Source organism: Pseudomonas sp. Tun-23181 (genome assembly GCF_057415455.1).
Genome location: NZ_CM171630.1, coordinates 3088570 through 3202075, shown reverse-complemented (window position 1 = coordinate 3202075; position 113506 = coordinate 3088570). Strand labels below are relative to the sequence as shown.

At 64.6% G+C, this 113506-nt stretch carries 97 protein-coding genes and 1 pseudogene; 56 read left to right on the top strand and 42 right to left on the bottom strand.

Features of this window, described 5'->3' with window-relative positions; all coding sequences use genetic code 11:
* Window positions 1–127 precede the first annotated feature (127 nt).
* Window positions 128–1234 carry a choline metabolism transcriptional regulator GbdR gene (gene gbdR, locus ACDI39_RS15245; protein WP_225786544.1) on the top strand — a complete coding sequence of 369 codons (1107 nt, stop codon included), beginning with the start codon at window positions 128–130 and terminating at the stop codon, window positions 1232–1234.
* 194 nt (window positions 1235–1428) lie between these two features.
* Here gbdR and ACDI39_RS15240 read toward each other — a convergent pair whose 3' ends face one another.
* The 5 genes from ACDI39_RS15240 to ACDI39_RS15220 all read right to left on the bottom strand — a co-directional run bounded on the left by ACDI39_RS15240 (window position 1429) and on the right by ACDI39_RS15220 (window position 5431).
* Window positions 1429–1686 carry a hypothetical protein gene (locus ACDI39_RS15240; RefSeq protein ID WP_225786543.1) on the bottom strand — a complete coding sequence of 86 codons (258 nt, stop codon included), beginning with the start codon at window positions 1684–1686 and terminating at the stop codon, window positions 1429–1431.
* Window positions 1687–2017: 331 nt separating this feature from the next.
* On the bottom strand, window positions 2018–2488 hold the full coding sequence (locus tag ACDI39_RS15235) for a thioesterase family protein (protein WP_225786542.1): 471 nt from the start codon (window positions 2486–2488) through the stop codon (window positions 2018–2020).
* 10 nt (window positions 2489–2498) lie between these two features.
* A complete protein-coding gene (locus tag ACDI39_RS15230; RefSeq protein ID WP_253081698.1) occupies window positions 2499–3464 on the bottom strand; it encodes an L-carnitine dehydrogenase in 966 nt (321 codons plus the stop codon).
* A gap of 17 nt (window positions 3465–3481) precedes the next feature.
* Entirely contained in the window at window positions 3482–4366 is an 885-nt protein-coding gene (cdhC, locus tag ACDI39_RS15225) for a 3-dehydrocarnitine:acetyl-CoA trimethylamine transferase CdhC (protein WP_225786540.1), read from the bottom strand.
* 120 nt (window positions 4367–4486) lie between these two features.
* On the bottom strand, window positions 4487–5431 hold the full coding sequence (locus tag ACDI39_RS15220) for a choline ABC transporter substrate-binding protein (protein ID WP_225786539.1): 945 nt from the start codon (window positions 5429–5431) through the stop codon (window positions 4487–4489).
* Window positions 5432–5577: 146 nt separating this feature from the next.
* Between ACDI39_RS15220 and ACDI39_RS15215 the strand changes: the two genes are divergently transcribed.
* On the top strand, window positions 5578–6543 hold the full coding sequence (locus tag ACDI39_RS15215) for a GlxA family transcriptional regulator (RefSeq protein ID WP_253081699.1): 966 nt from the start codon (window positions 5578–5580) through the stop codon (window positions 6541–6543).
* Window positions 6544–6564: 21 nt separating this feature from the next.
* Here ACDI39_RS15215 and ACDI39_RS15210 read toward each other — a convergent pair whose 3' ends face one another.
* On the bottom strand, window positions 6565–6966 hold the full coding sequence (locus tag ACDI39_RS15210) for a lysozyme inhibitor LprI family protein (protein ID WP_253081700.1): 402 nt from the start codon (window positions 6964–6966) through the stop codon (window positions 6565–6567).
* A 287-nt stretch (window positions 6967–7253) separates the two neighbouring features.
* Here ACDI39_RS15210 and ACDI39_RS15205 point away from each other — a divergent pair, with 287 nt between their 5' ends.
* From ACDI39_RS15205 to etfB, 6 genes are all read left to right on the top strand, one after another.
* Complete coding sequence (locus tag ACDI39_RS15205; protein ID WP_087501964.1) at window positions 7254–8231, top strand: dipeptidase; 978 nt, start codon at window positions 7254–7256, stop codon at window positions 8229–8231.
* Window positions 8232–8308: 77 nt separating this feature from the next.
* Window positions 8309–8839, top strand: a complete 531-nt coding sequence (locus ACDI39_RS15200) for a DUF5943 domain-containing protein (RefSeq protein WP_225786536.1) — start codon at window positions 8309–8311, stop codon at window positions 8837–8839.
* Window positions 8840–8854: 15 nt separating this feature from the next.
* Window positions 8855–10915 (top strand): dimethylglycine demethylation protein DgcA, encoded by a 2061-nt coding sequence (gene dgcA / locus ACDI39_RS15195; protein WP_225786535.1) that lies wholly within the window; start codon window positions 8855–8857, stop codon window positions 10913–10915.
* Between the two features lie 199 nt (window positions 10916–11114).
* Complete coding sequence (dgcB, locus tag ACDI39_RS15190) at window positions 11115–13064, top strand: dimethylglycine demethylation protein DgcB (RefSeq protein ID WP_225786534.1); 1950 nt, start codon at window positions 11115–11117, stop codon at window positions 13062–13064.
* Window positions 13064–14296: an electron transfer flavoprotein subunit alpha gene (gene etfA, locus ACDI39_RS15185; RefSeq protein ID WP_225786533.1), complete on the top strand. Its 1233-nt coding sequence runs from the start codon at window positions 13064–13066 to the stop codon at window positions 14294–14296. The genes dgcB and etfA overlap by 1 nt, the downstream gene beginning before the upstream one ends.
* A 10-nt stretch (window positions 14297–14306) precedes the next feature.
* Complete coding sequence (etfB, locus tag ACDI39_RS15180) at window positions 14307–15077, top strand: electron transfer flavoprotein subunit beta (RefSeq protein ID WP_225786532.1); 771 nt, start codon at window positions 14307–14309, stop codon at window positions 15075–15077.
* A 703-nt stretch (window positions 15078–15780) separates the two neighbouring features.
* Here the strand turns inward: etfB and gbcA are convergent.
* On the bottom strand, window positions 15781–17073 hold the full coding sequence (gene gbcA / locus ACDI39_RS15175; RefSeq protein ID WP_225786531.1) for a glycine-betaine demethylase subunit GbcA: 1293 nt from the start codon (window positions 17071–17073) through the stop codon (window positions 15781–15783).
* A 292-nt stretch (window positions 17074–17365) separates the two neighbouring features.
* Between gbcA and gbcB the strand changes: the two genes are divergently transcribed.
* The 6 genes and pseudogenes from gbcB (at window position 17366) to ACDI39_RS15145 (ending at window position 21891) form a co-directional block, all read left to right on the top strand.
* Entirely contained in the window at window positions 17366–18469 is a 1104-nt protein-coding gene (gene gbcB / locus ACDI39_RS15170) for a glycine-betaine demethylase subunit GbcB (protein WP_225786530.1), read from the top strand.
* Between the two features lie 415 nt (window positions 18470–18884).
* Complete coding sequence (locus ACDI39_RS15165) at window positions 18885–19115, top strand: hypothetical protein (protein WP_225786529.1); 231 nt, start codon at window positions 18885–18887, stop codon at window positions 19113–19115.
* On the top strand, window positions 19112–19414 hold the full coding sequence (locus ACDI39_RS15160) for a cell division protein ZapA (protein WP_225786528.1): 303 nt from the start codon (window positions 19112–19114) through the stop codon (window positions 19412–19414). Before ACDI39_RS15165 ends, ACDI39_RS15160 begins: the two co-directional genes overlap by 4 nt.
* Window positions 19415–19648: 234 nt before the next feature.
* Window positions 19649–20674 (top strand): annotated as a pseudogene (locus ACDI39_RS15155) (cache domain-containing protein); the annotation flags it as partial.
* A gap of 174 nt (window positions 20675–20848) precedes the next feature.
* Complete coding sequence (locus tag ACDI39_RS15150) at window positions 20849–21586, top strand: methyl-accepting chemotaxis protein (protein ID WP_410901278.1); 738 nt, start codon at window positions 20849–20851, stop codon at window positions 21584–21586.
* A 116-nt stretch (window positions 21587–21702) separates the two neighbouring features.
* A complete protein-coding gene (locus ACDI39_RS15145) occupies window positions 21703–21891 on the top strand; it encodes a hypothetical protein (RefSeq protein WP_225786526.1) in 189 nt (62 codons plus the stop codon).
* A gap of 238 nt (window positions 21892–22129) precedes the next feature.
* On the opposite strand, the gene ACDI39_RS15140 is transcribed toward ACDI39_RS15145, so the two are convergent.
* Complete coding sequence (locus tag ACDI39_RS15140) at window positions 22130–23170, bottom strand: threonine aldolase family protein (RefSeq protein ID WP_225786525.1); 1041 nt, start codon at window positions 23168–23170, stop codon at window positions 22130–22132.
* Window positions 23171–23439: 269 nt separating this feature from the next.
* Between ACDI39_RS15140 and ACDI39_RS15135 the strand changes: the two genes are divergently transcribed.
* The 7 genes from ACDI39_RS15135 (at window position 23440) to ACDI39_RS15105 (ending at window position 32811) form a co-directional block, all read left to right on the top strand.
* Window positions 23440–24693 (top strand): serine hydroxymethyltransferase, encoded by a 1254-nt coding sequence (locus ACDI39_RS15135; RefSeq protein ID WP_225786524.1) that lies wholly within the window; start codon window positions 23440–23442, stop codon window positions 24691–24693.
* A 15-nt stretch (window positions 24694–24708) separates the two neighbouring features.
* Complete coding sequence (locus ACDI39_RS15130) at window positions 24709–25959, top strand: sarcosine oxidase subunit beta family protein (protein WP_225786523.1); 1251 nt, start codon at window positions 24709–24711, stop codon at window positions 25957–25959.
* 15 nt (window positions 25960–25974) lie between these two features.
* Window positions 25975–26310, top strand: a complete 336-nt coding sequence (locus tag ACDI39_RS15125) for a sarcosine oxidase subunit delta (RefSeq protein WP_225786522.1) — start codon at window positions 25975–25977, stop codon at window positions 26308–26310.
* A complete protein-coding gene (locus ACDI39_RS15120; protein WP_225786521.1) occupies window positions 26307–29324 on the top strand; it encodes a sarcosine oxidase subunit alpha in 3018 nt (1005 codons plus the stop codon). The genes ACDI39_RS15125 and ACDI39_RS15120 overlap by 4 nt, the downstream gene beginning before the upstream one ends.
* A 177-nt stretch (window positions 29325–29501) precedes the next feature.
* A complete protein-coding gene (locus ACDI39_RS15115) occupies window positions 29502–30134 on the top strand; it encodes a sarcosine oxidase subunit gamma (RefSeq protein WP_225786520.1) in 633 nt (210 codons plus the stop codon).
* Window positions 30135–30145: 11 nt separating this feature from the next.
* A complete protein-coding gene (purU, locus tag ACDI39_RS15110; protein WP_225786519.1) occupies window positions 30146–31003 on the top strand; it encodes a formyltetrahydrofolate deformylase in 858 nt (285 codons plus the stop codon).
* Between the two features lie 503 nt (window positions 31004–31506).
* The gene (locus tag ACDI39_RS15105; protein WP_010793081.1) at window positions 31507–32811 is read left to right on the top strand and encodes an IS1380-like element ISPa33 family transposase; all 1305 of its coding nucleotides are present in this window, start codon (window positions 31507–31509) and stop codon (window positions 32809–32811) included.
* Between the two features lie 123 nt (window positions 32812–32934).
* Here ACDI39_RS15105 and ACDI39_RS15100 read toward each other — a convergent pair whose 3' ends face one another.
* Window positions 32935–33318, bottom strand: coding sequence for an RHS repeat-associated core domain-containing protein (locus tag ACDI39_RS15100; protein ID WP_486538994.1), 384 nt, complete (start codon window positions 33316–33318; stop codon window positions 32935–32937).
* 758 nt (window positions 33319–34076) lie between these two features.
* Here ACDI39_RS15100 and fdhA point away from each other — a divergent pair.
* A complete protein-coding gene (gene fdhA, locus ACDI39_RS15095; RefSeq protein ID WP_225786518.1) occupies window positions 34077–35276 on the top strand; it encodes a formaldehyde dehydrogenase, glutathione-independent in 1200 nt (399 codons plus the stop codon).
* A 163-nt stretch (window positions 35277–35439) separates the two neighbouring features.
* On the opposite strand, the gene ACDI39_RS15090 is transcribed toward fdhA, so the two are convergent.
* A complete protein-coding gene (locus tag ACDI39_RS15090) occupies window positions 35440–36345 on the bottom strand; it encodes an RHS repeat-associated core domain-containing protein (protein ID WP_253090707.1) in 906 nt (301 codons plus the stop codon).
* Between the two features lie 449 nt (window positions 36346–36794).
* Here ACDI39_RS15090 and ACDI39_RS15085 point away from each other — a divergent pair, with 449 nt between their 5' ends.
* On the top strand, window positions 36795–37076 hold the full coding sequence (locus tag ACDI39_RS15085) for a hypothetical protein (protein WP_225786516.1): 282 nt from the start codon (window positions 36795–36797) through the stop codon (window positions 37074–37076).
* A gap of 77 nt (window positions 37077–37153) precedes the next feature.
* The gene (locus ACDI39_RS15080) at window positions 37154–37723 is read left to right on the top strand and encodes a DUF2780 domain-containing protein (RefSeq protein ID WP_225786515.1); all 570 of its coding nucleotides are present in this window, start codon (window positions 37154–37156) and stop codon (window positions 37721–37723) included.
* A gap of 43 nt (window positions 37724–37766) precedes the next feature.
* Here ACDI39_RS15080 and ACDI39_RS15075 read toward each other — a convergent pair whose 3' ends face one another.
* Together ACDI39_RS15075 and ACDI39_RS15070 are read right to left on the bottom strand one after the other, a co-directional pair.
* The gene (locus tag ACDI39_RS15075) at window positions 37767–39131 is read right to left on the bottom strand and encodes an APC family permease (RefSeq protein ID WP_253081694.1); all 1365 of its coding nucleotides are present in this window, start codon (window positions 39129–39131) and stop codon (window positions 37767–37769) included.
* Window positions 39132–39312: 181 nt separating this feature from the next.
* Entirely contained in the window at window positions 39313–40200 is an 888-nt protein-coding gene (locus tag ACDI39_RS15070) for a 1-acylglycerol-3-phosphate O-acyltransferase, YihG family (protein ID WP_225786513.1), read from the bottom strand.
* Window positions 40201–40602: 402 nt separating this feature from the next.
* Between ACDI39_RS15070 and rloA2 the strand changes: the two genes are divergently transcribed.
* Entirely contained in the window at window positions 40603–41106 is a 504-nt protein-coding gene (gene rloA2, locus ACDI39_RS15065) for a retropepsin-like aspartic peptidase RloA2 (protein WP_225786512.1), read from the top strand.
* Between the two features lie 65 nt (window positions 41107–41171).
* Here the strand turns inward: rloA2 and ACDI39_RS15060 are convergent, their stop codons facing one another.
* The 5 genes from ACDI39_RS15060 to aceE all read right to left on the bottom strand — a co-directional run bounded on the left by ACDI39_RS15060 (window position 41172) and on the right by aceE (window position 49905).
* A complete protein-coding gene (locus ACDI39_RS15060; protein ID WP_225786511.1) occupies window positions 41172–41795 on the bottom strand; it encodes a glutathione S-transferase in 624 nt (207 codons plus the stop codon).
* A gap of 10 nt (window positions 41796–41805) precedes the next feature.
* Window positions 41806–42471 (bottom strand): peptide-methionine (S)-S-oxide reductase MsrA, encoded by a 666-nt coding sequence (gene msrA / locus ACDI39_RS15055; RefSeq protein WP_225786510.1) that lies wholly within the window; start codon window positions 42469–42471, stop codon window positions 41806–41808.
* Window positions 42472–42575: 104 nt separating this feature from the next.
* Window positions 42576–45269, bottom strand: coding sequence for a putative bifunctional diguanylate cyclase/phosphodiesterase (locus ACDI39_RS15050; protein ID WP_253090709.1), 2694 nt, complete (start codon window positions 45267–45269; stop codon window positions 42576–42578).
* Window positions 45270–45608: 339 nt separating this feature from the next.
* On the bottom strand, window positions 45609–47246 hold the full coding sequence (gene aceF, locus ACDI39_RS15045) for a dihydrolipoyllysine-residue acetyltransferase (protein ID WP_225786508.1): 1638 nt from the start codon (window positions 47244–47246) through the stop codon (window positions 45609–45611).
* Between the two features lie 13 nt (window positions 47247–47259).
* The gene (gene aceE / locus ACDI39_RS15040) at window positions 47260–49905 is read right to left on the bottom strand and encodes a pyruvate dehydrogenase (acetyl-transferring), homodimeric type (RefSeq protein WP_253080216.1); all 2646 of its coding nucleotides are present in this window, start codon (window positions 49903–49905) and stop codon (window positions 47260–47262) included.
* Window positions 49906–50289: 384 nt separating this feature from the next.
* On the opposite strand from aceE, the gene glnE reads away from it, so the two are divergent.
* From glnE to ACDI39_RS15000, 8 genes are all read left to right on the top strand, one after another.
* Entirely contained in the window at window positions 50290–53223 is a 2934-nt protein-coding gene (gene glnE, locus ACDI39_RS15035) for a bifunctional [glutamate--ammonia ligase]-adenylyl-L-tyrosine phosphorylase/[glutamate--ammonia-ligase] adenylyltransferase (protein ID WP_225786506.1), read from the top strand.
* A 140-nt stretch (window positions 53224–53363) separates the two neighbouring features.
* Window positions 53364–54413, top strand: coding sequence for a lipopolysaccharide heptosyltransferase II (gene waaF, locus ACDI39_RS15030; RefSeq protein WP_253080215.1), 1050 nt, complete (start codon window positions 53364–53366; stop codon window positions 54411–54413).
* Window positions 54414–55472: a lipopolysaccharide heptosyltransferase I gene (gene waaC, locus ACDI39_RS15025; RefSeq protein ID WP_225786504.1), complete on the top strand. Its 1059-nt coding sequence runs from the start codon at window positions 54414–54416 to the stop codon at window positions 55470–55472.
* Complete coding sequence (locus tag ACDI39_RS15020; RefSeq protein WP_225786503.1) at window positions 55472–56596, top strand: glycosyltransferase family 4 protein; 1125 nt, start codon at window positions 55472–55474, stop codon at window positions 56594–56596. Before waaC ends, ACDI39_RS15020 begins: the two co-directional genes overlap by 1 nt.
* Window positions 56593–57399 (top strand): lipopolysaccharide core heptose(I) kinase RfaP, encoded by an 807-nt coding sequence (rfaP, locus tag ACDI39_RS15015; protein ID WP_225786502.1) that lies wholly within the window; start codon window positions 56593–56595, stop codon window positions 57397–57399. Before ACDI39_RS15020 ends, rfaP begins: the two co-directional genes overlap by 4 nt.
* Complete coding sequence (locus ACDI39_RS15010; protein ID WP_225786501.1) at window positions 57399–58133, top strand: lipopolysaccharide kinase InaA family protein; 735 nt, start codon at window positions 57399–57401, stop codon at window positions 58131–58133. The genes rfaP and ACDI39_RS15010 overlap by 1 nt, the downstream gene beginning before the upstream one ends.
* The gene (locus ACDI39_RS15005) at window positions 58130–58882 is read left to right on the top strand and encodes a lipopolysaccharide kinase InaA family protein (RefSeq protein ID WP_225786500.1); all 753 of its coding nucleotides are present in this window, start codon (window positions 58130–58132) and stop codon (window positions 58880–58882) included. Before ACDI39_RS15010 ends, ACDI39_RS15005 begins: the two co-directional genes overlap by 4 nt.
* Window positions 58882–60324, top strand: a complete 1443-nt coding sequence (locus tag ACDI39_RS15000; RefSeq protein WP_486536896.1) for a lipopolysaccharide kinase InaA family protein — start codon at window positions 58882–58884, stop codon at window positions 60322–60324. The genes ACDI39_RS15005 and ACDI39_RS15000 overlap by 1 nt, the downstream gene beginning before the upstream one ends.
* Window positions 60325–60393: 69 nt before the next feature.
* Here ACDI39_RS15000 and ACDI39_RS14995 read toward each other — a convergent pair whose 3' ends face one another.
* The 7 genes from ACDI39_RS14995 to ACDI39_RS14965 all read right to left on the bottom strand — a co-directional run bounded on the left by ACDI39_RS14995 (window position 60394) and on the right by ACDI39_RS14965 (window position 68530).
* On the bottom strand, window positions 60394–60573 hold the full coding sequence (locus ACDI39_RS14995; protein WP_225786498.1) for a DUF4175 domain-containing protein: 180 nt from the start codon (window positions 60571–60573) through the stop codon (window positions 60394–60396).
* Window positions 60570–61682, bottom strand: coding sequence for a PepSY-associated TM helix domain-containing protein (locus ACDI39_RS14990; RefSeq protein ID WP_225786497.1), 1113 nt, complete (start codon window positions 61680–61682; stop codon window positions 60570–60572). The genes ACDI39_RS14995 and ACDI39_RS14990 overlap by 4 nt, the downstream gene beginning before the upstream one ends.
* Before the next feature lie 46 nt (window positions 61683–61728).
* The gene (locus ACDI39_RS14985) at window positions 61729–64140 is read right to left on the bottom strand and encodes a TonB-dependent siderophore receptor (RefSeq protein ID WP_225786496.1); all 2412 of its coding nucleotides are present in this window, start codon (window positions 64138–64140) and stop codon (window positions 61729–61731) included.
* Between the two features lie 174 nt (window positions 64141–64314).
* Window positions 64315–65271, bottom strand: a complete 957-nt coding sequence (locus tag ACDI39_RS14980) for a FecR domain-containing protein (RefSeq protein ID WP_225786495.1) — start codon at window positions 65269–65271, stop codon at window positions 64315–64317.
* Window positions 65268–65786, bottom strand: coding sequence for an RNA polymerase sigma factor (locus ACDI39_RS14975; protein WP_225786494.1), 519 nt, complete (start codon window positions 65784–65786; stop codon window positions 65268–65270). Before ACDI39_RS14975 ends, ACDI39_RS14980 begins: the two co-directional genes overlap by 4 nt.
* Before the next feature lie 99 nt (window positions 65787–65885).
* Window positions 65886–66596 (bottom strand): 3'-5' exonuclease, encoded by a 711-nt coding sequence (locus ACDI39_RS14970; protein WP_225786493.1) that lies wholly within the window; start codon window positions 66594–66596, stop codon window positions 65886–65888.
* Window positions 66593–68530 carry a DUF294 nucleotidyltransferase-like domain-containing protein gene (locus tag ACDI39_RS14965; RefSeq protein WP_225786492.1) on the bottom strand — a complete coding sequence of 646 codons (1938 nt, stop codon included), beginning with the start codon at window positions 68528–68530 and terminating at the stop codon, window positions 66593–66595. Before ACDI39_RS14965 ends, ACDI39_RS14970 begins: the two co-directional genes overlap by 4 nt.
* Before the next feature lie 223 nt (window positions 68531–68753).
* On the opposite strand from ACDI39_RS14965, the gene ACDI39_RS14960 reads away from it, so the two are divergent.
* On the top strand, window positions 68754–69197 hold the full coding sequence (locus tag ACDI39_RS14960) for a response regulator (protein ID WP_410045249.1): 444 nt from the start codon (window positions 68754–68756) through the stop codon (window positions 69195–69197).
* A gap of 48 nt (window positions 69198–69245) precedes the next feature.
* On the opposite strand, the gene ACDI39_RS14955 is transcribed toward ACDI39_RS14960, so the two are convergent.
* Window positions 69246–71423: a malate synthase G gene (locus ACDI39_RS14955; RefSeq protein ID WP_225786490.1), complete on the bottom strand. Its 2178-nt coding sequence runs from the start codon at window positions 71421–71423 to the stop codon at window positions 69246–69248.
* A gap of 465 nt (window positions 71424–71888) precedes the next feature.
* Between ACDI39_RS14955 and ACDI39_RS14950 the strand changes: the two genes are divergently transcribed.
* Window positions 71889–72407, top strand: coding sequence for a glycine cleavage system transcriptional repressor (locus tag ACDI39_RS14950; RefSeq protein ID WP_225786489.1), 519 nt, complete (start codon window positions 71889–71891; stop codon window positions 72405–72407).
* A 265-nt stretch (window positions 72408–72672) separates the two neighbouring features.
* Here ACDI39_RS14950 and rarD read toward each other — a convergent pair whose 3' ends face one another.
* From rarD to ACDI39_RS14930, 4 genes are all read right to left on the bottom strand, one after another.
* A complete protein-coding gene (rarD, locus tag ACDI39_RS14945) occupies window positions 72673–73560 on the bottom strand; it encodes an EamA family transporter RarD (RefSeq protein ID WP_225786488.1) in 888 nt (295 codons plus the stop codon).
* A 63-nt stretch (window positions 73561–73623) separates the two neighbouring features.
* Window positions 73624–74598, bottom strand: a complete 975-nt coding sequence (locus ACDI39_RS14940; RefSeq protein ID WP_225786487.1) for a serine/threonine protein kinase — start codon at window positions 74596–74598, stop codon at window positions 73624–73626.
* A gap of 146 nt (window positions 74599–74744) precedes the next feature.
* Window positions 74745–75509: a TOBE domain-containing protein gene (locus ACDI39_RS14935; RefSeq protein ID WP_225786486.1), complete on the bottom strand. Its 765-nt coding sequence runs from the start codon at window positions 75507–75509 to the stop codon at window positions 74745–74747.
* A gap of 85 nt (window positions 75510–75594) precedes the next feature.
* The gene (locus ACDI39_RS14930) at window positions 75595–76332 is read right to left on the bottom strand and encodes a ComFC family protein (protein ID WP_225786485.1); all 738 of its coding nucleotides are present in this window, start codon (window positions 76330–76332) and stop codon (window positions 75595–75597) included.
* Between the two features lie 77 nt (window positions 76333–76409).
* Between ACDI39_RS14930 and bioB the strand changes: the two genes are divergently transcribed.
* The 9 genes from bioB to ACDI39_RS14885 all read left to right on the top strand — a co-directional run bounded on the left by bioB (window position 76410) and on the right by ACDI39_RS14885 (window position 86868).
* Complete coding sequence (bioB, locus tag ACDI39_RS14925) at window positions 76410–77468, top strand: biotin synthase BioB (RefSeq protein WP_225786484.1); 1059 nt, start codon at window positions 76410–76412, stop codon at window positions 77466–77468.
* A 2-nt stretch (window positions 77469–77470) separates the two neighbouring features.
* Window positions 77471–78643 carry an 8-amino-7-oxononanoate synthase gene (gene bioF / locus ACDI39_RS14920; protein ID WP_486536895.1) on the top strand — a complete coding sequence of 391 codons (1173 nt, stop codon included), beginning with the start codon at window positions 77471–77473 and terminating at the stop codon, window positions 78641–78643.
* Window positions 78636–79367 carry an alpha/beta fold hydrolase gene (locus ACDI39_RS14915; protein ID WP_486536894.1) on the top strand — a complete coding sequence of 244 codons (732 nt, stop codon included), beginning with the start codon at window positions 78636–78638 and terminating at the stop codon, window positions 79365–79367. The genes bioF and ACDI39_RS14915 overlap by 8 nt, the downstream gene beginning before the upstream one ends.
* Window positions 79360–80184 carry a malonyl-ACP O-methyltransferase BioC gene (gene bioC / locus ACDI39_RS14910; RefSeq protein WP_486536893.1) on the top strand — a complete coding sequence of 275 codons (825 nt, stop codon included), beginning with the start codon at window positions 79360–79362 and terminating at the stop codon, window positions 80182–80184. The genes ACDI39_RS14915 and bioC overlap by 8 nt, the downstream gene beginning before the upstream one ends.
* Before the next feature lies 1 nt (window position 80185).
* Window positions 80186–80866, top strand: coding sequence for a dethiobiotin synthase (gene bioD, locus ACDI39_RS14905; protein WP_486536892.1), 681 nt, complete (start codon window positions 80186–80188; stop codon window positions 80864–80866).
* A gap of 170 nt (window positions 80867–81036) precedes the next feature.
* A complete protein-coding gene (locus ACDI39_RS14900; protein ID WP_225786479.1) occupies window positions 81037–81333 on the top strand; it encodes a pyrroloquinoline quinone biosynthesis protein PqqE in 297 nt (98 codons plus the stop codon).
* A 341-nt stretch (window positions 81334–81674) separates the two neighbouring features.
* Complete coding sequence (locus ACDI39_RS14895; protein ID WP_486536891.1) at window positions 81675–83480, top strand: phenylacyl-CoA dehydrogenase; 1806 nt, start codon at window positions 81675–81677, stop codon at window positions 83478–83480.
* A 202-nt stretch (window positions 83481–83682) separates the two neighbouring features.
* Window positions 83683–84966: a GGDEF domain-containing protein gene (locus ACDI39_RS14890; protein ID WP_368815836.1), complete on the top strand. Its 1284-nt coding sequence runs from the start codon at window positions 83683–83685 to the stop codon at window positions 84964–84966.
* Between the two features lie 123 nt (window positions 84967–85089).
* A complete protein-coding gene (locus ACDI39_RS14885; protein ID WP_225786476.1) occupies window positions 85090–86868 on the top strand; it encodes an acyl-CoA dehydrogenase C-terminal domain-containing protein in 1779 nt (592 codons plus the stop codon).
* Between the two features lie 366 nt (window positions 86869–87234).
* Here ACDI39_RS14885 and ACDI39_RS14880 read toward each other — a convergent pair whose 3' ends face one another.
* Window positions 87235–88158 carry a LysR family transcriptional regulator gene (locus ACDI39_RS14880; RefSeq protein ID WP_225786475.1) on the bottom strand — a complete coding sequence of 308 codons (924 nt, stop codon included), beginning with the start codon at window positions 88156–88158 and terminating at the stop codon, window positions 87235–87237.
* A gap of 211 nt (window positions 88159–88369) precedes the next feature.
* Here ACDI39_RS14880 and ACDI39_RS14875 point away from each other — a divergent pair, with 211 nt between their 5' ends.
* Window positions 88370–89647 carry an aspartate aminotransferase family protein gene (locus ACDI39_RS14875; protein WP_225786474.1) on the top strand — a complete coding sequence of 426 codons (1278 nt, stop codon included), beginning with the start codon at window positions 88370–88372 and terminating at the stop codon, window positions 89645–89647.
* Window positions 89648–89814: 167 nt separating this feature from the next.
* Window positions 89815–89973 carry a YqaE/Pmp3 family membrane protein gene (locus ACDI39_RS14870; RefSeq protein ID WP_009681539.1) on the top strand — a complete coding sequence of 53 codons (159 nt, stop codon included), beginning with the start codon at window positions 89815–89817 and terminating at the stop codon, window positions 89971–89973.
* A gap of 97 nt (window positions 89974–90070) precedes the next feature.
* Here the strand turns inward: ACDI39_RS14870 and ACDI39_RS14865 are convergent, their stop codons facing one another.
* From ACDI39_RS14865 to ACDI39_RS14810, 12 genes are all read right to left on the bottom strand, one after another.
* Entirely contained in the window at window positions 90071–91906 is a 1836-nt protein-coding gene (locus ACDI39_RS14865) for a S9 family peptidase (RefSeq protein WP_486536890.1), read from the bottom strand.
* Complete coding sequence (gene pqqE, locus ACDI39_RS14860; RefSeq protein WP_486536889.1) at window positions 91872–93032, bottom strand: pyrroloquinoline quinone biosynthesis protein PqqE; 1161 nt, start codon at window positions 93030–93032, stop codon at window positions 91872–91874. The genes ACDI39_RS14865 and pqqE overlap by 35 nt, the downstream gene beginning before the upstream one ends.
* Window positions 93004–93279, bottom strand: coding sequence for a pyrroloquinoline quinone biosynthesis peptide chaperone PqqD (gene pqqD, locus ACDI39_RS14855; protein WP_225786472.1), 276 nt, complete (start codon window positions 93277–93279; stop codon window positions 93004–93006). The genes pqqE and pqqD overlap by 29 nt, the downstream gene beginning before the upstream one ends.
* Window positions 93276–94031 (bottom strand): pyrroloquinoline-quinone synthase PqqC, encoded by a 756-nt coding sequence (gene pqqC, locus ACDI39_RS14850; protein ID WP_253102115.1) that lies wholly within the window; start codon window positions 94029–94031, stop codon window positions 93276–93278. The genes pqqD and pqqC overlap by 4 nt, the downstream gene beginning before the upstream one ends.
* Window positions 94032–94039: 8 nt before the next feature.
* Window positions 94040–94951 (bottom strand): pyrroloquinoline quinone biosynthesis protein PqqB, encoded by a 912-nt coding sequence (pqqB, locus tag ACDI39_RS14845; RefSeq protein ID WP_225786470.1) that lies wholly within the window; start codon window positions 94949–94951, stop codon window positions 94040–94042.
* A 78-nt stretch (window positions 94952–95029) separates the two neighbouring features.
* On the bottom strand, window positions 95030–95101 hold the full coding sequence (pqqA, locus tag ACDI39_RS14840) for a pyrroloquinoline quinone precursor peptide PqqA (RefSeq protein WP_003243383.1): 72 nt from the start codon (window positions 95099–95101) through the stop codon (window positions 95030–95032).
* Between the two features lie 170 nt (window positions 95102–95271).
* Window positions 95272–97593 (bottom strand): pyrroloquinoline quinone biosynthesis protein PqqF, encoded by a 2322-nt coding sequence (gene pqqF, locus ACDI39_RS14835; RefSeq protein WP_486536888.1) that lies wholly within the window; start codon window positions 97591–97593, stop codon window positions 95272–95274.
* 88 nt (window positions 97594–97681) lie between these two features.
* Complete coding sequence (locus tag ACDI39_RS14830; RefSeq protein WP_225786468.1) at window positions 97682–98479, bottom strand: carbon-nitrogen hydrolase family protein; 798 nt, start codon at window positions 98477–98479, stop codon at window positions 97682–97684.
* 14 nt (window positions 98480–98493) lie between these two features.
* Window positions 98494–100176, bottom strand: a complete 1683-nt coding sequence (locus ACDI39_RS14825; protein WP_225786467.1) for a flavin monoamine oxidase family protein — start codon at window positions 100174–100176, stop codon at window positions 98494–98496.
* Window positions 100177–100339: 163 nt separating this feature from the next.
* Window positions 100340–100654, bottom strand: a complete 315-nt coding sequence (locus ACDI39_RS14820; RefSeq protein ID WP_225786466.1) for a helix-turn-helix domain-containing protein — start codon at window positions 100652–100654, stop codon at window positions 100340–100342.
* Window positions 100632–100994 (bottom strand): toxin, encoded by a 363-nt coding sequence (locus ACDI39_RS14815; RefSeq protein WP_225786465.1) that lies wholly within the window; start codon window positions 100992–100994, stop codon window positions 100632–100634. The genes ACDI39_RS14820 and ACDI39_RS14815 overlap by 23 nt, the downstream gene beginning before the upstream one ends.
* 486 nt (window positions 100995–101480) lie before the next feature.
* Window positions 101481–101942 carry an Lrp/AsnC family transcriptional regulator gene (locus tag ACDI39_RS14810; RefSeq protein ID WP_225786464.1) on the bottom strand — a complete coding sequence of 154 codons (462 nt, stop codon included), beginning with the start codon at window positions 101940–101942 and terminating at the stop codon, window positions 101481–101483.
* 205 nt (window positions 101943–102147) lie between these two features.
* On the opposite strand from ACDI39_RS14810, the gene ACDI39_RS14805 reads away from it, so the two are divergent.
* From ACDI39_RS14805 to ACDI39_RS14760, 10 genes are all read left to right on the top strand, one after another.
* On the top strand, window positions 102148–102801 hold the full coding sequence (locus ACDI39_RS14805) for a glycosyltransferase family 25 protein (protein WP_225786463.1): 654 nt from the start codon (window positions 102148–102150) through the stop codon (window positions 102799–102801).
* A 446-nt stretch (window positions 102802–103247) separates the two neighbouring features.
* Window positions 103248–104147, top strand: coding sequence for an amidohydrolase family protein (locus ACDI39_RS14800; RefSeq protein WP_225786462.1), 900 nt, complete (start codon window positions 103248–103250; stop codon window positions 104145–104147).
* Window positions 104148–104172: 25 nt separating this feature from the next.
* Complete coding sequence (locus tag ACDI39_RS14795; protein ID WP_486536887.1) at window positions 104173–105138, top strand: alpha/beta fold hydrolase; 966 nt, start codon at window positions 104173–104175, stop codon at window positions 105136–105138.
* Window positions 105139–105392: 254 nt separating this feature from the next.
* Window positions 105393–106382: a GlxA family transcriptional regulator gene (locus tag ACDI39_RS14790; protein WP_225786460.1), complete on the top strand. Its 990-nt coding sequence runs from the start codon at window positions 105393–105395 to the stop codon at window positions 106380–106382.
* Window positions 106383–106751: 369 nt separating this feature from the next.
* A complete protein-coding gene (locus tag ACDI39_RS14785; protein WP_225786459.1) occupies window positions 106752–107435 on the top strand; it encodes an ABC transporter permease in 684 nt (227 codons plus the stop codon).
* On the top strand, window positions 107432–108427 hold the full coding sequence (locus ACDI39_RS14780; protein ID WP_253102124.1) for an ABC transporter ATP-binding protein: 996 nt from the start codon (window positions 107432–107434) through the stop codon (window positions 108425–108427). Before ACDI39_RS14785 ends, ACDI39_RS14780 begins: the two co-directional genes overlap by 4 nt.
* On the top strand, window positions 108427–109089 hold the full coding sequence (locus ACDI39_RS14775) for an ABC transporter permease (protein WP_225786457.1): 663 nt from the start codon (window positions 108427–108429) through the stop codon (window positions 109087–109089). Before ACDI39_RS14780 ends, ACDI39_RS14775 begins: the two co-directional genes overlap by 1 nt.
* Window positions 109090–109122: 33 nt before the next feature.
* On the top strand, window positions 109123–110031 hold the full coding sequence (locus ACDI39_RS14770) for a glycine betaine ABC transporter substrate-binding protein (RefSeq protein ID WP_225786456.1): 909 nt from the start codon (window positions 109123–109125) through the stop codon (window positions 110029–110031).
* A gap of 64 nt (window positions 110032–110095) precedes the next feature.
* A complete protein-coding gene (locus ACDI39_RS14765) occupies window positions 110096–111643 on the top strand; it encodes an amidase (RefSeq protein WP_486536886.1) in 1548 nt (515 codons plus the stop codon).
* A 252-nt stretch (window positions 111644–111895) separates the two neighbouring features.
* On the top strand, window positions 111896–113149 hold the full coding sequence (locus tag ACDI39_RS14760; protein WP_486536885.1) for an OprD family porin: 1254 nt from the start codon (window positions 111896–111898) through the stop codon (window positions 113147–113149).
* Window positions 113150–113506 lie beyond the last annotated feature (357 nt).

The following is a 113506-nucleotide window of genomic DNA, read 5'->3' as shown; positions in this document are numbered from 1 at the left end:
TAGCCGTTCAATTTCAGGCACGGCGTTTGCGTCGAGATTGGCAAAGCCCCTGCATCCGAATCGGGGCCATTACAAGAAACAGTGCCCGCCTGAGGCACACCCTGCATTTGTGTGAGGAGAAATCGCGATGACGTCGTACACCTCCGGGAATCCAACCCAGAACCGCACAGCCCCCCAGTCCATCGGCTTTCTCCTGCTGGACAACTTCACCCTCATTTCCCTGGCGTCCGCGGTCGAGCCCCTGCGTATGGCCAACCAGTTGTCCGGCCGCGAGCTGTACCGCTGGCACACCCTGACGGTCGATGGCGGCCAGGTCTGGGCCAGCGATGGCCTGCAGATCACCCCCGATGCGGCCATGCACAGCGCGCCGCCGATGGATACCGTGATCGTCTGCGGTGGCGTCGGCATCCAGCGCTCGGTGACCCGTGAGCACGTCACCTGGCTGCAGGCCCAGGCCCGCCAGTCGCGCCGCCTGGGTGCGGTGTGCACCGGCAGCTGGGCGCTGGCCTGTGCAGGCCTGCTCGACGGTTTCGACTGCAGCGTGCACTGGGAATGCCTGGCGGCCATGCAGGAGGCCTTCCCGCGGGTCAACATGAGCACCCGTCTGTTCACCCTCGACCGCAACCGCTTCACCAGTTCCGGCGGTACCGCGCCGCTGGACATGATGCTGCACCTGATCAGCCGCGACCATGGCCGCGAACTGTCGGCGGCGATCTCCGAGATGTTCGTCTACGAGCGCATCCGCAACGAACAGGATCATCAGCGCGTACCGCTCAAGCACATGCTCGGCACCAACCAGCCGAAGCTGCAGGAGATCGTTGCGCTGATGGAGGCCAACCTGGAGGAGCCGATCGACCTGGACGAGCTGGCCGTGTACGTCTCGGTGTCGCGGCGCCAGCTCGAGCGCCTGTTTCAGAAGTACCTGCACTGCTCGCCGTCGCGCTACTACCTGAAGCTGCGGCTGATCCGTGCGCGTCAGTTGCTCAAGCAGACGCCCATGTCGATCATCGAGGTGGCGTCGGTGTGTGGGTTCGTGTCCACGCCGCACTTCTCCAAGTGCTACCGCGAATACTTCGGCATTCCGCCGCGTGACGAGCGTGTCGGCTCCAATACCGCGCAACAGGTGGCGATGATGCCGATCCCGCAGGCCATGGCCCTGTCGCCCCATGGTGGGCCGCTGGGGGCACTGAGCCAGGCGCGCAACGAGTCGACGTTTGCCAGTGTGAGGCTCTGAGCTGTTGGGGCCGCCAATCAGGCTAATGCTGTTCACTTAAGCCATTGGGGCCGCCTTGCGGCCCTTCGCGGGCAAGCCCGCTCCCACAAGTACGCTGCAAATGCACGACCCTGTGGGAGCGGGCTTCCCCGCGAAGGGCTGCAAGGCAGCCCCAATCGATGTCACATCGGACTTAAGTGAACAGCATTAGCCAATCAGGCGCGTTTGTTGAACTGCGCCAACGCCGGCAACAGCTGCTTGTCGATGGCCTGGCGCACGGCCGGGAGGATGGTGGCGCTGCCGGTGTACATCTGCTCGACCATGCCGCGCAGGGCCCGGGCATTGGGTTCGGTCAGGCCGCGCACGGCGACCTCGCAGGCCTGTTCGGCACTGGCCCCGGCCGGCATCTCGAAGCCCAGGGCGCGCAGTTGGCCCAGCAGGTCGTCCTGATCGATCAAATCCGCATGCATCATGGCTGTTGTCCCTTTTATCGCTAAGAGAGTGCTGCTGTGATTCACGACCGATTCTGTGTCCACGGCGACATGCCCGCAAGGGCAGTGTGTCGCAATGGCTGCTTTGGCTAAGAACAGGTCGTTCCCGGCTAAATCGACGGCCCGCAGAGGCCGCACACTGGCGTCATTCACGGCAACGGAGGGTTTGGTCACCCTCGCTCATGCAAAGTGGATGTTGCTCGCTCTTGGCCCCGGATGCTCACGGCTTTCCGGGGTTATTTTTTTCTGCGGTACATACCTTCGGGGCCGCTGTGCGCGCCTTTCGCGACACAGCGGCCCCAACTGGCATCGGTCAACCAGGCAAGCGCATCACGCGCCCGACGAACTCGGCAGGCGGCAGGTCTCGTTGTGCCTCCCGCAACCCTTGCAGCAACGCCACGCTGCGCTCGCCAAACGGCGCCGACTTCGGCCCCGCCAGGTCCACATGCAGCAGCATCTGCTCGCTGGCCGCCAACGCCTCGTCGAACCCTGCCCGGTGCAGGCTGTGGTACACATGCAGGCGCTTCTTGTCGAAGCCGACGATCTGCGTCTGCACCCACACCTCGGTGCCGAGCTTCACCTCATGCAGGTAGTTGATGTGCGCCTCCAGGGTGAACAGCGAATGGCCGCTCTGCCCACGGCTGTCGGCATCCAGGCCGATGCGCTCCATCAGCGCATCGGTGGCGTAGCTGAAGATCAGCAGGTAATAGGCATCGCGCAGATGGCCGTTGTAGTCGACCCAGCCCTCCTGGACTGGAGTGCGGTAGGTGGTCAGTGCTGGCATCAGGTGCTCCTCAATCGCCGAAGGCCATGCCGTGCTGGGCCTTGCTGTGCTTCACCGCCTCCAGTACCGCCAGCAGGGTGTCGTCACGGTAGCGCTCCAGCGCGGCGATGCTGTGCTCGCCCAACTGCTCGGCGGTGCCCTCGACCACATCGTCGATCAGCTTGTCGGTCAGTTCCGGGGCCGGCAGGTAGGTCCAGGGCAGCTTGAGCGCCGGGCCGAACTGCGACATGAAGTGACGCATGCCGGCATCGCCACCGGCGAGGGTGTAGGTCAGGAAGGTGCCCATGAACGACCAGCGCAGGCCGGCGCCGAAGCGGATCGCGTCGTCGATCTCGCCCGTGCTGGCTACACCATCGTTGACCAGGTGCAGGGCCTCGCGCCACAGCGCTTCGAGCAGGCGGTCGGCGATGAAGCCGGGAACCTCCTTGCGCACGTGCAGCGGGCGCATGCCCAGCGCGGTGTAGATGGTCTTCGCGGCTTCGATGGCCTCGGGGGCGGTGCGCTGGCCGCCGACGATCTCCACCAGCGGCAGCAGGTACACCGGGTTGAACGGGTGGCCTACCACGCAGCGCTCGGGGTGGGTGGACGACTCGTAGAACTCGCTCGGCAGCAGCCCCGAGGTGCTGGAACCGATGATCGCGTTGGGTTTGGCCGCGGCACTGATCCTGGCATGCAGGTCGAGCTTGAGGTCCAGGCGCTCCGGGGCGCTTTCCTGGATGAAGTCGGCGTCGCGCACGCACGCCTCGATGGTGCTGACGAACGTCAGCCGGTCCTGCGCCGCGCCGGGCGCCAGGCCTTGTTTCTCAAGGGCTGGCCAGGCATTGGCGATGCGCTTGCGCAGGGCCTGCTCGGCGCCGGGGGCCGGGTCCCAGGCGACCACGTCCAGGCCGTGGGCCAGGGCGCGGGCGACCCAGCCGCTGCCGATGACGCCGCTACCCAGGGCGGCGAAGGTCTTGATCTCGGTGATGTAAGGCATGTCGAACGGCTCCTGAATTAGCGGCGCTTGAGGTTCATCTTTTCCCGGCCTTCTGCCGGGCTGAGGACACGGCCGCCCATGCGGGTGATGATTTCCGCCGCGCGTTCGACCAACTGGCCGTTGCTGGCCAGCACGCCACGATCCAGGTACAGGTTGTCTTCCAGCCCCACCCGTACGTTGCCGCCGAGCAGCACGGCCTGGGCCGCCATGGGCATCTGCATGCGGCCGATGCCGAAGCCGGCCCAGGTCACACCGGCGGGCAGGTTGTCGACCATGGCCTTCATGGTGGTGGTGTCCGCCGGCGCGCCCCACGGGATGCCCAGGCACAGCTGGAACAGCGGGTCGTCCAGCAGGCCTTCCTTCATCATCTGCTTGGCGAACCACAGGTGGCCGGTGTCGAAGATTTCCAGCTCGGCCTTCACGCCCAGCTCGGTGATGCGCTTGGCGCCGGCACGCAGTTGGCTCGGGGTGGAGACGTAGATGGCGTTGCCGTCGCCGAAGTTGAGGGTGCCGCAGTCGAGGGTGCAGATCTCTGGCAGCAGCGCCTCCACGTGGGCCAGGCGCTCCAGTGGGCCGATCAGGTCGGTGCCCGGGCCGAAGGCCATGGGTGTTTCGCCAGGGCCGATCTCCAGATCGCCGCCCATGCCGGCGGTGAGGTTGACGATCACGTCCACGTCGGCCTCGCGGATGCGCTCCATCACTTCGCGGTACAGCGCCACGTCGCGGCTGAAACGGCCGGTCTCGGGGTCGCGGACGTGGCAATGGACCACGGTGGCGCCGGCCTTGGCGGCTTCCACGGCGGATTCGGCGATCTGCTTGGGCGTGACAGGGACGAGGTGGCTCTTGGCGACCGTGTCGCCGGCGCCGGTGAGGGCACAGGTGATGATGACGTCGTGGTTCATGGTGTGTTCCTTGTGGTGTCGGTGGTGGCCCAATCGCCGGCAAGCCGGCTCCCACAGGGCGTGGTGAGCCCTGGTGCGTGAAGCGCCTGGGGGAGCTGGCTTGCCGGCGATGAGGCCGGGTCAGTTGGCGGTGAGCTTGAGGTTCTCAGCCGCGGGCTTGCCATCGAAGGTGGTCACGCCTTGCAGCCAGCGCGCTTTGTCCTCGGGGTGGTCCTTGAGCCACTGGCGGGCCGACTCCAGCGGGTCCTTGTGGTCGAGCAGCGGCTGCATCATGCGGCTCTCGTCCTCGGCGCTGAAGCTCAGGTTGGCCAGCAGGCGGTGGGCGTTGGGGCAACGTTCGGCATAGTCCGGCGCGGTGACGGTCCACACCGTGGCACGGCCTTCGTCGGGGCCCAGGGCATCCTGGCTGCCATCGAGGTAGGTCATGTCGATGTTGACGTTCATCGGGTGCGGCGCCCAACCGAAGAACACCACCGCCTGCTTGCGCCGTACGGCCCGGTCGACCGCGGCGAGCATGCCGGCCTCGCTGGACTCGACCAGCTGGAACTTGCCCAGGCCGAACTGGTTCTTGGCGATCATGGCCTTGATCTGGGTGTTGGCCCCGGAGCCAGGCTCGATGCCGTAGATCTTGCGGCCCAGTTCCTTCTCGAACTTGTGGATGTCGGCGAAGCTCTTCAGGCCCTTGTCGGCGAGGTACTTCGGCACCGCCAGGGTGGCCCGGGCGTCGTCCAGGCTGGGTTTGTCGAGGACCTTGACCTGCCCGGCCTGGATGAACGGGGTGATGGTCTGGGTCATGATCGGGTTCCAGTAGCCCAGGAACATGTCCAGGCGCTTGTCGCGGATCCCGGCGAAGATGATCTGCTGCGAGGCGCTGGTCTGCTTGGTCTGGTAACCCAGGCCATCGAGCAGGACCTGGGCCATGGCGCTGGTGGCGATGACATCGGTCCAGTTGACCACGCCCAGGCGTACGTTCTTGCAAACGGCGGGCTCGGCGGCGAACAGGGGCGTGGCAAGGGTGCTGCTCAGGGCGAGGGACAACAGGCTGCGGCGGATCAAGCTGTGCATGGTGGCTCTCCAACGGCAGTGCATATTGTTATGGGATCGGCCTCTGTGGGCCGTGTGAACACGCTACGCTGCTGGCAGGGTGGAAAATCGCACCCTGACGACCAACAATTGCACACAAGCGACCACTTCTGCCGTGGAACATATCGATGCCGCAAACCATCCACTTCCTGCTGTTGCCGGGCTTCTCGGCCATGGGCTTCATTTCGGCGCTGGAGCCCTTGCGCGTGGCCAACCGTTTTCGCGGGCCGCTGTACCGCTGGCGAGTGCTGAGCCTGGAGGGTGACGCGGTGCAGGCGAGCAATGGCATGTCGGTGAACGTCGACGGCGCCCTGGGCGAGGGCGAGCGGGGCAGTATGCTGCTGGTGGTGGCCGGCTTCGAGCCGTTGGCCTGCTACGGCCCTGTGCTGCAACAGGCGCTGCGCCGTCTCGACCATGAGGGGGTGATCCTTGGCGGTATCGATACCGGCGCGGTGGTGCTGGCCGAGGCCGGCCTGCTCGACGGGTATCGGGCGACCCTGCACTGGGAGGCGCTGGAGGCTTTCAAGGAGCGCTACCCGCGCCTGCAGGCGACCCAGGAGCTGTTCGAGATCGACCGCCGGCGCATCACCTGCGCCGGCGGCACCGCCTCCATCGACCTGATGCTCGACCTGATCGCCCAGGGCCATGGCAGCGAACTGGCGGTGCAAGTGTCGGAGCAGTTCGTGCTCGGGCGCATCCGCCCGCGCCAGGACCACCAGCGCATGCAAATCGCCTCGCGCTACGGCATCAGCAACAAGAAGCTGGTGCGGGTGATCGGCGAGATGGAGCGCAACACCGAGCAGCCGCTCAATACCCAGGTGCTGGCCGAGGCCGTGCAGGTCACCCGGCGGCAACTGGAGCGGCTGTTCCGCCTGCATCTGGACGACACGCCCAGCGGCTTCTATCTGCGCCTGCGGTTGGACAAGGCGCGGCAGTTGCTGCGCCAGACCGACATGAGCGTGCTGGAGGTGGGGGTGGCCTGTGGGTTCGAGTCGGCGTCGTATTTCACCCGTTGCTACCGGGCACGCTTCGAGCGCTGTCCCAGGGAGGATCGGCGGCAAGCCGGCGATGGGGCGCGAAGCGGCCCCAAATGACAGTTGGGCGCGCCGTCGAGATCATGGCTGGCCAATGGACTGCAGGTACTCCGATCGCTCATCGCTACGCTGGGCGATACAGGTGTTCCAGGCCGCCTCGAACGCCTGGCTGCCAGGCTTCCCTGCAAAGGTCTCGACTTTGCAGTCGGCATCGCGCAGCTGCACCCAGAGTTTTTCGGCAGCGTCCATTCGCTCGATCAGCGCCGTGGCCTGGCCGACTTCGTCCGCATACTGGTCGCGGATGCGCTGGACCAGTTCGTCATAGGCCGCCTTCAGCTCCCGCTCGGCGGTGTGCTTGTTGAAGGCGGCGCAGGCATAGCCCTGCTGATCGGTCTCGACGTTGTCGCAGGGCGTGCTTTCCTCCTCGCCGGCCTGGGCACCCAGGGCCACGCTCAGCAACACCAGCCATGCCATTGATTTCATCCGTTTTCTCCTTAAACAGGCTGACGAATCGCAGGCGATTCTCGCTCAGCCTGCGACGCTGCGGTAGCTCCCGACGCAAATGTTCATGAATGGCCAAAAACGACGGTTGTCGAGAGTCGCTCTCATCGCCACACGCCGTGCCAGAGCGCGCCCTGTCGCCCATTGACGCTTTCGGCAAACCCCCTGTCGTTTTTGCACCGGGGCGCCTCGGGCGGCAGGCATATGCTGGCCCCAAAGCGCCGGCACAAGGTTCGGCGTGGCCCAAGTCAATAAAAGGGGACAGCCTGATGAGCCCAGCCGAACTTCACGCCGACAGCATCGTCATCGATGGCCTGATCATCGCCAAATGGAACCGCGAGCTGTTCGAGGACATGCGCAAGGGTGGCCTGACCGCGGCCAACTGCACGGTATCGGTCTGGGAGGGCTTCAAGGCCACCGTCGACAACATCGCCGCCAGCCAGAAGCTGATCCGCGAGAACAGCGACCTGGTCATGCCGGTGCGCACCACCGCCGACATCCGCAAGGCCAAGGAGCTGGGCAAGACCGGCATCCTCTTCGGCTTCCAGAACGCCCACGCCTTCGAAGACCAGATCGGCTACGTCGACGTGTTCAAGCAGCTGGGCGTGGGCATCGTGCAGATGTGCTACAACACCCAGAACCTGGTGGGCACCGGCTGCTACGAGCGCGACGGCGGCCTGTCGGGCTTCGGTCGCGAGATCGTCGCCGAGATGAACCGCGTCGGCATCATGTGCGACCTGTCCCACGTCGGCTCCAAGACCAGCGAGGAAGTCATCCTCGAGTCGAAGAAGCCGGTCTGCTATTCCCATTGCCTGCCCTCGGGCCTGAAGGAGCACCCGCGCAACAAGTCGGACGAAGAGCTGAAGTTCATCGCCGACCACGGCGGCTTCGTCGGCGTGACCATGTTCGCGCCGTTCCTGGCCAAGGGCATCGACTCGACCATCGACGACTACGCCGAGGCCATCGAGTACACCATGAACATCGTCGGTGAGGACGCCATCGGCATCGGCACCGACTTCACCCAGGGCCACGGCCAGGACTTCTTCGAGTACCTGACCCACGACAAGGGTTACGCCCGTCGCCTGACCAATTTCGGGAAGATCATCAACCCGCTGGGGATCCGCACTGTCGGCGAGTTCCCCAACCTCACCGAGACCCTGCTCAAGCGCGGCCACTCCGAACGGGTGGTGCGCAAGATCATGGGTGAGAACTGGGTGAATGTCCTCAAGGACGTCTGGGGCGAGTAAGCCGCTCTCCAAGCCTGAAAAGCCCCGGCCAGCAACGCCGGGGCATCCAACAAAAATTTTTATGGAGTTGAGTTTCCATGGCCAAGATCGCCCCGCAATTGCCAATCGAAGTCGACAGCGAGACCGGTGTCTGGACCACCGATGCCCTGCCGATGCTCTACGTGCCACGGCATTTCTTCGTCAACAACCACATGGGCATCGAGGAAGTGCTGGGCGCTGACGCCTACGCCGAGATCCTCTACAAGGCCGGCTACAAGTCGGCCTGGCACTGGTGCGAAAAAGAAGCCGAATGCCATGGCCTGGAAGGCGTGGCGGTGTTCGAGCACTACATGAAGCGCCTGTCCCAGCGCGGCTGGGGCCTGTTCGAGATCCAGGACATCGACCTGGACAAGGGCACCGCCAGCGTCAAGCTCAAGCATTCGGCGTTCGTCTACGTCTACGGCAAGGTCGGCCGCAAGGTCGACTACATGTTCACCGGCTGGTTCGCCGGTGCCATGGACCAGATCCTGGCTGCCCGTGGCAGTTCCATCCGCACCGTGGCCGAACAGGTCTACGGCGGGTCGGAAGAAGGCCACGACGACGGCCTGTTCATCGTCAAGCCGCTGTAAGCCGGAGAGAGCGTCATGGCATTCGAAGCAATGTTCCAGCCGATCCAGATCGGCAAGCTGACCATCCGCAACCGCGTGCTCAGCACCGCGCACGCCGAGGTCTACGCCACCGACGGCGGCATGACCACCGAGCGCTACGTCAAGTACTACGAAGAGAAGGCCAAGGGCGGCATCGGCCTGGCCATCTGCGGCGGTTCGTCGGTGGTGGCCATCGACAGCCCGCAGGAGTGGTGGTCGTCGGTGAACCTGTCGACCGACCGGATCATCCCGCACTTCCAGAACCTGGCCGACGCCATGCACAAGCATGGCGCCAAGATCATGATCCAGATTACCCACATGGGCCGGCGCTCGCGCTGGGACGGCTTCAACTGGCCGACCCTGATGTCGCCGTCGGGCATCCGCGAACCCGTGCACCGTGCCACCTGCAAGACCATCGAGGTGGAGGAGATCTGGCGGGTCATCGGCAACTACGCCCAGGCCGCGCGCCGGGCGAAGGAAGGCGGCCTGGACGGCGTCGAGCTGTCGGCGGTGCACCAGCACATGATCGACCAGTTCTGGAGCCCACGGGTCAACAAGCGTACCGACGAATGGGGCGGCAGCTTCGAAGGCCGCATGAAGTTCGGCCTGGAAGTGCTCAAGGCGGTGCGCGCCGAGGTCGGTGACGACTTCTGCGTGGGCATGCGCATCTGCGGCGACGAATTCCACCCCGATGGCCTGAGCCACGAGGACATGAAGGAGATCGCCAAGTACTACGACGCCACCGGCATGCTCGACTTCATCGGCGTGGTCGGCTCGGGCTGCGACACCCACAACACCCTGGCCAACGTCATCCCCAACATGAGCTACCCGCCGGAGCCGTTCCTGCACCTGGCTGCCGGCATCAAGGAAGTGGTCAAGGTCCCGGTGCTGCACGCGCAGAACATCAAGGACCCGAACCAGGCCACGCGCATCCTCGAAGGCGGCTACGTGGACATGGTCGGCATGACCCGCGCGCACATGGCCGACCCGCACCTGATCGCCAAGATCAAGATGGGCCAGGTCGACCAGATCAAGCAATGCGTCGGTGCCAACTACTGCATCGACCGCCAGTACCAGGGCCTGGATGTGCTGTGCATCCAGAACGCCGCGACCTCCCGTGAATACATGGGCGTGCCGCACATCATCGAGAAGTCCACCGGGCCCAAGCGCAAGGTGGTGGTGGTCGGCGCCGGCCCTGCCGGCATGGAGGCGGCCCGCGTGGCGGCCGAGCGCGGCCACGACGTCACCGTGTTCGAGAAGAAGGAGCAGATCGGCGGGCAGATCACCATCGCCGCCAAGGCACCGCAGCGTGACCAGATCGCCGGCATCACCCGCTGGTACCAGCTGGAGTTCGCCCGCCTGAAGGTCGACCTGCGCCTGGGCACCGCGGCGGATGCGCAGACCATCATGGACCTGCGCCCGGACATCGTCGTGCTGGCGGTGGGCGGCCATCCGTTCGTCGAGCAGAACGAGCACTGGGGCGCCGCCGAAGGGCTGGTGGTCAGCAGCTGGGACATCCTCGACGGCAAGGTCGCGCCGGGCAAGAACGTGCTGGTGTACGACACCATCTGCGAGTTCACCGGCATGTCCACGGCGGACTTTCTGGCCGACAAGGGCTGCCAGGTGGAGATCGTCACCGACGACATCAAGCCGGGTGTGGCCATGGGCGGCACCACCTTCCCGACCTACTACCGCAGCCTCTATCCGAAAGAGGTGATCATGACCGGCGACATGATGCTGGAAAAGGTCTACCGCGAGGGCGACAAGGTGATCGCGGTGCTGGAGAACGAGTACACCGGCGCCAAGGAAGAGCGCGTGCTCGACCAGGTGGTGGTGGAAAACGGCGTGCGGCCGGACGAGGAACTCTACTACGCGCTCAAGGACGGCTCGCGCAACAAGGGCCAGATCGACATCGAGGCGTTGTTCGCCATCCAGCCGCAGCCGATCCTCAGCCAGCCGGGCGAGGGCTACCTGCTGTACCGCATCGGCGACTGCGTGGCCCAGCGTAACGTGCATGCGGCGATCTATGACGCCTTGCGCCTGTGCAAGGATTTCTAGGCTAGCTGCAAGTTTCGAGCGGCAAGCGGCAAGCAGAAGCAGTCCTCATCGCTTCTGCTTGCGGCCATCGCTCCGAGAGTTGCTTGGAAACGATTCTGCGTAACAGCGATGAGCCAGCCGTTGTAAGCAGCCAGCAAGAGCGACTCGGCTTTTTCTTGCGGCTTGCAGCTTGCAGCTCGCAGCTCAAAGGTGCCTAGCGATGTTGAACACCCTTCTACCCATCCTGCTGTTCGCCGCCCTTGGCCTGGCGGTGCTCGGCGCCCTGCGCCGGGTGCGCATGTGGCGGCGTGGCCGGCCGTCCAAGGTCAACCTGATCGGCGGCCTGCTGGCCATGCCGCGACGCTACCTGGTGGACCTGCACCATGTGGTCGAGCGCGACAAGTACATGTCCAAGACCCACGTGGCCACGGCGGGCGGCTTTGTCCTGTCGGCGGTGCTGGCGATCCTGGTGCACGGCTTCGGCCTGCAGAGCAAGATCCTCGGTTACGCCCTGCTGGTGGCCACGGTGATCATGTTCAGTGGCGCCATCTTCGTCTTCAAGCGGCGCCTGGACCCGCCTTCGCGGCTGTCCAAGGGCCCCTGGATGCGCCTGCCCAAGAGCCTGCTGGTGTTCGCCGCGAGCTTCTTCGTCGCCACCTTGCCGGTGGCCGGCATCCTGCCCGAGGGCACGGGCGGCTGGCTGCTGGTGGCGCTGCTCGGCGTGGGCGTGCTGTGGGGCGTGTCGGAGCTGTTCTTCGGCATGACCTGGGGTGGGCCGATGAAGCACGCCTTCGCCGGCGCCCTGCACCTGGCCTGGCACCGCCGCGCCGAGCGCTTCGGCGGTGGCCGCTCCACCGGCCTCAAACCGCTGGACCTGGAAGACCCGAATGCGCCCCTGGGCGTGGAAAAACCGGTGGACTTCACCTGGAACCAGCTGCTGGGCTTCGACGCCTGCGTGCAGTGCGGCAAGTGCGAGGCCATGTGCCCGGCGTTCGCCGCCGGCCAGCCGCTGAACCCGAAGAAGCTGATCCAGGACATGGTCATCGGCCTGGCCGGTGGCACCGACGCCACCTTCGCCGGCAGCCCCTACCCGGGCAAGCCGATCGGCGAGCATGGCGGCCATCCGCACCAGCCGATCGTCAATGGCCTGGTCGATGCCGAGACCCTGTGGTCGTGCACCACCTGCCGCGCCTGCGTCGAGGAGTGCCCGATGATGATCGAGCACGTCGATGCCATCGTCGACATGCGCCGCCACCTCACCCTGGAGAAGGGCGCGACCCCGAACAAGGGCGCCGAGGTGCTGGACAACCTGATCGCCACCGACAACCCCGGCGGTTTCAACCCTGGCGGGCGGATGAACTGGGCGGCCGACCTCAACCTCCAGCTGCTGTCCGAGGTGAAGAACACCGAGGTACTGTTCTGGGTCGGCGATGGTGCCTTCGACATGCGCAACCAGCGCACCCTGCGCGCCTTCGTCAAGGTGCTCAAGGCCTCTGGCGTGGACTTCGCCGTGCTCGGCCTGGAGGAGCGCGACAGCGGTGACGTGGCGCGCCGTCTGGGCGATGAGGCGACCTTCCAGCAATTGGCCCGGCGCAACATCCAGACGCTGAGCAAGTACCGCTTCCAGCGCATCGTCACCTGCGACCCGCACAGCTTCCATGTGCTGAAGAACGAATACGGCGCCCTGGGCGGCGAGTACCAGGTGCAGCACCACAGCACCTACATCGCCGAGCTGATCGCCGCCAACAAGCTCAACCTGGGCCAGCACAAGGGGGGCAGCGTCACCTACCACGACCCGTGCTACCTGGGCCGCTACAACGGCGAATACGAAGCCCCGCGCGAGGTGCTCAAGGCCTTGGGCATCGAGGTCCGCGAGATGCAGCGCTCGGGCTTGCGCTCCCGCTGCTGCGGCGGTGGCGGCGGTGCGCCGATCACCGACATACCGGGCAAGCAGCGTATCCCCGACATGCGCATGGACGACATCCGCGAGACCGAGGCAGAGCTGGTGGCGGTGGGTTGCCCGCAATGCACGGCGATGCTCGAAGGCGTGGTCGAACCCCGCCCGCAGATCAAGGACCTGGCCGAGTTGGTGGCCGACGTGCTGATCGAAGACGACACCCCGGCGACCAAGCCCCAGGTGGCCAAACGTGAACCTGCGGAGGTGCACTGATGAGCGACATCATCCGCCGCGACCCTCGTGCCGAGTGGATCGCACGTAACCGCCTGCACCCGCTGCATGCGGCGATGCAGACCCAGCAGACTAGCTGGATGGGGCCCAACGGCCTCATCCGCAAGAACCCTCATGCGATCGCCGCTGGCTTCATCGGCCCCAACGGCATCAAGCGCATCGACCGCAGCGGCGCCCAGCAGGGCACCAGCGGTGGGGCGCGGCGCAGTGCTGGTGCCCAGGTGCAACTGCCATTGCATCAGGTCGTGGAGCCGGCGTTCTACATCGCCGTGGTGCCGGACATGGTCGGCGGCCGCCTGGGCAGCCACGACCGCGACCTGCTCGGGCTTGCCCACAGCCTGGCGGGCAGCGACGGCGCGGTGCTGGCCATCGTCTTCGGCGAGCACAAGGAGAGCAACTTTTCCACAGCCGGTGTCGATCGCCTGCTGGTCATCGAGGGCGAGGCGTTCGAAGGTTATGCACCGGAGCAACTGGTGCAGGGCCTGCGCGCTGTGGATAACCAGTTCTCGCCACGTCACTGGCTGTTGCCCGACAGCCGCACCGGCGGTGGCGAACTCGGTCGGCGCCTGGCCGCCGCGCTCGGCGAGCGCCCGGCGACGCGGGTCTGGCAGGTCAAGGACGGCCAGTGCATCGGCCGCGCCGGGGCCGGCCAGCAAGACCTGCAACGTGGCTTGGCGCGGTTGATCCTGGCCGCCGCCGAGTGCGCCGAGCCGGTCAGCGAAACCCGCCACGAGGCACTGCCGGTGGAGTTGTCCACAAGCGTGGCCCGCAGCCTGTCGCGCATCGAGGACCTTGGCCCGGTGGCCGTGGACCCGGCAGCCATCGCCATGGCCGAGGCCGAGTTCATCGTCTCCGGCGGCAACGGGGTCAAGGACTGGGCGCTTTTCCACAAGGCAACCGCTGCGCTCGGCGCCACCGAGGGGGCGTCGCGGGTGGCGGTGGACGACGGTTTCATGCCGCGTAACCGCCAGGTCGGCGCCACGGGTACCTGGGTGACCGCACGGGTCTACGTGGCTGTGGGTATCTCTGGCGCGATCCAGCACCTGCAAGGCATCGGCGCCTGCGACAAGGTGGTGGCAGTGAACATGGACCCAGGCTGCGACATGATCAAACGGGCCGACCTGTCGGTGATTGGCGACAGCTCGGCGATTCTCCAGGCGCTGATCGAGGCTGTGGACAACTACCGCAGCGCCAGCCAGCGCGACGCGGCATAAGGGCACGAGCATGAGTACGAAAGTCATCAGCCTGGTCTCCATCGGCGCCCACCCCAGCTCCGGCCGCACCCGCCGTGCCGAGCAGGATGCCCGTGCGGTGGAGCTGGGCCTGCAACTGGCTGGGGATAACCTGCAGGTGGTACATGCCGGCGATCCCCGGGAAGAGGCCCTGCGTGCCTACCTGGGCATGGGGCTGGATCACCTGGACGTGCTGGAGCAGCCAGCGGGCGCCGATGTGCTGGGCGTGCTCGGTGATTACCTGCGCGAGGCGGGCGCCCAGTTGGTACTGACCGGCAGCCAGGCGGAAACTGGCGAAGGGTCGGGCATGCTGCCGTTCCTCCTGGCCGAGAAGCTGGGTTGGCCACTGGTGGTCGGGCTGGCGGAGGTGGAATCCATCGACAACGGCACTGCGCAGGTATTGCAGGCGCTGCCCCGTGGCCAGCGGCGCCGGTTGAAGGTACGCCTGCCCTTGCTGGCGACTGTGGATAACGCCGCGCCCAAGCCGCGCCAGAGCGCCTTCGGCCCAGCCCGGCGCGGCGTGCTGGCGGCGCGCAATGTCGAGGTGGTGGAGGACGAGCTGCTGGCTGACGCCGAGCTGCAACCGGCCCGGCCACGGCCCAAGCGGCTCAAGGTGATCAAGGCCAAGAGCGGTGCCGACCGCATGAAGGCTGCCACGGCCAAGGCCAGTGGCGGGGGCGGCAAGGTGCTCAAGGACGTTTCTCCACAGGAGGGCGCCGAGGCCATCCTGAAGTTGCTGGTGGAGGAGGGGGTGTTGCGCTAGCCATCCATCCGAACGACCCGAAGCCCGCCCTGCAGGTTATGCAGGGCGGGCTTTTTTACACACCGAATCTGTTCGCCAACCTGTTGATAAAATGTTTGCGCTTCGCTGTAGGCCGCGTGGTTACTGGATTTCAGAGGTTTGTTCAAAATATGATCAGGCCTTGGCTGGGGCGCTCCGTGTCGTTTTGATGTCGACCCGGGGAATATTCCAGGATGTTGCCCACAATCGCTGTTGGTCGCTCTGTGGATAATCTGTTTGGTATACGCTGTAGCCCGCGAATTCATTGGTCTGTATGAAAATGATCAATAAATGATCAATTGACCCTGGAATACCCTTCGGGTGGCCTGCGACAAGGCCTTTGGAGGATTATCCACAAGTCTCGGCGAAGGCTGCCTTATCTTGCTCACAAAGTCTGTTGGTCGGTCTGTGGACAAGATGTTCGGTAATCGCTGTAGGCCAAGTAATCAAAGGCTTACAGCGTTTTGGTCAAAAAGTGATCGACACTTGGCAGTGGCAAGCTGGAGGGTTTTTCACAAATACTGTGCGTCAGCTTGTGGATAAAATGTTGGCCCTTGCCTGCAGGCCTTGGCAGCTCTGGGCTGTATTGAACCTGATCAATAAATGATCGGCCTGGTGAGGCCATGATGCCCGAGGCAAAAAAAAAGAGCAGCCTCCCGACTGCCCTCTTTCACTATCCGGCGCCTTACTGCGTCTTCACTTCCTTCAGGTACGGTGCCGGCTCCGCGCCGAGGTTGTTGAGCATCTGCTGGCTGTACCAGTCGATGAAGTTGATCACCCCGAACTCATAGGTCTTGGAGTACGGCCCCGGCTGGTAGGCGGTGGAATTGATGCCACGCTGGTTTTCCTCGGCCAGGCGACGGTCCTGGTCGTTGGTGGCGTCCCACACCTGGCGCATGCGCTCGGGGTCGTAGTCGACACCTTCGACCGCATCCTTGTGCACCAGCCACTTGGTGGTGACCATCGACTCCTGGGCACTGATCGGCCACACGGTGAAGACGATCATGTGGTCGCCCATGCAGTGGTTCCACGAGTGCGGCAGGTGCAGGATGCGCATCGAGCCCAGGTCCGGGTTCTTGATGCGGCCCATCAGCTTCTGGCAGGCCTGCTTGCCGTCCATGGTCATCGACACCGTGCCCTTGAGCAGCGGCATGCGTACGATGCGGTTGCGCAGACCATGGCTCTTGTGCAGGTACGGGATCTTCTCGGCTTCCCAGGCAGCGGCGCAGGCGGCGACGTGGTCCTTGAACGCCTGGTCGGCGCGGGGGTCGTTGGTGTCGTCCCACTCCAGCAGGGTCTTGAGCAGCTCAGGGTGCGAGCCGTTGCAGTGGTAGCACTCGCGGTTGTTCTCCAGCACCAGCTTCCAGTTGGCTTTTTCCATCAAGGTGGTCTGCACCGCCACCTTGGCGTTCTCCATGTCGTACGGCTCCATGTAGTGCTCGAGGGTGGCGAGGAAGTCGTCGATGGGTGGCGGGTTCTCCGACAGGCTGATGAAGATGTAGCCGCCGGCAGTCTTCACGTTGACCGGCTTGAGGCCGTACTGGGACATGTCGAAGTCGACACCCATCTCGGTGCCGGCGAACAGCAGGCGGCCGTCGAGCTCGTAGGTCCACTGGTGGTACGGGCAGACCAGTTTGGCCACCTTGCCCTTGTCGCTGACGCACAGGCGCGAGCCCCGGTGGCGGCAGACGTTGTGGAAGGCATGCACTTTGCCCTCGGCGCCCCGCACCACGATGATCGGGTTCTTGCCGATCTGTAGGGTCAGGTAATTGCCCTTGGCGGGAATCTCGCAGGTCATGCCGGCGATCAGCCACTCCTTGTGGAAGATCTCCTGCATGTCGATCTGGAACAGACGCTCGTCGGTGTAGAAAGGCTGGGGGAGCGAGAAGGTGCGCTCGCGGGTCTGCAGCATCTCGGCGGTGGCCTTGCGTGCTGCTTCCAGTGGATCGCCCAGGCTCAGGGTTGCGGTGACGTCCATCGTTTGGTCCTCAGGGCCGAGTACGGCCGGCGAAAGGTGGCTAATCGTTGTTGTTGTGCCGCAAGGCTGTCGTGCAAGAACAGCAGGTTCATTTGCGGTGGAGTGTGCGTTCGAAGCGGTGGGCAACCATATCCATGGGCGACATGGCCGAATCGAATTCCGACGCGCCAGCCCTTGTATCGCGGGGCTGGTCGCGATAAGCACGCCGATGTCGCTGATGGGAATGTACTTCGTCACCGGCTTGCGCATTATCGGAGCCATGAAGGCCGGTAGTCGGCCGCTGGAGATGAACATGTCCGATACCTTCCTCAATCCGGTCACCACCCAGACCTGGGCCAATGGCCGCCACGTCGTGCGCTGCGTCAAGGTCATCCAGGAGACCTGGGACGTGCGCACCTTCTGCTTCATGGCCGACCAGCCGATCATGTTCTTCTTCAAGCCGGGGCAGTTCGTCACTCTGGAGCTGGAGATCGATGGCCGGCAGGTGATGCGCTCCTACACCATCTCCAGTGCGCCCTCGGTGCCCTACAGCTTCTCCATCACGGTCAAGCGCGTGCCGGGCGGCCAGGTCTCCAACTGGCTGCACGAAAACATGCACGAAGGTTTCGAACTGGCGGTGCACGGGCCGGTGGGCCTGTTCAACGCCATCGACTTCCCGGCGCCGAAGGTGCTGTACCTGTCCGGCGGTGTCGGCATCACCCCGGTGATGTCGATGGCCCGCTGGTTCTACGACACCAACGGCAACGTCGACATGGTCTTCGTGCATAGCGCCCGTTCGCCGAAAGACATCATCTATCACCGCGAGCTGGAGCAGATGGCGTCGCGGATCCCCAATTTCAGCCTGCACATCATCTGCGAGAAGCACGGCCTGGGCGAGCCTTGGGCGGGCTACCGTGGCTACCTCAACCAGCGGCTGATGGAACTGATCGCCCCGGACTACCTGGAGCGCGAGATCTTCTGCTGTGGCCCGACGCCCTACATGAATGCCGTCAAGCGCATGCTCGAGGGCGTGGGCTTCGACATGCGCAACTACCACGAGGAGTCGTTCGGCGCGACCCCGCCAGAAGCCAAGGCCGACGCGGTGGAGCATGCCGAGCAGGCCGCCGAGGCGGCCGAGGAGATGGATGTCGCCGACCTCAACCTGGTGGAGTTCATCGGCAGCGAGAAGAGCATCCGCGTCGCGCCGGGCGAGACGGTGCATGCGGCGGCGGCGAAGGTCGGGTTGATGATTCCCAAGGCATGCGGCATGGGCATCTGCGGTACCTGCAAGGTGCTCAAGCTCGGCGGCGAGGTGGAGATGGAGCACAACGGCGGCATCACCGAGGAGGACGAAGCCGAAGGCTACATCCTGTCGTGCTGCAGTGTGCCTAAGGGGGATGTGCGGATCGACTATTGAGCGGCAAGCTGCAAGCTGCAAGAGAAAAGCAGGCCGGTGCAGGGCCTAATGCTGTTCACTTAAGTCTGATGTGGCATCGATTGGGGCTGCCTTGCAGCCCTTCGCGGGCAAGCCCGCTCCCACAAGTACGCTGCAAACCTCAAGGAATGCACGATCCTGTGGGAGCGGGCTTGCCCGCGAAGGGCCGCAAGGCGGCCCCAATTGCTTAAGTGAACGGCATTAGGCGCAGGGCCTGCTTTTTTCTTGCAGCTTGCCGCTGCTTTTCCTGACGGGCGGTTGACTCAGGTCGGAACAAGGCGGGGCAGGACCTGTCAATCTGCCCAGGCTAAAGCCTTTCATTTCCGATATTTAATGGCGGGGGTGCGCAGTTTTCTTTATCGTGTGCGCCCTTTGCAACAACCTGAGACAAACCCCCATGTTGGAAGCCTCCCTGAATCAACTCGAGCAACTGGTCAACGACCTGGTGCACAAGAACGCCCAACTGGCCGAGCAGAACGCCGCGCTCAGCCAGGAACTGGCCCAGGCCAAGGAAGAGAACGACAGCCTGCAGCTGTCGCTGATGGAGCAGGAAGAGAAGCACGGCGCCACCGCCGCGCGTATCCAGGCCCTGGTGGAGCGCGCCAGCGCAGGTGTCGTCAACGCATGAGACTGCAAGCGCAGCCGATCAATGTCGTGTCGATCCTCGGCAATGACTATTCGATCAAGGCGCCAGAAGGCCAGGAAGAGACCCTGGCGCAAGCCGTGCGGATGCTCAACGTTTCGCTGGCCGAAACCAAGCGTCAATACCCCACCCTGATCGGTGACAAGCTGCTGGTGCTGGCAGCCCTGAACCTGTGCTCCCGGCAGATCGAACTGCAGCGCGAGCACCAGCAGACCCTCGAACGCACCCAGGCGCAGATCGACGCCACGGTCGATGCCATCGCCCGAACCATCGGCGACCAATAAGCCTTTTGGGGCTGCTTTGCAGCCCATCGCCGGCAAGCCGGCTCCCAGACCGCGCCGCTCTTGAGATCGGCGCCGATACCCTGTGGGAGCGGCCTTGCGTCGCGAAAGGGGCGCGCAGCGCCCCCAATAGGTTTCAAGGCATTGTCCAGGATTACTGGAATAATTGAATACGTAAGTGTATACACTTTTCCCCAGGCGCATTGCGCCACGCTTATTTTCCTGGGGAGGAAGGGCATGCGGATCTGGCGGCGGAGTATCCAGTGGCAGTTGATTGCGAGCATGGGCGCGGCCTTGCTGGCGAGCATCCTGGTGGTAGTGGCGGTGTATACCGCGGCGGTGAATCGCCTGACCGAGCGTTACCTGGTCGATACGGCCCTGCCGGCCAGCATCGAGGCGATTCGCAACGACATCGAGCGCATGCTCGGCCAGCCACTGGTGGCGGCGGCGGACATCGCCGGCAACACCTTGCTGCGCGACTGGCTGGCCGCTGGCGAGAACCCGGCCGAGCTACCCCGCTTCATCGAGTACCTCGAGGCCGCCAGGCAGCGTAACCAGGCTTTCACCGCGCTGTTCGCCGCCACCGGCACTGGTCACTACTACAGCGAGAAGGGCCTGGACCGTACCCTGAGCCGCGACAACCCCAAGGACAGCTGGTTCTACGGCTACATCGACAGCGGCGCCGAGCGGCTGATCAACATCGATGTCGATGGCGCCACGGGTGAAGTGGCGCTGTTCATCGACTACCGCGTGGAAAAGGACGGCCAACTGGTCGGTGTGGCCGGCATGGGGCTGCGCCTGACCGAGCTGTCGCAACTGATCCGCGACTTCAGTTTCGGCGAACACGGCCGGGTGCTCCTGGTGCGCAACGATGGTCTGATCCAGGTCCATCCCCAGCATGAATTCAGCGGCAAGCGCCAGTTGCGCGAACAGCTTGGCGCGGAAGCGGCCAAGGCCGTCCTTGCGGGCGGCGAGGGCCTGCGCAGCGCCCGGTTCAGCCGCGATGGCGAAGACTACCTGGCCCTGGCCCTGCCCCTGCGCGACCTGAACTGGACCTTGGTGGCCGAGGTGCCGGAGGTGCAGATCTACGCCCAGATGCGTGAAGCGGTGTGGTTGACCAGCCTGATCGGCGGGGCCGTGGCCCTGGTCTCGCTGCTGCTGGTGGTGCTGCTGGCGCGCGGGTTGGTGCGGCCGATCCGCCAGGTGACGGCGGCACTGGTGCAGATCGGTAGCGGGGCGGGTGACCTCAGCCACCGCCTGGACGATTCGCGCCAGGATGAACTGGGCGACCTGGCCCGTGGTTTCAACCGTTTCCTCGACAGCCAGCGGGCCTTGATCGGCGAGGTGCTGCGCACCACCGAACGCTTGCACCGCTCGGTGGAGCAGGTGACCTTGGTGGTGGACAACACCGCCGAGCGCTCCGGTCGCCAGCAGGCAATGACCGAGATGGTCGCCACCGCCGTGCACGAGATGGGCCTGACCGTGCAGGACATCGCGCAGAACGCCGGCAATGCCGCCCATGCCTCGCAGGCGGCGCGCGACGAGGCGTTGCAGGCCCGTGAGGTGGTGAGCCGCTCGATCGACAACATCGAGGGTATGTCCGGGGAGATCGGCCGGGCAGCAGCGGCGGTTGGCCAGTTGGCCGACGAAGTCGCCTCGATCGATGAGGTCTTGGCGGTGATCCGCAGTATTTCAGAGCAAACCAACCTGCTGGCGCTCAACGCTGCCATCGAGGCGGCGCGGGCCGGGGAGATGGGGCGCGGTTTCGCGGTGGTGGCCGATGAGGTGCGCACCTTGGCGCGGCGTACCCAGGTGTCTACCGATGAAGTGCAGCAGATGATCCAGCGCCTCAAGCAGGGCGCCGGCAGCGCGGTGGCCTCGATGCAGGCCGGGCAGCAGGCCACCGGCAGTGGCGTGGAGGCCAGCCAGCGTACCGGAGCCTCGCTCGGGGCGATCACCGATCAGGTCGAGCACATCAGCGACATGAACGACCAGGTGGCCACGGCGACCGAGGAGCAGTCGGCGGTGACCGAGGAGATCAACCGTACCGTGCAGGGGATTTCCGACCTGGCCCGGGAGACGGCGGCCGAAGTGCAAGCGTGCCGGGAACAGTGCCAGGCGTTGCGCGGACTGGCCGATGACCTGGCGCGGCAGATGGGTGGGTTCAGGCTCTGAGGCCCGAAGGGCGAAGCCCTGATGCCAGTTAGTTAAGCGGCGCTTTGTCATTTTTGGGGCTGCCTTGCAGCCCATCGCCGGCAAGCCGGCTCCCACAGGGACCGCGGCGACCACACATGATGCGGTTTGCAGGGGCCATGTGGGAGCAGTCGGCGGTGACCGAGGAGATCAACCGTACCGTGCAGGGGATTTCCGACCTGGCCCGGGAGCCGGCGGCCGAAGTGCAAGCGTGCCGGGAACAGTGCCAGGCGTTGCGCGGGCTGGCCGATGACCTGGCGCGGCAGATGGGTGGGTTCAGGCTCTGAGGCCCGAAGGGCGAAGCCCCGATGCCAGTTAGTTAAGCGGCGCTTTGTCATTTTTGGGGCTGCCTTGCAGCCCATCGCCGGCAAGCCGGCTCCCACAGGGACCGCGGCGACCCCACATGATGCGTTTTGCACGGACAGTGTGGGAGCCGGCTTGCCGGCGATGGGGCGCGAAGCGGCCCCAAATGACAACTGAAAGTCTTAACTGGCCGGCATTGAGCGAAGCCCTCCCGGCCATCGATCAGGCGCCGAAGATCGCGCGGATATCCGCCGCCAGCTCCCGCACCCGCGCCTCCTGGGTATCCCACGAGCACATGAACCGCGCCCCACCGCTGCCGATGAAGGTATAGAAGCGCCAGCCCTTGGCCCGCAGGGCCTCCAGCGCCGGCTCCGGCATTTGCAGGAACACCCCGTTGGCTTCCACCGGGAACATCAGCTCCACATCCGGCAGGTCACTCACCAGCGCGGCGAGCAACTGCGCGCAATGATTGGCATGCACGCCATGGCGCAACCAGGCGCCATCCTCCAGCAGCCCGACCCAGGGCGCGGAGAGGAAACGCATCTTCGACGCCAGTTGCCCCGCCTGCTTGCAGCGGTAGTCGAAATCGTCGGCCAGGGCACGGTTGAAGAACAGGATCGCCTCGCCCACCGCCATGCCGTTCTTGGTGCCGCCGAAGCACAGCACGTCGACGCCGGCCTTCCAGGTCAGCTCCGCCGGCGAGCAGCCCAGGAAGGCGCAGGCATTGGAGAAGCGCGCACCGTCCATGTGCAGGTTCAGGCCCAGCGCCTTGCAGGTGCTGCTGATCGCCTTGAGCTCGTCGGGGCGGTAGACCGTGCCCACCTCGGTGGCCTGGGTGATGGTCACCACGCGCGGCTTGGGGTAGTGGATGTCCTGGCGCTTGAGCGCCACCTCGCGAATCGAGTCCGGGGTCAGCTTGCCCTCGACGCTGCGCGCGGTGAGCAGCTTGGAGCCGTTGGAGAAGAACTCCGGCGCGCCGCATTCGTCGGTCTCGACGTGTGCCGTCTCGGAGCAGATCACGCTGTGGTAGCTCTGGCACAGGGAGGCCAGGGCCAGGGAGTTGGCTGCCGTGCCGTTGAAGGCGAAGAACACCTCGCAGTCGGTTTCGAACAGTTGGCGGAAATGGTCGGCGGCGCGCTCGGTCCATTGGTCGTCGCCATAGGCGCGCTCGTGGCCGCGGTTGGCCTTTTCCATCGCGGCCCAGGCTTCGGGGCAGATGCCGGAATAGTTGTCGCTGGCGAATTGTTGGCTGTTGTCTGTCATGACACCTGTCCTGTGAACGACGCAGACCAGCACTCTAAACCATCGCTTCGGAAGATGCCTATACAAGCTGGTCCCTGGTGGTGCCAGGCCTGCCCGCGAAGAAGATTGCACGGGGCGGGGCCATCGCACAGGCCGGTGGCGAATGTCGTAAACGCGCCATTGCAAGGCGTGCGCAGGCATCTGGGTCCCCCGTCCCGGTCATAACATCGCCGCAAAGGGTGAGAAGACCCTCATCAGACAAGAAACGATCGCTGCCAGGAGACAACAAGATGTTCAGCAAGCAAGACCAGATCCAGGGTTACGACGACGCACTGCTGGCGGCGATGAATGCCGAAGAACAGCGCCAGGAAGATCACATCGAGCTGATCGCCTCGGAGAACTACACCAGCAAGCGCGTGATGCAGGCCCAGGGCAGCGGCCTGACCAACAAATACGCCGAAGGCTACCCGGGCAAGCGCTACTACGGTGGCTGCGAGCACGTCGACAAGGTCGAGCAACTGGCCATCGACCGCGCCAAGCAACTGTTCGGTGCCGACTACGCCAACGTCCAGCCGCACTCCGGCTCCTCGGCCAACGCCGCGGTGTACCTGGCCCTGCTGCAGGCCGGCGACACCATCCTGGGCATGAGCCTGGCCCACGGCGGCCACCTGACCCACGGCGCCAAGGTGTCCTCCTCGGGCAAGCTGTACAACGCCGTGCAGTACGGCATCGATACCAACACCGGCCTGATCGACTACGACGAAGTCGAGCGCCTGGCCGTCGAGCACAAGCCGAAGATGATCGTCGCCGGCTTCTCCGCCTACTCCAAGACCCTCGACTTCCCGCGCTTCCGTGAAATCGCCGACAAGGTCGGGGCGCTGCTGTTCGTCGACATGGCCCACGTCGCCGGCCTGGTCGCCGCTGGCCTGTACCCCAACCCGATCCCGTTCGCCGACGTGGTCACCACCACCACCCACAAGACCCTGCGTGGCCCGCGAGGCGGCCTGATCCTGGCCAAGTCCAACGAAGAGATCGAGAAGAAGCTCAACGCTGCCGTGTTCCCGGGCGCCCAGGGCGGCCCGCTGATGCACGTCATCGCCGCCAAGGCCGTGTGCTTCAAGGAAGCCCTGGAGCCTGAATTCAAGGCCTACCAGCAGCAGGTCATCGACAACGCCCAGGCCATGGCCCAGGTCTTCGTCGAGCGCGGCTACGACGTGGTCTCCGGCGGCACCGACAACCACCTGTTCCTGGTCAGCCTGATCCGCCAGGGCCTGACCGGCAAGGACGCCGACGCCGCCCTCGGTCGCGCCCACATCACCGTCAACAAGAACGCCGTGCCCAACGACCCGCAGTCGCCGTTCGTCACCTCGGGCCTGCGCATCGGCACCCCGGCCGTCACCACCCGTGGCTTCAAGGTCGCCCAGTGCGTGGCCCTGGCCGGCTGGATCTGCGACGTGCTGGACAACCTGGGCGACGCCGACGTCGAAGCCGATGTCGCCAAGAACGTCGCGGCCCTGTGCGCCGACTTCCCGGTCTACCGCTGAGTGGAGTAACCAACCATGCAACGTTATTCAGGCTTCGGCCTCTTCAAGCACTCCCTCAGCCACCACGAGAACTGGCAGCGCATGTGGCGCACGCCAACGCCTAAGAAGGTCTACGACGTGGTCATCGTCGGCGGTGGCGGCCATGGCCTGGCCACGGCCTACTACCTGGCCAAGGAGCACGGCATCACCAACGTGGCCGTGGTCGAGAAAGGCTGGCTGGGCGGCGGCAACACCGCCCGCAACACCACCATCGTGCGTTCCAACTACCTGTGGGACGAGTCGGCGCACCTGTACGAGCACGCCATGAAGCTGTGGGAGGGCCTGTCCCAGGACCTCAACTACAACGTGATGTTCTCCCAGCGTGGGGTCTACAACCTGTGCCACACCCTGCAGGACATGCGTGACTCCGAGCGCCGGGTCAGTGCCAACCGCCTCAACGGCGTGGACGGTGAACTGCTGAACACCGCCCAGGTGGCGGCAGAGATCCCGTACCTGGATTGCTCGAAGAACACCCGCTACCCGATCCTCGGCGCCACCGTGCAGCGCCGTGGCGGCGTGGCCCGCCACGACGCCGTGGCCTGGGGCTTCGCCCGTGCCGCCGACGCCCTGGGCGTGGACCTGATCCAGCAGACCGAGGTCATTGGTTTCCGTAAGGAAAACGGCGCGGTGATCGGCGTGGAAACCAACAAGGGCTTCATCGGCGCCAAGCGCGTCGGTGTGGTCACCGCCGGTAACTCCGGGCACATGGCGCGCCTGGCAGGCTTTCGCCTGCCGCTCGAATCGCACCCGCTGCAGGCGCTGGTGTCCGAGCCGATCAAGCCGATCATCGACAGCGTGATCATGTCCAACGCCGTCCACGGCTACATCAGCCAGTCGGACAAGGGCGACCTGGTCATCGGCGCCGGTATCGACGGCTGGGTCGGCTACGGCCAGCGCGGCTCCTACCCGATCATCGAGCACACCCTGCAGGCGATCGTCGAGATGTTCCCGAACCTCTCGCGCGTACGCATGAACCGGCAGTGGGGCGGCATCGTCGACACCACCCCGGACGCCTGCCCAATCATCTCCAAGACCCCGGTCAAGAACATGTTCTTCAACTGCGGTTGGGGCACGGGCGGCTTCAAGGCTACCCCGGGCTCGGGCAACGTCTTCGCCGCGAGCCTGGCCAAGGGCGAGATGCACCCGCTGGCCGCACCTTTCTCCATCGACCGTTTCTACAACGGCGCGCTGATCGACGAACACGGCGCTGCGGCCGTCGCCCACTAATCGGAGACAATCGTCATGTTGCAAATCTTCTGTCCCCACTGCGGCGAGCTGCGCTCCGAAGAAGAGTTCCACGCCTCTGGCCAGGCACACATCGCCCGCCCGCTGGACCCGGCCGCCTGCTCCGACGAGGAGTGGGGCACCTACATGTTCTTCCGTGACAACCCGCGCGGCATTCACCACGAGCTGTGGGACCACGTCGCCGGTTGCCGCCAGTACTTCAACGTCACCCGTGACACCGTGACCTACGAGATCCTGGAAACCTACAAGATCGGCGAGCAGCCGCAGGTGACCGCCAGCGGCAAGCCGAGCAACGCACCGTCGACCGTCAAAGGCCAAGGGGAAAAAGTATGAGCCAGACCTATCGCCTCGCCAGCGGCGGTCGCATCGATCGCAGCAAGGTCCTGAACTTCACCTTCAACGGCAAGACCTACCAGGGCTATGCCGGTGACACCTTGGCCGCCGCATTGCTGGCCAACGGTGTCGACATCGTCGGCCGCAGCTTCAAGTACTCGCGTCCGCGCGGCATCATCGCCGCCGGTACCGAAGAGCCGAACGCCATCCTGCAGGTCGGCTCCAGCGAAGCCACCCAGATCCCCAACGTGCGTGCCACCCAACAGGCACTGTACGCAGGCCTGGTGGCCACCAGCACCAACGGCTGGCCGAACGTCAACAACGACGTCATGGGCATCATCGGCAAGGTCGGCGGCAGCATGATGCCGCCCGGGTTCTACTACAAGACCTTCATGTATCCCAAGTCGTTCTGGATGACCTACGAGAAGTACATCCGCAAGGCGGCAGGCCTGGGCCGTGCGCCGCTGCAGAACGATCCGGACAGCTACGACTACATGAACCAGCACTGCGACGTGCTGATCGTCGGTGCTGGCCCTGCCGGCCTGGCTGCCGCCCTGGCCGCGGCACGCAGCGGTGCCCGCGTGATCCTCGCCGACGAACAGGAAGAGTTCGGTGGCAGCCTGCTCGACAGCCGCGAGACCCTCGACGGCAAGCCTGCGGCCGAATGGGTGGCTGCGGTGGTCGCCGAGCTGGAAGGCCTGCCGGAAGTGACCCTGCTGCCGCGTGCCACGGTCAACGGTTACCACGACCACAACTTCCTGACCATCCACGAGCGCCTGACCGACCACCTCGGCGACCGCGCCCCGATCGGCCAGGTACGCCACCGTGTGCATCGCGTTCGCGCCAAGCGCGTGGTGCTGGCCGCCGGCGCCCACGAGCGTCCGCTGGTGTATGGCAACAACGATGTGCCGGGCAACATGCTGGCAGGCGCCGTTTCCACCTACGTGCGCCGCTATGGCGTGGCCCCGGGCCGCAAGCTGGTGCTGTCGACCAACAACGACCACGCCTACCGCGCCGCCCTGGACTGGCACGACGCCGGCCTGCAGGTGGTCGCCATCGCCGACGCCCGCCATAACCCACGTGGCTCGCTGGTCGAGGAAGCGCGTGCCAAGGGTATCCGCATCCTGACCTCCAGTGCGGTGATCGAGGCCCGTGGCAGCAAGCACGTGACCGGCGCCCGCGTGGCCGCCATCGACGTGCAGGCGCACAAGGTCACAAGCCCAGGCGAAGTGCTCGAGTGCGACCTGATCGCCACCTCCGGCGGCTACAGCCCTATTGTCCACCTGGCTTCGCACCTGGGCGGCCGCCCGGTGTGGCGTGAAGACATCCTCGGCTTCGTGCCGGGCGATGCACCGCAGAAACGTGTGTGTGTCGGCGGCGTCAATGGCGTCTACGCACTCGGCGACGTGATCGCCGATGGTTTCGAGGGTGGTGTCCAGGCGGCGACCGAGGCCGGCTTCAAGGCCACCGTCGGCACCCTGCCAAAAACCGTGGCGCGCAAGGAAGAGGCCACCGTGGCGCTGTTCCAGGTGCCCCACGACAAGGGCACCAACCGTGCGCCCAAGCAGTTCGTCGACCAGCAGAACGACGTTACCGCCGCCGGTATCGAGCTGGCCACCCGCGAAGGCTTCGAGTCGGTCGAGCACGTCAAGCGCTACACCGCGCTGGGCTTCGGTACCGACCAGGGCAAGCTGGGCAACATCAACGGCCTGGCCATCGCCGCCCGTTCGCTGGGCATCAGCATCCCGGAAATGGGTACCACCATGTTCCGCCCCAACTACACGCCGGTGACCTTCGGCGCGGTAGCGGGCCGGCACTGCGGCCACCTGTTCGAGCCTGTGCGCTTCACCGCCCTGCATGCCTGGCACGTGAAAAACGGCGCCGAGTTCGAGGACGTCGGCCAGTGGAAGCGTCCGTGGTACTTCCCCAAGCCGGGCGAGGACATCCACGCCGCCGTGGCCCGCGAGTGCAAGGCCGTGCGTGACAGCGTCGGCCTGCTCGACGCCTCGACCCTGGGCAAGATCGACATCCAGGGCCCGGATGCCCGCGAGTTCCTCAACCGCGTGTACACCAACGCCTGGACCAAGCTCGACGTGGGCAAGGCCCGCTACGGCCTGATGTGCAAGGAAGACGGCATGGTCTTCGACGACGGCGTGACCGCCTGCGTCGGCGACAACCACTTCATCATGACCACCACCACCGGCGGCGCGGCTCGCGTGCTGCAGTGGCTGGAGCTGTACCACCAGACCGAATGGCCGGAACTGAAGGTGTACTTCACCTCGGTCACCGACCACTGGGCGACCATGACCCTGTCCGGCCCCAACAGCCGCAAGCTGCTGGCCGAGCTGACCGACATCGACCTGGACAAGGAAGCCTTCCCGTTCATGAGCTGGAAGGAAGGCCTGGTCGGCGGCGTGCCGGCGCGGGTGTTCCGTATCTCGTTCACCGGTGAGCTGTCGTACGAGATCAACGTGCAAGCCAACTACGCCATGGGCGTGCTGGAGCAGATCGTCGAGGCGGGCAAACAGTACAACCTGACCCCGTACGGCACCGAGACCATGCACGTGCTGCGGGCCGAGAAGGGCTTCATCATCGTTGGCCAGGACACCGACGGCTCGATGACCCCGGACGACCTCAACATGAGCTGGTGCGTCGGGCGCAACAAGCCGTTCTCCTGGATCGGCCTGCGCGGCATGAACCGCGAGGACTGCGTGCGCGAGAACCGCAAGCAACTGGTGGGCCTCAAGCCGGTCGACCCGAACGTGTGGCTGCCCGAGGGTGCCCAGTTGGTGTTCGATCCGAAGCAGCCGATCCCGATGGACATGGTCGGCCACGTCACCTCCAGCTACAAGGCCAACTCCCTGGGCTATTCGTTCGCCATGGGCGTGGTCAAGGGCGGCCTCAAGCGCATGGGCGAGCGGGTGTACTCGCCGCAGGCAGACGGCAGCGTGATCGAGGCGGAGATCGTGTCTTCGGTGTTCTTCGATCCGAAGGGTGAGCGGCAGAACGTTTGACTCCGAGCCCTGTGGTGAGCCTGCTGGCCCCATCGCCGGCAAGCCGGCTCCCACAGGATCGATGCAGGCCGAGGGGCGATGCTGTACCTGTGGGCGCTGGCGTGCCAGCGATAGGGCCAGAACATCCACCTCAGAGGCTCATCGTTTCGACGAACAAGAATTCAAGGCAGGTAAGAAATGAGCGCTATCAACGTCTTCCAGCAAAACCCCGGCGCCGACGCGCGGGCCGAGTCGCCACTGCACCACGCCGACCTGGCCAGCCTGGTCGGCAAGGGCCGCAAGAACGCAGGCGTGACCCTGCGCGAGAAGAAATTCCTCGGCCACCTGACCATTCGTGGCGATGGCCACGACCCGGCCTTCGCCAGCGGTGTGCACAAGGCCCTGGGCCTGGAGCTGCCGGTGGCCCTGACCGTGGTCGCCAACGAGCAGATGTCGTTGCAGTGGATGGGCCCGGACGAGTGGCTGCTGATCGTTCCCGGCGGCCAGGAGTTCGCCGTCGAGCAGAAACTGCGCGCAGCCCTCGAGGGCCAGCATGTCCAGGTGGTCAACGTCAGCGGCGGGCAGACCCTGCTCGAGCTGCGCGGTCCCAATGTGCGCGAGGTGCTGATGAAGTCCACCAGCTATGATGTGCACCCGAACAACTTCCCGGTCGGCAAGGCCGTCGGCACCGTGTTCGCCAAGTCGCAACTGGTGATCCGCCGCACAGCCGAAGACACCTGGGAGCTGGTGATCCGCCGCAGCTTCGCCGACTACTGGTGGCTGTGGCTGCAGGACGCTTCGGCCGAGTACGGCCTGGCGATCGAGGCATAAGGAGAATACGCATGAGTCGGGCACCGGACACCTGGATCCTCACCGCCGACTGCCCGAGCATGCTCGGCACCGTCGACGTGGTCACCCGCTACCTCTTCGAGCAGCGTTGCTACGTCACGGAGCATCACTCCTTCGACGACCGGCTGTCGGGGCGGTTCTTCATCCGCGTCGAGTTCCGCCAGCCGGACGACTTCGACGAGGCCGGTTTCCGTGCAGGCCTTGCCGAGCGCAGCGATGCGTTCGGCATGACGTTCGAGCTGACCGCGCCGAATCACCGCCCCAAGGTGGTGATCATGGTGTCCAAGGCTGACCATTGCCTGAACGACCTGCTGTACCGCCAGCGCATCGGCCAGCTGGCCATGGACGTGGTCGCGGTGATCTCCAACCACCCCGACCTCGAGCCCCTGGCCCACTGGCACAAGATTCCCTATTACCACTTCGCCCTCGACCCCAAGGACAAGCCCGCCCAGGAGCGCAAGGTGCTCCAGGTGATCGAGGAGACTGGCGCCGAGCTGGTGATCCTCGCCCGCTACATGCAGGTGCTTTCGCCCGAGCTGTGCCGGCGCCTGGATGGCTGGGCGATCAACATCCACCACTCCCTGCTGCCGGGCTTCAAGGGTGCCAAGCCCTACCACCAGGCTTACAACAAGGGCGTGAAGATGGTCGGCGCCACCGCCCACTACATCAACAACGACCTCGACGAAGGGCCGATCATCGCCCAGGGCGTCGAGACCGTGGACCACAGCCACTACCCCGAGGATTTGATCGCCAAGGGGCGGGACATCGAATGCCTGACCCTGGCGCGGGCGGTGGGCTATCACATCGAGCGGCGGGTGTTCCTGAACGCCAATCGGACCGTGGTGCTGTAGTGGGAGGTGGGGTCAATTACCAGCTTCGCCATATCCTCGGCTACGCGCCGGCGTGTTACTGACGGATATTGTCCCGGGACTGATTTGGCGGGGGCGTGATCTTACGCTCCGCCAGATTGAACGTGTTCAGATAAGCGCGCACAGGATCGGGTGCTGTTTCGATTCTCGCGGCTATCTGGCTTTCCAACCGCTGACGTGCTTCCAGCGGCCGGATGCCAGGCGTGGTCCCTTCGGTGAGGGGGCCAGCCCCTCGAATTCTTTCGAATTCATGAACCGACCAAGATTGCGCATGGACCTTTGAGCAATGAGCGGTTCCAGCTCTGGTATGGCGACCGCCAAGCGTTGAATGTCATTCCCGGGGAGGCGGTCCATTACATTGAAGAATAAGTTTTCTTCATGTGAGGCTAGCCCGGATTTCTCATGACCGCATAAACAAAAACGGCTGAAAGCCTTATGATTCTTGTCGCCAAACAAAGCCCCATAAGTCTTCAGCCGCGCACAAAATGCTACCAGAAAAACTCCACTTTTCACCCCTCTCTCGCCGCCTCGTCGAGGCCTCTTTCACCGGTGGTCACATCACCTCGGATGCGGGCTTGTTGCTGCTGCGCGAGGTCGACCGGCAACATGGCTTGACCCGCCGCCTGGCCAAAATCGTTCCCGATCGGCGTGATCCTGGGCGTGTCCAGCATGGACTGCAGACACTGCTCGCCCAGCGTATCTATGCACTGGCCGCCGGCTACGAGGATCTCAACGATCATGACGGCCTGCGCCATGACTACGCGCTGCAGACTGCGGTCAACCGCCTGCAACCGCTGGCCGGCAAATCCACTCTGGGGCGCCTGGAACAGCAAGCCGATCGCGAAACGGTGGTGCAAGCCCATCGCCTGCTGTGGGAGCACTTCATCGCCCAGCATGACCAGGCGCCGGCTGAGATCGTGCTCGACTTCGATGCGACCGATGTGCCGGTGCATGGAGATCAGGAAGGGCGCTTCTTCCATGGCTATTACGACCATTACTGCTTCCTGCCGCTCTATGTGTTCTGTGGTCGCCATCTGCTGGTGAGCTATTTGCGCCCGAGCAACATCGATGGCGCCCGACACAGTTGGGCCATCCTGGCACTGCTGGTCAAGTTCATTCGCCGCTTCTGGCCAGAGACCCGCATCGTGTTCCGCGGTGACGGCGGTTTTTGCCGACATCGCATGCTCGACTGGTGTGACCGCAAGCAGGTGGATTATGTGGTGGGTCTGGCCCGCAACACCCGCCTGCAGCGGATGGCGGCGCCGGCCATGCAAGCGGTCGCCGAGGCCTACCAAGAAACCGGGCAGAAGATGTCCGGCGTGTATCGCTTCCTCTATCAGGCCGGTAGTTGGCGTAGGCGCCGCCTGGTCGTGTCGCGCCTGGAACATGGCGAGCAGGGTGCCAATCCACGCTTCATCGTCGTGTCCCGCTTTGCCGAGGATGCTGCCCAGCAGTACTACGAAGACTACTGCGGCCGTGGCGACATGGAGAATCGGATCAAGGACCAACAGTTGGATCTGTTCGCCGACCGCACCTCCAGCCCACGCTGGTGGACCAACCAGTGGCGGCTGATGCTGTCGGCCTTTGCCTATGTGCTGTTCGAACGGCTACGCGATCATCTCCAGGGCACCGCATTGGCGCGCATGAGCATCCATAACCTGCGCTTGAAACTGCTCAAGATCGGTGCGGTGATCATTCGCAACAGCCGGCGCATCCGCGTGCTGATCAGCGAGGCCTATCCGCATCAGGAACTCTTTGCGGGGCTGGTTGCCCGCCTCAAGCCGACCTGAACAGGCGGGCGCCCCCGGCCCGGCTCAATGGGGGAAAGGGGGCAGTGCGCCCCATACGCGGGAATTGAATAAAAAACGATCAATTTTTAGCGGTGGAAGGCAGGTTGTTGATACGCCGAGGCTTCACCGGCCACGCCTGCCGGCCTCATGAGAAATCCGGGCTAGCTGTTGAGGAATGTTTATTTTTCTTTGTTGGCTGCGAGGTCTTGGCGATGGCCTGGGTGGCGTCCGGTGTCCGCGATTCCGAATGGGGACGCCCACGTGCCCAGTTGGATCATTCCTGTTCACGGGGTCGCCATTGCAGTAGCTATATGAATTTACACCCCCTTTGCCGAAAGGGCTGTATGTATCGGCGGAGAGGAAACGCATCAATCTTGGGCTGTAGGCCCGATGTCCATTGCCCAGTAAATACGTTTCTGACCAACGGTCCAACCACTCGCCATTGAAAGCAGCCAATCTTGGTTCGGCTCTAGAAAATGCACAGTGTCCGTGGGGTGCATAGACCATCGTCGTTGTGGCGTGTGGCCCTAGGTATTGCAACACGGAAGTACTGGCATCTATTGCCAGCAGCGCTGTCTCTTGCGTCACGTTAGGGTGTCGAAGCGCTAATGGAAAATCGGGCGTTCTGAAAAATGAGTATTGATGCACCTGGCTGAGGATGAGTGCAAGCGAGTTCCTCTGATAAAAAATGAGTTCGGTTACTTCAGCGCTCATTCCTCAGGCCTCCGGCAAAGCACGATGTACGTTAGCACCAGTATTCGATCTGGCACCTTGCCCGACAACTGGTAGAAATGATGGGTATGCCCACTGATGAGCCGCTTGTCATCGTCCCATGGGCTCAACTCCCCTGTCGAAATCGCCAAAAGACCGGTGAGAACGCCAAGCGCCTGTGGCTTTCCAAAACCTGGCCCGAGGGAGGCTTGCCCTGCAATCCGGCGCGTCCGCATCGTCGATCAAGCGCTGCGGGGGTTCAGTCTCGGTCGATGAGCAGAGGAACTCCACACGCTTGTGGTGCGCAGATGACGGCATCTCCTTGAATGCCAGGCTCTGCATGCGTCAGCGTCAACGAGCTGTGACCAAGCTTAGAGGCGCCTCCATGACATGCTGCGATGCGCTGCCGTAAACAGGCAAACCCCTGTCGCTTCCAGTCACCGCGATACTCCCTATCAGGCCCACAATTCCTCCATTCCAGTAACACATGCCGCCCAAGGATGGCGGCGCTTTCCACCACCGCTGCATAAATACAAATCAAGCGAGGTAAGAGCATGTCTGGTAATCGTGGAGTGGTGTATCTCGGCGCCGGCAAGGTCGAGGTACAGAAGATCGACTACCCCAAAATGCAGGACCCACGCGGCAAGAAGATCGAGCACGGCGTGATCCTCAAGGTGGTCTCCACCAATATCTGCGGCTCCGACCAGCACATGGTCCGTGGCCGCACCACCGCCCAGGTCGGCCTGGTCCTCGGCCACGAGATCACTGGTGAGGTGATCGAGAAGGGCCGTGACGTGGAACACTTGCAGATCGGCGACCTGGTCTCCGTGCCATTCAACGTGGCCTGCGGCCGTTGCCGCTCCTGCAAGGAAATGCACACCGGCGTTTGCCTGACTGTCAACCCGGCCCGCGCTGGCGGCGCCTACGGCTATGTCGACATGGGCGACTGGACCGGTGGCCAGGCCGAGTACGTGCTGGTGCCGTACGCCGACTTCAACCTGCTGAAGCTGCCAAACCGCGACAAGGCCATGGAGAAGATCCGTGACCTGACCTGCCTCTCCGACATCCTGCCCACTGGCTACCACGGCGCCGTCACGGCGGGCGTTGGCCCGGGCAGCACCGTGTACGTCGCCGGTGCCGGCCCGGTCGGCCTGGCGGCCGCTGCCTCGGCTCGCCTGCTGGGCGCGGCCTGCGTCATCGTCGGCGACCTGAATCCGGCCCGCCTGGCCCATGCCAAGGCCCAGGGGTTCGAGGTGGTCGACCTGTCCAAGGACACCCCGCTGCACGAGCAGATCGCCGACCTGCTGGGCGAGCCGGAAGTGGACTGCGCGGTCGATGCGGTGGGCTTCGAGGCCCGTGGCCATGGCCATGAAGGTGCCAAGCACGAGGCGCCGGCCACCGTGCTCAACTCGCTGATGCAGGTGACCCGCGTGGCCGGCAAGATCGGTATTCCGGGGCTGTACGTCACCGAAGACCCGGGCGCGGTGGATGCGGCGGCCAAGATCGGCTCGCTGAGCATTCGCTTTGGCCTGGGTTGGGCGAAGTCGCATAGCTTCCACACTGGGCAAACCCCGGTGATGAAGTACAACCGCCAGCTGATGCAGGCGATCATGTGGGATCGCATCAATATCGCCGAGGTGGTCGGGGTGCAGGTGATCAGCCTGGATCAGGCGCCGGAAGGGTATGGCGAGTTCGATGCGGGTGTGCCGAAGAAGTTTGTGATCGATCCGCACAAGACGTTCAGTGCGGCTTGATGCCTAGGGCCGAGACAGGGACGGCGCCGCTGCCCCTGTCTCGGCTTGGTGTCGTGAAAGGGCTGCACCGCAGCCGATTTCCATATCAAGCAATGTGTATCACCATCGCTGGGAGAGCGCTTTAGCCCATTTATCCATGCATCATGGCACTGGTTTCGTCGGTTTAATTCGGGCTTCGAATCTGGCTAATAGTGTCTGAGTTGTAGAGTGAGTCAAAGCCTGTTGTTGGATGCTCCATTGGACCCGAAGGGATGCCGGTAGTTAGACCTAAAGGTTCTAACTTGTATTCAAGAGTCAAGAATTTAATTCGATTTTTATATACTTCGTGTAGGCGAAGTCTTTCTTTGAGGATTTCAGGTGGTACTGTTGTCAGGTCGTACGCTTTTGCTTCGGCTATGTCGCGCCTAACACGTCTGTGAAGATCAGCTCTCTCATGACGGGCCATACTCTGAATGAAAGGGTCTGGGGTGCGTTCACTATCAGTGCTCCGGTTATTTGGAGTGGCTGCTTGCGGCGGGCTCGACGTTGCCCTCTGTGACTTAGGTATTCTGCCAAAGAATCGCTTTTTAATGCCTTTGTAGAGGCTGCTCAACGGCTTGAGGAAAATCGGTACACGTCCTGATGGGTCAATTTTTCCAATGGGATCGCCATTGCAATACATGTATGAATTTATTCCGCCCGCAGCGAAAGGGCTCAGCTGGTCAGGGGAGTAGAAACGCATCAGGCTGGGATTGTAGATACGGTGCCCACTTCCGAGTAAATAGCTGTTCACCGAAGGTTCGATAGCTTCCCCGTTGAAGCCAAGCAGTGTCAGTAGCGCGGGAAGGGTTGAAGTTTGGCCATAGGGTGAATAGGTATGCGTTTCTTCATCATTGACGCTCTTGGCTCTGAGCACAGAACCTTTTTGGTCTGTCGCTAATAGCCCGTTGGTTGTCTTGTCAGTAAGTTGCTGCTCTACGAGTGGTAAATCAGGTGCTCGGAAGATCCTACGACTGTACTTATCTGTTCGTACGGAAGCGAGTTTGTCTTCCTGGTAGAAGCACAGAGTGATGATAGAGTTCTTTTTCATGGGCTGGTTCCCGTTCTCTGCCGAGGGGGAGGCAATTTCCCTACCGCAGAACCCAGTATCATGGCGATGCATTTTGTCGGCTACTGGCAGAAATGATAGGAGAACGCTACTGGAACGTTAGGCATGGCAGATTTCATACTCCTGTTGCCGAAATTTCCGACGTGCTGGCGCTGGTGCTTGCTGGTTCTAGGAAATACCCTACGAATTCTGTCGACTCCTATCTGATTGCCCCGGGAAACCTTGCTCTCTAGGCTCACTGGGTCGCTGAATCGTTCAGCGATCGGGTGTGGAAACCCGGTGGTACATGGAACTGCCTGTTACGGCGGCTGTGCGCGGGAGGTCTTCGGACCTACCGGGTTTGCCATGTGCCTGGTTTTCCACCCCGCGTACAGCTGCCACCCCTGATGTGTGGAAACGGAAGGGCGCAGCTCAGCCTACATGGTGCCGATATGAAAAAACTCGTCCCCGACCCACCCCACACCTTCGATCTGCCCAAGGGCACATCCCTCTCCCACGCCATCAACGACGGTATCGTTCCGATGGAGTTCGTGCTGATGAACGTCAGCCACTACTTGATGTTCGCCTACAGCGACAGCCGTCGTGCCCTTGAGCGCATCGAGGATGAAGAAACCCGGCAGTTATTGGCGCACGGCTTGCGGGCCATGCAGATTGCCTGGGGGCAGGCGGAGGCGCTGGCATTGGCGGTCGAAGGGCGCAGCAGCCCTCGATAGCTGGCCTGGAACAAAGCCCGATGTCGCCAGTCGAATGCCTCGTTTCCCGGCCATTCCGGCCGACGAGGTCCTTCCCGATGAAAGCATTCACCCTGGCAACCCTGATGACCCTGGCCGCAAGCCCGGCGTTCGCCTTCAACCTCAGCGATGCGGCCAATGCCGTGTCGGCGATGCAGAGCCAGCAGCAGGGCCAGGTGCAGGCGCCCGAGGCGTCGGCCAACCTGCTCAATACCCTGGGCAGCGAACTGAAGATCACCCCCGAACAGGCGGTGGGCGGGGCGGGTGCCATGCTGGGCCTGGCGCGCAACAACCTGAGCGACGCCGACTACGGCCAACTGACCAAGGCCGTGCCCGGCCTGGACCTGCTCGCTGGCGCCAACGCCCTGGGTGGGCTGAACGGCCTGGGTGAGTTGCTGGGCAAGAACAGCGAGAGCCAACCGGCGCTGAGCAATGCCTTGGGCAATGTCGAGAACCGCAACGACCTGGACAATGCCTTCAAGGCGCTGGGCATGGATACCGGCATGATCGGCCAGTTCGCCCCGCTGATCCTCCAGTACCTGGGCCAGCAGGGCATCGCCGGGTCGTTGTTGCAGAACCTGGGCAGCCTGTGGGCGACCCCGGCACCGTTGGCTCAACCCTCGGTCTGAAGGCCCCACACGCGCACCCTGTAAGCGCGTGTGCGGCGTTGGATCACGCGCTTTCCGAGAAGTCCACCAAGCGTACTGGGCGGCGGAAGCCGGCGGTCAGTACGGCCAGGTAAGCCAACCCCAGGGCGAACCAGCACAGGCCGATTACCAGGGTCAGCGCCGACAGGCTGGTCCACAGCCACAAGGTCAGGCTCAGGCCGACCAGCGGTACCAGGCCATAGCGCAGCAGGCCCTTGAGGTTGCGCTGGCTGGCATCGTGCATCAGGTGGGTTTTCACCACCGCCAGGTTCACCGCCGAGAACGCCACCAGTGCGCCGAAGCTGATCAGCGAGGCCAGGGTGGCCAGGTCGATCACCAGCGCCAGCAGGGAGAACGCCGACACCAGCAGGATGGCGAACACCGGCGTACCGAAGCGTGGCGACAGATAGCCGAAGCTGCGCTTGGGCAGCACCTTGTCGCGGCCCATGGTGAACAGGATGCGCGACACCGCCGCTTGAGAGGCCAGTGCCGAGCCCAGGCTGCCAGCGACGAACGCGGCGGTGAAGAAGTTGGCCAGGAACTGCCCGCCTGCCTTGAACATCACCTCGTTGGCCGCCGCATCGGTATTGGCGAAGGTGCTGCCTGGCAGCACCAGCTGGCTGATGTAGGCCAGCACGGTGAACAGCAAGCCGGCAAACAGGGTGGTGAGGATGATCGCCCGCGGTACATCGCGGCGGGCGTCGCGGCACTCTTCGGCCAGGGTCGAGACCGCGTCGAAGCCCAGGAACGACAGGCACAGCACCGCTGCACCGGCCATCAGGGAACCGAAGCCCGGTGCGCTGCCATCGCCCACCAGCGGCGCGAGGAAGTCGACGGGCTGGCCGCTGCCCAGCGTCTGCCAGGACAGCGCCACGAACACCCCGATGAACACGATCTGCGCGCCGACGATCAGGTTGCTGGCCTTGGCCACCGAGTGGATGCCGATCACGTTGAGCACCGTCACCAGGGCGATCGAGGCCAGGACGATCGTCCATGCCGGGATGGCCGGGAAGGCGATGTTGAGGAACAGGCCGATGAGCAGGTAGTTGATCATCGGGATGAACAGGTAGTCGAGCAGCAACGACCAGCCTGCGAGAAAGCCGACATTGGGGCCGAAGGCGAGGTTGGTGTAGGAGTACGCCGAGCCCGCGACGGGGAAGCGCTTGACCATGAAGCTGTAGGACGTGGCGGTGAACAGCATCGCCAGCAGGGTGACGAGGTAGGCGCCGGCCGTGCGGCCGCCGGTGATCTCGGTGACGATGCCGTAGGTGGTGAAGATGGTCAGCGGGACCATGTACACCAGGCCGAAGAACACCAGGGCGGGCAGGCCCAGGACACGGCGGAGTTGGGCGGGTGCTGCCTCGGCAGCATTGCAAGGTTGATTTGCCATCGATCGATCCGGGCGTTTTGTAGTTGTTGATCGATTTTTATCCAGGTTGGAGGGTGATGACAAACAAAGATTTGTTTATCTCAATTATTAATGTGGATTTTAATCGGGCATCCGTGATGTTTTTTTGCGGGCCCATTCGCGCCGAACCGCCGCGAATGGGCCGTGCCAGGCAACGAAGACCTCAGCCCATCTGCGCCCGCAATGCCTCGATCCGCTGGTCCTTGTCCAGCCACAGCTGGTTCACCCAGTCCTGCACGGTCTGGCGAAACGCCGGGTCGTTCTCATAGTCGCCATTGCACAGCGCCGGATCCAGCTCGCGCACGCGGATGTCGATGATTACCCGGCTGATGTTGCCGCAGAGCAGGTCCCAGAACCCGGGGGCCTTGTCGCCGGGGTAGACGATGGTGACGTCCAGCAGGGCATCGAGCTGTTCGCCCAGCGCCGCCAGCACGAAGGCCACGCCGCCGGCCTTGGGCTTGAGCAGGTGGCGGTAGGGCGATTGCTGTGCTTCGCGCTTGGCTTCGGTGAAGCGGGTGCCTTCCAGGTAGTTGACCACGGTCACCGGCTGGCGCTTGAACAGCTCGCAGGCAGCCTTGGTGATCTCCAGGTCCTTGCCCTTGAGCTCCGGGTGCTTGTCCAGGAAGGCCTTGCTGTAGCGCTTCATGAACGGGTAGTCCAGCGCCCACCAGGCCAGGCCCAGCAGCGGCACCCAGATCAGTTCCTTCTTGAGGAAGAACTTGAAGAACGGCACCCGGCGGTTGAGGCTCTCGATCAAGGCGGGGATGTCGACCCAGCTCTGGTGGTTGCTCACGCACAGGTAGGAGGTGTCCTGGCGCAGTGTCTCGATGCCACGGATATCCCATTGGGTGGGGATGCACAGGGCGAAGATCGCCTTGTCGATTTCCGACCAGGTTTCGGCGATCCACATCACTGCCCAGGAGGCGTAGTCGCGGCCACGGCCCGGCAGTACCAGTTTGAGCAGGGCGAAGACCATCAGCGGGCCGATCAGCACCAGGGTGTTGAGCAGCAGCAGCAGGGTCGTGAGGATGCCGGTCAGCAGGCGACGCATAAGGGAACTCTTGTTGTGGGAATTAAGCGGGTGGCAATGATAAGCACGGCTTGGTCCTACGCCAAATTCGTTATGTAGCGGCAAGCTTCAAGCTGCAAGAAAAAGCGGGGCGGTGGGGGCTAATGCTGTTCACTTAAGCAATTGGGGCCGCTTTGCGGCCCTTCGCGGGCAAGCCCGCTCCCACAAGTACGCTGCAAGCCTCAAGGAATGCACGATCCTGTGAGAGCGGGCTTGCCCGCGAAGGGCTGCAAGGCAGCCCCTATCGATGTCACATCAGACTTAAGTGAACAGCATTAGGCGGTGGGGGCTGTGCTATCTGCCTTTACTTGCACTTCGTAGCTGGAGGAAACCTATCCTGCCCGAGTAGTCTAACCACTGTCCTCACTCAAGGAAGCGTAATCCGTGAAACCATTGCTTGCCCTGTTGTCACTGCTTGCACTGCCGGTCATGGCGGCTGAGCCGACTCTTTACGGCCGCTATGAGTACATCACCCTGCCGGAGATTGGCGAAACATTGAAGGCCAAGATGGATACTGGCGCCCTGACGGCTTCGTTGTCGGCCAGGGATATCGAGCGCTTTACCCGTGATGGCGAGCAATGGGTGCGTTTTCGCCTGGCGACCAAGGATGCCGACGGCAAGGTCTACGAGCACAAGCTGGCGCGTATCAGCAAGATCAAGGCCCGCTCCGACGAAGAGGACGACGAAGGCGAGACGCTGGAGGCTGCGCGCCGGCCGGTGGTCGAGCTGGAGCTGTGCCTGGGCGAGGTGAAGCGCACGGTGGAGGTCAACCTGGCTGACCGGAGTAACTTCAACTATCCACTGCTGATTGGCGCCAAGGCGCTGCGTGAGTTCAAGGCGGCGGTGAACCCGGCACGCAAGTTCACCGCAGGCAAGCCGGACTGCTGATTGGCCATTTGGGCCGCTTCGCGCCCCTTTCCGACCGGTATCGGGCCTGCCTGCGACAGCGCCTGTCAGGCCATCGGCACGGTAGCGACCATCGACGGTCGCTTGGCCACCTCGGCATACCAAGCTGCCAGCCCCGGTTGCCGCTCGCGCCAGCCGAACTGCGGCTGGCGCAGGTCCAGGTAGCCCAGCGCGCAGGCCACGCCGATAGCCGCGATATCGAAGGTCGAGGCCAGCTCGGCCAGGTGCGCCTGTTCCAGGTCGGCCAGGCTGCGGCGGATCTTGCCGGCCTGGGCCTGGACCCAGCCGTCCCAGCGCTTGTCCTCGGGGCGCAGGAAGGTCTCGTAGCGGGTCGAGACCGCCGCATCCATGATCGCATCGGCCTGCGACGCCAGCGTCAGCCGGCGCCAGCGCGCCGAACCCTCGCGGGGGACCAGCGGGTTGCCGACGTGCTGCAGGTCGAGGTACTCGCAAATCACCCGGCTATCATGCAGCACGGTGCCGTCCTCCAGGCGCAGGGCCGGGATCTTGCCGATCGGGTTGCCCTGGTTGAGCTGCTCGTCGCCGTTCACCGGGCTGATGTTGACCGCCTGCAAGGTCACGCGGTCGAGCTGCCCGGTTTCGTGCAGCACGACCATCACCTTGCGTACGAACGGCGAGAGCGGCGAGTGGAACAGGGTCATGGTCGCCATATGGCTGCCCTCAGTTGCCTTGCAGGCTGGGTGGCAGGCATACGCCAGTGCCACCGATGCCGCAGTAGCCGTCGGGGTTCTTGGCCAGGTACTGCTGGTGGTAGGCCTCGGCGAAGTACACGGTCGGCGCCTCGGCGATCTCGGTGGTGATCTCGCCGAAACCGGCCTTGGTCAGCTCGGCCTGGAACGCCTCGCGGCTGGCCTTGGCCTGCTCCAGCTGCTCGGGGCTGGTGCAGTAGATCGCCGAACGGTACTGGGTGCCGATGTCGTTGCCTTGGCGCATGCCTTGGGTGGGGTTGTGCAGCTCCCAGAACATCGCCAGCAGCTCACGGTAGCTGACCTTGTCCTTGTCGAACACCACCAGCACCACTTCGGTATGGCCGGTCAGGCCCGAGCAGACTTCTTCGTAGGTTGGGTTGGGGGTGAAGCCGCCGGCGTAGCCGACCACGGTGCTGACCACGCCCTCGCGCTGCCAGAAGCGGCGCTCGGCGCCCCAGAAGCAGCCCAGGCCGAAGATGGCGAAATCGACGTTCTGGAAGAACGGACCCAGCAGTGGGGTGTCCTTGAACACGTAGTGCTTCTCGGGCAGGGCCATCGGGGTCTCGCGGCCAGGCAGGGCCTGCTCCGCAGTGGGCATGACGTTTTTGTTCACCAGGATTTCCGAACGCAGGACCATGGCCGCTCCTTGTGTTTATCAGTTGGATAGGTGGCGGAGCCATCGTCGGCAAGCCGGCGATAGGGCTCGAATGGGTTCTATAGTGCCCGAGGTTGGCGCCGCTGTCAGGCCAGAGGGCCACGTGGATAGCGCTTGAGCTTGTCGACCAGTTCGCGTCCGGGAATCGGCCGGTCGAACAGGTAGCCCTGGCCGACGTCGCAGCGGTGGCGGCGCAGGAACGCCAACTGCTCGGCGGTCTCGATGCCTTCGGCGACCACCTTGAGCTTCAGGTTATGGGCCATGGCCACCACCGCCGAGGTGATCTCCATATCGTCCTGGTTGTCGGGGATTTCGTTGATGAAGCTGCGGTCGATCTTGATGATGTCGATCGGGAACTTCTTCAGGTAGCTCAGCGACGAGTAGCCGGTGCCGAAATCGTCCATGGCCAGGGTCAGGCCCAGGGCCTTGAGCTCGTCGAGCTGGCGGTGGGTGTCTTCGGTGGCTTCCAGCAGCAGGCCTTCGGTCAGCTCCAGCTCCAGCAGGTGTGGCGGCAGGGCTTCTTCCTCGAGGATGTTGCCGATCGACGACACCAGCTCCGGGTCGGAGAACTGCTTGGGCGAGAGGTTGATGGCCACGTGCAGGTTGCCCATGCCGGCTTCGCGCAACTGCTGGCTCATGCGGCACGACTGGCGCACCACCCATTTGCCGATGGGGATGATCAGGCCGGTTTCCTCGGCCACGCTGATGAACTGGTCGGGGCGGATCATGCCGCGCTCGGGGTGGTTCCAGCGCAGCAGCGCCTCCAGGCCGAGCAGGCGGCCGCTGCGCAGGCACAGCTTGGGCTGGTAGAACACCTCCAGCTCGTTCTGGGTCAGGGCGCGGCGCAGGTTGTTCTCGACGAACAGCTTGTAGCTGGCCTCGGCGTTGAGCACTTCGGTGAAGACCTGGACCTGGTGCTTGCCGTTGGCCTTGGCCTTGTGCAGGGCGAGCCCGGCGTTCTTCATCAGGGTCTGCGGGTCGCTGCCGTGCAAAGGTGCGCAGGCCAGGCCCACCGAGGCGGTGACGTTGATCAGTTGGTTGTCGACGAACATTGGCTTGTCGAGGGTGCGCAGCAATTGCTGGGCCACGCCCTGGCCATCTTCCAGGCTGGTGCCGTCGAGCAGCACGGCGAACTCGTTGCTGGCGAAGCGTGCCAGCTGGCCGCCGTTGTTCAAGCTGTTGCGCAGGCGCCGGGCCAGGCTGACCAGCAGCTTGTCGCCGGTCTGGTGGCCGAGGCTGTCGTTGATCCGCTTGAAGTTGTCGATGTCCACCAGCAGCAGGCAGGTTGGATGCTCGTCGTCGCGGGCGAAGCGCTCGTCGAGGTTGCGGATGAACGCCGGGCGGTTGCCCAGGTTGGTCAGGTTGTCGGTGTAGGCCAGGCGTTCGATGCGCTGCTGGGCCAGCTTGCTCTGGGTGATGTCTTCGTAGATGCCGATGTAGTGGGTCAGTTCGCGGTTGTCGCCATAGACCTTGGAGATCGACAGTTGGCCCCAGTAGGGCTCGAGGCTCTTGCGCCGGCTCTTGAACTCGCCTTGCCAGCTGTTGCCCATGGCCAGGCTGGATGGCGAGTCGAACAGCAGTTCGCTGAGGTTCTCCAGGGCTGGCAGTTCGGCCAGGTGGCGGCCTTGGACTTCCTCGGTGCTGTACTGGGTGATGGCGGCGAAGCTTGGGTTGACGTATTCCACCACCCCGTCGCGGTTGACCAGCAGGAAGGCGCTGGCGCTTTGCTCCACCGCGCGCTGGAACAGGTGCAGGGCGCTGGTGGCCGTGCGCCGGTTGTGGTTGGTGATGACCTGGGCGACCTGGTCGGCCAACTCGCCGGCGAAGGCGATCTCGTCGGACTGCCAGGCCCGGGGTGTGCCGGTCTGCTCCAGGCAGAGCACGCCCACCACCTGGCCGTCGACGCGGATGCTGGCATCGAGCATGGCGTTGTTGCCGCTGGGGTAGAGGCGCTGGACCATGTCGCGGGTGCGCGGGTCGTCGCTGGCATTGTGGGCGTCGATGGCGCGGCTGGCGTGCAGGGCGTCCAGGTAGTCGGGAAACTGGCTGGCGTCGATCGGCTCCGGCCTGTGGTGTCGCTGGTCGCGGTGATGCCAGGCGCTGATCGGTTCCAGGCGCTGGTCCTCGAGGTGCCAGATGCTGGCGCAATCGACCTTGTAGATCTCGCAGGCGCTGCGGGTGATCAGCTCGGCGGCTTCCTGCAGCGAGTTGCCGGCGCTGTAGCGCTGGCGTGCCAGGCGCAGGATCAGGTCCTGCTGGGCGCGTACCCGTTCCAGGTGTTCGAGTTGCTCCTGCTGGGCGCGCTGGTTCAGTTGCAGGGCCAGTTGCAGGCGACTGTTGCGCGACTCGAGGTCGTTGGCCGCCAGGTCCGGCCCGTCGTCCGGTTGCTCGTCGAGCACCGTGAGGTAGCCGCGCAGCAGTTGTCGGTTGTGCTGCTTGTAGGCTTCGCCGATCTCCAGCAAGCGCAGGGGCGCGGTGCTGGCGTGCAAGGTGTAGCGCACCCGGTAGTGGCTGCGTTGGGCCAGCTGCCGCTGGATCTCGTCGTGCAGTTGGTAGCGGGCCTCCGGCTCCATGAGGCTGGCATAGGGCGAGCCGACCAGGGCGCAGAGCTCGGCGGCGGGCAGGCCGAACTGGCGGTCGCAGGCCGGGTCGAGGTAGAGCATCGTCCAGCTGGCTTCGTTGAGCCTTTCGAAACGCAGCATGCCGAGCCGCGAAGGCACGGGAAGCTGCGTGACGACCTCGGCCGCCATACGGCTGGCGACATCGGGTTGGCTTTTCATCGAAGACTCGCTTGAAGAGGGCGGTTGGCGCGGCGGGCCACGGTCTATGCGGCGGTGCCTGGGGCAAGGTTGCATCATGTCCCAGGGGCTGGCAAGCCGCCATTGCTATGAGCAGGTTGTCGGCTGATCGGCGGGAATCTAAAGCTGCGAGCTTCGAGCTGATCGGCGCTGCTTGTCATGGCCGTGCTCGGCTCGCCAGGGCGCCGCCTGCTTTTTCTTGTCGCTTGTAGCTTGCAGCTTGCAGCTAAAAAAAGCCCCGCCAGAACGTGACGGGGTTGAGGTACGAGCGTGGCAGCTCGAAAGGGGGCCTGCCTCCCGTCGGGGAGGCAGGTAGCTGCGTTACAGCAGCAGGGTGCGGATGTCCGCCAGCAGGTCGCTCAGGCGCTTGGTGAAGCGCGCGGCGGCGGCGCCGTTGATCACGCGGTGATCGTAGGACAGCGACAGCGGCAGCATCAGGCGCGGCTGGAAGGCCTTGCCGTCCCAGACCGGCTGCATGGTGGCCTTGGACACACCCAGGATCGCCACCTCGGGCGCGTTGACGATCGGCGTGAAGCCGGTGCCGCCAATGTGGCCGAGGCTGGAGATGGTGAAGCAAGCGCCTTGCATGTCGTCGGCCGCCAGTTTCTTGGTGCGCGCCTTCTCGGCCAGGGCCGCAGCTTCGCCAGCCAGCTGCAGCAGGCTCTTCTGGTCGACGTTCTTGATCACCGGGACCAGCAGGCCGTCCGGGGTGTCCACGGCGAAGCCGATGTGCACGTACTTCTTGCGGATCACCGCCTTGCCGCTCGGCGCCAGGGAACTGTTGAAGTCCGGCAGTTCCTTGAGCAGGTGGGCACAGGCCTTGAGCAGCAGCGGCAGCACGGTCAGCTTGACGCCGGCCTTCTCGGCCACGGCCTTCTGCGCCACGCGGAAGGCTTCCAGCTCGGTGATGTCGGCGGAGTCGAACTGGGTCACGTGCGGCACGTTCAGCCAGCTGCGGTGCAGGTTGGCGGCACCGACCTGCATCAGGCGGGTCAGGGCGACTTCCTCGACTTCACCGAACTTGCTGAAGTCCACGGCCGGGATCGGCGGGATGCCGGCACCACCGGTCGCGCCGGCGCCTGCCGGAGCGTCCTTGGCCTTCTGCATCATGGCTTTGACGTAGACCTGCACGTCTTCCTTGAGGATACGGCCGTGTGGGCCGGTCGCGGCGACCGCGCCCAGGTCGACGCCGAACTCACGGGCCAGCATGCGCACGGCCGGGCCAGCGTGGACCTTGGCGTTGCTGCCGGCGGCAGGCGCGGTGGCCACAGGGGCCGCCGTGGCGGCCGGTGCAGCAGGCGCAGCGGCTGGAGCCGCTTCGGCCTTGGCTGGGGCAGGGGCAGCAGCGGCCGGAGCCGGGGCGGCAGCGGGGGCTGCGCCGGCGACTTCCAGCTTGAGGATCAGGTCACCGGTGCCGACTTCGTCGTCCAGCTTGGCGATCACTTCCTTCACCACGCCAGCGGCGGGCGAGGGGATTTCCATGGAGGCCTTGTCGGACTCCAGGGTAATCAGCGACTGGTCGGCTTCGACGGTATCGCCGGCCTTGACCAGGACCTCGATGATCTTGGCCTTGCCCGACGAGCCGATGTCCGGCACGTGGATGTCTTGCACGCTGGCGGCAGCCGGGGCTGCGGCAGGCGCCGGTGCGGCCTCGGCAGCCGCCGGTGCGGCGGCCGGTTGCTCTTCGGCGGCGGGGGCGGCCGGAGCCTCGGGCGCCGCGGCGGCGCCCTCGACTTCCAGGACCAGCAGCTCGTCGCCTTCCTTCAGGCGATCGCCCAGCTTGACCTTGAGCTCCTTGATCACGCCAGCCTTGGGCGCCGGGATCTCCATGGAGGCCTTATCGGACTCCAGGGTCAGCAGGCTCTGGTCGGCTTCGATACGGTCGCCGACCTTGACGAACAGCTCGATGATTTCACCTTCACCGCTGCCGATGTCAGGTACGCGAATGAGTTCGCTCACTTAAAAATACTCCTCAGCAGTCCAGTGGGTTGCGCTTGTCCGGATCGATGCCGAACTTGACGATGGCGTCGGCCACCACCTTCGGTTCGATCTCGCCACGGTCGGCCAAGGCTTCCAGGGCAGCCAGCACCACGAAGTGACGGTCGACTTCGAAGAAGTGACGCAGCTTCTTGCGGCTGTCGCTGCGACCGAAACCGTCGGTACCCAGGACCTTGTACTCCTTGCTCGGCACCCACTGACGGATCTGCTCGGCAAAGATCTTCATGTAGTCGGTCGAGGCCACGACCGGGCCCTTACGGCCGGCCAGGCACTGCTCGACGTAGGTCTGCTGCGGCTTCTGGCCAGGCTTGAGGCGGTTGGCGCGCTCAACGGCCAGGCCGTCGCGACGCAGTTCGTTGAAGCTGGTAACGCTCCACACATCGGCGCCGACGTTGAACTCCTCGCGCAGGATCTTCGCCGCTTCGCGGACTTCGCGCAGGATGGTGCCGGAGCCCATCAGTTGCACGTGGTGCGCGGCTTCGCGGGTGTCTTCCTCGAGCAGGTACATGCCCTTGATGATGCCTTCCTCGACGCCGGCCGGCATGGCTGGCTGGGTGTAGGCTTCGTTCATCACGGTGATGTAGTAGAAGACGTCCTGTTGCTCTTCGGTCATCTTCTTCATGCCGTCCTGGATGATCACCGCCAGCTCGTAGCCGTAGGTCGGATCATAGGTGCGGCAGTTCGGGATGGTGCCCGCCAGCAGGTGGCTGTGGCCGTCTTCGTGCTGCAGGCCTTCACCGTTGAGGGTGGTACGGCCGGCGGTGCCGCCGATCAGGAAGCCACGGGTGCGGCTGTCGCCAGCGGCCCAGGCCAGGTCACCGATACGCTGGAAGCCGAACATCGAGTAGAAGATGTAGAACGGCAGCATCGGCTGGTTGTGGTTGCTGTACGAGGTACCGGCGGCGATGAACGACGACATGGCGCCGGCTTCGTTGATGCCTTCCTCGAGGATCTGGCCCTTCTTGTCCTCGCGGTAGAACATCACCTGGTCCTTGTCGACCGGCTCGTACAGCTGGCCTACGGACGAGTAGATGCCCAGCTGGCGGAACATGCCTTCCATACCGAAGGTACGGGCTTCGTCCGGGATGATCGGGACGATGCGCTGGCCGATTTCCTTGTCCTTGACCAGCTGCGCCAGGATACGCACGAAGGCCATGGTGGTGGAGATCTCGCGGTCGCCCGAGCCGTCCAGGATCGCCTTCAGGGTTTCCAGCGGCGGGGTCGGGACGCTGAAGCTCTTGGCACGGCGCTGTGGCACGAAACCGCCCAGGGCGGCGCGGCGCTCGGCCAGGTACTTGGCTTCGGCGCTGCCTTCTTCGGGACGGAAGAACGGCAGGTTCTCCAGCTCGCTGTCCTTGACCGGGATGTCGAAGCGGTCACGGAACTGACGCAGGCTGTCGACGTCGACCTTCTTGGTGTTGTGCGCGGTGTTCTTGGCTTCGCCAGCACCGGTGCCGTAACCCTTGATGGTCTTGGCCAGGATGACGGTCGGCTGGTCCTTGTGGTTGACCGCCTGGTGGTACGCCGCGTAGACCTTGTACGGGTCGTGGCCGCCACGGTTGAGCTTCCAGATCTCTTCGTCGGACAGGTCTTCGACCATGGCCTTGAGTTCTGGGGTGTTGAAGAAGTGCTCGCGGACGTACGCACCGTCCTTGGCCTTGTAGTTCTGGTATTCGCCGTCGATGACTTCGTCCATGCGACGCTGCAGGGCACCGTTGGTGTCCTTGGCGAACAGCGGGTCCCAGAAGCGGCCCCAGACGACCTTGTTGACGTTCCAGCCACCGCCGCGGAACACGCCTTCCAGTTCCTGGATGATCTTGCCGTTGCCACGCACCGGGCCGTCCAGGCGCTGCAGGTTGCAGTTGATGACGAAGATCAGGTTGTCCAGCTTCTCGCGGCCGGCCAGGGCGATGGCACCCAGGGATTCCGGCTCGTCGCACTCGCCGTCGCCCATGAAGCACCAGACCTTCTGCTTGCCGGCCGGGATGAAGCCACGGGCTTCCAGGTACTTCATGAAGCGTGCCTGGTAGATCGCCTGGATCGGGCCCAGGCCCATGGAAACGGTCGGGAACTGCCAGAAGTCAGGCATCAGCCAGGGGTGTGGGTAGGAGGACAGGCCGTTGCCGTCCACTTCCTGGCGGAAGTTGTTCATCTGGTCTTCGCTGATGCGGCCTTCGAGGAAGGCGCGGGCGTAGATGCCGGGGGAGGCGTGGCCCTGGAAGAAGATCAGGTCGCCACCGTGCTCCTCGGTCGGAGCCTGGAAGAAGTAGTTGAAGCCGATGTCGTACAGGGTGGCACTGGAGGCGAAGCTCGAAATGTGGCCGCCCAGGTCCGAATCCTTCAGGTTGGTACGCATGACCATGGCCAGGGCGTTCCAACGCACCATCGAGCGAATGCGGCGTTCCATGAACAGGTCGCCGGGCATGCGTGCTTCGTGGGTGACAGGGATGGTATTGCGGTATGGCGTGGTGATGGCATACGGCAGCTGGGAGCCACTACGGGTGGCCAGCTCGCCCATGCGGGTCATCAGGTAGTGAGCGCGGTCTTCGCCTTCTTTGTCGATGACCGACTCCAAGGCATCCAGCCATTCCTGGGTTTCGACGGGATCGAGGTCTTGCATGGCTTGCTCCAGGGCGGAAAGGCCACCAGAATCGATGGCCTGAGTTTGCGACTGGCCTTTTGGGCAGACGTCGTGAATTCTTGGATTTACCGGACAGTCATCCGGCGCCGTGTAGTTTTACTACAAATGATTTGGCATTTCATGCTTTTGCACCGCCGGGGTAGTAGTAAAACTACAGAAAAACGGCTTTTGGCCGCCTTCCGGGTTGTGGAGAAAAACGTTCCCGTTGGTTGGGACTGTGTTCTGAAGAGGTGAATCTTGATGTTTCTTGCCAATGATTCGTTTTTTTCAGCTATTTCCAACTTTTGTATGACAGTCCAACCGTGGTCCGGCTTCCCCTTGACCGTACCTACCCCTCACCGACTCGCCGATCAAGGATAGACCATGCGCCTGCCTTTGCCGTCCGATCTGCCCGCCGCCCTGCAGCCACTGGCCGCTCGCAACCGACAATCCCTGCTGGAGGCCGTCGCCGGCCTCGAAGGGCTGGACCTGGACAGTTGGAGCCCGGTGCATCGGCAACAGTTCGACCAGGTCGCTGCCGCCAGCGACTTCGTCCTCGACCAGGCCCTGCGCGAGCCGGCCATGCTCTTCGAGCTGCTGGCCAGCGGCGAGCTCGAGCAGCGTTTCGGCCCCGGCCAGCTAAGCGCGCGCGTCGCCACCGCGGCCCAGGCCGCGCAGAGCGAGGAGGAACTGGCGCGCAACCTGCGCCGCGAGCGCAACCGCCAGCAACTGCGCATCATCTGGCGCGATATCACCCGACAGGCCGCGCTCGGCGAAACCTGCCGCGATCTTTCCGACCTGGCCGACGCCTCCATCGACCAGGCCTACCAGTGGCTGTACCCACGCCATTGCCAACAGTTCGGTACACCGATCGGCAACCGCAGTGGCCAGCCGCAGCACATGGTGGTGCTGGGCATGGGCAAGCTGGGGGCGGTGGAGCTGAACCTCTCGTCGGACATCGACCTGATCTTCGCCTTCCCCGAGGGCGGTGAAACCGAAGGGGTCAAGCGTTCGCTGGACAACCAGGAGTTCTTCACCCGCCTGGGCCAGCGGCTGATCAAGGCGCTGGACCCGGTCACCGTCGACGGTTTCGTGTTCCGCGTCGACATGCGCCTGCGCCCCTACGGCTCGGCGGGTGCCCTGGTGCTGTCGTTCAATGCCCTGGAGCAGTACTACCAAGACCAGGGGCGCGACTGGGAGCGCTACGCCATGATCAAGGCGCGGGTGGTGGCCGGCGACCAGGTGGCAGGTGCCCAGTTGCAGGACATGCTGCGCCCGTTCGTCTACCGCCGTTACCTGGACTTCTCGGCCATCGAGGCGCTGCGCACCATGAAGCAGCTGATCCAGCAGGAGGTGCGCCGCAAGGGCATGGCCGAGAACATCAAGCTCGGCGCCGGTGGCATCCGTGAAGTGGAGTTCATCGCCCAGGCCTTCCAACTGATCCACGGCGGGCGCGACCTGAGCCTGCAGCAGCGACCGCTGCTCAAGGTCCTGGCCACCCTCGAGGGCCAGGGCTACCTGCCGCCGGCGGTGGTCGCCGAGCTGCGCGAAGGCTACGAGTTCCTGCGTTATACCGAGCATGCGATCCAGGCCATCGCCGACCGCCAGACGCAGATGCTGCCGGACGATGCCACGGACCGCGCGCGCGTTGCCTATATCCTCGGCTTTGCCGACTGGTCGGGCTTCCACGCGCAACTCATGCATTGGCGTGGGCGTATCGACTGGCACTTCCGCCAGGTGATCGCCGACCCGGACGACGAGGACGGCGAGGGCGAGCTGGTGGTCGGTGGCGAATGGTCGCCGTTGTGGGAGCAGGCTCAGGACGAGGAGGCCGCCTGCCGCCAATTGGAAGAAGCCGGCTTCAAGCAGCCGGCCGAGGCCCTGCGGCGGCTGGCCGGGTTGCGCGCCAGCCCGCAGTTGCGCTCGATGCAACGTATCGGCCGCGAGCGGCTGGATGCCTTCATTCCGCGCCTGCTGGCCCAGGCCGTCGAGCACGACGACCCGGACCTGGTGCTGGAACGGGTGCTGCCGCTGGTCGAGGCGGTGGCACGGCGTTCCGCCTACCTGGTGTTGCTGACCGAGAATCCCGGCGCCTTGCGCCGCCTGCTGACCCTGTGCGCAGCCAGCCCGTGGATCGCCGAGCAGATCGCCCGCTTCCCGCTGCTGCTCGACGAACTGCTCAACGAAGGCCGCCTGTTCAGCCCGCCGCTGGCGCCGGAGCTGGCTTCGGAGCTGCGTGAGCGGCTGACGCGCATCCCCGAGGACGACCTGGAGCAGCAGATGGAAGCCCTGCGCCACTTCAAGCTGGCCCACAGCCTGCGCGTGGCCGCCTCGGAGATCACCGGCAACCTGCCGCTGATGAAGGTCAGCGACTACCTGACCTGGCTGGCCGAGGCGATCCTCGACCAGGTGCTGGCCCTGGCCTGGCGCCAGACCGTGGCCCGTCATGGCCAGCCCAGGCGCAGCGACGGCAGCCTGTGCGACCCGGGCTTCATCATCGTCGGCTACGGCAAGGTCGGCGGCATCGAACTGGGCCATGGCTCGGACCTGGACCTGGTGTTCATCCACGATGGCGACCCCCAGGCCGAGACCGATGGCGCCAAGCCGATCGACAGTGCGCAGTTCTTCACCCGCCTGGGCCAGCGCATCATCCATATGCTGACCACCCAGACCAACTCCGGCCAGCTCTACGACGTCGACATGCGCCTGCGCCCGTCCGGGGCCTCGGGGCTGCTGGTCAGCTCCCTCGGTGCCTTCGAGCGCTACCAGCAGAACGAGGCCTGGACCTGGGAGCACCAGGCGCTGGTGCGGGCCCGCGTGCTGGTGGGCTGCAAGCAGGTGGCGACGGCCTTCGAGGCGGTACGTGCCCGTGTGCTCGGCCAGGCCCGAGACCTGGACAAGCTGCGCAGCGAAGTGAGCGAGATGCGCGCCAAGATGCGCGACAACCTCGGCACCAAGGTCACCGCCGCAGGCACTGCGGGCAACGCCTTCGACGCCGGCCAGCCCTTCGATATCAAGCAGGATGCCGGCGGTATCGTCGATATCGAATTTATGGTGCAATACGCCGCTTTGGCCTGGTCCCACGACCATCCGGCCTTGCTGCGCTGGACCGACAACATCCGCATCCTCGAGGAGCTGGAGCAGGCCGGCCTGGTGCCTGCCGGCGACGCGGTGCTGCTGCGCGAGGTGTACAAGGCGTTCCGTTCGGCTTCGCACCGCCAGGCCCTGCAGAAGCAGGCTGGGGTGATCGACGCGGCGCAGTTCGCCGATGAGCGCCGCGAGGTGCGGCGGATCTGGGGGCAGTTGGGTCTGACGTGAGGCCCAATCGCCGGCGTGCCGGCGATTGGGGAACAGCATGGACCTGGGTGATACACTGTCCGCCACATAGCCTGAATATAAAGAGGGGAGGCCAGGCTGTACCGCAGCCTGCAGCCTCCCCGAGCGTTTCTGGACTAAGCATGAGAATACTGATCATTGGGCCCAGCTGGGTTGGCGACATGGTAATGGCGCAAACCCTGTTCCAGTGCCTGAAACAGCAGCACCCCGAATGCGTGATCGATGTGCTGGCGCCCGAATGGAGCCGGCCGATCCTCGAGCGCATGCCCGAGGTGCGCCAGGCCTTGAGCTTCCCGCTCGGCCACGGCGTGCTGGAGCTGGCCACGCGCCGGCGCATCGGCAAATCGCTGGCCGGCCAGTACGACCAGGCGATCCTCCTGCCCAACTCGCTGAAATCGGCGTTGGTGCCGTTCTTCGCCGGCATCCCCAAGCGCACCGGCTGGCGTGGCGAGATGCGCTATGGCCTGCTCAACGATGTGCGCACCCTGGACAAGGCGCGCTATCCCCTGATGATCGAGCGCTTCATGGCCCTGGCCTATGCGCCAGGCGTCGAGCTGGCGCAACCTTATCCACGGCCGACCCTGCAGATCGAGGCGCAGAGCCGCGATGCCGCCCTGGCCAAGTTCGGCCTGGAGCTGGACCGGCCGGTGCTGGCGCTGTGTCCGGGCGCGGAGTTCGGCGAGGCCAAGCGCTGGCCGGCCGAGCATTACGCCGAGGTGGCCGATGCGATGATCCGCCAGGGCTGGCAGGTCTGGCTGTTCGGTTCGAAGAACGACCACCCGGTGGGCGAGTCGATCCGCGACCGGCTGATCCCAGGTTTTCGTGAAGAGTCGACCAACCTGGCCGGTGAAACCTCCCTGGCCGAAGCCATCGACCTGTTGTCGTGCGCCGCTGCAGTGGTGTCCAACGACTCCGGCCTGATGCACGTGGCTGCCGCGCTCAACCGCCCGCTGGTGGCGGTCTATGGCTCGACCTCGCCGGGCTTCACCCCGCCGCTGGCCGAACAGGTGGAGATCGTGCGCCTGGGGATCGAATGCAGCCCCTGCTTCGACCGCACCTGCCGCTTCGGCCACTACAACTGCCTGCGCCTGCTGGAGCCGCAGAAAGTGATCGCCGCCCTGCACAGCCTGGGCGGGCCGAACCTGATCGATACCGTGACCGAGGTCGACTAAGTGCGGGTCCTGATCATCAAGACGTCGTCGCTGGGCGATGTGATCCACACCCTCCCGGCACTCACCGATGCCGCCCATGCCATCCCTGGGATCCGCTTCGACTGGGTGGTGGAAGAAGGCTTCGCCGAGATCCCCAGTTGGCATCCGGCCGTCGATCAGGTGATCCCGGTGGCCATCCGCCGCTGGCGCAAGAACATCTGGCAGACCCTCAAGAGCGGCGAATGGCGGGCGTTCAAGCAACGCCTGCGGGCGCAGCGGTACGACCTGGTGATCGATGCCCAGGGCCTGGTCAAGTCGGCCTGGCTGACCCGCTACGTCAAGGCGCCGGTGGCCGGGCTGGACCGCTATTCGGCCCGCGAAGGCTGGGCCAGCCGCTTCTACGACCGGCGCCTGTCGGTCGCCGTCGGCCAGCATGCGGTGGAGCGGGTGCGCCAGCTGTTCGCCCTGGCCCTGGCCTACGACCTGCCGGAAGGCCTCGGCCGCTACGGCCTGGACCTCGACCGCCTGCAACTGCCGCCCGCCGCACCCTACGTGGTGTTCCTGCATGGCACCACCTGGGCCACCAAGCACTGGCCCGAGGCCTACTGGCGTGAACTGGCCGAGCGCCTGGGCCGGCGCAAGCTGCAGGTGTGCCTGCCCTGGGGCAACCAGGCCGAGAAGGATCGCGCCGAGCGCATCGCCCAGGGCCTGGACAACTGCCAGGTGCTGCCGCGCCTGAACCTGGCCGGCGTCGCCCGCGTGCTGGCGGCGGCCAAGGCCTGCGTGGCGGTGGACACCGGCCTGGGCCACCTGGCCGCGGCGCTGGACGTGCCGACCATTTCGCTGTTCGGCCCCACCAACCCTGGCCTGACCGGTGCCTACGGACGTGCCCAGGTCCACCAGGCCAGCGATTTTCCCTGCGCGCCCTGCCTGCAGAAGAAATGCACCTACAAGCCGAGCGCCGAGGACCTGCGCCGGTTCGATCTCAAACGCGAGTGGCCGCTGTGCTTCACTCGCCTGAATCCCGAGCATGTGGCGAGCCGCTTGAGCGCGTTGCTGCTGGCTGAGGATGTTCGTTGATGCAACTGGCTTTCGTGCTTTACAAATACTTCCCCTTCGGCGGGCTGCAGCGCGATTTCATGCGCATTGCCCTGGAGTGCCAGAAGCGGGGCCACCAGATCCGTGTCTACACGCTGATCTGGGAGGGCGATGTTCCGCCGGGCTTCGAGGTGCTGGTGGCGCCGGTCAAGGCGCTGTTCAACCACCGCCGCAACGAGAAACTCAGCGCCTGGATGGCCGAGGACCTGGCAAAGCGCCCGGTCGATCGCCTGATCGGCTTCAACAAGATGCCGGGCCTGGACGTCTACTACGCCGCCGATGGCTGTTTCGAGGACAAGGCCCAGACCCTGCGCGGCGGCCTGTACCGGCGCTGGGGCCGCTACCGGCATTTCGCCGAGTACGAGCGTGCGGTGTTCGCCAAGGAGGCTGCCACCGAGATCCTGATGATCTCCGAGGTGCAGCAGCCGTTGTTCATCAAGCACTACGGCACGCCGCAGGCGCGCTTCCACCTGCTGCCGCCGGGCATCTCCCAGGACCGCCGGCGGCCGGCCGACGCCGACGCGATACGCGCCGAGTTCCGCAAGGCGTTCGGCCTGGGTGACGACGATTTGCTGCTGGTGCAGATCGGTTCGGGCTTCAAGACCAAGGGCGTCGACCGCAGCCTCAAGGCCCTGGCCGCGCTGCCGTCGGCCCTGCGCAAGCGCACCCGGTTGATGGTCATCGGCCAGGACGACCCCAAGGTGTTCCAGTTGCAGAGCGCCACGTTGGGGTTGGGCGAGCAGGTGCAGTTCCTCAAGGGGCGCAGCGATATCCCACGCTTTCTGCTCGGCGCTGACCTGCTGATCCACCCGGCCTACAACGAGAACACCGGCACCGTGCTGCTGGAGGCCCTGGTGGCCGGCCTGCCGGTGCTGGTCTCCCAGGTCTGCGGCTATGCGCACTACATCGCCGAGGCCAATTGCGGCCTGGTGCTGGACGAGCCTTTCGAACAGCAGCAACTCGACACCTACCTGCAACGCATGCTCGAGGATGGCCAGGCCCGTGCCGCCTGGTCGCACAATGGGTTGGCCTTCGCCGACAGCGCCGACCTGTACAGCATGCCGCAGCGTGCTGCCGACGTGATCCTGGGTCAGGAGACCGCATGAAGCTGATACTGGCCGAACCCTTCAAGCGCCTGTGGGCCGGGCGCGACCCCTTCGATGCTGTGGAGGCCCTGCAAGGCCAGGTGTTCCGTGAGTTGGAGGGGCGCCGTACCTTGCGCACCGAGGTCGAGGGCGAAGGCTACTTCGTCAAGATCCACCGTGGCATCGGCTGGGGCGAGATCTTCAAGAACCTGTTCAGCGCCAAGCTGCCGGTGCTCGGTGCTGGCCAGGAGTGGCGGGCCATCCAGCGCCTGCACGAGGTCGGCGTGCCGACCATGACCGCCGTGGCCTATGGCGAGCGGGGCAGCAACCCGGCGACCCAGCACTCGTTCATCGTCACCGAGGAACTGGCGCCGACCATCAGCCTGGAAGACTTCAGCCTCGACTGGACCAAGCAGCCGCCACCCGTGCGCCTGAAGCACGCGCTGATCGCCGAGGTGGCGCGCATGACCGGTGCCATGCACCGTGCCGGGGTCAACCATCGCGACTGCTACATCTGCCACTTCCTGCTGCACACCGACCGCCCGGTGACGCCCGAGGACCTGAAGCTCTCGGTGATCGACCTGCACCGTGCCCAGACCAGGGCCCGCATCCCTCGCCGCTGGCGCGACAAGGACCTGGCGGCCCTGTACTTCTCGGCCCTGGACATCGGCCTGACTCGCCGCGACAAGCTGCGTTTCCTGCGTGGCTACTTCCAGCGCCCCCTGCGCCAGGTCCTGGCCGACGAAGCCGTGCTGCTCGCCAGGCTCGAGCGCAAGGCGCAGAAACTCTACGATCGCAAGCAACGCTATGGAGACGCGCTCTGATGGCGGGATGGACACTGGCGCCAGGCTACGAGCGCCTGGCGGCGGACTTCGGCAGCCTCGAAGCGGTGTTCGCCCTCGAGGGCGAACGCCTGACCCATGACCCGCTCAGCGAGGTCATCCGTATCCAGCGCGAAGGGGTCAACTACTACGTCAAGCGCTACACCGGTGCCGGCAAGGCCCTGCGTCGCTACATGGGGCGGCCGCGCATCAAGGCCGAGTGGCAGAACCTCAAGCAGTTCGCCAAGTGGGATATCCCGACCGCCGAGGTGGTGGCCTGGGGGCTGGAGCGCAAGGGCCTGGCCTTCGGCCGCGGGGCGATGATCACCCGCGAGCTGCCGCGTACCGAAGACCTCTCGGCGCTGGCCGAACGCAACGACCCGCGCCTGGCTGACCGCGCCTGGGTCGACCATGTCAGCCGCCAGCTGGCACGGCATACCCGGGTCATGCACGATCACCACTTCGCCCATAACGACCTGAAGTGGCGTAACCTGCTGGTCGACGACCAGGCCACGGTGTTCTTCATCGACTGCCCGACCGGTGATTTCTGGCGTGGCTTCATGTTGCGCCACCGGGTCATCAAGGACCTGGCATGCCTGGACAAGGTCGCCAAATACCATCTGTCGGCAACCCAGCGGTTGCGCTTCTACCTGCAATACCGCGGGCACGAGCGGCTCAACGCACGGGACAAGCGGCGCATCCGCCAGGTGGTGAGATTTTTCGAGGGAAGGGAATGACCGATTACCTGGCCAGTGCCGACGAGGCGCTGCTGCAACGGCATGGCCTGAGCGACTTCGAGGCGCTGTGGGCGCTGCAGCTCGATGCCGTGGACGAACCCAATACCGGCCGTGGCGGCTGGAGCAGCGTCTTTCGCCTGGAGCTGGAAGGCAAGGGGTTCTACCTCAAGCGCCAGAGCGACTACCTCACGCGCACCCTGTACCGCCCCTTCGGCGAGCCGACCTTCGCCCGCGAATTTCGCAACATCAGCCGTTACCGGAAACTGAACATCCCGGCCTTGCAGGCCGTCTTCTACGGCGAGCGCAAGGGTAACGGCCAACACCGCGCCATTCTCATGACCCGCGCCCTGGACGACTGGAGCGACCTGGAAAGCCTGTTGGCCCAGTGGCCGCAACTGCAGCCGGCAACACGCCAAGGCATCCTCCAGGCCTGCGGCACCCTGGCGCGCACGCTGCACGCCGCCGGGCAGTTGCATGGTTGCTTCTACCCCAAGCACATCTTCCTGCGTGAGCGCCGCGAGGGCTGGCAGGCACAGCTGATCGACCTGGAGAAGACCCGCCCGCTGCTGTTCGGCATGCGTGACCGGCTCAAGGACCTGGAGCCGTTGCTGCGCCGTGCCCGGGCCTGGAGCGAGGCGGACGTGCGTACCTTGCTGGCGGCCTACCTGCAGCAGCCGGCCGACAGTTCGCTGGTCGATACCTGGTTGCAGCGCCTAGGGCGCCGCCGTCGTGAAAAGGAGGCCCGCTGATGCGTTTGCCTGAACTGAAGGACGCCGGGCGCAGCCCGACGCTGCCCCTGACCGTGACCCTGGCCGATGCCGCTGGCAGCGCTGACCTGCAATTGCTCAGCCTGCTGCGCGTGTTGCCGGGCCAACGCTATGTCGGCGCCGGCATCTGGCGTGGCACGCCGGTGCTGGCCAAGCTGCTGGTCGGCAACAGCGCCGCCCGGCATTTCCAGCGTGAGCTCGAAGGCGCCCGGCTGATGGCCGCCCAAGGCCTGACCACCCCGCAGCTGCTGGCTGACGGCCTCAAGGAGGGCGAGGGTGGCTGGCTGCTGTTCGAGTTCCTCGAAGGCGCCGAGAGCCTGGCCGATGCCTGGGCCAAGGTGCAGGACCTGCCCGTGCTGGCCGACGAGCAGCAACAGGTGCTCGGCGAGGCGCTCGCCGCAGTCGCGCACATGCATGCCAAGGGGTTGTGGCAGGAAGACCTGCACGTGGACAACCTACTGCGCCATGACGGCCGGCTGTACCTGATCGACGGTGCTGGCATCAAAGCCGAGACGCCGGGCCAGCAACTGTCGCGCCAGCGGGTGCTGGAGAACCTCGGGGTGTTCTTCGCCCAGTTGCCCAAGCGCCTGGAACCGTTCATCGAAGAGCTGCTGGTGCACTACCTGCTGGCCAACGCCGAGCACGCCTTGCCGCTGGAAGCCCTGCAGAAGCAGGTGGACAAGGTGCGCAGCTGGCGCCTGAAGGATTACCTGGAGAAGGCCGGGCGCGAATGCACGTTGTTCAGTGTCGAGCGCAGCCTGTCGGGGCTGCGGGCGATCCGCCGGGCTGAGGTGGACGCCATGCTGCCGGTGCTGGCCCAGGCCGATGCACTGATCGACCAGGGCCACCTGTTCAAGACCGGTGGGGCCGCCAGCGTGGCACGCATCGACGTGGGCGGTCGTGCGCTGGTGCTCAAGCGCTACAACATCAAGAACACTGCCCATTGGTTCAAGCGCTTCTGGCGCCCGAGCCGGGCCTGGCATTCATGGATCGAGGGGCACCGCCTGGCGTTTCTCGACATCGCCACGCCACGGCCGCTGGCAGTGCTGGAGCAGCGGGTCATGGGCCTGCGCAGCCGGGCTTACCTGGTCACTGAATATGCCGATGGCCCGGACTTGATCGAGTGTTTCCAGCCCTATGTGGAAAGCGGCGAAGCGCCCGAGGAGCAGGTGCAGGCCCTGGTGCACCTGATGCAGCAGTTGGTCCGTGAGCGCATCAGCCATGGTGACATGAAGGGGCACAACCTGTTCTGGCTGGATGGGCAGTGGTCGTTGATCGACCTCGATGCCATGTGCCAGCACGCCACGCAGCTCAGCTTCGCCCCAGCTTATGCCCGGGACCGGGCGCGGTTGCTGCGCAACTGGCCGAGCGGCAGTGCCTTGCACCGGCGCCTGGATGAGGTGTTGCCGCGATTGGGGGCGTGAGGTTCCTGCTGGATCGTGGGGCCGCTTCGCGGCCCCAATGGGCGCCAAGACAGCGAGCCTCCCCAAGGCTCATCCCCGTCGCCACAACCCGCGCACCCCCAGCACCGCCGGTATCCCCAGCCCCAGCCAGGACAGCACGTCCCACCCACCATCCCCCAGCAGCGCGGCGAACAGCCCCACGGCGCCGAGCACGGCGATCAGCGCCGGCCAGGCGAAGATCCGTCGGCTCGACTGCGACCTGTGGCTCATGCCTGCACCTCCCGAGCCTTGCGCTGCTTGCCCCACCACAGGTACAGACCGCTGCCGAGCACGACGATGGTCAGCACATCGAGCACTGCCCAGAGGATCTGCATCGGCCGCCCGCCGTAGTCGCCGAAGTGCAGTGGCTGCGACAGGCCCATGGCGTCCATGTACCAGGGGCGGTCGCCCACGGCGGTGACCTGCAGGGTTTGTGCATCGATCAGCACCGGGGTCAGCAGGTGCGAGGTCAGGTGCGTGGCGCCTTTCATGAACACGGCGTAGTGGTGCTCGCTGGAAAAGCGTGTGCCGGGGAAGGCGATGAAGTCCGGGTGCATGCCCGGGGCGGCCTCGGCGGCGATGTCCAGCAGGCGGTCGGCCGGGGCGCGCGCGGTGAGCGGCGGCGCATCGCGATAGGGGGCGACCATCGCTGCCAGGCTTTCGTTGCGCCAGGCGGCGATGACCAGGTCGGCACAGGCGCTGATCACCCCGGTGACGCCGACCACCAGGGCCCAGGTCAGGGTGACGATGCCGATCAGGTTGTGCAGGTCGAGCCAGCGCAAGCGCCGCGACTTGTCGTGGCGTACCGTGGCGAACGCCAGACGGCGCATGAACGGTGCGTAGAGCACGGTGCCGGAGACGATCGCCACGACGAACAGCACACCCATGAAGGCCAGCAGCAGCTTGCCCGGCAGGCCGGCGAACATGTCCACGTGCAGGCGCAGCATGGTCATCATGAAGCCACCGTTGGCGGCCGGCATGGCCACCGCCTCGCCGGTGCGGGCATCGAGCATGAAGGTGTGCGAGGCGTTGGGCTCGGTGCCGGCGGTGGCCGCCATGATCGCCACCACGCCGTTGCGGTCGTCCTCGTCGTAGCCGAAGTACTGCATCACCTCGCCGGGGCGATGGGCCTCGGCCTTCAGGACCAGCTGTTGCAGGTCCAGGTGCGGGGTGTCTGCGGGCATTTCACGCAGTTCGGGGGCATCGCCCAGCAGGTGTTCCAGCTCATGGTGGAAGATCAGTGGCAGGCCGGTCAGCGCCAGTAACAGCAGGAACAAGGTGCAGACCAGGCTGCTCCAGGTATGGATCACGGACCAGCGGCGGATGGTTCGGCTTTTCATCACGGCTCCGGGGTGTCGCGAAAAGGGGCGCAACGCGCCCCCGCCTTCAGAACTTGTAGTTGACGCTGGCCACCACGTTGCGCTCGTCGCCGTAGTAGCACCAGTAGCCATCACAGTTGGACAGATAGTCCTTGTTGAACAGGTTCTTCGCTTCCACAGCTACGCTCAGGCCTTTCATGCTGTTGTCCAGGCGGCCCAGGTCGTAGTGGACCGAGGCGTCGTACACCGTGTAGGAGCTGACATGGGCAAGCTCAGTGTTGGCCGTGTTGCCGTAGGTATCGCCGACGTAGCGCACGCCGCCGCCGATGCCGAAGCCGTCCAGCAGGCCGCTGTGCCAGGTGTAGTCGGCCCACAGGGTGGCCTGGTTGCGCGGGATCAGGGCCATGCGGTTGCCTTTCTCGGTGGCTAGGCCTTTGCGGATCTCGGTGTCGGTGTAGGTGTAGGACGCGACGGTCTTGAAGTTCTCGGTCAGTTGGCTGGTGGCCTCCAGTTCCAGGCCGCGCACCTGCAGCTCGCCGACCTGGCGGGTGATGCTGCCTTCAGTGACCCGCACGTTCTTTTGGCGCAGGTCATAGACGGCGGCGGTGAGCAGGGTGTCGCTGCCCACCGGCTGGAACTTCACCCCCACTTCGTACTGGCGGCCTTCGGTGGGCTCGAAGGATTGGGCTGAGTCGACGTTGGCGCCGCTGGCCGGTTGGAACGACTCGGTGTAGGAGACATAGGGGGTCACGCCGTTGTCGAACACGTAGCTCAGGCCGACGTTACCGCTGAAGGCCTTGTCACGTTGGGTGTTGGTGGCGTCGGCCTTGTTGTGGAACACGGTGCCGGTGTGCACCCAGTCCTCGCGCCCGCCGAGGGTCAGGCGCCAGTTGTCCAGGGCCATCTGGTCCTGGATATAGACGCCGGTCTGGTAGGTTTTCTGACCGAAGTCCTGCATGGCGAAGTAGGTGACATTGGACATGTCGGCGCCGTAGATCGGGCGCACGACATTGATCGGTGGCACGCCCAGGCCATACAGCCATTGGTAGTTGGTATTCGAGCGCTGGTGGTCCAGGCCCATCAGCAGGGTGTGATCGACGGCGCCCGTCTGGAAGTTGGCCTGCAGGTTGTTGTCCACGGCGAACTGGCTGATGTCTTCATTGACGATGCCGGACTCGCGGTTGACGTTGCCATCGGCGTCGATGTTGTTGACCGTAGCAACGTTGACTGCCTGGAATTCCAAGTCGCTCTTGGTGTAGCGCAGGTTCTGGCGGAACTGCCAGGTGTCGTTGAAACGGTGCTCGAAGCCATAGCCCAGGGCGTAGTAGGTGCGGTCGTAGAAGTCCCAGTCCGGCTCGCCCAGGTTCTTGTGGTGGGAGATCTTGCCCACCGGCGAGCCCAGCTTGGTGCCCTGCAGCGGCAGGAACTGCCCGGTGATGCCAGTATCGTCGCGGGTGTACTGAGAGATGAAGGTCAGCTTGGTGTCTTCATCGATGTTCCAGGTCAGGCTGGGGGCGATGTTGTAGCGCTTGTCCGGGATGTGGTCGATGGGCGAGTTGCTGTCGCGCACCACGCCACTGACGCGGTAGAGAAAGCGGCCTTCGTCGTCGATCTTGCCGGTGCTGTCGAAGTTGATCTGCTTGTGCTCGTTGCTGCCGACCTGGGCCTCGATCTGGTGGGCACGTTCGGCCTGCGGGCGGCGGCTGACCATGTCGAGCATACCGCCGGGTGGCGTCTGGCCGTAGACGGATGATGCCGGGCCACGCAGCACGGTGATGCGTTCGAGGTTCCACGGCTCGACCTTGGGGTTGGCGAAGGAGCCTTTGGGCAGCGGCAGGCCGTCGAGAAACTGAGTCGGGTCGAAGCCGCGCACTCGCAGCCAGTCGGCACGGGAGTCGGAGCCGTAGCCGCTGCTCTGCACGCCGGCGGTGTAGCGCAAGGCGTCGTTGAGGTTGAGGACCTGGCGGTCGTCCAACTGCTGGCGGGTGATCACCGACAGCGAGCGGGGCGTCTCGACGATAGGTGTGTCGGTCTTGGTGCCGGCGGCAGTGCGGGTGGCCGCGTAGCCGCTGGATGCGCCCCAGGCGCTTTCATAGTCGCCGGTGGCGTTGATGGCGGTTTCCGGCAACGCCAGGCTGCCTTCGGGCGTGGCCACCAAGCTGTAGCTGCCGACGCTGCTCTGTTGCAGTTGCAGGCCGGTGCCGCGCAGGGCGGCCTGCAGGGCGCCGAGGGCATCGTACTGGCCGTTGACCGGCGCTGACTGGCGGCCGCTGACCAGGGCCGGGTCGATGGCCAGGGCGATGCCGGCCTGGCTGGCGATCTGGTTCAGGGTGCTGGCCAGCGGCGCGCTGGGCAGGTCGTAGGCGTGCATGCCGGACTGTTCGGCGGCGTGCAGGGCAGGGCTGGCCAATGGGCTGGCCAGGGCGATGGTCAGGGCCATCAGGCTGGGGCGCAGGAATGAATCAACGGCACGGGACATGCAGCGGCTCCTCGACGGATAAGTGCTAACTGCTTCCTTGCCGAACGAGATTGGGAAAGTGACAGGGGTGGTGGAAAAAAAGTCGCGAGTGGCGAGTTGGGCGCTGTAAGAGGGCAGGGACAATGCCGTTTCAGCTGCCAGGGGGCTGCAACGCAGCCCCAATACCGCGGGTGTTTATTTTTTGACCACTGTCACCCACCAGGGTGTATGCCGCTCGATCTTCACCGGCAGTGCCGGCAGCAGCGAGGCCAGGGCCAGGTCGGTGTCGGTCAGTGGGAAGCTGCCGGTCACCCGCAGGTCGGCGACTTCGGCGGCGACGCCCAGGTGCCCCTTGCGGTAACGGCCAAGCTCGGCCACCAGGTCGGCCAGGCGTACGTTGTCCACCACCAGCATGCCGTGGGTCCAGGCATCGGCGCCGATGGCCACTGGGTTGACCTGGCCGAGGCCATCGCTGGTCATCAGTACCTGCTGGCCCTCGCGCAGGACCTGCTCGTCGCCGCTGTTCGACGGGCGTGCGGCCACCGAGGCTTGCAGCACCTCCAGGCGGGTACCCTGCTCCTCGCGCTTGACCAAGAAGCGTGTACCCAGCGGCCGCAGGCGGCCGTCGTCGGTGCGCACCAGCAACGGGCGGCTGTCCTGGTGGCCGGTTTCGACGGAAATCTCCCCCTGGTGCAGGACGATCAGCCGCTGTTCGCCGGCATAGTCGATGTCCACCGCGGTATGGGTGTTCAGGCTCAGCAGGGTGCCGTCCTCCAGGCGCAGGGTGCGCAGTTCGCCGGTGCCGGTGCGCTGGTCGGCCAGCCAGTAGCCCGGCGACAGCGACGGTGCGCCGGCCCAGGCCAGCAGCACGCCCACCAGCAGCATGCCGGCCAGCCCACCGCCGAGCTTGGCGACCCGCCGCCGCAGGCCGGCGCGCGACTGCAGCAGGGCATGGCGCGCAGGGCCGGCGGCGGCACTGACACGCTGGTCGAGCATGCCCAACTGGCGCCAGGCGCGGGCATGCTCCTCGCTGGCGGCATGCCAGCGCATGAATTCGCTGCGCTCGTCGGGGCTGCCGTTGCCTTCGTCAAGGCACAGCTTCCAGGCAATGGCGGCATCCAGGACCTTGGCCGAGACCGGCGTGGTATTCACGTCGGCTCCCCGTAGAGCGCGACGTAGCACTGGCGCATGGCCTGGGCGATGTACTGGCGCACCCTCGACACCGAAACCCCCAGGCGTTCGGCGATCTCGGCATGGCCCATGCCGTCCAGGCGGTTGTGCAGGAAGGCCGCGCGTGCCTTGCTCGACAGCTTGCCGAGCAGGCGGTCGATGGCCTTGAGGTCTTCGAGGATCAGGTGCTGGGCTTCCGGGGACGGTTGCTCGGCCTCCGGCAGGCGTGCCAGCTCCGCCAGGTAGGCCTGTTCCAGGGCCGCGCGGCGGAAGTGGTCGAACAGCAGCCCCTTGGCCACTGCCACGAGGAAGGCGCGGGGTTCGCGGGGCGCGGCCAGTTGCTCGCGGCCGAGCAGGCGCACGAAGGTGTCCTGGCTCAGGTCTTCGGCGCGCTGGCGGCAGGCGGTGCTGCGTTGCAGCCAGGCCAGCAGCCAGCCGCGATGATCGCGGTACAGCGTACCGACCAGCTCGGCGTGTGGGCTCTGCGCAGACGACAAGAAGCGTCCCCCCGGAACGAATGCGTTAACTAACGATAATTATTCGCGATTGTCGCAGAGCTTAGGGGCGCGGTGCAATTGACGCTTATCGGATTGCCATCACCCACCCTGATGCTGGGCGTTGCGCCGACGCCACTGCTGCAGGCGCAAGTTCAGTTGCAGCGGGCTGTCGAGCTGCTGGCGGCGAGCCTGGCTGAACAGGATGAGCGCCAGTTCGGCGGTGACCTGGGCATCGGCGCTGGCGTGGTGGCGTTCTTCCACCTGCAGGCCGAAGCGTGCGATCCAGTCGTCGAGGCTGGCCTCGCGCAGCACTGTATCAGGGTTGAGCATCGGCGCCAGTTCGGCCACGTCGAAGAAGGGATGCTGCAGACGATAGCCGAGGCTGTCTTTCAGGGCCCGGGCCAGCATGCGCTGGTCGAAGGGGGCATGGAAGGCGAGCACGGGGCTGTCGCCGATGAACGCCAGCAAGTCGAGCAGGGCCTCGGCCGGATCGCAGCCAGCGGCCAAGGCGCTGGGCCCAAGGCCATGGATCAGCACGCTGGGGTTGGTCTTCTGGTCCGGGCGGTGCAGGGTGCGTTCGAACTGCTGGCGGAAATCGATGGCGCCGTCCTCGATGGCCACGGCGCCGATCGACAGCACCTGGTCGCGGTTGACGTTCAGGCCGCTGGTTTCCAGGTCGAGCACCACCCAGCGTTGTTCGCGCAGCGATTTCACGCTCAGGGCCGGGGCCTTGGGCAGGCGTGCCAGGCGTTGGCGCAGGTGGTCGTCCAGGGCGGGCGAGGGCGGGCGCAGCCAGGCGAACAGGTTCATAGCTGGTACCGCAGGGCCAGGCTGCTCTGCAGGCGCTGGGCCTGGCGCAGGGACTCGCGCAGGATGCGCCGGTCCAGATGGTTGAGGCTGTCCGGGTCGAGCCGGTTGGAGTAGGGCAGGTTGTCGCGGGTCTGGCGCTGGTGCTGTTGCATGCGGGTCTGCTGGATGAAGTGGTAGGCCTCTTCGTAGGCGGCGCCGTCGAGCGGGTCGATGATACCCCGGGCCACCAGCTGGCGCAGGCGTTCCAGGGTGTTGCAAGCCTCGATGCCGTTGGCCAGGGCCAGCAGCCGCGCGCCATCGACGAAGGGCGTCAGGCCCTGGACCTTGAGGTCGAGGGTGGCGGTCTTGTCGTTGCCCTGGCGGGTCAGCACGAATTCGCGCAGGCGCCCCACGGGCGGGCGCTGGCGCAGGGCGTTGTCGGCCATCATGCGCTGGAAGAGGCGGTTGCCCTGGACCTGCTCGAGGATCCCCTGGCGCAACTGCGCGCAGCCCTGTTCGTCGCCCCAGACCACCCGCAGGTCGAAGTAGATGCTCGAGCCGAGCAGGTTCTCGGGGCTGGCCTCGCGGATGAAGCCGGCGAAGCGCCGCGCCCATTCGCTGCGAGACAGGCACAGCTCGGGGTTGCCGGCCATGACGTTGCCCTTGCACAGGCTGAACCCGCACTGGGCCAGGCACTGGTTGATGTATTGGGCCAACGGCAGCAGGCGTGCGCGGATCGCGTCGGCCTCGGCGCTGTCGCGGGCGTCGAAGAGAATGCCGTTGTCCTGGTCGGTGTGCAGGGTCTGCTCGCGCCGCCCTTCGCTGCCGAAGCACAACCAGCTGAACGGCACGCCAGGGTCGCCGCGCTCGGCCAGGGCCAGCTCGATCACCCGGCACACGGTGTGGTCGTTGAGCAGGGTGATGATCTGGGTGATCTGGGTCGAGGAGGCGCCGTGGGCCAGCATGCGCTCGACCAGTTGGCCGATCTCGCCGCGCAGCGACACCAGGGTGTCCAGGCGTGGTGCGTGGCGGATGGTGCGGGCCAGGTGAACCAGATCGACCCGCTGCAGGGAGAACAGGTCGCGCTCGGAAATCACGCCGCACAGGCGCAGGTTTTCCACCAGGCAGACGTGGGCGATGTGCCGCTCGGTCATGGCCATGGCGGCATCGAAGGCGCTGGCCTGGGGGCTCAGGTAGAACGGCTTGGCCGTCATGTAGCGATCGATCGGCGCGGACAGCTCGGCGCTGGCATCGGCCACCACCTGGCGCAGGTCGCGCAGGGTGAAGATGCCGATCGGGAAACGCTGCGGATCGACGATGACGATGCTGCCGACCTGCTGTTCATGCATCAGGTGCACGGCCTCGCGCAGGGGCATGTCCGGGGCGCAGACCACCGGGTGGCGCATGGCCAGTTCGCCCAAAGGCGTGTTCAGCGAATACTGGTTGCCCAGGGTTTCCACGGCGCGCTGGCGAACCTGCTGGTTGACCTGGTCGAGCAGGCTGCTGACGCCGCGCAGGGCGAAGTCGCGAAAGGCCTCCGAGAGGGAGAACACGCGGATGAAGGCGGCCTTGTCCAGTTGCAGGCAGAAGGTGTCCTCGCCGGCCAGGTGTTCGGTGCGGGTGGCCCGCTCGCCGAGCAGGGCGGCCAGGGGGAAGCATTCGCCACTGGCGATCTCGAAGGTGGTCTCCACACCAGGCTTGGTGACGTGCTGGCGTTCGCCGATCACACGGCCCTGCTTGACGATGTAGAAGTGCTCCACCGGGCCGTCGGCGGGCTTGATGATGCTTTCGCCGCTGGCGTAGAAGCGCAGTTGGCATTGCTCCACCAGGTAGGCCAGGTGGCTGTGCTCCATCTGGTTGAAGGGCGGAAAACGCTGGAGGAACTGCAGGGTACCTTGAATGTTCTGCAGCACCGCCGTTCTGCCGGCCTGGCTGTAGGCGTCCTTTTTGCTCATGGAACTACCGCATAGGTGTGTCGGCGTATGGAGACGCAGACCTTGTTGTTCTAAGGCCCCATGGTCGGCCGGCAGCCCTGTGGTGCCCATTGGACGTAAGTCTATAGGACGCGGTGCGACCTGCCGGAATGTGTCGGGTGTCAAATAGCCGACAAAAGGCAGCTTGCATAGCGTTGTTTTGCGGTCTGAACTGGGTAAGTGGGATTTTTTTGACGAGATGGACATGGTCGAGCATGAAGACATCCTGAGTGACGCCGAGCGCGAAGCGTTGGCCGTGGTGACTGCCCCTCCTGCACCGGCCCAGCAGGTGCTGGTGGTGGACGACAACGCGCTCAGTCGCGAGGCGTTGTGCCTTTACCTGAAGAGCAAGGGGATCGAGTGCGTCGACGCCGAGGGTGTCGCGGCGGCGCTCCGGCAACTCAAGCGCAACCCCCGTATCGGCCTGGTGATCACCGATTTGCGCATGGCGCCCACGGATGGCCTGGAACTGATCCGGCGAATTCGTGAATCGGAGCGGGCGGCGCTGTCGATCATCGTGGTGTCGGGCGACACCGATGTGAAGGAGGCGGTGGACGTGATGCACCTGGGAGTGGTGGATTTTTTGCTCAAGCCGGTGGACTTGGGGAGGGTGCTGGAACTGGTGAGGAAGGAGCTGGGGATCGAGTAGATTCATCCAAGTGGGGCCGCAACGCGGCCCCCGGTACGAAGATGTTGCTTACAGCCCATTACGCGCCTTGAACTCGCGGCGACGACGGTGCAGCACCGGCTCGGTATAGCCATTCGGCTGCTTGGCACCCTCGACCACCAGCTCGACTGCCGCCTGGAACGCGACGTTGTCGTCGAAGTTCGGCGCCATCGGGCGGTACTGGGCGTCACCGGCGTTCTGCTTGTCCACCACCGCGGCCATGCGCTTGAGGCTTTCCATGACCTGCTCCTGGCTGACGATGCCATGGCGCAGCCAGTTGGCCAGCAACTGGGCGGAAATCCGCAGGGTGGCGCGGTCTTCCATCAGGCCGACGTCGTTGATGTCCGGCACCTTGGAGCAACCCACGCCCTGGTCGATCCAGCGCACCACGTAGCCGAGGATGCCCTGGGCATTGTTGTCCAGCTCGTTGCGGATCTCCTCGGCCGACCAGTTGGTGTCGGCGGCCAGCGGGATGGTCAGGATATCGTCCACCGATGCCGGGGTACGCTTGGCCAGTTCCGCCTGGCGCGCCTGCACGTCGACCTTGTGGTAGTGCAGGGCATGCAGGGTGGCGGCGGTTGGCGATGGTACCCAGGCGGTGTTGGCTCCGGCCAGCGGGTGAGCGATCTTCTGCTCGAGCATGGCGGCCATCAGGTCGGGCATGGCCCACATGCCCTTGCCGATCTGCGCGCGACCTTGCAGGCCGGTGGCCAGGCCGATGTCGACGTTGTTGTTCTCGTAGGCGCCGATCCACTTCTCGTTCTTCATGGCGCCCTTGCGCACCACGGCGCCGGCTTCCATGGAGGTGTGGATCTCGTCGCCGGTGCGGTCGAGGAAGCCGGTGTTGATGAACACCACGCGCTCGGCGGCGGCCTTGATACAGGCCTTGAGGTTGACCGTGGTGCGGCGCTCCTCGTCCATGATGCCGACCTTCAGGGTGTTGCGTGGCATGCCCAGCAGGTCTTCGACACGGCTGAAGATCTCGGCGGCGAAGGCCACTTCCTCGGGGCCGTGCATCTTCGGTTTGACGATGTAGACACTGCCGGTGCGGCTGTTCTTGCGGCTGGTGTTGCCCTTGAGGTTGTGCAGGGCGATCAGGCTGGTGAACAGGCCGTCCTGGATGCCTTCGGGGATCTCGTTGCCCTGGGCGTCGAGGATCGCCGGGTTGGTCATCAGGTGGCCAACGTTACGCACGAACAGCAGCGAGCGGCCGTGCAGGGTGACGCTGCCGCCGTTTGGCGCGGTGTATTCGCGGTCTGGGTTCATGGTACGGGTGAAGGTCTTGCCACCCTTGGTCACGTTCTCGGCCAGGTCGCCCTTCATCAGGCCCAGCCAGTTGCGATAGACCAGGACCTTGTCGTCGGCATCGACGGCGGCGACCGAGTCTTCGCAGTCCATGATGGTGGTCAGCGCCGATTCCATCAGGATGTCCTTGACGCCCGCGGCATCGGTGCTGCCGACCGGCGTGCTGGCATCGACCTGGATCTCGAAGTGCAGGCCGTTGTGCTTGAGCAGGATGGCGGTCGGAGCCGCGGCGTCGCCGTGGTAGCCGATCAGTTGGGCGTCGTCGCGCAGGCCGCTGTTGCTGCCGCCCTTGAGGGCGACGACCAGCTTGCCGCCTTCGATGCGGTAGCCGGTGGAGTCGACGTGGGAGCCGGCGGCCAGGGGCGCGGCTTCGTCGAGGAAGGCGCGGCCGAAGGCGATGACCTTGTCGCCACGGACCTTGTTGTAGCCCGGGCCTTTCTCGGCGCCGCCTTCTTCGCTGATGGCATCGGTGCCGTACAGCGCGTCATACAGCGAACCCCAGCGGGCGTTGGCGGCGTTGAGGGCGAAGCGGGCGTTCATCACCGGCACCACCAGCTGTGGGCCGGCCATGCGGGCGATCTCTTCGTCCACGTTCTGGGTGGTGGCCTGGAAGTCGTCGACCGGGGGCAGCAGGTAGCCGATTTCCTGGAGGAAGCTCTTGTAGGCCGCGGCATCGTGGGCCTGGCCTTTGCGCGCTTGGTGCCAGGCGTCGATCTTGGCTTGCAGTTCGTCGCGCTTGGCGAGCAGGGCTTTGTTCTTTGCAGCGAGGTCGTTGATGATCTTTTCCGCACCGGCCCAGAACTGCTCGGCGACGATGCCGGTCCCTGGAATGGCTTCGTCGTTGACGAAGTCGTACAGGACCTTGGCGACCTGAAGGCCACCGACTTGAACGTGTTCAGTCATTGCTTGCCTCACTCTGCTCAGCTATTTCGCTCTTCTGTATTAAGCCTGTAGCGCTTCTCTAAACACGGCACCAGTACTTGCCCTCGTCGTATAACCCCGAGCGCGGCTGGGTGCGGCCTGCCAGACGGGCCGGCGGGCGGTTGCGTATTTTCACAGGCGCCTTGGCAGACATCCAAACGACGTTTTGTAGTCCGCGCCGGCGCATACTACATGAAGCAGCAGGCAGGTGAAAATCAGACTAAAAGCGTCGCTGTGCGACCAAGAGGCCGCATCGGGTCACGCTGGGAGGCATTATGTTCGCAAAAAACAGGTAGATTGTTCCAGATAAATCTTGAAACAGTACACGATTAGCTGTGCGAACCGCCCTGCGGCAGGTTGCCGCGCCTTGCCTATACTGATTCGATCCCCCGTATTTCGCCGCGCGCGGCGGCGCCGGCGATTGAAAACAGCGTAGAGGAGCGGCCCGTGGACCATCTCGTACTGACAGTGATCGCCCCCGACAAGGCCGGGCAGGTCGAACGCATCGCTCAATGTATCGCCGAGCATAATGGCAACTGGCTGGAGAGTCGCATGTCGCGGATGGCCGGGCAGTTCGCCGGGATCCTGCGGGTGGCGGTGCCGGCCGAATCCTATGACGACCTGGTGGAAGCCCTGCATGGGCTGGCCAGCCATGATATCCGCGTGCTGATCGCCGAAAGTGGCATCGAGCCGTCCTGCACCTGGAAGCCGATCGCCATGGAGCTGGTGGGCAACGACCGGCCGGGCATCGTGCGCGATATTACCCGCTTGCTGGCTGAGCAGGGGGTCAACCTTGAGCGTTTCACCACCGAGGTACGGCCTGCGCCGATGAGCAGCGAGCCGTTGTTCCATGCCGATGCGCTGCTGGCGCTGCCCCTGACGCTGTCGCTGGATGAACTGCAGCAGCGGCTGGAGAGCCTGGCGGATGACCTGATGGTCGAACTGAAGCTGCGGCCGGAGGAATAGTGCATTGTCATCAGGGCCGCTTCGCGTCCCATCGCCGGAAAGCCAGGGAATGGGTTATCCCGGTTTCGCGGGGACGGCGCTGTGGATAACCTGGGGGCGTTCGCCTGCAGCCCAGAAGCGGCGCGGTCTCCCCGGTTTTGAGCAAAAAACGTCCAGAAATCATCCGCTTGTGCACAAAGCACGGGGACGAGGGTGTGGATAACCTTTGGAGACCTTGCTGCAGGCCAAGTATTCCGTGGCCTGCAGAGTTTTGATCGTTTCTTGATCAAGCCCGCTTGCGCAGGCTCAACCAGGCATCGACGCTGTAGATCGCCAGGCCCGCCCAGATGAACATGAAGGCCAGCAAGGTGCTGGACGACAGGTGCTCGCCGAACAGCAACACCGCCTGCAGCAGCACCAGGGTCGGTGCCAGGTATTGCAGGAAGCCCAGGGTGGTATAGGGCAGGTGACGGGCGGCGGCGTTGAAGCACACCAGCGGCACCAGGGTGACCGGGCCTGCAGCCATCAGCCAGAGGGCTTCGCTGCTGGTGTAGAAGTCGCCCTGGGCGCTGCTCGCGGCCGGGTGCAGGAGCAGCCAGCCGGCGGCCAGGGGCACCAGCATCCAGGTTTCCACCACCAGGCCGGGCAGGGCCGCCACCGGCGCCTGCTTGCGGATCAGGCCATAGAAGCCAAACGACAGCGCCAGCACCAGCGATACCCAGGGCAGGCTGCCGACCTGCCAGACCTGCTGGGCCACGCCTACCGCCGCCAGCCCCACCGCCAGCCATTGCAGGCGGCGCAGGCGTTCGCCGAGCAAGAGCATGCCCAGCAGCACGTTGACCAGCGGATTGATGTAGTAGCCCAGGCTGGCTTCGAGCATGCGGCCATTGTTCACGGCCCACACGTAGGTCAGCCAGTTGCCGGCGATCAAGGCGCCGCTCAGGGCCAGGACCGCCAGGCGACGTGGGTTGTCACGCAGTTCGCGCCACCAGCCGGGGTGCTTCCACACCAGCAGCAGGAGCGAGCCAAACAGCGCCGACCAGAGCACCCGATGGACGATGATTTCCACCGCCGGGACGTTCTGGATGGCTTTGAAGTACAAGGGGAACAAACCCCAGATGATATAGGCGCCAAGGCCCAGGATGTACCCGCGACGCGGGTTTGCAGCGTGCATGCAGATTCCTTGCTTAGGTAGCTAAATACAGCATGCCTATTGTAGACAGACCGGCTTGGGGTTCTAGAACAATTTCAGGGGTTCTTCATCCAGGGCGGCGATCTGCTCGCGCAGGGCGAGGATCTGGTCGCCCCAATAGCGTGGCTGGCCGAACCAGGGGAAGCTCGGCGGAAACGCCGGATCGTCCCAGCGCCGGGCCAGCCAGGCGCTGTAGTGCAACTGACGCAGGGCACGCAGCGGCTCGATCAGGGCCAGCTCGCGCGGGTCGAAGTCGTGGAACTCGTTGTAGCCGTCGATCAGCTCGGCCAACTGGCCCAGGCGCTCCTCGCGGCTGCCGGCGAGCATCATCCACAGGTCCTGCACGGCCGGGCCCATGCGGCAGTCGTCCAGGTCGACGATGTGGAAGGTTTCGTCGCGGTACATCAGGTTGCCGGGGTGGCAGTCGCCATGCAGGCGGATGACCTGGTGCGGGGTTCGCGCATAGAGGGCCTCGACCCGTTGCAGCAGGTCGCGGGCCACGGACTCGAAGGCCGGCAGTAGGTCTTTTGGGATGAAGTCGCCGGCCAGCAAGGTCTCGAGCGAGGCATGGCCGAAGTTGTCCACCGTCAGGCTTTCGCGGTGCTCGAACGGGCGTGCGGCGCCCACGGCATGCAGACGGCCGAGCAACTGGCCGAGCCGGTAGAGCTGGTCGAGGTTACCGGGCTCTGGCGCGTAGCCGCCCCGGCGTGGGAACAGGGCGAAACGAAAGCCTCGATGTTCGAACAGGCTGCGGCCCTGGTGTTGCAGCGGTGCGACCACGGGGACTTCGCACTCGGCCAGCTCGCTGCTGAAGCGGTGTTCCTCGAGGATCGCGGCATCATCCCAGCGGCCTGGGCGGTAGAACTTGGCGACCAGCGGTTGCTCCCCTTCGATGCCCACCTGGTAGACGCGGTTTTCGTAGCTGTTGAGCGCCAGGACCCGGGCATCGCTGAGAAAGCCCAGGCTTTCCACGGCATCCAGGACCAGGTCGGGGGTGAGGGTATCGAAGGGGTGGGACATGAAGGCTCCAGGGCGCGGACGGCATGGGCGCATGGTAGCGCATTCCAGGCAGGCCATTCGCGGGACAAGCCCAGTGATCTCGAGAGTGGTGCGGTCCCTGTGGGAGCGGGCTTGCCCGCGAACCGGGCGCGCAGCGCACGGCCAGGCTACACGGGCACCCCAAGCAGCACATGGGACGGATGGAACTGCACCCTCACTCCACAACCCTGGCCAACCTTCCTTTGTGCCAGCCAATCCACTTCGGCGAAGGCACACAAGGTCTGCCCATTGCCCAGCGCCAGGCGCACCTCGCTGGGCCCGCCTTGATCCGCCAGCACTTCCTCGACCGTGGCCTTCAGGCAATTGCTGCCAGCCTCGACCTCGTCGGCATCACCGAGCAACTGCACCCAACCGGCCTTGAGCAAGGCCACCACCGTGGTCCCCAGCCCAAGCTCCAGGCGTTCGGTGCTGCCCCGGGTGATCAACGCCTCGATTTCCAGGCCAGCGCCCAGGTCGAGGCTGACGCGGTCATGCCGCCCCTCGCGACGCAGGCCGCTGATCTTCCCCTGCAACTGGTTGCGCGCGCTGGTGCGCAGCATCAGGCGGCCGAGCAGGTCGAGGTCGCTGCTCTCCTCGGCGGCCTCGAGGATTTCCGCTTGCAGGGCCTGCAGGCGCTGGTACAGGCGCAGTACCCGCTCACCTTCGACCGACAGCCGCGCCCCACCGCCGCCGCGGCCCCCGGTGCTGCGCTCCACCAGGGGGCGGCTGGCCAGGTTGTTGAGTTCGTCGATGGCATCCCAGGCGGCCTTGTAGCTGATGCCGGCAGCCTTGGCGGCGCGGGTGATCGAGCCTTGCTCGGCAACGTGCTGCAACAGGGCGATGCGTTGTGGGCGGCGGGCGATGTGCTGGGTGAGCAGGGCGGGTAGGGACATGGGCAGTGCCGGGAACGGATGGCGATGCAGCGACGGTGCCTCCCGCTCCTGGGCAAGTCAAGTTCCGTGCTGCCGGGCAACCCGCTCATGCCTGCCCCGGCTTGGGCGTGCGCGCCAGGCAGTACACATCCACCCGCCGCGCACCGGCCTTGCGCAGCAGGCTCGCCAAGGCCTGGACGGTGGCGCCGGTGGTCAGCACATCGTCGACCAGGGCCAGGTGCTGGCCCTCCACAGCGGCATCTGGGGCGAGTGTGAAGGCCTGGCGCAAGTTGCGCTGGCGTGCCTTGGCGTCCAGGGTCTGCTGTGCAGGTGTCTCGCGCACCCTTCGCAGCAGCTGGTCATCGCTGGGGATGGCCAGTTGCGTGGACAGCCAGCGGGCCAGCATGCCGGCCTGGTTGAAGCCGCGTTGGCGCAGTCGACGCATGCCCAGGGGGACGGGCAACAGCTGGTCAGGCCTTGGCAGGCCCTGGGCGAAGCGGTGCTGCAAGGCATGGCCCAACAATTGGGCCATCAGCCGGCCCAGCGGCCATTGGCTGTGGTGCTTGAAGCGCGCGATCAGGGTGTCGACCGGGAAGCCATAATGCCAGGCCGCCACGGCCTGTTCGAACGCCGGGGGCCTGCGGCTGCATTGGCCGCAGGTCAGGCCGTCCATCGGCAAGGGCAGGGCGCACCGGGTGCAGTGCTCGTCCAGCCAGGGGAGTTCCAGCTCGCAAGCCATGCACAGGGGGTAGGCCTGTGCGGCGGGCTCGTCGCAGAGCAAGCAGTATTGGTTGATATTTGTACACTTGTAAACCAGTGTTTTGAGTGGTGGTTGACAGTCCATGGGCCTTCCGTGACTATGCGGGCTATCCGTGATGCGCCTGTCCCGGCGCCAGTCAGAGCCTAAACAAGGAAACGCCGATGAGCGCCAGCACAACTGCAACAACACGTCACGACTGGACCCTGGCCGAGGTCAAGGCGCTGTTCCAGCAACCGTTCAACGACCTGCTGTTCCAGGCGCAGACCGTGCACCGCGCGCACTTCGACCCCAACCGCGTGCAGGTTTCCACCCTGCTGTCGATCAAGACCGGCGCCTGCCCGGAAGATTGCAAATATTGTCCGCAGTCTGGCCACTACAACACCGGGCTGGAAAAACAGAAGCTGATGGAAGTGCAGAAAGTGCTGGAGGAGGCCGCCCGGGCCAAGGCCATCGGTTCGACCCGCTTCTGCATGGGCGCGGCCTGGAAGCACCCCTCGGCCAAGGACATGCCCTACGTGCTGGAGATGGTCAAAGGGGTCAAGGCCATGGGCCTGGAGACCTGCATGACCCTCGGCCGCCTCGACCGCGAGCAGACCCAGGCCCTGGCCGAGGCCGGGCTGGACTACTACAACCACAACCTCGACACCTCGCCGGAGTTCTACGGCAACATCATCACCACCCGCACCTACGGCGAGCGCCTGCAGACCCTGGCCTATGTGCGCGATGCTGGCATGAAAATCTGCTCCGGTGGCATCCTCGGCATGGGCGAGTCGCTCGATGACCGTGCCGGCCTGCTGATCCAGCTGGCCAACCTGCCCGAGCACCCCGAGTCGGTGCCGATCAACATGCTGGTCAAGGTCGCCGGCACGCCGTTGGCCGACGAGGAAGACGTGGACCCGTTCGACTTCATCCGCATGCTGGCGGTGGCGCGGATCCTCATGCCCAAGTCCCATGTGCGCCTGTCCGCCGGCCGCGAGCAGATGAACGAGCAGATGCAGGCCCTGGCCTTCATGGCCGGCGCCAATTCGATCTTCTACGGCGAGAAGCTGCTGACCACCGCCAACCCCCAGGCCGACAAGGACATGCAACTGTTCGCCCGCCTCGGTATCCAGCCGCAGGCGCGCGAAGAGCACGCCGACGAAGTGCACCAGGCGGCCATCGAGCAGGCGCTGGTCGAGCAGCGTAGCAGTGAACTCTTCTACAACGCCGCGTCGGCCTGAACATGGCCTTCGACCTGGCGGCGCGCCTGGCCGAACGGCGCGCCGCGGACCTGTACCGGCAGCGGCCGCTACTGCAAAGCCCCCAGGGGCCGGAGGTGGTGGTCGATGGGCAGCGGCTGCTGGCCTTCTGCAGTAACGACTACCTGGGCCTGGCCAACCACCCGCAGGTTATCGCCGCCTGGCGCGCCGGAGCCGAGCGCTGGGGCGTCGGTGGCGGTGCCTCGCACCTGGTGATCGGCCACAGCGCGCCGCACCATGCGCTGGAAGAGGCGCTCGCCGAATTGACCGGGCGTCCACGGGCGCTGCTGTTTTCCACAGGCTACATGGCCAACCTCGGCGCCATCACCGCGCTGGTGGGGCAGGGCGACAGCGTGCTGCAGGACCGCCGCAACCATGCCTCGCTGCTCGACGGTGGGCTGCTCAGTGGTGCGCGCTTCAGCCGTTACCTGCACAATGACCCGGCCAGCCTGGCCAGCCGTCTGGACAAGGCCAGCGGCGATACCCTGGTGGTCACCGACGGGGTCTTCAGCATGGATGGCGACCTGGCCGACCTGCCGGCCCTGGCCGCGGTCGCCCGGGCTCGTGGCGCCTGGCTGATGGTCGATGACGCCCATGGCCTGGGCACCCTTGGCGCCAACGGTGGCGGAGTCGTCGAGCATTTCGGCCTGGGACTGGACGACGTGCCGGTATTGATCGGCACCCTCGGCAAGGCCTGCGGCACCGCGGGTGCCTTCGTGGCCGGCAGCGAGGCGCTGATCGAGGCCCTGGTGCAGTTCGCCAGACCGTATATCTACACCACCAGCCAGCCACCGGCGCTGGCCTGTGCCACGCTCAAGAGCCTGGAGCTGTTGCGCCGCGACACCTGGCGGCGCGAGCACCTGGCTGCCCTGGTCAGCCAGTTCCGCCGGGGCGCCGAGCAGATCGGCCTCGAATTGATGGACAGCCAGACGCCGATCCAGCCCATCCTGGTTGGCGACAGTGCACGGGCCCTGCGCCTGTCGCAGATGTTGCGCGAGCGAGGGCTGTTGGTCACCGCGATCCGTCCGCCGACCGTGCCGGCCGGTGCCGCCCGTCTGCGCGTGACCCTGAGCGCGGCGCACAGTGAGGCTCAGGTCCAGCTATTGTTGAATGCATTGGCAGAATGCTATCCATCGTTGGAGTCCGCCGATGCGTAACCGACTGATCCTCCTGCCCGGCTGGGGGCTGGGCACTGCCTCGCTGGAACCGCTGGCCGCAAGCCTGCGGGCCCAGGACTCGCGCCTGCAGGTCGAGCTGATGCCGCTGCCGGAGCTGGCCGAGGCCAATGTCCAGGCCTGGGTCGAGTACCTCGACCGCAAGCTGCCCAACGACACCTGGCTGGGCGGCTGGTCGCTCGGCGGCATGCTCGCCAGCTTGCTTGCGCACAAGCGCGGCGACCACTGTTGCGGCCTGCTGACCTTGGCCAGCAACCCCAGCTTCGTCTGTCGGCCGGACTGGCCCCACGGCATGGCGGTGGACACCTTCGGTACCTTTCTCGACGGTTGCCGCAGCCATCCCCAGGTGACCCTCAAGCGCTTTCGGACCTTGTGCAGCGAAGGCGCACAGATGCCGCGCACCCTGCTGCGCCAGTTGGGTGTCGGTGTGCCGGACACCGACCCGCTGTACCTGGCCACTGGCCTGGAGGTCTTGGCCAGCCTCGATACACGCACTGCCCTGGAGCACTACGGCGGGCCCCAGTTGCACCTGTTCGCCGGCAGCGATGCGCTGGTCCCGGCGGAGGTGGCCAAGGCCCTGAGCGAACTGCTGCCGGACGTGGAAGTCGGCCTGGTCGAAGACAGTTCCCACGCCTTCCTGCTGGAATACCCACAGGAGCTGGCGGCGGGCATCAAGAGTTTCCTGCATGAGAGTGGCGATGACTGACCTTTCCCGTCCGAACCTGCCCGGCACGCTGCCGGACAAGCGCCAGGTGGCGGCCTCGTTCTCCCGCGCGGCGGCCAGCTATGACAGCGTGGCGGCCCTGCAGCGGGCTGTGGGCCTGGCCCTGCTCGACCGGTTGCCGGACGACCTGGCACCGTCGCACTGGCTCGACCTGGGCAGTGGCACGGGCCACTTCAGCCGTGCCCTGGCCGAGCGCTTCGACACGGCGACCGGCGTGGCGGTGGACATTGCCGAAGGCATGTTGCGCCATGCCCGTGAGCAGGGCGGCGCCGGCTATCACGTGGCAGGCGACGCCGAGCGCCTGCCGTTGCGCGATGAAAGCGTCGACTTGGTGTTCTCCAGCCTGGCGGTGCAATGGTGCGGCCAGTTCGGCAGTGTGCTGGGCGAGGCGCGGCGGGTGCTGCGCCCGGGTGGCGTGCTGGCCTTCAGCAGCTTGTGCGTCGGTACCCTCGACGAGCTGCGCGCCAGTTGGCAGGCCGTGGATGGCCTGGTCCACGTCAATCGCTTCCGGCGTTTCGAGGACTACCAGCGGCTGTGTGGCGAGAGCGGGTTGCGGGTGCTTGGCCTGGAGCGGCGCCCTCAGGTACTGCACTACCCGGACGTGCGCAGCCTGACCCACGAACTCAAGGCCCTGGGGGCGCACAACCTCAACCCCGGCCGGCCGTCCGGGCTGACCGGGCGGGCGCGGATGCAGGGCCTGCTGCAGGCCTATGAGCGCTTCCGCCAGCCCGAAGGCCTGCCAGCCACCTACCAGGTGGTCTATGGCGTGTTGCGCAAACCCATGGCAGACGAGGCGTGAGATGAGCCAGGCCTATTTCATCGCGGGCACCGACACCGATGTAGGCAAGACCACCATCGCCGCTGGATTGCTCCACGCGGCGCGGTCGCAGGGCCTGAGCACCCTGGGCGCCAAGCCGGTGGCCTCCGGCTGCACCTTGGGCGCCAAAGGCTTGCGCAATGCCGATGCCCTGGCGCTGATCGCGGAAAGTTCGGTGAAGCTGCCCTACGAGCAGGTCAATCCATTCGCCTTCGAGCCGGCGATCGCCCCGCACGTGGCGGCGCGGGAGGCCGGGGTGAGCCTGGACGTGTCGACGCTGCTGGCCGCCATGCAGCAGGTGTTGGCCCAGGGCGCCGACTTCACCTTGGTGGAAGGCGCGGGGGGCTGGCGGGTGCCGTTGTCGGGCCAGGCCAACCTGTCGGACCTGGCGATCGCCTTGAAGCTGCCGGTGATCCTGGTGGTGGGGGTGCGCCTGGGGTGCATCAACCATGCCCTGCTCAGCGCCGAGGCCATTGCGCGCGATGGGCTGCAGTTGGCCGGCTGGGTGGCCAACATCGTCGATCCGCGTACCTCGCGGCTGGAGGAGAACCTCGCCAGCTTGGCCGAGCGGCTGCCAGCACCTTGCCTGGGGCGGGTGCCGAGGCTGAAGGTGGCCAGTGCCGACGCGGTGGCGGCGCATCTGCAGCTGGATTTGCTGGATTAGCCCTATTGGGCCGCGCAGCGGCCCCAGCGTGTGTCAACCCCACTGGAGGGCCAGGAATATTGCCGGCCTATTGGATGGCACTAGGCTATTAGTCATTTAAACGGGCCTTTTTACTCCTCAACTGCTTTAATGAGGCCTGTTTCATCATCCCGCGTCCTCGGAGTCCTGACATGGAAATCACCGGTAGCTCTGCCTATTACGCAGGCCTTGGCGCCATCCAGGCCGGCCAGCAGCGCATCGACCCGGCCGCCAGCCAGATCGCCAACGGCACCGTAGAGCGTGCCGCCACCAGTCAGACCAGCGACTACCAGGCCGAACGCCTGCGTGCGGTCGACCGCAGCCAGCAGATGGACCTTGCCACCAGCACCGTGCAACTGGCGCTGGGCAAGCATGAAGTCGAACTGGGCGTGAAAGTCGCCAAGGCTTCGGACGAAATGCTCGGTCGGTTCATCGACACCTACGCCTGACTTGCCTTTCCCTGGGCTGCCGCCCATCGCCGGCAAGCCGGCTCCCCAAAGCCTTGGCATGACACAGGATGCGTGCCCCTGTCGGGGCGCCGAACCGCCGCGAATGCGCCCGCCCAGACAACGCCGTTGCCAAGTCGCTCTCCCCGCAGCGGGAAACACAAGGCGCTCGTGCAGCCGCTTGGCGTGTATGCCATGTTTCGCGGCATGAATGGCACCATAGTCCATCCTTGACATTGCCCGGAGCTAAACGTAAGTTTCAAACAACTGTTTGACCGAAAGCCGGCAAGAGCTGGTCGGTACCAGCGGTCTCCCCACCGGACTCATCACAGAGGTTCATCGCTATGCCTGATTACAAAGCCCCCTTGCGTGATATTCGCTTCGTTCGCGACGAGCTGCTCGGCTTTGAAGCGCACTATCAGAGCCTGCCGGGCTGCCAGGACGCCACGCCCGACATGGTCGACGCGATCCTCGAGGAAGGCGCGAAGTTCTGTGAGCAGGTACTGGCTCCGCTGAACCGTGTCGGCGACCAGGAAGGCTGCACCTGGAGCGAGTCGGGCGTGAAGACCCCTACTGGCTTCAAGGAAGCCTACAAGCAGTTCGTCGAAGGCGGCTGGCCGAGCCTGGCCCATGACGTCGAGCACGGCGGCCAGGGCCTGCCGGAGTCCCTGGGCCTGGCCATCAGCGAGATGGTCGGCGAGGCGAACTGGTCCTGGGGCATGTACCCGGGCCTGTCCCACGGCGCCATGAACACCCTGTCGGCCCACGGCACCGCCGAGCAGCAGCACACCTACCTGAGCAAGCTGGTGACTGGCGAGTGGACCGGCACCATGTGCCTGACCGAGCCACACTGCGGCACCGACCTGGGCATGCTGCGCACCAAGGCCGAGCCCCAGGCCGATGGTTCCTACAAGGTTTCCGGCACCAAGATCTTCATCTCCGCCGGCGAGCACGACATGGCCGACAACATCGTCCATATCGTCCTGGCCCGCCTGCCCGATGCCCCGGCCGGCACCAAGGGCATCTCGCTGTTCATCGTGCCCAAGTTCCTGCCCAACGCCGAAGGTGGCGTGGGTGAGCGCAACGCCGTGTCCTGCGGCTCCATCGAGCACAAGATGGGCATCCACGGCAACGCCACCTGCGTGATGAACTTCGACGGCGCCACCGGCTTCTTGATCGGCCCTGCCAACAAGGGCCTGAACTGCATGTTCACCTTCATGAACACCGCCCGCCTGGGCACCGCGCTGCAGGGCCTGGCCCATGCCGAGGTGGCCTTCCAGGGTGGCCTGAAGTATGCCCGCGAGCGCCTGCAGATGCGTTCCCTGACCGGCCCGAAGGCGCCGGACAAGGCCGCCGACCCGATCATCGTGCACCCGGACGTGCGGCGCATGCTGCTGACCATGAAGGCCTTCGCCGAAGGCAACCGCGCCATGGTCTATTTCACCGCCAAGCAGGTGGACATCGTCAAGTACAGCCAGGACGAAGAGGCTCGTAAGAAGGCCGACGCCCTGCTGGCCTTCATGACCCCGATCGCCAAGGCCTTCATGACCGAGGTCGGCTTCGAGGCCGCCAACCATGGCGTGCAGATCTACGGCGGCCATGGCTTCATCGCCGAGTGGGGCATGGAGCAGAACGTGCGCGACAGCCGTATCTCCATGCTGTACGAAGGCACCACCGGCATCCAGGCCCTGGACCTGCTCGGCCGCAAGGTGCTGATGACCCAGGGCGAGGCGCTCAAGGGCTTCACCAAGATCGTCCACAAGTTCTGCCAGGCCCAGGAAGGCAACGAGGCCATCAAGGTGTTCGTCGAGCCGTTGGCTGCGCTGAACAAGGAGTGGGGCGAGCTGACCATGAAGATCGGCATGGCGGCGATGAAGGACCGCGAGGAAGTCGGTGCCGCCTCGGTGGACTACCTGATGTACTCCGGTTACGCCTGCCTGGCCTACTTCTGGGCTGACATCGCCCGCCTGGCCGCCGAGAAACTGGCCGCCGGCACCAGCGAGGAGGCGTTCTACACCGCCAAGCTGCAGACTGCACGCTTCTACTTCCAGCGCATCCTGCCGCGCACCCGCGCCCATGTGGCGGCGATCCTGTCCGGTGCCGACAACCTGATGGCCATGAAGGAAGAAGACTTCGGTCTGTCCTGCTAAGCCAACCGGCTGTAGAGAAAAACCGCCTGCCTTCACCGGCAGGCGGTTTTTTTCGTCTGGAATTCGCCCGGTTGAGCCTTGGGCTGTCATTTGGGGCCGCTTCGCGCTCCAGCCGACACTCAATGCATTCATCTATTCATGTGCGCTGCCGATGAACTGGAGGCACAATGCCATTATCGATCTGCCGGGTCGGAGATTTCTCTTGTTTCGTCTATCCGCTGTCCGCGCGAGCCACTTCCTGCCTTCACTGATCCTGTTGCTGTCGGGGCTCGCGGCGGCTTACGTAAGAGACCTCAACGTCTTCTTCACTTCGCTGTTCAATGTCCTGCCCACCCTGGTCCTGTTGCTGGGTGGCGCCTACTGCGCGGTGTATCGCCGTCAGCGCGAACTGTTCCTGATGGTCACGGTGTATATCGCTTATTTCCTGCTCGATACCCAGACCGACTTCTACCGCGACCATGGCCGGGTTCGTGAGGACGCGGCAGTGGTCTTTCACCTGGTCTGCCTGTTGCTGCCCGCCTTGTTCGGCCTGTTCGGCGCCTGGCAAGAGCGCACCCATCTGGCCCAGGACATGCTCGCCCGCTTCGCCGTGCTGTTCGCCGTCGGCAGCGTGGCGCTGGCGCTGGAGCAGCGTTACCCCGAGGCATTGCTGGCGTGGTTGGCGGAGATCCGCTGGCCGTCGCTGCACGGTCAGTGGATGAGCCTGATCCAGATGGCCTATCCGCTGTTCCTGGGCATTTTCATCCTCCTGGTGGTGCAGTACCTGCGCCAGCCCAGGCCCCTGCATGCGGCGCAGATCATCGGCCTGGTCGGCATCTTCTGGATGCTGCCCAAGACCTTCATCCTGCCTTTCACCCTGAACATCATGTGCAGCCAGGTGATGCTGATGATCGCCGCGGCGGTAGCCCACGAGGCCTACCAGATGGCGTTTCGCGACGAGCTGACCGGGCTGCCGGGCCGCCGTGCGCTGAACGAGCGGATGCAACGCCTGGGGCGCAACTACGTGATCGCCATGACCGACGTGGACCACTTCAAGAAATTCAACGACACCCATGGCCACGATGTCGGCGACCAAGTGCTGCGCCTGGTCGCCAGCCGGCTGGCGCGGGTGACGGGTGGTGGGCGGGCCTATCGCTACGGTGGCGAGGAGTTCGCCCTGGTGTTCGCAGGCAAGAGTGCCGAGGAGTGCGTACCGCACCTGGAGGCGGTGCGGGAGGTGATCGCCAATTATGCGATCCAGTTGCGCGACCCGCAGAACCGGCCCCAGGATGACTCGGCGGGGCGCCAGCGCCGTGGCGCGGCTGCTGGCAGCACGGTCTCGGTGACCATCAGTATCGGCGTCGCCGAACGCCAGGCCGATCACCGTAATCCGGATGCCGTGCTCAAGTCGGCCGACCAGGCGCTCTACAGCGCCAAGGGCGCGGGGCGTAACTGCGTCATGGTTTGCGGCCAGCAGTCGAAGCGTGGGGCGGTGCGCATGGCGTGACTGAATGAGACTGCACGGTCTGTTGATGACCCTATGTCTCGCAAAAGTTGTTCGGTTACACTCCTTCCAACCCCGTGCCGCGGTCCTCCAGGATCGCCCCGCCCCTGATAGCGAGAGGTTGTGATGGCTGACTATAAAGCGCCCCTGCGCGATATGCGCTTCGTCCTGAATGAAGTCTTCGAGGTGGCCAGGCTCTGGTCGCAACTGCCTGGCCTGGCCGAGGCGGTCGACGAAGAAACCGCCATGGCCGTGCTGGAGGAGGCGGGCAAGGTGACCGGCAAGACCATCGCTCCGCTGAGCCGTGCCGGCGACGAGGAAGGCTGCCATTGGGACAACGGTGCCGTGCGTACCCCAGCCGGTTTCATCGAGGCCTACAAGACCTACGCCGAAGGCGGCTGGGTCGGCGTGGGTGGCGACCCGCTGTTCGGCGGCATGGGCATGCCCAAGGCGATTTCCGCCCAGGTCGAGGAGATGGTCAACGCCTCCAGCCTGGCCTTCGGCCTGTACCCGATGCTGACCGCCGGGGCCTGCCTGTCGATCAACGCCCATGCCAGCGAGGCGCTGAAGGAAAAGTACCTGCCCAACCTGTACGCCGGCATCTGGGCTGGCTCCATGTGCCTGACCGAGCCCCACGCCGGCACCGACCTGGGCATCATCCGCACCAAGGCCGAGCCCCAGGCCGATGGCAGCTACAAGGTCAGCGGCACCAAGATCTTCATCACCGGCGGCGAACACGACCTGACCGAGAACATCATCCACCTGGTGCTGGCCAAGCTGCCGGACGCACCGGCAGGGCCCAAGGGCATCTCGCTGTTCCTGGTGCCGAAGTTCCTGGTCAACGAAGACGGCAGCCTGGGTGCGCGCAACCCGGCCAACTGCGGTTCGATCGAACACAAGATGGGCATCCAGGCCTCGGCCACCTGCGTGATGAACTTCGACGGCGCCACCGGTTACCTGGTGGGTGAGCCGAACAAGGGCCTGGCGGCCATGTTCACCATGATGAACTACGAGCGCCTGGGGGTTGGCATCCAGGGCCTGGCGTCGGCCGAGCGCTCCTACCAGAACGCCGTCGAGTACGCCCGCGAGCGCCTGCAGAGCCGCGCGCCCACGGGCCCGCAGGCCAAGGACAAGCAGGCCGACCCGATCATCGTCCACCCAGACGTGCGTCGTATGTTGCTGACCATGAAGGCGCTGATCGAAGGTGGTCGTGCGTTCTCCACCTATGTGGCCATGCAACTGGACAGCGCCAAGTACAGCGAAGATGCCACCACCCGCAAGCGCAGCGAGGAGATGGTGGCGCTGCTGACGCCAGTGGCCAAGGCGTTTCTCACCGACCTGGGCCTGGAGTGCGCGGTGCATGGCCAGCAGGTGTTCGGCGGCCACGGCTACATCCGCGAGTGGGGCCAGGAGCAACTGGTGCGTGACGTGCGCATCACCCAGATCTACGAGGGCACCAACGGTATCCAGGCCCTGGACCTGATGGGCCGCAAGGTGGTCGGCAGCGGTGGGGCGTTCTACCGCCTGTTCTCCGACGAGATCCGCCAGTTCATCGCCGGTGCCGGCAGTGACCTGGAAGCGTTCGCCAAGCCGCTGGCGGCTTCCCTGGACCAGCTCGATGAGCTGACCGCCTGGGTGCTGGAGCGGGCCAAGGGCAATCCCAACGAGATCGGTGCCGCCTCGGTGGAATACCTGCACGCCTTCGGCTACGTGGCCTATGCCTACATGTGGGCGCTGATGGCCCGGGCGGCGTTGGCTGGCGAAGGTGACGAGGCGTTCTATGCTGGCAAGCTGGGGACTGCGCGTTTCTACTTCGCTCGCCTGCTGCCGCGTGTGCATTCGCTGGTGGCCTCGGTGAAGGCGGGGAGCGAAACGCTGTACCTGCTGGATGCGGAGCAGTTCTGAGATAACGCGGGGCCGCTTCGCGGCCCATCGCCGGCAAGCCGGCTCCCACAGGGTCCCCTGCAAACCACAATATGCGTGATCGACTCGACTTTGTGGGAGCCGGCTTGCCGGCGATGGGCTGCAAGGCAGCCCTAATACCGGATGTTTTTTTGTAAGCTTTTTCCTACATCGCGTGGTGACTTTTCTCCCCTTTCCTAGGATTGGATCCACTGTTAATCTTTCTCACATGGACGTAGCGCAGGATGCGCAATGGACAGAACAGGGACAACGTAGGATTTCCTGCCAGGGTGGCGGGGCGATAAGGATGTCAAGGGAAACAGTCTGGAAAACCCCGCTTAGGCGGGGTTTTCTTCGTCTGCAGATTGTTCAACCGAGTACGTCCAGGGGCGAAACGCCCAACTGGCGGGCATCGGTCTCTTCCTCCAGCAGCGTGCGCAGCAACTCCACCGAGGCTTGCTGGCGCTGCGCATCGCGAAACACCAGGCCGACCTTCAGCGGCACCCGCGGTTCACTCAGAGGCTTCCACAGCAAGGGCTGGTCGTCCTCGGCAGCATCTTTGGCGCGCCCAGGCAGGATGGTCGCCAGCGCCGTATGGGCGAGGCTGTCGAGAATCCCGCCCATGTTGTTCATCTCCGCTTGCACCTGCGGCCTGCGGCCGAGGTTGGCCAGTTGCGCCTGCCAGATCTGGCGGATCTGGAACTCCTCACCAAGCATCAGCATCGGCAGTTCGGCTGCCTGGCGGATCGAGACCTTCTTGAAGTCCTTCAGGGGGTGAGTGTCGGGGATGACAAGCTGCAGCTCATCTTCGTACAGCAGCAAACCATGCAACCCCGGTTGGCGCGGCGGCAGGTAGCTGATGCCGATGTCCAGGCTGCCGTTGAGCAGGCGCCGCTCGATCTCCAGTCCCGACAACTCGTAGATCTGCACCACCAGGTGCGGCTGGGCTCGGCGCACGCGCTCCAGCAGTTGCGGTACCAGGCTCGGCCGTACCGTCTGCAACACGCCGATGGCCAGGGTACGCAGGGACTGGCCCTTGAAGCTGCGCATGGCGTCGTGGGCCCGCTGCAGGCCGTCGAGCAGCGGCAGGGCGTGGTTGTACAGGGTATGGGCGGCAAGGGTCGGCAGCAGCCGCTTGTTGCTGCGTTCGAACAGGCTCAGGTCGAGGCTGTGCTCGAGCTGGCGGATCTGCTGCGACAGCGCCGGCTGGGACAGGGACAGGCGTTCGGCGGCACGGCCTACGTGGCCTTCTTCGTACACCGCGACGAAATAACGCAACTGACGAAAATCCATAAGCAATACTTATCGAAAAAGCTGAAAAAACGGAATGGCCGCAACGCGCCGTGACGCCTAGTCTATCCCCGTATTCCAGCGGCTTACAGCGATCATTACAGTGATTGTTACCCTGGATGAAAAAGACTTTTGATAGGCAAGGCAGAATATAAACCCTCCGGCACACCGACCGGGGCCTTGACCACCCTGACCGTGATTGGCTGGAGCCCCGATGAACCTGTTCAACCTGCGCCGCTCGCCCCCGGTGGCCGCCGAGCCCAAGCGTGCCCCAGTGGCCGAGCCGGCGGTGCCGCAACTGGCTCGCGAGCACCTGATGGCGAGCGCGCAACGGGCTGAGCAGGTCTTCGTGCGGGGGCAGGGCTCGTGGCTGTGGGACAGCGAAGGGCATGCCTACCTGGATTTCACCCAGGGTTGTGCGGTCAACAGCCTCGGTCACAGCCCAGGCGTGCTGGCCAAGGCGCTGGGCAACCAGGCCCAGGCGCTGATCAACCCGGGTGCGGGTTTTCACAGCCGGAGCCTGCTGGAGCTGGTCGAGCGGCTGTGCCAGAGCACCGGCAGCGACCAGGCGTACCTGCTCAACAGCGGCGCCGAAGCCTGCGAAGGGGCGATCAAGCTGGCCCGCAAGTGGGGCCAGCTGCATCGCAATGGTGCCTATCACATCATCACTGCCAGCCAGGGCTGCCATGGGCGGAGCCTGGGGGCGCTGTCGGCCTCCGACCCGTTGCCGTGCAACCGCTGCGAACCTGGCCTGCCGGGCTTCAGCAAGGTGCCGTTCAACGACCTGGCTGCCCTGCACGCGGCGGTGGACTCGCGCACCGTGGCGATCATGCTCGAACCGATCCAGGGGGAGGCGGGGGTGATCCCGGCGACCCGCGAATACCTCAAGGGTGTCGAGCAACTGTGCCGTGAACTGGGCATCCTGCTGATTCTCGACGAAGTCCAGACCGGTATTGGCCGCTGCGGTGCCCTGTTGGCCGAGCGGACCTACGGTGTGCGCGCCGACATCGTCACCCTGGGCAAGGGCCTGGGCGGTGGCGTGCCATTGGCCGCCTTGCTGGCCCGTGGCAGCGCCTGCTGCGCCGAGCCCGGCGAGCTGGAGGGCAGCCACCACGGCAATGCCTTGATGAGCGCCGCTGGCCTGGCAGTGCTGGATACCGTGCTGGAGCCGGGTTTCTTCGAGCATGTGCAGGACAGCGGCCGCCACCTGCGCGATGGTCTCTGCCGCCTGGCTGGCCGCTATGGCCAGGGCGAGGTGCGTGGCCAGGGGCTGCTCTGGGCCTTGCAGTTGCGCGAAGACCTGGCCCGTGATCTGGTCGAGGCCGCGCTGCGCGAGGGGCTGCTGCTCAATGCCCCACAGGCGGACGTGGTGCGCTTCTCACCGGCGCTGACGGTGAGCAAGGGCAACATCGACGAGATGCTCCTGCGCCTGGCCCGCGCTTTCGCCCGCTTGCATGCCCAGCAGCACAGCCGCCGCGAGGTATCGGCCTGACCGGCCTGGCGGTCGCAAAAATTTCAACGAACCGTCTCGCGTTCCTGCGCATCGCCCTTGGCCTGCAGTCTTTGGCCCGGGGCGTTTTTTTTTGCCTGGCGCCTGGCTGTGGAACCATAGGGCCATGCCGCTAGTCTCTCTTGTGAACCTTCCAAGGAGAGATCTGCATGGACTTCATTCGCATCATCATCGCCATCATTCTTCCGCCGCTGGGGGTGTTCCTGCAGGTCGGGTTCGGTGGCGCGTTCTGGCTGAACATCCTGTTGACGCTGCTGGGCTATATCCCGGGGATCGTGCACGCGGTGTACATCATCGCCAAGCGTTGAGGGTTGCTAGAGCTGGCCTGTCGCATAGGGCTGCTTTGCAGCCCATCGCCGGCAAGCTGACTTTCACAGGGCTCTGGAGAGTACAAAGCCCAGGAATCTACCTGCCTAGCACCCGGCAGTAGAATTTCCACTCTTCCTCCAGCGCATGGGCCAGGTTTTGTGCCTGGCGCAAACCATGCCGCTCCCCCGCATAGAAATGCCCCTCGGCCTCGATGCCGTTGGCCTTGAGCGCCTCGAGCATGGCCCGGGTCTGCGCCGGCACCACCACGGCATCCAGCTCGCCCTGGAAGAAGATCACGGGTGCCTTGATCCGCTCGGCATGCAGCAGCGGCGTGCGCTGGCGGTAGCGCTCGGCATCCCGCAGCGGGTCGCCGATCAGCCAGTCCAGGTAGTCACCCTCGAACTTGTGCGTCGCCCGGCCCAACGCCACGGGGTCGCTAACGCCGTACAGGCTGGCGCCGGCACGGAACACGTCGTGGAAGGCGAGGGCGCACAGGGTGGTGTAGCCGCCTGCACTGCCGCCACGGATGAAAGCCTTGCGCGAGTCGACCAGGCCCAGCCCGGCGAGGTGGGCGACCGCGGCGCAGGCGTCCTCCACATCGATCTCGCCCCAGCGCAGGTGCAGGGCCTGGCGGTAGGCACGGCCATAGCCGCTGCTGCCCCGGTAGTTGAGGTCGGCCACGGCGAAACCCCGTTGCGTCCAATACTGGATGCGTGGGTCGAATACCGGATAGCAGGCCGAGGTCGGGCCACCATGGATGAACACCACCAGCGGCGCAGGCGCTGCGCTGCCATCCATGGCCGGGTAGAAGAAACCATGGGCCGTGTCGCCGCCGCTGGGGTAGTGGATCGGCTGCGGGCGGCTGACCCGTTCGGCCGGTAAGGGCAGGCCGCCACCGGCCAGTACCTGTACCTGCCTGGTATGCCGGTCGATGGCGATGACCGCTGGCGGGTTCAGTGGCGAGCCAGCAATGGCGTAGATGTGCCCGGCATCCATGGCCAGGCTGCGAAAGCGCGTGTAGTCGCTGCCAAGGTGCTGCACCTGCCCGCCGTGGCTGCGCAGGCCCAGGTGCCCGAAACCTTCCTCGAACCAACTGGCCAGGTAGGTATCGGGGCCGAGCGCCAGCCAGGTGCTGGCCCCCAGTTGCCAGGGGGCTGCGGCATGGTCGGCGGTCGCCGCAGGCAGTGCCTGCCACTGGCCGTCGACTTCCCCCCAGGGCTGCCAGAAGCCATTGCGATCGCTCAGGCAGTACAGCCGTCCGTCGGCGTCGAAGCGGGGTTGCTGCAGCGATTCTTCGTCTGCCGCGTCACCTGCCAGGCAACGGGCCGGCCCCCAATCACCTCGGCTGTCGCGTTCACGGCACATCAGGCGGGTGCGGGTCCAGGGTTGCTCCGGTCGGTCCCACTCGACCCAGGCCAGGCGCTGGCCGTCGTCGCTCAGGGTGGGCGAGGCATAGAAGTCGGCGCCTTCGGCCAGCACCACGCGGCCTTCGCCGGAGAGGGCCACCAGACGATGCTCGACCCGCTCGACATGCTGTTCTTCCACCGCCAGGACCTGGCCCGCCTGCCACAGCACATCGCCATAGCGGCAATGTTCGGCCTGGGTCAGGGCGCGTGGCGGGGAACCGTCGAGCGCCTGGGTGTAGACCTGCTGGTCGGCCTCGTTGACGAACACCAGGCCGTCACCGCCCAGGCAGAAGCTGCCACCGCCGTACTCGTAGACGCGGCTGCGCACGCTGTAGCCGTCCGGGGTCAGGCAATGGGCCTGGGTGTTGCGCCAGTGCCAGATGCGGCAGGCACCGTCGGCAGGGCGGAACTCGTTCCAGAACAGCCCGGCGGCGCCGACCTTGAGTTCGGCGAAATCGGTGCCGGCTGCCACTGCCTGGGCAGCGCTGAAGTCAGCCACGGGCGATGACACGGGAGTTGCGCTCATTGCGGAAGGTCATCTCTTCGATGCCCAACTGGGCGGTTTCGGCTTCCTCGCGGGCCTTGAGGATGATGCCGTGGTCGGCGGACTTGGCGCACACCGGGTCGGCGTTGCTGGCATCGCCGGTGAGCATGAAGGCCTGGCAGCGGCAGCCGCCGAAGTCCTTTTCCTTCTCGTCGCACGAGCGGCAGGGCTCGGGCATCCAGTCGTAGCCGCGGAAACGGTTGAAGCCGAACGAGTCGTACCAGATGTGGCGCAGGTCATGGTCGCGCACGTTGGGGAACTGCACCGGCAGCTGTCGCGCGCCGTGGCAAGGCAGGGCCGTGCCATTCGGGGTGACGGTGAGGAACAGGCTGCCCCAGCCGTTCATGCAGGCCTTGGGGCGTTCCTCGTAGTAATCCGGGGTGACGAAGATCAGCTTGCAGGGGTTGCCGGCGGCCTTGAGTGTTTCCCGGTACGCGTTGGTGATGCGTTCGGCCCGCTCCAGCTGGGCGCGGGTCGGCAGCAGGCCCAGGCGGTTGAGGTGCGCCCAGCCGTAGAACTGGCAGGTGGCGAGTTCGACGAAGTCGGCCTCCAGGGCGATGCACAGCTCGATGATGCGGTCGATCTTGTCGATGTTGTGCCGGTGGGTGACGAAGTTCAGCACCATCGGATAGCCATGGGCTTTCACCGCCCGGGCCATCTCCAGCTTCTGCGCGAAGGCCTTCTTCGAGCCGGCCAGCAGGTTGTTCACCTGTTCGTCGCTGGCCTGGAAGCTGATCTGGATATGGTCCAGCCCAGCCTGGCGGAACGCCGCGATCTTTCGTTCGGTCAGGCCGATGCCGGAGGTGATCAGGTTGGTGTAGTAGCCCAAGCGCCGGGCTTCGCCGATCAGTTCGGCCAGGTCCTGGCGCACCAGCGGCTCGCCACCGGAGAAGCCCAGTTGCGCCGCGCCCAGCTCACGGGCCTCGGCCATCACCCGGAACCACTGCTCGGTGGAGAGCTCCTGGCCCTGCGCGGCGAAGTCCAGCGGGTTGGAGCAGTACGGGCACTGCAACGGGCAACGGTAGGTCAGCTCGGCCAGCAACCACAGCGGCAGGCCGACCTCCGGTTTGGCCGGCATTTCAGGCGAGGACGATCCAGTGTTCGGCACGGGCCACCTCCATGAACTGCTCGATGTCGTCGGCCACTTCCGGGACACCGGGGAACTGCCGCTCGAGCTCGGCGATGATCGCCGCCACGTCGCGTTGGCCATCGATCAGGCCGCCGATCAGCGCGGCGCTTTCGTTGAGCTTGATCATGCCCTCGGGGTACAGCAGGACATGGCCCTTCTGCGCCGGTTCGTACTGGAAACGATAGCCCGGGCGCCACTGCGGGACTTGCTGACGATCGAAACTCATAGGGCGATCCCCTTGTGCCAGACCCGCTCGCCGGTGACGGTGTGGTAGGGCGGGCGGTCCAGTTCGTAGGCCATGCTCATGGCATCGAGCATGCTCCAGAGAATATCCAGTTTGAACTGCAGGATCTCCAGCATGCGCTCCTGGCCGGCGCGGGTGGTGTAGTGCTGCAGGGTGATCGCCAGGCCATGCTCGACATCGCGCCGGGCCTGGCCCAGGCGGGTGCGGAAGTACTCGTAGCCGGCCGGGTCGATCCACGGGTAGTGCTGCGGCCAACTGTCCAGGCGCGACTGGTGGATCTGTGGGGCGAACAGCTCGGTCAGCGAGCTGCTGGCGGCCTCCTGCCAACTGGCGCGGCGGGCGAAGTTGACATAGGCGTCCACGGCGAAGCGCACGCCGGGCAGGACCAGTTCCTGGGAACGCAACTGATCCGGATCCAGGCCCACCGCCTGGCCCAGGCGCAGCCAGGCCTCGATGCCACCGTCCTCGCCAGGGGCGCCGTCATGGTCGAGCAGGCGCTGGATCCACTCGCGGCGCACCTCGCGGTCCGGACAGTTGGCCAGGATCGCGGCATCCTTCATCGGGATGTTGACCTGGTAGTAGAAGCGGTTGGCCACCCAGCCCTGGATCTGCTCGCGGGTGGCGCGGCCTTCGTACATCGCCACGTGGTAGGGGTGATGGATGTGGTAATAGGCGCCCTTGGCGCGCAGGGCCTGCTCGAATTCGGCAGGGGACATCGGCGTTGCGTCGCTCATCAGGCCTCCTACAGCTCGATGCTCATGCCGTCGTAGGCGACTTCCACGCCCCGGCGTTGTACCTCGGCCCGTTCGGGCGAGTCTTCATCGAGAATCGGGTTGGTGTTGTTGATGTGGATAAGCACCTTGCGCTGGCGCGGGAAGCCCTCCAGCACCTCGAGCATGCCGCCCGGGCCGTTCTGCGCCAGGTGGCCCATCTCGCGGCCGGTGCGGGTACCGACACCGCGCCGTTGCATTTCATCATCCTCCCACAGGGTGCCGTCGACCAGCAGGCAGTCGGCGCCGTGCATCATCTCCAGCAACTGGCCGTCGACCTGGCCGAGGCCTGGGGCATAGAACAGCTTGCCGCCGGTGCGCAGGTCTTCGACCAGCAGGCCCAGGTTGTCGCCCGGGTGCGGGTCGAAGCGATGCGGCGAATAAGGCGGTGCGGCGCTGCGCAGGGGGAAGGGGGTGAACCTGAGGTTTGGGCAGGCTTCGATGACGAAGCTGCCGTCCAGCTCGATGCGGTTCCATTTCAGGCCGCCATTCCAGTGGCTGAGCATGTTGAACAGCGGAAAGCCGGTGGTCAGGTCCTGGTGGACCATGTCGGTGCACCAGACCTGGTGCGGGCAGCCTTCGCGCAGGCTGAGCAGGCCGGTGGTGTGGTCGATCTGGCTGTCGAGCAAAACGATCGCATCGATGCCGGTGTCACGCAGGGCGCGGGCCGGTTGCATCGGCGCGAAGGCCTGGAGTTGGGCGCGGATGTCTGGCGAGGCGTTGCACAGGATCCAGTGCTCGCCGTCGTCGGACAGGGCGATGGACGACTGGGTGCGCGCTGTGGCGCGCAGGGTGCCGTCGCGAAAGCCCTTGCAGTTGGCGCAGTTGCAGTTCCACTGGGGAAAACCGCCGCCAGCGGCGGAACCGAGAATCTGGATGTACATGGCTGCTCTCTATCCGAAGATGCGTATCCGAAAAACGAAAACGCCCCGGCGGACCGAGGCGTCGAACCGCAGGCTGGCTTAGCGGTTGGCGAAGTACATGGTCACTTCGAAGCCGATACGCAGGTCAGTGTATGCAGGTTTGGTCCACATGGGCTTGCTCCTTCCGGATAGGGGTTGGGGTTGTCAGTCACTTGTTTGGGTACCGCCTCGCGGAGGAGGTTCCATTGGCTGAGATTGCGCTATCTTACAAGAAAAATTTGTACCGAAAGGTTAATTATTCGAAAAGTGCCCTTGCACTTACCGTAACAATCGACCTTCGCTCATTGCCATCGCTCATCTGGCGCCGGTGCATTGGCCAAGCATAGCCAGCCATCTTCGGCCGCCAGCAGGCGCTGCATTAACAGATCCAGGTGCGTCTGGTCTGTATTCAGAATAGACCGCTGCATGTAGGAAAGGTCGCTGGCTTGTGTGGCCAGTTGTGTCTGCCATGCCCATTCCGCCACGTCGGTGTTGGCCATGGCGGACTCCGCGAACTGCTCAGCCAGGGCTTGGCGCACGCCGCTGTCGAGTTGCACACCTTCCTGGAGCAGGGCCAGCAGGTGGGTGAGGATTTGCGTGGGGCTGGCATGGGGCGATTGCACGCCGAAGAGCAGGCCGCCGACGCCCTCGACCTGACGAAAGGCGCTGAACACCGCATAGCCCAGTTGCAACTCCACTCGCATGCGCTGGTAGTACGGACCCTGCAGCAGTTGCGCCAGCAGCCGGCCTGCGGCTTGCTGTTCAGCCGGTAGCGGGCAGAACAGCAGCAGGGCGCTCTCGCTGCCCTCGGCCTGGGCGTGATGCCAGTGCAGCCCGTGGAAGGGCGCGGGCCGCTGCAGGTGGGCGGGTTGGCCCATCAGCTTGTCCAGGGTCACGCCCAGGGCTGCCTGCCCGGCCTGGTCGAAGCCCATGGCCAGGCCCTGCCAGCGCGCCGTTTGCCAGAGCCGGTCGAGCAAGGCCTGGTCCAACGGGGCGGCCGAAGTGGGTTGGGCTTCGCCGTTTCGCAGGACGTCGGGCAGTGCCTTGAGCAATGCCCGAAGTGGAATCAGCGCCGGCCCCTGGGTGGGCGGTGACTGCCAGTTATCCAGCGTGGGTGCACGTAGCAGGGCGAGCGACTCCTCGACCGCGCGCAACACCGCTTCCGAACGCCCCGTGCAACGCAGTTGCCAGTATTCGCCGACGGCATCGAAGGCCAGTTGTATCGATGCGCGTTCGGCGCGCTCCATCAGCGGGCGCAGTGCCTGTTCGAGTAGCGGATGGAAACGTTGACGCAAGCAGGAGGTTATCTGCCAGCGCAGGTAGAGCGCGGCGAAGCGGCGTGTGTCCGGCAGGAGGTCGCTGATCGCCAGGCCTGCTGGAGGCGCGGCCGTGGAGTGCCGGGGAAGGCCGGCTTGCAGCAACGGATCGGGTGGCGCTAGCCGCCAGTGGTCGTGGGCACTGTCACTGCTGGGGAGGCTGCCCAGCAGTATTCGCAAGGCCTCCAGGCCTTGTGCATCGAGGGCCCGGAAGGGGTGGCCTGCGCTGTCTCGGCGGGCCAGGTCGAGGGCGCTGGCGGCTTGCTCGCGGCTGTGCTGCAGGCGGGCGAACGCCTCGTTCAAGGTCGCCCTATCGGCGTGGCGCATGAAGCCGAGCCAGCTGTGCAGCGACGTGCGAATGTCGGCTTGCGATGCCTCTTCGCTCAGTTGCAGGCGAACGCTCCAGAGCAGTTGCCCGGCGAAGGCGTGCAGTGGCTCGGCCTGGAAGCCTTGTAGCCATCCACGTTGGCGCAGGTGTGCCAGCCAGCCACCCTTTCGGCTGTCACCCAGGTAGGCGAGCAGCAGTTCCAGTGCCTGTTCGGCGCCTTGCGGCAGGTTTTCATGGGCGAACAGCAGGTCCAACCTTCGTCCGGCTGGGGGGAGGTGACGCAGGGCGCCTTGCAGCAGGGCCGGGGGCATCGCCTGGGGGATGCGCTGGCCGTCAGCGAACAGGCCGCCGAGGCGCTGGCCCACGGCTTGCAGCGCGTCCAATGGCTGTGGCCCGCACAGGGCCAGGGTCATCTGCCCGCCTTGGTAGAACTGTTGGTGAAACTGCCGCAGAGCCTGCTGGAACGCCGGATCGCGCAACACCAGGCTGTGCCGGTTGCCCGCCTGGAAACCGCTCAGCGGATGGCGGGCGGACACGCACTGGAGCAGGGCGAAGTGCCGCTGGGCCTCGGGGTTGCGCGACCAGGCGATGAATTCGGCATGGATCACTTCGCGCTCGCGGACCTGGCGTTCGATGCCCAGGTCCGGCTCGGCGAGCATCTGGCATAGGCGCTCCAGGCCGCCTGGCAGCGCAGTGGGCGGGACCTCGAAGAAGAAGTCGGTGGTGCGCTCGCGGGTGCTGGCGTTGACTTGGCCGCCCAGGCTTTGCACATAGCGCATCAGGCCGTCTTCCAGGGGAAAACGGTCGGTACCCAGGAAGAACAGGTGCTCGAGGAAATGGGCCAGGCCAGGCCATTTCGCTGGGGCGTCATGGCTGCCGGCATGCACCCGCAGCGCCGCGGCGGCGCGCTTGAGGTGCGGGGCGTGGCGCAGGACGAGCTGCAGGCCATTGGCGAGGGTGAGGTGGCGAGTGGCGTACATGCGCTCATGCTAGCGCATTTGTGGGGGCTGGCTGGGAGCAATTAGGGCCGCTTTGCGCCCCATCGCCGGCAAGCCAGCCCCCGGGGGCTCAGTCCTGGCGAGCCTGGTGCAGCTCGCGCCGCAGATCGGTCAGGTAGGGAAACGCCGCCCGCCCTTGCACCACGCATTCATGCTCCAGCTCGGCCAGCAACTGGCACTCGCTGCGCCCTGCCATGGCCAGCAAGCTCCCATCCGGACCGATGATGCTGCTCTGGCCGCAATACTGGATCTCGCCTTCCGCACCACAGTAGTTGGCATACACCAGGTAGCACTGGTTCTCCTGTGCCCGTGCGCGCACGGTGACCTGGCAGATGAAGTCGTAGGGCGTCATGTTCGCCGTCGGCACCAGGATCAGCTCGGCGCCGGCCAGGGCCAGGCGACGGGCGTTTTCCGGGAACTCGATGTCGTAGCAGATCAGCATGCCCAGCTTCCAGCCGTCCAGCTCGACCACCGGGAAGTGATCGGCGCCCGGGCTGAACATGGCGCGGTCCAGCTCGCCGAACAGATGAGTCTTGCGGTAGTTGCACAAGCTGCGACCATGGGCGTCGATCAACTGCACGCTGTTGTATACCGCGCCGTCTTCGGCGCGCTCCGGATAGCCATAGACGATGGCGATGCGGTGGGCCTGGGCGATTTCCACCACGCTCATGGCCGAAGGGCCGTCATCGGGCTCGGCGAGGCGCTGCACTGCCTCTGCACCGATGTTGTAGCCGCTCAGGTACATCTCCGGGCAGACCAGCAGTTGCGCGCCGCGGGCTGCCGCCAGTTGCGCCTGCTGTTGCAGGCGCTCGAGATTGCCGGGTACGTCCAGTGGCCTGGGCGTACCCTGGAACAGGGCGATGCGCATGGCGCCTCCTTGTTTCAGTCGGCCAGGGCGATCGGCCCGATCTCATGGAACACGTCGCCCGGCCCGGGATTGTCCGGGTGGGTCTTGCCACCGAAGTGATTCATGATACCCCACACCGCGTTCAGCGAGGTCTGCACCGCGCCTTCCACCCAGGCCGGCGTCCACGACACATCGTCGCCGGCGATGAAGATGCCGCGTTGCTCGGCCGGCATGTCATCCTGCATGAAGTGTGCGTACATGCGCTGGTTGTAGCGATAGTGGCCCGGCAGCGCGCCCTTGAAGGCGCCGAGGAAGTGCGGATCGGCCTCCCACGACACGGTGATCGGGTCGCCGATGATATGGCCGGCGATGTCGGTCTTCGGGTAGATCTTCTTCAGTGCGTCGAGGGCCAGCTGCACGCGCTTTTCCACCGGGTGCGGCAGCATCTTCAGGGCGTCGCTCATCCAGGCGTAGGACAGGCAGATCACCCCCGGCTTGTCGTCGCCATTGTCGAACAGGTAGGTACCACGGGTCAGGCGATCGGTGAGGGTCATGCTCATCAGGTCGCGGCCGGTTTCCGGGTCTTTGTCCTTCCAGAACGGCCGGTCGACCATGACGAAGGTCTTCGACGACTGCATGTAGCGCGTGCGGTCCAAGGCCATCCACATCTTCTGCGAGAACAGCGATTCTTCGCAGTCGATCTGGGTGGTCAGCAGCCAGCTCTGGCAGGTGGCGAGCACCGCGGCATAGTGGCGGGTGTCGCCCCAGTTGTCGGTAACTGCCAGGCGACCATCGGCAGCGCGGGCGATGCGCTTGACGCCGGTGCGTGGCGCGCCGCCGTGCAGCGAGCTGAGGCTGGTGCCGGTCGGCCAGTGGGCGCAACGCTCCGGCACATGGCGCCAGATGCCCTGGGGCACCTGCTCGACGCCACCGACGACCAGGTGCTGGTGATCGTCGCAGTTGGTCATCACCACGCGGAAGATCTCCAGCATCGAGTTGGGGAAATCCGAGTCCCAGCCGCCTGTGCCGAAGCCGACCTGGCCGAACACCTCGCGGTGCTGGAAGCTGAGCTTGGCGAAGGCGCGCGAGGTGGCGACGAAGTCATAGAAGGTGCGGTCGTCCCACAGTGGCACCAGGGTGTTCCACAGTTCCTTGAGGCGTGGCACGTCGCGATCGCGGATGGCCTGCTGGATCTCGCTGAAGCGGGCACCGCTCTCCAGGGCGTCGGCCCAGGCATCGGCCACCTCATGGAACAGCGCCGGCAGGTCGGCGGGTTTCTCGGCGTAGTAGGTCTGGCCTTCCAGGTCGATCACCGTGCTGCCCGAGGCTGGGGTCAGCGGGTTGGGGAAGGGCCGGGTCTCGAGGCCGAGCTTGTCGACATAGTGGTAGAAGGCTGTCGACGATACCGGGAAACGCATGCCGCCGAGCTCGGCGATGATCCCGTCGGTGCCGTTGAACGCTTGGGAGCGCAGGCGCCCGCCCAGTTTGGAGGCCTCGTACACCACTGGCTTGAGGCCCAGCTTCATCAGTTCGTAGGCCGCCACCAGCCCGGCGATACCGGCACCGACGATCGCCACTTCCTCGCCATGTCGCTCGGCTGGAATGCTGCCCAGGCCAGCGGGGTGCTCCAGCCAATCGTCGAACGCGAAGGGGAAGTCCGGGCCGAAGATGGTGATGGGTTTCTTGCCGTCGGCGGGATGGCGGTTTTTCTTGTTCATGTGAGGACCTTGCCAGGGAGGCTGCGCAGGGGCGGAGCCTGAGTATAGGAAATGTCTGGTGGCCATTTTATGGAGCGGGGTGTTCGTAATTAAGATGCAGAGTGGCGTCGTTATGCTGTGTTGATCGTCTTAATGAGATTCACTGATTGCATAATGACGACATTCAGCCCAACGCGGCCAGGTGCTCGAGCGTTTCTGGGTACTTCTGCACCAGGCGGATCAGCGCCACCGCCTGGGCGTTGGGTTTGGAGCGGCCCTGCTCCCAGTTCTCCAGGGTGCGGGCATTGGTGCGCAGGTAGCTGGCGAATACGGCTCGGGACATATTCAGGCGTTGGCGCAGCTCGATCAGTTCGTTGGCGGCCAGTGGCGCCAGTTCCTGAAACGCCATTTTGTGGGTGCGCAGGGTCAGCTTCCCGGCGCGCGCCTCGGCGAGGGCGTCGAAGCCTTCGGTGAGTTCAGTGAAAATGTTGCGTGGCATGGGTTGTCCTCGTCAGGTAGTCGCGTTCCAGCAGATGCTTGATTGCCTGCCGTTGGAGAGGGCTTAGGTCGTCCTGCAGGTCTTTTCCATAGAGCGTGAACAACCAGAACTGGTAACCCGCTTCCCACCCGTAGTAGATCACCCTGATACCCCCTCGCTTGCCCTTGTGGCGTTGGGGAGCGGCAAAGCGCATCTTGCGCAGCCCTCCGGTACCCGGGATGACATTGCCGACATAGGGATATGTCAGGAGTGTCTGCTGCAAGGTGCGAAAGCCCTCGTGATCGAGGTGTTGCGCGCGGTGCCGCTCGAAAGCCGGCAATTCGATAAAGATCGCTTCCATGATCTGTACGTTACCTGCGTATAGTTCGGGGGTGGTGTGGCCGCTCGTCAAGGGGCGACCTCTGGCAGCCTATCCGGGGGTGAGGCACAGAGGTTGGGCTTGAGGTTTTCGAGGTGTTTCGGGGAACGTTTGCCTGGCGCTAGCCTCCGGCGAATGGCTCGCCAGTTGCCATGTTCGATGTAAAGGCAGCAATACCAAGCTTGGCGGCCGTGCTGGGAGAAGGACTTGTTGAAGTCTGGATCCGGAGCGGACGAGCCATTTCCTACAGACCTGCTTGTATTCAGGAACTATCCTACGAGCGTTGTCCACGCTAGCCTTCTTGCGCGCGGCATCGATGAAATCGCCAGTGACTGCGCCCAGCACCATGCCCGGAGAATGGGCGCGGGATGATTTGGTCGATCCAGCACTCGGCAGAAACGCTCAAGGCCCTGCTGGAGGGTGTGCTCGACGGCCAGGGCGCTTGATGCCCATCCAGGCAGCTGGCTCTCAGCCCGGCTGCCCCCGATCCACCTTGCTACTGAGGATGATGGAAGTGGTGGTCTTTTCCACGCCATCGAGGCTGCCGATCTGGTCGAGCAGTTGGTCCAGTTGCTCCGGTGAGTCGCTGTTCAGCCAGGCCACATAGTCGAATTCGCCGCTCACCGCGCACAGTTGCTGGACCTGGCCCATGGCGCTGAGGCGGCGCACGATGTCCTTGCCCGAGCGCGGCTGCACCTTGATCCCCACGTACGCTTGCAGGCCGCCACCGATCAGGCGCTGGCCCAGGCGTACGCCGTAACCGGTGATGACCTTGGCCTTTTCCAGCCGCGCCAGGCGCGAGTTCACCGTGGTCCGGGCGATACCCAGGTGGCGAGCGAGGGTGGCGACGCTTTCGCGGGCGTTGATCTGCAGCAGGGCGACCAGCTGGCGGTCGATTTCGTCGAGGGCGATGGGGCGAGAGTCCGACATGGTTAGTCCGTGCGATGGAGTTGTCAGGCTACCCTCCCGATGACTAGCTAGCAAGTTGAGGGCTGTGGACTTGATCCAAGGTGTTGCCCGGCTGCTTTTTTCCACCGACGAACGTTGATGCTTGTCCCTTTGTGATATTGCATTTCGCCAGTATGATGCGCGAAAACGCTCGCCGCGTTGGAGTGTATTGGTGAAAGGGTCCGTTGTGAGCAAGGTTCATTTTGATGTCGATGCGGTGTACTGCATCTCGCTGGAGGCTCGCAATGATCGGCGCGAGTTGTTCAGGAATACTGTTTCTACGCTCATCGATAATCCAGTCATCTTCCACATAGTCGAGAAGAATCAGGACCCCCAGCGCGGGTGCTATGAGTCGCACCAGCAGCTCGCTCAGCGCGCCCTAGATGAAGGTCTTGAGCGGATCCTCATTTTTGAGGATGACGTAAAGCCCTACGCATTCAAGACAGTCCAGGTTCGTTGGATCAACCGATTTATGCGTACCCGCAAGTTTCAGGCGTTGCACTTGGGCTACAGCATGGGCTCTATCTGGTTGACCTGGTTCCCCTTTATTGCACGTGGCCGTGTCGTGGCGCTACATGCCTATGTTCTCTCCCGAGAGGGTTGCCAGGTCGTCGCGCAGACACCTTATGACGGCCAGCCCGTGGATGTAATGATCAAGAAGCGGGTCAAGCAGCACTGCGCTTTCCCTATGATGTTTCGTCAGCATGCCGCTTGTGTGACAGGTAGTGACCTGGAAACTGTCGTGCGAAATGAGGATGCCTGGTGGGAGCGGAACTTGGAGAAGCATGTTCGTTCGGCACTCAAGAACCTATGGCGAACGGTTTTTCGGCTGCGGTTCTAGTGTAGTGGCTCACAAGTGGCACGAGTGGCGGATGTAAGAGCGTCTCCGGATTTCCTTACATTAGTGAAATTTACAGATAGTGTTCGTTTTATGCTTCTGAAAATTTAGCCCGGATAAGCCTATGGTATTATCCAGTGCTCACTCAATGTGGAGGGAAATCTCTCATTAAGTTCAGTTTGACGCCGAAACCGGTTTAAAGCGACTGTCATGGCATGGTCGAGCTGCCGATCATGTTTTGCGAGCGATTCCCCGTCACACCAGAAATGGCCATTCTTCTGGAAGGACTGCGATGCTCCTGAGAACGGCCGGATCAACGGCTAACCCATCTCCCATCTGAAGCAAGCTTCCGCCCAATGTCGAAAAAATGATACGACACGTCGGGTTCGCGGGAGTGGTCGCCTGACATTTGCGTTTATCGTTTGGCCCAACACAGCGGGAAGTTGGCCATGCACAACGAAAGAGCAATGATCGATAGCCATGTTCATTTCTATACAGAAGCGGACCTTGAAGAAGTCGCCGGAAAACTTCCCTATACGCTGCCGAAGCCTCATTCGTTAACGGACTACTTGGCGCAGCTTTCAAAAAACAATGTGCTCCCGCGATTCTTGAATAATGTTCACCTGAGCATTCTTCCCGACTCGGAAAACGTCTTCGCTTCGTTCGAAGAACTCAAGGATTTACAGGCCCGTGACCCGGCCACGTATTCCGGCATACGCCTGGTCGGCACGATCAAGGCCGATCCTGCCTATGCGACGCAAGCCCGCCTGGCTCATCCGCAAGTGGCGGGAATCAGGATCGTGCTGCATGACGCGAAACCCGGCTCGGTTCGGGACGGTGCCTACAGCGATACGGCCTGGAATGCATTGTACGACCGTCTGCGCGATCACCAGCACGTCCATGTCTATGCCCAGGAAGCCGAGACCAACCTTCGCGTCCTCAGGCAGATACCGCGGCATGTGCGGGTGATGATCGACCACCTCGGCAGTTGCCATGCTTCACGGGGCGCGGAAGAAGAAGCCTATGTTTCCCTGCTGCGAGAAGCGCGGGAAAGAGGAAATGTCTGGTTCAAGGGCCCCGGCTATCGAACGTCTACCGACGTTGAAAAAGTGCTGCCGTTTGCAAGTCGCCTGATTTCGGAACTGGGGGCAGGCAAGTTGATTCTCGAAGCCACGGATGCGCCGCATGTTGGTGCTGATAGCGATGGGATTGATTTTACGCGCAGTTTCGATGCCGCCGGGGCGTTCGGGTTTGTTCAGGATCTGGCCGAGCGGCTGTCGGTTAAATGCGCGATACCGGCCGGACAGATTCTCAGTGGTGCAGCAGCAGAAATATTCAACTTTGATTAAGCCAGAGTGCTAGGCAGGACGAAATATGAACAATAAAGTCTCGATGCAGGAAATTGAATTCGACGTTGACTACGCTGGCCACAGCGTGCGCCTGAAAGGGGCGGTATTCCAGCCCGAACAGGCAAGCGATCTCCCGCCCGTCGTCTTCAACTCTGGCTTCACCGGCGGTGTCTCGATGTACGGCCAGCTGTTCGGCCGCGCATTGGCTGCCCGTGGCTACCGTGTCATGACCTACGATGTTGCCGGATTCTTCTCCAACAAGCAGGTCCGTAACACCCATCAGGTCGGCGACATCACCGTGACCAACGTGAGCCTGGAAGACCAGAAGGACGAGGTGCTGGGCGCCGTGGCCTGGGCGCGTGAGGCCTTCGGTGAGATGCCGGTGGTCGCTTCCTGGGCAATGGGCTCGGTGGCCAGCCTTGCCGCGGTGGCCGAGCTGGCCAAGGCTGGCAAGGAGCAGATCAAGTTCTGGGTGCCGATGAGCTACACCCGCATCCAGGACCTGCAATCGCTGCGCGCCGATGCCAAGGCCGCTGATGCCGCGATTCGCGAACTCGATGGCGACGCGCCCATCCCGCCGTTCGATACCGGCACCGAGGCGACCCGCCTGGGTTACTACCCGCTCGATCCGGCTACCCAGCAATACGTGGATGAACAACTGGGCGCCTACACCGAAGCCGGTGGCGCCGACCGTTGGCCGGGCTGCAGCCACGTAACCGCCAAGTCGTACACTTCCTATGTGGCGTTCGATCCAGAGCAGGCCATCGAAGGGGCAACGGGCTTCCCGCCGGCCTTGATCATCCACGGTGCCAAGAACAGCCTGCACATGCCGGCCGAGTCCGAGCGTCTGTTCCGCCTGTACCCGGGGGACGCCGGTGAAGGTGTGTTCCTGCTGCCTGACATGCAACATGGCCAGCAGAACCAGGCGGATCACCCGGTGTTCCAGGCCATCATCGAGAAGATCGACGAGGCGGTCCGTCGGTACGCCTGAGTCGTAGCATGCAAGCTGGCGGGCCCGCACGTCGGGCCTTCCAGTCGCAGACCTTGTCTCGCCACCCCCCTCGCTGTACCCTCCCGACGCGCTTGGCCACCGATGGCCGGGACGCCAGATCGGTAGCCGCTTGCGTCGCGCTGCGATCGTCGTCGCAGAGTCTGCGCGCGGGCCCCGCCTGCTCCGCCAGCATGTCGTAATGTGGTATGCCTATGACTCGTGTCTCTCGCCCCTGAGAAATATCGAGGAAAGGTATGCTCAGCTCATCCACCGCCAACGTGCAAGGTGAAGCCCCCAAGCGAATCGGGCTGCTCATCCTTCCCCAGTTCTCCATGATGGCCCTGGCTGGCGCCAGCGAGCCGCTGCGGGCTGCCAATCGCCTCGCCGGAAAAACGCTCTATCAATGGAGCTTGTTATCGGAGGCCGGCGGTACCGTCAGCTCCAGCAGTGGCGTGGAGATCAATACCCAGTCGCTCGAAGAGGCGCCTGAGCTCGATCGGGTATTCGTGCTGGCGAGCCTGGATATCGAGCATCAGCGCCCACCGAAGATGATCAGGTTCCTGCACCGCTCCGTCGCCAAGGGCAAGACCGTGGGAGCCTTCAGCACCGGCACGTTCATCCTTGCACGGGCGGGCTTGCTGGAAGGGAAGAAGTGCACGCTGCACTGGGAGTCGATCAACCAGTTCGCCGAAGAGTTTCCCACCATCGAAGTGACGCGCGAACTCTACGTCAACCATGACAATCGCTGGACCTGTGCCGGCGGCACGGCGGCCATCGACCTGATGCTGGCGCAGATCTCCGTCGACTATGGTGGCAAGCTTGCCGCCGCGGTGGCTGAGCAGTTCCTGCATGCCAGGATCCGAGGGCCGGAAGAACAACAGCGGATGTCCATCCAATGGCGATTCGGTGTGCACGATAGACGCATCACAGCGGCCATCGCGCAGATGGAGGACAACTTCGAGCACGTCATCAGCATCGAGCAAGTGGCGCAGGTGTGCAATCTCTCCCAGCGTCAGCTCGAACGCTTGTGGCACCAGCATTTCGGCATGACGCCCCAGCGATTCTACCTGGAGCTGCGCTTGGCCGAGGCGCGGCGGATGCTGAGGGAAAGCACCAAGTCCATTGCCTCGATCGCCTACTCGTGCGGGTTCGTCTCTGCCTCTCATTTGGGCAGTGCCTATCGCAAGGCGTGGGGCTGCAGCCCGGGTGAGGAGCGGCGAAAGTTTGATATGGGCCAGGCATAGGCGCCGGCAGGATGTACCGCGATGGGATATGTCCACGCCCGGCTTTTGGCGGCCTCGGGGACACGGCATGGCCCGACATAAATAGGTGGCTTAGTAACTAACCGACCTGGGCTTCGGGTGCTGTTTCCTTATATATGGCCGGCCTTTCGAAACGCGCTTTTAGAAGATTTGTACGGTGGTCTGCCGAGTATCAGCCCGTGGCTTTCGCAAGGGATATGCGCGGCATGGGTCATGTCGATTTTTTGATAAAGGTCGTCGAACCTGAAGCTCAGCCGGGAGAAGGGAGCGGGGTAAGGTCGTCATAAATCCGGCATCCGCTCCCGATGACCCGGAAATCACAAGAACCTTGCGGAGATAGGCATAACAAAAATGGAAACGCTAAGTTTCATTCTTTCCAATTCAGGGCTTGTCGCCCAGTTGTTGGGGCAACATCTCTTCATTGTGTTCGTCGCTGTCGGGCTGGCTATCTTGACGGGTGTGCCGGTGGGTATCTTCATCTCCCAGCATCCTCGTGCAAGCCGTTGGGTCTTGTCGTTTGCCGCCATGCTCATGACGATCCCCTCCGCCGCACTGTTTGGCCTCATGATCCCCGTCCTTTCCTTGATTGGCCAGGGGATCGGCGTCGTTCCGGCAATCATTGCGCTCTTTCTTTATTCGCAACTTCCGATCATCCGCAATACCCATACGGCGATCTCCAACGTCGACCCGGCCCTGCGCGAGGCGGCCCGGGGCATGGGCATGTCTTCCTGGCAGCGGCTCTGGAAAGTCGAACTGCCGTTGGCAACGCCCTTGATCATGGCCGGGGTGCGTGTGGCGACCGTGATCAATATCGGCATCGCGGCCATCGCCGCCTATATCGGCGCAGGCGGGTTGGGCAGCCTGATCGTGCGCGGCATCTCCCAGACCGATACGCGCCAACTGCTGGCCGGGGCCATCTTGATCAGCATCATCGCGGTGGCCGCTGATTATGCCCTGTCCGTCCTGCAGCGTGCGTTGACCCCAAAAGGGGTTATCAAGATGAATAACCCCAGCATGAAGGAAGCTACAACGTGATCCAGATTAATAATTTGAATAAAAAGTTCGGCTCTATCACGGCTGTGGAAGATGTTTCCTTTACCGTGGAAGAGGGCAAGATCTGCGTGCTTCTCGGTCCTTCGGGGTGTGGAAAGACCACCACGCTGAAGATGATCAACCGCTTGATCCCGCCGACTTCCGGGCGAATCCTCATTGGCGGGCGTGACACGGCAGAGCTGGATACCGTGACCCTGCGTCGATCGATCGGCTATGTGATCCAGCAAGTGGGCCTGTTCCCCAACATGACTGTCGAGGACAACATCTGCGTAGTGCCCGATCTGCTCGGCTGGAACAAGGCCAAGAGCCGCAAGCGTGCCGCGGAGTTGCTGGAGGTGGTGGCGCTGGAGCCTTCGAAGTTTTCCAAACGCTTCCCTTGCGAACTGTCCGGCGGGCAGCAGCAGCGTGTCGGTGTCGCCCGTGCGCTGGCCGCCGACCCACCCGTGATGCTGATGGACGAGCCTTTCGGTGCGATCGACCCGATCAACCGGGACATCATCCAGGACGAGTTCATGCGCATCCAGCGCCAGGTCGGCAAGACCGTCCTGTTCGTCAGCCATGACATCGACGAAGCGGTGAAGATGGCCGACTGCGTGGCGCTGTTCAATGCGGGCAAGGTGGAGCAGTTCGGCACGCCCGATGATCTGCTGGCCCGCCCCGCCAGCGAATTCGTCGCCAACTTCATGGGCGGCGATCGCATCATGAAACGCCTGAGGCTCTTGCGTGCCGGCGATATCGCGCGGCAGACGCCGCCCCAGGAGCAGATGCAGATCGTCGGGGGCAATGGCGCGGCCTCGTTCGCGCCCCTGGTCGTGCAGCACACGGACGATCTGCGCCAGGTGCTGTCGCAATTGCTGGGGCAGGGGCGTGACTGGGCTGTGTGCAACGACAAGAACGGCAAGCTGGTCGGGTTCGTGCACCAGCAAGACATCCTTGCCCGCCTGGTCGAGAACACGACGACGGTGGTGCACTGATGAACGGCGTGGCCAACCTCTGGGAATGGCTCCAGGGCTACTGGAGCGAAATCATCTACCTCTCCTTCCAGCACATGCACATCGTCGCGGTGAGCAGTGCACTGGCGTTGATCGTGGCGCTGCCGGTGGGCATCTGGATGAGTCGCACGGGCAACCAGAAGTATGCCCTGGCTGTCATGCAGGTGCTCAACGTCGGCCAGGCGATCCCGAAGCTCGCGCTGCTTGCCTTGGCCATGAGCTTCGTGGGGGTTGGCGGGCCTGCCGCCATCTTTGCGCTGTGGGTGGCGACGCTGCTGCCGATCACCGTGAACACCTACGAGGGCCTGCGCTCGGTGCCGCGTCACCTGGTCGAAGCCGCCGAAGCCATGGGCATGACGCCGCGCGAGACGTTGTTCAAGGTCGAGATCCCGAATGCGCTCAACGTGATCTTCGCCGGTATCCGCACCGCGCTGGCGATCAACGTCGGTACCGCGCCGCTTGCCTTTCTGGTCGGCGGGGGAGGCCTGGGCGAGCTGATCTTCACCGGCATCGACCTGAACGACTACCCCATGATGATCGCGGGTGCCGTGGCGACGGCGGGCCTGGCCATCGCAGTGGACCTGGCCTGCGGCTTCGTCCAGTACGCGACGGTCTCCCGTGGCTTGCGACTTGCGGCGCGATAGTCCTGATAACAACTCAAAACACATAGGTGCTGTATGTTCGCACGAGGCATTGTCGCACTGCTCACGATGGCGCTGCTGGGGGCCGCCCAGGCTGCCCAGCCGAGTGTCGTCGTCGGGGGCAAGAAATTCACCGAGCAACAGTTGATTGCCGAGATGACCGCCCAACTGCTGCGCAGCGAAGGGTACAAGGTGGACAAGCGTCCCGACCTGGGGTCGTCCGTGCTGCGTTCTGCACAGGAGAATGGCCAGGTCGACATTTACTGGGAATACACCGGTACGTCGCTGATCATCTACAACAAGGTCAAGGAGCGGCTCGATGCCCAGCAGACCTACGCGCGCGTCAAGCGCCTGGACGCTGCCAAGGGGCTGACCTGGCTGCAGCCGTCCGAGGCCAACAATACCTATGCCTTCGCCATGCGGGAGGAGGAGGCGAAGGCGAAAGGCATTGCCACGCTCAGCGACCTGGCCACCAAGGTCAACGATGGCGAACACCTGAAGTTCGCCTCCAACGCGGAGTTCTATTCGCGGCCTGATGGTCTGCGACCGCTTCAGGATCTCTATGCGTTCACGTTCGAGCGTGACGACATCATCCGCATGGACGGCGGGTTGACCTACCAGGCCCTGCGTGAGGGGCAGGCCGATGTGGCCTTGGTGTTGTCCACCGATGGTCGCGTTCCGGCGTTCGGCTTCGTGATCCTCGAGGACGACAAGGGATTCTTCCCAAGTTATGCCTTGACCCCGGTCGTCCGCACCCAATTCCTGGAAGCCCATCCTGGCGTCGCCGAGCTGCTCAACACGTTATCCGCGAGCCTCACCAGCGATACCATGGCGACGCTCAACTCGCGCGTCGATGTCGGCAGGGAGTCCATCGAGAAAGTGGCCAGCGAATATTTGTCGAAGAACAATATGCTCGCACCCGCTGTCGCAGGCCCTGCTGACTGATCATTCGACAGGTGCCCGCTGTTCGGGCGCTCCTAATCTATTCGCACCACCAGTAGGATTCGTCATGGTTTCCATAACAAGAACCGTGGGCGCGGTATTGCTGTTCGCCACGATAAGTTCACGCGTGATGGCGGCAGACATAGATTCAATGAATCTTCTCCAACTTCGTGAAGCGCTCGATAGGGGAGAGGTGACATCGGAACAGTTGGTACGCCATTTCCAGGCGAACATCCAGAAAGACAATCGCCAGGGCCGGCATATCAATGCGGTGATCGCGGTGAACGGCAAGGCGCTCGAACAGGCCCGTGCCTGGGATGTCGAGCGAGCCCGGACCCCCCAGGACCACAGCGGCCCGCTTGCGGGGATACCGTTTTTGGCGAAGGACAACTTCGACACGCGCGACCAGGTGACCAGCGGTGGCGCCTATGTGCTGCGCGCTTCGATTCCTTCCCGGAACGCCTTCGCTGTCCAGCGTCTGCTGGACAGCGGGGCGATCCTGCTGGGCAAGGCGAACATGTCCGAACTGGCCGCCTCCTTCGGCTGGTTCGGCTACAGCTCGCTGGGCGGCCAGACGCTCAACCCGCTGAACACCAAGCGCGATGCCTCTGGCTCCAGCAGCGGCTCCGCTGCCGCGGTCGCGGCCCGGTTCGCCCCTTTTGCGCTGGGGTCGGATACCAGCGGGTCGATCCGTGGTCCGGCAAGCGTGACCGGCACCGTTGGGCTGCGGCCCTCCATGGGCCTGATCGGCCGCAGCGGCGTCATCCCCTTGTCCTTGACCTTCGACACCGTCGGGGTGGTCACCCGAAGCGTGGCTGACCAGGCGATCGTGCTCGATGTGCTCAAGGGCCGGGACGACAACGATGCGGCCACCCAGGGCATCGCAGCAGAGCGCATCGGGTTCGTCGAAGCGCTTCGCCCCAACGCGCTGGATGGCAAGACCATCGGTGTGGTGACCAACTTCGAAGGCGCGAATGCACAGGTCGACCAGGTTTTCCACCAGGCCCAGCAGCGGCTCGAAGGCAAAGGCGCGAACGTTGTGAGCATCACCTTGCCGAAAGCCTATGAAACCCTCTGGGCAGATGTACTGGGGCCTGTGGGGGATAGTGAGTTCAAGCCGCAGTTCGAGCGCTATCTCTCGACGCTTTCGGCCGATCAGCCGAAAACGCTGGAGCAATTCCTGGCGCGGGCAAAGCCTGAGCAGTCGAAGCGCGATGGGCATCCGATGAACCCCAAGCGTTTCGAGGCGCTGGAGGCGCTCGCTGGGCATTCGCAGGCTGACACGCCCCTGTATATCTCGATCCTGTCCAACCGGATCCCAGGCCTGCGTCGGGATCTTGAAAACCTGATGCAAGCCTCAGGCATCGATGGCTTGATGTTCGCGACCATCAACTGCCCGGCTTCGGTGGTGCATGGGCAGAAGGACGATAGCTTCGAGTGCCAGTCGGACGATACCTATGCGGCGGCCTATATCGCATCCGCCACCGGGTTTCCGGAGATCACGGTGCCGGCTGGAACCATCACGGGTGGGGTGTCGGTGGGGGTGTCCTTCCTCGGGCGCCATGGCGATGACGCGAAGCTCGTTGGCTACGGCTATTCATTCCTGGGTAGGTAAGTTTCTTTCAATATCTTGAATTGAACCCGGCTGGAACAATTGGTGGGCGGTGATTGTTTTTGTTCCAGCGCCTGGGGGCAAGTTCTCTCGGTATCGAATTCTCTTGGCGTAAGCGCTCCGGGTATTCCCTGCCTGGCGTTCAATAATAATTAAAGCGTGAAAGAGGTGGTCATGGTGTTGGCTAACAGGTTTGCACGTTCGCTTGCAGGCTCCAGGCAGTCTATTGGTTTATATATATCGCTGGGCGCGCTCATGCTCGCACCCTCCGTCAATGCGGCGGGGCAGGCAGGGGAAGTTGGGGAGAAGATGGGGCGCCTGAATGTCTTGGCAAAGAACTATTACTACAACACCAGCCGAGGCGAGCAGCGTTCGGATCAGGTGGACTGGACCCAGGCATTCCTTGCCAACTTCCAGTCGGCATTCACGCCGGGGCCGGTAGGGTTCGGTGTCGACCTGTTCGGCTATTGGGGCCTCAAACTCGATGGCGGTAGTGGCCGAACCGGCACCGGCAATCTGCCGGTCGGCGATGATGGGCGGCCGGACGACGAATACGGACGAGCCGGCGGTGCCGTGAAAGCCCGCTTCAAATCAACGGTGCTTCGCTATGGCGAGATGAGCCCGTCGGCCCCTGTCTTCGCCCAGAGCACCAGCCGACTGTTCCCCCAGACCGCCACGGGCTTCCAGCTCACGAGTAACGATTTCGCTCCGTTGCTGGTCGATGCCGGGCACTTCACGGCGGGGACCGATCAGGTCAATACCAACAGCGACGGTGAGCTCTGGGCCACCTATGCCCTGGTCACCACACCTTCGGTCAGCTATGCCGGCGGCAAGTACAGGTTTGCCGAAGGCGTGGTGGCCAGCCTTTACGTCAGCCGTTTCAAGGATGTTTGGGACCAATACTACGGGAACGTCAACTACGCGCTACCTCTGGGGCAGAACCAAGGCCTGACCTTTGACTTCAATGTCTATCGAACCCTCGACAGTGGCCAGGCCAAGGCCGGCACCATCAACACGACAGCTGTCGGCATGCAGGTGGCCTACAAGTACTCAGGCCATACCCTGACGCTTGCGCGCCAGAGCATCCATGGCGACCAGCCTTTCGACTACGTGGGCTTCGGGGATACCGGGCGGGCCGGAGGGTCGATCTTCCTGCCGAACTCGGTGCAGTACTCGGACTTCAATGGCCCGGGCGAGAAATCGTGGCAACTGCGCTATGACCTCGACATGGTGGTCTATGGCGTGCCTGGGTTGTCGTTCATGGTCCGCTACCTCAACGGCCAGGACATAGACGGCACGAAGGTGTCTTCGGGGGCTTACTTCAACAAGTACGGCTCTGACGACAGCGAGTTCGAAACCGATGCCGAGGCCAGGTATGTGGTCCAGTCGGGGCCGGCGAAGGATCTTGCGGTGCGCCTGCGCCTGGCGTGGCACCGAGGGGATGCGAGTACGGGGGGCACCCAGGACCAGGTCAGGGTGATCACTGAGTATCCCATCGATGTGTTTTGAGACGCCAAGGCGCTGCGGTTCGTCTCGAGCGAGTATCCCGGATCAAGCCCTGCGCCGGTCAGCCAAGACGTGCAACCGCCACGCGGCGTGCACCAAGCGTACGCCCGGCGTCCGCAAGAACCTACTGGGTTCTGCCTGGGTTCCACTACGAAAATTTCGTAGTAGGTCGGGACGGTTTTCGTACCAACCATTTCGTACGAACTCTGTACGAAGGCAGCGGGCGCAAAGTTGCGCCGGTTATGGGCGCTGAGCACCAAACCGCGCCCAGTGCGGTTCGATGCACTGCCCCGTGCTTCGCCAGCACCAGCGGAATTTTCCGCCGATCTACACACGGGAAATTCCCGTAATGTCGGGTAT

What these genes read in the sequence shown, in the direction of transcription:
- gbdR (WP_225786544.1), top strand. Translation starts at nt 128, where the DNA reads ATGACGTCGTACACCTCCGGGAATCCAACCCAGAACCGCACAGCCCCC.
- ACDI39_RS15240 (WP_225786543.1), bottom strand. Translation starts at nt 1,686, where the DNA reads ATGATGCATGCGGATTTGATCGATCAGGACGACCTGCTGGGCCAACTG.
- ACDI39_RS15235 (WP_225786542.1), bottom strand. Translation starts at nt 2,488, where the DNA reads ATGCCAGCACTGACCACCTACCGCACTCCAGTCCAGGAGGGCTGGGTC.
- ACDI39_RS15230 (WP_253081698.1), bottom strand. Translation starts at nt 3,464, where the DNA reads ATGCCTTACATCACCGAGATCAAGACCTTCGCCGCCCTGGGTAGCGGC.
- cdhC (WP_225786540.1), bottom strand. Translation starts at nt 4,366, where the DNA reads ATGAACCACGACGTCATCATCACCTGTGCCCTCACCGGCGCCGGCGAC.
- ACDI39_RS15220 (WP_225786539.1), bottom strand. Translation starts at nt 5,431, where the DNA reads ATGCACAGCTTGATCCGCCGCAGCCTGTTGTCCCTCGCCCTGAGCAGC.
- ACDI39_RS15215 (WP_253081699.1), top strand. Translation starts at nt 5,578, where the DNA reads ATGCCGCAAACCATCCACTTCCTGCTGTTGCCGGGCTTCTCGGCCATG.
- ACDI39_RS15210 (WP_253081700.1), bottom strand. Translation starts at nt 6,966, where the DNA reads ATGAAATCAATGGCATGGCTGGTGTTGCTGAGCGTGGCCCTGGGTGCC.
- ACDI39_RS15205 (WP_087501964.1), top strand. Translation starts at nt 7,254, where the DNA reads ATGAGCCCAGCCGAACTTCACGCCGACAGCATCGTCATCGATGGCCTG.
- ACDI39_RS15200 (WP_225786536.1), top strand. Translation starts at nt 8,309, where the DNA reads ATGGCCAAGATCGCCCCGCAATTGCCAATCGAAGTCGACAGCGAGACC.
- dgcA (WP_225786535.1), top strand. Translation starts at nt 8,855, where the DNA reads ATGGCATTCGAAGCAATGTTCCAGCCGATCCAGATCGGCAAGCTGACC.
- dgcB (WP_225786534.1), top strand. Translation starts at nt 11,115, where the DNA reads ATGTTGAACACCCTTCTACCCATCCTGCTGTTCGCCGCCCTTGGCCTG.
- etfA (WP_225786533.1), top strand. Translation starts at nt 13,064, where the DNA reads ATGAGCGACATCATCCGCCGCGACCCTCGTGCCGAGTGGATCGCACGT.
- etfB (WP_225786532.1), top strand. Translation starts at nt 14,307, where the DNA reads ATGAGTACGAAAGTCATCAGCCTGGTCTCCATCGGCGCCCACCCCAGC.
- gbcA (WP_225786531.1), bottom strand. Translation starts at nt 17,073, where the DNA reads ATGGACGTCACCGCAACCCTGAGCCTGGGCGATCCACTGGAAGCAGCA.
- gbcB (WP_225786530.1), top strand. Translation starts at nt 17,366, where the DNA reads ATGTCCGATACCTTCCTCAATCCGGTCACCACCCAGACCTGGGCCAAT.
- ACDI39_RS15165 (WP_225786529.1), top strand. Translation starts at nt 18,885, where the DNA reads ATGTTGGAAGCCTCCCTGAATCAACTCGAGCAACTGGTCAACGACCTG.
- ACDI39_RS15160 (WP_225786528.1), top strand. Translation starts at nt 19,112, where the DNA reads ATGAGACTGCAAGCGCAGCCGATCAATGTCGTGTCGATCCTCGGCAAT.
- ACDI39_RS15150 (WP_410901278.1), top strand. Translation starts at nt 20,849, where the DNA reads ATGACCGAGATGGTCGCCACCGCCGTGCACGAGATGGGCCTGACCGTG.
- ACDI39_RS15145 (WP_225786526.1), top strand. Translation starts at nt 21,703, where the DNA reads ATGATGCGGTTTGCAGGGGCCATGTGGGAGCAGTCGGCGGTGACCGAG.
- ACDI39_RS15140 (WP_225786525.1), bottom strand. Translation starts at nt 23,170, where the DNA reads ATGACAGACAACAGCCAACAATTCGCCAGCGACAACTATTCCGGCATC.
- ACDI39_RS15135 (WP_225786524.1), top strand. Translation starts at nt 23,440, where the DNA reads ATGTTCAGCAAGCAAGACCAGATCCAGGGTTACGACGACGCACTGCTG.
- ACDI39_RS15130 (WP_225786523.1), top strand. Translation starts at nt 24,709, where the DNA reads ATGCAACGTTATTCAGGCTTCGGCCTCTTCAAGCACTCCCTCAGCCAC.
- ACDI39_RS15125 (WP_225786522.1), top strand. Translation starts at nt 25,975, where the DNA reads ATGTTGCAAATCTTCTGTCCCCACTGCGGCGAGCTGCGCTCCGAAGAA.
- ACDI39_RS15120 (WP_225786521.1), top strand. Translation starts at nt 26,307, where the DNA reads ATGAGCCAGACCTATCGCCTCGCCAGCGGCGGTCGCATCGATCGCAGC.
- ACDI39_RS15115 (WP_225786520.1), top strand. Translation starts at nt 29,502, where the DNA reads ATGAGCGCTATCAACGTCTTCCAGCAAAACCCCGGCGCCGACGCGCGG.
- purU (WP_225786519.1), top strand. Translation starts at nt 30,146, where the DNA reads ATGAGTCGGGCACCGGACACCTGGATCCTCACCGCCGACTGCCCGAGC.
- ACDI39_RS15105 (WP_010793081.1), top strand. Translation starts at nt 31,507, where the DNA reads ATGCTACCAGAAAAACTCCACTTTTCACCCCTCTCTCGCCGCCTCGTC.
- ACDI39_RS15100 (WP_486538994.1), bottom strand. Translation starts at nt 33,318, where the DNA reads ATGGTCTATGCACCCCACGGACACTGTGCATTTTCTAGAGCCGAACCA.
- fdhA (WP_225786518.1), top strand. Translation starts at nt 34,077, where the DNA reads ATGTCTGGTAATCGTGGAGTGGTGTATCTCGGCGCCGGCAAGGTCGAG.
- ACDI39_RS15090 (WP_253090707.1), bottom strand. Translation starts at nt 36,345, where the DNA reads ATGAAAAAGAACTCTATCATCACTCTGTGCTTCTACCAGGAAGACAAA.
- ACDI39_RS15085 (WP_225786516.1), top strand. Translation starts at nt 36,795, where the DNA reads ATGAAAAAACTCGTCCCCGACCCACCCCACACCTTCGATCTGCCCAAG.
- ACDI39_RS15080 (WP_225786515.1), top strand. Translation starts at nt 37,154, where the DNA reads ATGAAAGCATTCACCCTGGCAACCCTGATGACCCTGGCCGCAAGCCCG.
- ACDI39_RS15075 (WP_253081694.1), bottom strand. Translation starts at nt 39,131, where the DNA reads ATGGCAAATCAACCTTGCAATGCTGCCGAGGCAGCACCCGCCCAACTC.
- ACDI39_RS15070 (WP_225786513.1), bottom strand. Translation starts at nt 40,200, where the DNA reads ATGCGTCGCCTGCTGACCGGCATCCTCACGACCCTGCTGCTGCTGCTC.
- ACDI39_RS15060 (WP_225786511.1), bottom strand. Translation starts at nt 41,795, where the DNA reads ATGGCGACCATGACCCTGTTCCACTCGCCGCTCTCGCCGTTCGTACGC.
- msrA (WP_225786510.1), bottom strand. Translation starts at nt 42,471, where the DNA reads ATGGTCCTGCGTTCGGAAATCCTGGTGAACAAAAACGTCATGCCCACT.
- ACDI39_RS15050 (WP_253090709.1), bottom strand. Translation starts at nt 45,269, where the DNA reads ATGAAAAGCCAACCCGATGTCGCCAGCCGTATGGCGGCCGAGGTCGTC.
- aceE (WP_253080216.1), bottom strand. Translation starts at nt 49,905, where the DNA reads ATGCAAGACCTCGATCCCGTCGAAACCCAGGAATGGCTGGATGCCTTG.
- glnE (WP_225786506.1), top strand. Translation starts at nt 50,290, where the DNA reads ATGCGCCTGCCTTTGCCGTCCGATCTGCCCGCCGCCCTGCAGCCACTG.
- waaF (WP_253080215.1), top strand. Translation starts at nt 53,364, where the DNA reads ATGAGAATACTGATCATTGGGCCCAGCTGGGTTGGCGACATGGTAATG.
- ACDI39_RS15020 (WP_225786503.1), top strand. Translation starts at nt 55,472, where the DNA reads ATGCAACTGGCTTTCGTGCTTTACAAATACTTCCCCTTCGGCGGGCTG.
- rfaP (WP_225786502.1), top strand. Translation starts at nt 56,593, where the DNA reads ATGAAGCTGATACTGGCCGAACCCTTCAAGCGCCTGTGGGCCGGGCGC.
- ACDI39_RS15010 (WP_225786501.1), top strand. Translation starts at nt 57,399, where the DNA reads ATGGCGGGATGGACACTGGCGCCAGGCTACGAGCGCCTGGCGGCGGAC.
- ACDI39_RS15005 (WP_225786500.1), top strand. Translation starts at nt 58,130, where the DNA reads ATGACCGATTACCTGGCCAGTGCCGACGAGGCGCTGCTGCAACGGCAT.
- ACDI39_RS15000 (WP_486536896.1), top strand. Translation starts at nt 58,882, where the DNA reads ATGCGTTTGCCTGAACTGAAGGACGCCGGGCGCAGCCCGACGCTGCCC.
- ACDI39_RS14995 (WP_225786498.1), bottom strand. Translation starts at nt 60,573, where the DNA reads ATGAGCCACAGGTCGCAGTCGAGCCGACGGATCTTCGCCTGGCCGGCG.
- ACDI39_RS14990 (WP_225786497.1), bottom strand. Translation starts at nt 61,682, where the DNA reads ATGAAAAGCCGAACCATCCGCCGCTGGTCCGTGATCCATACCTGGAGC.
- ACDI39_RS14985 (WP_225786496.1), bottom strand. Translation starts at nt 64,140, where the DNA reads ATGTCCCGTGCCGTTGATTCATTCCTGCGCCCCAGCCTGATGGCCCTG.
- ACDI39_RS14970 (WP_225786493.1), bottom strand. Translation starts at nt 66,596, where the DNA reads ATGAACCTGTTCGCCTGGCTGCGCCCGCCCTCGCCCGCCCTGGACGAC.
- ACDI39_RS14965 (WP_225786492.1), bottom strand. Translation starts at nt 68,530, where the DNA reads ATGAGCAAAAAGGACGCCTACAGCCAGGCCGGCAGAACGGCGGTGCTG.
- ACDI39_RS14960 (WP_410045249.1), top strand. Translation starts at nt 68,754, where the DNA reads ATGGTCGAGCATGAAGACATCCTGAGTGACGCCGAGCGCGAAGCGTTG.
- ACDI39_RS14955 (WP_225786490.1), bottom strand. Translation starts at nt 71,423, where the DNA reads ATGACTGAACACGTTCAAGTCGGTGGCCTTCAGGTCGCCAAGGTCCTG.
- rarD (WP_225786488.1), bottom strand. Translation starts at nt 73,560, where the DNA reads ATGCACGCTGCAAACCCGCGTCGCGGGTACATCCTGGGCCTTGGCGCC.
- ACDI39_RS14940 (WP_225786487.1), bottom strand. Translation starts at nt 74,598, where the DNA reads ATGTCCCACCCCTTCGATACCCTCACCCCCGACCTGGTCCTGGATGCC.
- ACDI39_RS14935 (WP_225786486.1), bottom strand. Translation starts at nt 75,509, where the DNA reads ATGTCCCTACCCGCCCTGCTCACCCAGCACATCGCCCGCCGCCCACAA.
- ACDI39_RS14930 (WP_225786485.1), bottom strand. Translation starts at nt 76,332, where the DNA reads ATGGACTGTCAACCACCACTCAAAACACTGGTTTACAAGTGTACAAAT.
- bioB (WP_225786484.1), top strand. Translation starts at nt 76,410, where the DNA reads ATGAGCGCCAGCACAACTGCAACAACACGTCACGACTGGACCCTGGCC.
- bioF (WP_486536895.1), top strand. Translation starts at nt 77,471, where the DNA reads ATGGCCTTCGACCTGGCGGCGCGCCTGGCCGAACGGCGCGCCGCGGAC.
- ACDI39_RS14915 (WP_486536894.1), top strand. Translation starts at nt 78,636, where the DNA reads ATGCGTAACCGACTGATCCTCCTGCCCGGCTGGGGGCTGGGCACTGCC.
- bioC (WP_486536893.1), top strand. Translation starts at nt 79,360, where the DNA reads ATGACTGACCTTTCCCGTCCGAACCTGCCCGGCACGCTGCCGGACAAG.
- bioD (WP_486536892.1), top strand. Translation starts at nt 80,186, where the DNA reads ATGAGCCAGGCCTATTTCATCGCGGGCACCGACACCGATGTAGGCAAG.
- ACDI39_RS14900 (WP_225786479.1), top strand. Translation starts at nt 81,037, where the DNA reads ATGGAAATCACCGGTAGCTCTGCCTATTACGCAGGCCTTGGCGCCATC.
- ACDI39_RS14895 (WP_486536891.1), top strand. Translation starts at nt 81,675, where the DNA reads ATGCCTGATTACAAAGCCCCCTTGCGTGATATTCGCTTCGTTCGCGAC.
- ACDI39_RS14885 (WP_225786476.1), top strand. Translation starts at nt 85,090, where the DNA reads ATGGCTGACTATAAAGCGCCCCTGCGCGATATGCGCTTCGTCCTGAAT.
- ACDI39_RS14880 (WP_225786475.1), bottom strand. Translation starts at nt 88,158, where the DNA reads ATGGATTTTCGTCAGTTGCGTTATTTCGTCGCGGTGTACGAAGAAGGC.
- ACDI39_RS14875 (WP_225786474.1), top strand. Translation starts at nt 88,370, where the DNA reads ATGAACCTGTTCAACCTGCGCCGCTCGCCCCCGGTGGCCGCCGAGCCC.
- ACDI39_RS14870 (WP_009681539.1), top strand. Translation starts at nt 89,815, where the DNA reads ATGGACTTCATTCGCATCATCATCGCCATCATTCTTCCGCCGCTGGGG.
- ACDI39_RS14865 (WP_486536890.1), bottom strand. Translation starts at nt 91,906, where the DNA reads ATGAGCGCAACTCCCGTGTCATCGCCCGTGGCTGACTTCAGCGCTGCC.
- pqqD (WP_225786472.1), bottom strand. Translation starts at nt 93,279, where the DNA reads ATGAGTTTCGATCGTCAGCAAGTCCCGCAGTGGCGCCCGGGCTATCGT.
- pqqC (WP_253102115.1), bottom strand. Translation starts at nt 94,031, where the DNA reads ATGAGCGACGCAACGCCGATGTCCCCTGCCGAATTCGAGCAGGCCCTG.
- pqqB (WP_225786470.1), bottom strand. Translation starts at nt 94,951, where the DNA reads ATGTACATCCAGATTCTCGGTTCCGCCGCTGGCGGCGGTTTTCCCCAG.
- pqqF (WP_486536888.1), bottom strand. Translation starts at nt 97,593, where the DNA reads ATGTACGCCACTCGCCACCTCACCCTCGCCAATGGCCTGCAGCTCGTC.
- ACDI39_RS14830 (WP_225786468.1), bottom strand. Translation starts at nt 98,479, where the DNA reads ATGCGCATCGCCCTGTTCCAGGGTACGCCCAGGCCACTGGACGTACCC.
- ACDI39_RS14825 (WP_225786467.1), bottom strand. Translation starts at nt 100,176, where the DNA reads ATGAACAAGAAAAACCGCCATCCCGCCGACGGCAAGAAACCCATCACC.
- ACDI39_RS14820 (WP_225786466.1), bottom strand. Translation starts at nt 100,654, where the DNA reads ATGCCACGCAACATTTTCACTGAACTCACCGAAGGCTTCGACGCCCTC.
- ACDI39_RS14815 (WP_225786465.1), bottom strand. Translation starts at nt 100,994, where the DNA reads ATGGAAGCGATCTTTATCGAATTGCCGGCTTTCGAGCGGCACCGCGCG.
- ACDI39_RS14810 (WP_225786464.1), bottom strand. Translation starts at nt 101,942, where the DNA reads ATGTCGGACTCTCGCCCCATCGCCCTCGACGAAATCGACCGCCAGCTG.
- ACDI39_RS14800 (WP_225786462.1), top strand. Translation starts at nt 103,248, where the DNA reads ATGCACAACGAAAGAGCAATGATCGATAGCCATGTTCATTTCTATACA.
- ACDI39_RS14795 (WP_486536887.1), top strand. Translation starts at nt 104,173, where the DNA reads ATGAACAATAAAGTCTCGATGCAGGAAATTGAATTCGACGTTGACTAC.
- ACDI39_RS14790 (WP_225786460.1), top strand. Translation starts at nt 105,393, where the DNA reads ATGCTCAGCTCATCCACCGCCAACGTGCAAGGTGAAGCCCCCAAGCGA.
- ACDI39_RS14785 (WP_225786459.1), top strand. Translation starts at nt 106,752, where the DNA reads ATGGAAACGCTAAGTTTCATTCTTTCCAATTCAGGGCTTGTCGCCCAG.
- ACDI39_RS14775 (WP_225786457.1), top strand. Translation starts at nt 108,427, where the DNA reads ATGAACGGCGTGGCCAACCTCTGGGAATGGCTCCAGGGCTACTGGAGC.
- ACDI39_RS14770 (WP_225786456.1), top strand. Translation starts at nt 109,123, where the DNA reads ATGTTCGCACGAGGCATTGTCGCACTGCTCACGATGGCGCTGCTGGGG.
- ACDI39_RS14765 (WP_486536886.1), top strand. Translation starts at nt 110,096, where the DNA reads ATGGTTTCCATAACAAGAACCGTGGGCGCGGTATTGCTGTTCGCCACG.
- ACDI39_RS14760 (WP_486536885.1), top strand. Translation starts at nt 111,896, where the DNA reads ATGCTCGCACCCTCCGTCAATGCGGCGGGGCAGGCAGGGGAAGTTGGG.